General features: G+C 60.3%; 84 protein-coding genes, 1 other RNA gene, 11 pseudogenes and 1 riboswitch (1 of these 97 running past the window's edge). Of the genes and pseudogenes, 52 read left to right on the top strand and 44 right to left on the bottom strand.

Going from position 1 to position 115,343, the window contains the following annotated elements; translation table 11 throughout:
* Positions 1–933, bottom strand: a pseudogene (locus tag IPM54_12000) (AAA family ATPase); it reaches 248 nt to the left of the window's first position.
* Positions 934–1,609: 676 nt separating this feature from the next.
* On the opposite strand from IPM54_12000, the gene IPM54_11995 reads away from it, so the two are divergent.
* From IPM54_11995 to IPM54_11985, 3 genes are all read left to right on the top strand, one after another.
* A complete protein-coding gene (locus IPM54_11995; protein MBK9260536.1) occupies positions 1,610–2,089 on the top strand; it encodes a hypothetical protein in 480 nt (159 codons plus the stop codon).
* Positions 2,086–2,196, top strand: coding sequence for a hypothetical protein (locus IPM54_11990; protein MBK9260535.1), 111 nt, complete (start codon positions 2,086–2,088; stop codon positions 2,194–2,196). Before IPM54_11995 ends, IPM54_11990 begins: the two co-directional genes overlap by 4 nt.
* Positions 2,197–2,723: 527 nt before the next feature.
* Positions 2,724–3,494, top strand: a complete 771-nt coding sequence (locus IPM54_11985; GenBank protein MBK9260534.1) for a hypothetical protein — start codon at positions 2,724–2,726, stop codon at positions 3,492–3,494.
* 594 nt (positions 3,495–4,088) lie between these two features.
* Here the strand turns inward: IPM54_11985 and IPM54_11980 are convergent.
* A complete protein-coding gene (locus IPM54_11980; protein MBK9260533.1) occupies positions 4,089–4,256 on the bottom strand; it encodes a hypothetical protein in 168 nt (55 codons plus the stop codon).
* 202 nt (positions 4,257–4,458) lie between these two features.
* Here IPM54_11980 and IPM54_11975 point away from each other — a divergent pair, with 202 nt between their 5' ends.
* The 4 genes from IPM54_11975 (at position 4,459) to IPM54_11960 (ending at position 8,339) form a co-directional block, all read left to right on the top strand.
* Positions 4,459–5,019: a hypothetical protein gene (locus IPM54_11975; protein MBK9260532.1), complete on the top strand. Its 561-nt coding sequence runs from the start codon at positions 4,459–4,461 to the stop codon at positions 5,017–5,019.
* A 258-nt stretch (positions 5,020–5,277) separates the two neighbouring features.
* Entirely contained in the window at positions 5,278–7,068 is a 1,791-nt protein-coding gene (locus IPM54_11970) for a cytochrome P450 (protein MBK9260531.1), read from the top strand.
* 7 nt (positions 7,069–7,075) lie between these two features.
* Positions 7,076–7,540, top strand: a complete 465-nt coding sequence (locus IPM54_11965; GenBank protein MBK9260530.1) for a hypothetical protein — start codon at positions 7,076–7,078, stop codon at positions 7,538–7,540.
* Positions 7,461–8,339, top strand: a complete 879-nt coding sequence (locus tag IPM54_11960; GenBank protein MBK9260529.1) for a hypothetical protein — start codon at positions 7,461–7,463, stop codon at positions 8,337–8,339. Before IPM54_11965 ends, IPM54_11960 begins: the two co-directional genes overlap by 80 nt.
* Before the next feature lie 114 nt (positions 8,340–8,453).
* Here IPM54_11960 and IPM54_11955 read toward each other — a convergent pair whose 3' ends face one another.
* On the bottom strand, positions 8,454–8,732 hold the full coding sequence (locus IPM54_11955) for a hypothetical protein (GenBank protein ID MBK9260528.1): 279 nt from the start codon (positions 8,730–8,732) through the stop codon (positions 8,454–8,456).
* A 1,442-nt stretch (positions 8,733–10,174) separates the two neighbouring features.
* Between IPM54_11955 and IPM54_11950 the strand changes: the two genes are divergently transcribed.
* The 7 genes from IPM54_11950 to IPM54_11920 all read left to right on the top strand — a co-directional run bounded on the left by IPM54_11950 (position 10,175) and on the right by IPM54_11920 (position 14,590).
* Complete coding sequence (locus IPM54_11950; GenBank protein ID MBK9260527.1) at positions 10,175–10,327, top strand: hypothetical protein; 153 nt, start codon at positions 10,175–10,177, stop codon at positions 10,325–10,327.
* Between the two features lie 970 nt (positions 10,328–11,297).
* The gene (locus IPM54_11945; protein ID MBK9260526.1) at positions 11,298–11,723 is read left to right on the top strand and encodes a S8 family serine peptidase; all 426 of its coding nucleotides are present in this window, start codon (positions 11,298–11,300) and stop codon (positions 11,721–11,723) included.
* Positions 11,695–11,949, top strand: a complete 255-nt coding sequence (locus IPM54_11940; protein ID MBK9260525.1) for a hypothetical protein — start codon at positions 11,695–11,697, stop codon at positions 11,947–11,949. Before IPM54_11945 ends, IPM54_11940 begins: the two co-directional genes overlap by 29 nt.
* Positions 11,950–12,071: 122 nt before the next feature.
* The gene (locus IPM54_11935) at positions 12,072–12,599 is read left to right on the top strand and encodes a tryptophan-rich sensory protein (GenBank protein MBK9260524.1); all 528 of its coding nucleotides are present in this window, start codon (positions 12,072–12,074) and stop codon (positions 12,597–12,599) included.
* A 317-nt stretch (positions 12,600–12,916) separates the two neighbouring features.
* Positions 12,917–13,210 (top strand): AbrB/MazE/SpoVT family DNA-binding domain-containing protein, encoded by a 294-nt coding sequence (locus IPM54_11930; GenBank protein MBK9260523.1) that lies wholly within the window; start codon positions 12,917–12,919, stop codon positions 13,208–13,210.
* Positions 13,194–13,619 carry a PIN domain-containing protein gene (locus tag IPM54_11925; GenBank protein ID MBK9260522.1) on the top strand — a complete coding sequence of 142 codons (426 nt, stop codon included), beginning with the start codon at positions 13,194–13,196 and terminating at the stop codon, positions 13,617–13,619. Before IPM54_11930 ends, IPM54_11925 begins: the two co-directional genes overlap by 17 nt.
* Positions 13,620–13,756: 137 nt before the next feature.
* The gene (locus IPM54_11920; protein ID MBK9260521.1) at positions 13,757–14,590 is read left to right on the top strand and encodes an AAC(3) family N-acetyltransferase; all 834 of its coding nucleotides are present in this window, start codon (positions 13,757–13,759) and stop codon (positions 14,588–14,590) included.
* Here IPM54_11920 and IPM54_11915 read toward each other — a convergent pair.
* From IPM54_11915 to IPM54_11905, 3 genes and pseudogenes are all read right to left on the bottom strand, one after another.
* Positions 14,547–15,620 (bottom strand): hypothetical protein, encoded by a 1,074-nt coding sequence (locus tag IPM54_11915; GenBank protein MBK9260520.1) that lies wholly within the window; start codon positions 15,618–15,620, stop codon positions 14,547–14,549. The genes IPM54_11920 and IPM54_11915 overlap by 44 nt on opposite strands.
* A gap of 355 nt (positions 15,621–15,975) precedes the next feature.
* Positions 15,976–16,598 (bottom strand): annotated as a pseudogene (locus IPM54_11910) (class I SAM-dependent methyltransferase).
* A gap of 410 nt (positions 16,599–17,008) precedes the next feature.
* Positions 17,009–17,473: an alpha/beta fold hydrolase gene (locus IPM54_11905; GenBank protein ID MBK9260519.1), complete on the bottom strand. Its 465-nt coding sequence runs from the start codon at positions 17,471–17,473 to the stop codon at positions 17,009–17,011.
* 519 nt (positions 17,474–17,992) lie between these two features.
* Here IPM54_11905 and IPM54_11900 point away from each other — a divergent pair.
* The 5 genes and pseudogenes from IPM54_11900 to IPM54_11880 all read left to right on the top strand — a co-directional run bounded on the left by IPM54_11900 (position 17,993) and on the right by IPM54_11880 (position 21,725).
* Positions 17,993–18,437, top strand: a pseudogene (locus tag IPM54_11900) (YwbE family protein).
* A 232-nt stretch (positions 18,438–18,669) separates the two neighbouring features.
* Positions 18,670–19,389: a hypothetical protein gene (locus tag IPM54_11895; GenBank protein ID MBK9260518.1), complete on the top strand. Its 720-nt coding sequence runs from the start codon at positions 18,670–18,672 to the stop codon at positions 19,387–19,389.
* A 196-nt stretch (positions 19,390–19,585) separates the two neighbouring features.
* Entirely contained in the window at positions 19,586–19,900 is a 315-nt protein-coding gene (locus IPM54_11890; GenBank protein MBK9260517.1) for a hypothetical protein, read from the top strand.
* Positions 19,901–20,001: 101 nt separating this feature from the next.
* Entirely contained in the window at positions 20,002–20,634 is a 633-nt protein-coding gene (locus tag IPM54_11885; GenBank protein ID MBK9260516.1) for an SMI1/KNR4 family protein, read from the top strand.
* Positions 20,635–20,825: 191 nt separating this feature from the next.
* Positions 20,826–21,725, top strand: a pseudogene (locus IPM54_11880) (transposase).
* 222 nt (positions 21,726–21,947) lie between these two features.
* Here IPM54_11880 and IPM54_11875 read toward each other — a convergent pair.
* The 3 genes from IPM54_11875 to IPM54_11865 form a co-directional block, all read right to left on the bottom strand.
* Positions 21,948–22,127 carry a hypothetical protein gene (locus IPM54_11875; protein ID MBK9260515.1) on the bottom strand — a complete coding sequence of 60 codons (180 nt, stop codon included), beginning with the start codon at positions 22,125–22,127 and terminating at the stop codon, positions 21,948–21,950.
* Between the two features lie 64 nt (positions 22,128–22,191).
* The gene (locus IPM54_11870; GenBank protein MBK9260514.1) at positions 22,192–22,677 is read right to left on the bottom strand and encodes a nucleoside 2-deoxyribosyltransferase domain-containing protein; all 486 of its coding nucleotides are present in this window, start codon (positions 22,675–22,677) and stop codon (positions 22,192–22,194) included.
* A gap of 63 nt (positions 22,678–22,740) precedes the next feature.
* A complete protein-coding gene (locus IPM54_11865) occupies positions 22,741–23,847 on the bottom strand; it encodes a urate hydroxylase PuuD (protein MBK9260513.1) in 1,107 nt (368 codons plus the stop codon).
* Positions 23,848–24,029: 182 nt separating this feature from the next.
* On the opposite strand from IPM54_11865, the gene IPM54_11860 reads away from it, so the two are divergent.
* Genes IPM54_11860 through IPM54_11840 form a run of 5 tightly spaced genes read left to right on the top strand, consistent with a single transcriptional unit; the run spans position 24,030 to position 28,231 of the window.
* Positions 24,030–25,529 carry an ATP-binding cassette domain-containing protein gene (locus IPM54_11860; protein MBK9260512.1) on the top strand — a complete coding sequence of 500 codons (1,500 nt, stop codon included), beginning with the start codon at positions 24,030–24,032 and terminating at the stop codon, positions 25,527–25,529.
* Complete coding sequence (locus tag IPM54_11855; GenBank protein MBK9260511.1) at positions 25,526–26,629, top strand: ABC transporter permease; 1,104 nt, start codon at positions 25,526–25,528, stop codon at positions 26,627–26,629. Before IPM54_11860 ends, IPM54_11855 begins: the two co-directional genes overlap by 4 nt.
* The gene (locus IPM54_11850) at positions 26,626–27,585 is read left to right on the top strand and encodes an ABC transporter permease (protein MBK9260510.1); all 960 of its coding nucleotides are present in this window, start codon (positions 26,626–26,628) and stop codon (positions 27,583–27,585) included. Before IPM54_11855 ends, IPM54_11850 begins: the two co-directional genes overlap by 4 nt.
* Positions 27,582–27,851, top strand: a complete 270-nt coding sequence (locus IPM54_11845; GenBank protein ID MBK9260509.1) for a hypothetical protein — start codon at positions 27,582–27,584, stop codon at positions 27,849–27,851. The genes IPM54_11850 and IPM54_11845 overlap by 4 nt, the downstream gene beginning before the upstream one ends.
* Positions 27,848–28,231 (top strand): type II toxin-antitoxin system VapC family toxin, encoded by a 384-nt coding sequence (locus IPM54_11840; GenBank protein MBK9260508.1) that lies wholly within the window; start codon positions 27,848–27,850, stop codon positions 28,229–28,231. Before IPM54_11845 ends, IPM54_11840 begins: the two co-directional genes overlap by 4 nt.
* 1,051 nt (positions 28,232–29,282) lie before the next feature.
* On the opposite strand, the gene IPM54_11835 is transcribed toward IPM54_11840, so the two are convergent.
* The gene (locus IPM54_11835) at positions 29,283–30,056 is read right to left on the bottom strand and encodes a hypothetical protein (GenBank protein MBK9260507.1); all 774 of its coding nucleotides are present in this window, start codon (positions 30,054–30,056) and stop codon (positions 29,283–29,285) included.
* Positions 30,057–30,077: 21 nt separating this feature from the next.
* Between IPM54_11835 and IPM54_11830 the strand changes: the two genes are divergently transcribed.
* A complete protein-coding gene (locus IPM54_11830) occupies positions 30,078–31,076 on the top strand; it encodes a hypothetical protein (GenBank protein MBK9260506.1) in 999 nt (332 codons plus the stop codon).
* Positions 31,077–31,233: 157 nt separating this feature from the next.
* On the opposite strand, the gene IPM54_11825 is transcribed toward IPM54_11830, so the two are convergent.
* Positions 31,234–33,012, bottom strand: a complete 1,779-nt coding sequence (locus IPM54_11825) for an AAA family ATPase (protein MBK9260505.1) — start codon at positions 33,010–33,012, stop codon at positions 31,234–31,236.
* Between the two features lie 364 nt (positions 33,013–33,376).
* On the opposite strand from IPM54_11825, the gene IPM54_11820 reads away from it, so the two are divergent.
* The 3 genes from IPM54_11820 to IPM54_11810 all read left to right on the top strand — a co-directional run bounded on the left by IPM54_11820 (position 33,377) and on the right by IPM54_11810 (position 35,702).
* Positions 33,377–34,030 (top strand): SEC-C domain-containing protein, encoded by a 654-nt coding sequence (locus tag IPM54_11820; GenBank protein MBK9260504.1) that lies wholly within the window; start codon positions 33,377–33,379, stop codon positions 34,028–34,030.
* Positions 34,031–34,122: 92 nt separating this feature from the next.
* Positions 34,123–34,617, top strand: a complete 495-nt coding sequence (locus tag IPM54_11815; protein MBK9260503.1) for a DUF4365 domain-containing protein — start codon at positions 34,123–34,125, stop codon at positions 34,615–34,617.
* Complete coding sequence (locus IPM54_11810) at positions 34,614–35,702, top strand: hypothetical protein (protein ID MBK9260502.1); 1,089 nt, start codon at positions 34,614–34,616, stop codon at positions 35,700–35,702. The genes IPM54_11815 and IPM54_11810 overlap by 4 nt, the downstream gene beginning before the upstream one ends.
* Here IPM54_11810 and IPM54_11805 read toward each other — a convergent pair.
* The 3 genes from IPM54_11805 to IPM54_11795 all read right to left on the bottom strand — a co-directional run bounded on the left by IPM54_11805 (position 35,692) and on the right by IPM54_11795 (position 39,551).
* Positions 35,692–36,264, bottom strand: coding sequence for a glutamine amidotransferase (locus IPM54_11805; GenBank protein ID MBK9260501.1), 573 nt, complete (start codon positions 36,262–36,264; stop codon positions 35,692–35,694). The two genes, IPM54_11810 and IPM54_11805, sit on opposite strands and share 11 nt — an antisense overlap.
* A 30-nt stretch (positions 36,265–36,294) precedes the next feature.
* A complete protein-coding gene (locus tag IPM54_11800) occupies positions 36,295–38,787 on the bottom strand; it encodes a homocysteine S-methyltransferase family protein (protein ID MBK9260500.1) in 2,493 nt (830 codons plus the stop codon).
* A gap of 83 nt (positions 38,788–38,870) precedes the next feature.
* A complete protein-coding gene (locus IPM54_11795; protein MBK9260499.1) occupies positions 38,871–39,551 on the bottom strand; it encodes a hypothetical protein in 681 nt (226 codons plus the stop codon).
* A 179-nt stretch (positions 39,552–39,730) separates the two neighbouring features.
* On the opposite strand from IPM54_11795, the gene erpA reads away from it, so the two are divergent.
* The 3 genes from erpA (at position 39,731) to rnpB (ending at position 41,701) form a co-directional block, all read left to right on the top strand.
* Positions 39,731–40,057 (top strand): iron-sulfur cluster insertion protein ErpA, encoded by a 327-nt coding sequence (gene erpA / locus IPM54_11790; GenBank protein MBK9260498.1) that lies wholly within the window; start codon positions 39,731–39,733, stop codon positions 40,055–40,057.
* A gap of 355 nt (positions 40,058–40,412) precedes the next feature.
* Complete coding sequence (locus tag IPM54_11785) at positions 40,413–41,264, top strand: RNA polymerase factor sigma-32 (GenBank protein MBK9260497.1); 852 nt, start codon at positions 40,413–40,415, stop codon at positions 41,262–41,264.
* 41 nt (positions 41,265–41,305) lie between these two features.
* Positions 41,306–41,701, top strand: an RNA gene (gene rnpB, locus IPM54_11780) — RNase P RNA component class A.
* Between the two features lie 221 nt (positions 41,702–41,922).
* On the opposite strand, the gene IPM54_11775 is transcribed toward rnpB, so the two are convergent.
* A complete protein-coding gene (locus IPM54_11775; protein ID MBK9260496.1) occupies positions 41,923–43,536 on the bottom strand; it encodes a hypothetical protein in 1,614 nt (537 codons plus the stop codon).
* Positions 43,537–43,997: 461 nt separating this feature from the next.
* Between IPM54_11775 and IPM54_11770 the strand changes: the two genes are divergently transcribed.
* Positions 43,998–44,657 (top strand): hypothetical protein, encoded by a 660-nt coding sequence (locus IPM54_11770; GenBank protein MBK9260495.1) that lies wholly within the window; start codon positions 43,998–44,000, stop codon positions 44,655–44,657.
* Positions 44,658–44,746: 89 nt separating this feature from the next.
* Entirely contained in the window at positions 44,747–45,958 is a 1,212-nt protein-coding gene (locus IPM54_11765) for a hypothetical protein (protein ID MBK9260494.1), read from the top strand.
* Between the two features lie 28 nt (positions 45,959–45,986).
* Here the strand turns inward: IPM54_11765 and IPM54_11760 are convergent, their stop codons facing one another.
* Positions 45,987–46,886: a J domain-containing protein gene (locus IPM54_11760; GenBank protein ID MBK9260493.1), complete on the bottom strand. Its 900-nt coding sequence runs from the start codon at positions 46,884–46,886 to the stop codon at positions 45,987–45,989.
* Between the two features lie 108 nt (positions 46,887–46,994).
* Here IPM54_11760 and IPM54_11755 point away from each other — a divergent pair, with 108 nt between their 5' ends.
* The 7 genes from IPM54_11755 to IPM54_11725 all read left to right on the top strand — a co-directional run bounded on the left by IPM54_11755 (position 46,995) and on the right by IPM54_11725 (position 53,987).
* The gene (locus IPM54_11755; GenBank protein ID MBK9260492.1) at positions 46,995–47,804 is read left to right on the top strand and encodes a hypothetical protein; all 810 of its coding nucleotides are present in this window, start codon (positions 46,995–46,997) and stop codon (positions 47,802–47,804) included.
* Positions 47,801–48,649: a S8 family serine peptidase gene (locus IPM54_11750; protein ID MBK9260491.1), complete on the top strand. Its 849-nt coding sequence runs from the start codon at positions 47,801–47,803 to the stop codon at positions 48,647–48,649. Before IPM54_11755 ends, IPM54_11750 begins: the two co-directional genes overlap by 4 nt.
* The gene (locus IPM54_11745; protein MBK9260490.1) at positions 48,649–50,373 is read left to right on the top strand and encodes a tetratricopeptide repeat protein; all 1,725 of its coding nucleotides are present in this window, start codon (positions 48,649–48,651) and stop codon (positions 50,371–50,373) included. Before IPM54_11750 ends, IPM54_11745 begins: the two co-directional genes overlap by 1 nt.
* A gap of 104 nt (positions 50,374–50,477) precedes the next feature.
* Positions 50,478–51,209 carry an FAD-dependent oxidoreductase gene (locus IPM54_11740; GenBank protein MBK9260489.1) on the top strand — a complete coding sequence of 244 codons (732 nt, stop codon included), beginning with the start codon at positions 50,478–50,480 and terminating at the stop codon, positions 51,207–51,209.
* A gap of 50 nt (positions 51,210–51,259) precedes the next feature.
* Positions 51,260–52,381 carry a hypothetical protein gene (locus tag IPM54_11735; protein ID MBK9260488.1) on the top strand — a complete coding sequence of 374 codons (1,122 nt, stop codon included), beginning with the start codon at positions 51,260–51,262 and terminating at the stop codon, positions 52,379–52,381.
* A 139-nt stretch (positions 52,382–52,520) separates the two neighbouring features.
* Complete coding sequence (locus IPM54_11730) at positions 52,521–53,108, top strand: hypothetical protein (protein MBK9260487.1); 588 nt, start codon at positions 52,521–52,523, stop codon at positions 53,106–53,108.
* 30 nt (positions 53,109–53,138) lie between these two features.
* Positions 53,139–53,987, top strand: a complete 849-nt coding sequence (locus IPM54_11725) for an NAD-dependent protein deacetylase (protein MBK9260486.1) — start codon at positions 53,139–53,141, stop codon at positions 53,985–53,987.
* Positions 53,988–54,033: 46 nt separating this feature from the next.
* Here IPM54_11725 and IPM54_11720 read toward each other — a convergent pair whose 3' ends face one another.
* The 4 genes from IPM54_11720 to IPM54_11705 form a co-directional block, all read right to left on the bottom strand.
* A complete protein-coding gene (locus IPM54_11720) occupies positions 54,034–59,124 on the bottom strand; it encodes a DUF4215 domain-containing protein (GenBank protein ID MBK9260485.1) in 5,091 nt (1,696 codons plus the stop codon).
* Positions 59,125–59,343: 219 nt separating this feature from the next.
* Positions 59,344–63,747: a FecR domain-containing protein gene (locus IPM54_11715; protein ID MBK9260484.1), complete on the bottom strand. Its 4,404-nt coding sequence runs from the start codon at positions 63,745–63,747 to the stop codon at positions 59,344–59,346.
* Complete coding sequence (locus IPM54_11710; GenBank protein MBK9260483.1) at positions 63,744–68,414, bottom strand: hypothetical protein; 4,671 nt, start codon at positions 68,412–68,414, stop codon at positions 63,744–63,746. The genes IPM54_11715 and IPM54_11710 overlap by 4 nt, the downstream gene beginning before the upstream one ends.
* A 314-nt stretch (positions 68,415–68,728) precedes the next feature.
* Entirely contained in the window at positions 68,729–70,732 is a 2,004-nt protein-coding gene (locus tag IPM54_11705) for an OmpA family protein (GenBank protein MBK9260482.1), read from the bottom strand.
* A gap of 476 nt (positions 70,733–71,208) precedes the next feature.
* On the opposite strand from IPM54_11705, the gene IPM54_11700 reads away from it, so the two are divergent.
* From IPM54_11700 to IPM54_11685, 4 genes and pseudogenes are all read left to right on the top strand, one after another.
* Positions 71,209–73,359: a TIGR04551 family protein gene (locus IPM54_11700; GenBank protein MBK9260481.1), complete on the top strand. Its 2,151-nt coding sequence runs from the start codon at positions 71,209–71,211 to the stop codon at positions 73,357–73,359.
* A gap of 42 nt (positions 73,360–73,401) precedes the next feature.
* A pseudogene (gene alaS, locus IPM54_11695) lies at positions 73,402–76,135 on the top strand (alanine--tRNA ligase).
* Between the two features lie 222 nt (positions 76,136–76,357).
* Positions 76,358–77,995, top strand: a complete 1,638-nt coding sequence (locus IPM54_11690; GenBank protein MBK9260480.1) for an N-acetylmuramoyl-L-alanine amidase — start codon at positions 76,358–76,360, stop codon at positions 77,993–77,995.
* Between the two features lie 210 nt (positions 77,996–78,205).
* A complete protein-coding gene (locus IPM54_11685; protein MBK9260479.1) occupies positions 78,206–79,441 on the top strand; it encodes a PD40 domain-containing protein in 1,236 nt (411 codons plus the stop codon).
* Positions 79,442–79,444: 3 nt separating this feature from the next.
* Here the strand turns inward: IPM54_11685 and IPM54_11680 are convergent, their stop codons facing one another.
* Together IPM54_11680 and thiC are read right to left on the bottom strand one after the other, a co-directional pair.
* The gene (locus tag IPM54_11680) at positions 79,445–80,170 is read right to left on the bottom strand and encodes a hypothetical protein (protein ID MBK9260478.1); all 726 of its coding nucleotides are present in this window, start codon (positions 80,168–80,170) and stop codon (positions 79,445–79,447) included.
* A 48-nt stretch (positions 80,171–80,218) separates the two neighbouring features.
* On the bottom strand, positions 80,219–82,099 hold the full coding sequence (thiC, locus tag IPM54_11675; GenBank protein MBK9260477.1) for a phosphomethylpyrimidine synthase ThiC: 1,881 nt from the start codon (positions 82,097–82,099) through the stop codon (positions 80,219–80,221).
* Positions 82,088–82,200: riboswitch (TPP riboswitch) on the bottom strand. Its footprint overlaps the gene before it by 12 nt.
* Before the next feature lie 180 nt (positions 82,201–82,380).
* On the opposite strand from thiC, the gene IPM54_11670 reads away from it, so the two are divergent.
* Together IPM54_11670 and IPM54_11665 are read left to right on the top strand one after the other, a co-directional pair.
* The gene (locus tag IPM54_11670) at positions 82,381–84,366 is read left to right on the top strand and encodes a hypothetical protein (protein MBK9260476.1); all 1,986 of its coding nucleotides are present in this window, start codon (positions 82,381–82,383) and stop codon (positions 84,364–84,366) included.
* Positions 84,366–85,154, top strand: a complete 789-nt coding sequence (locus IPM54_11665; GenBank protein ID MBK9260475.1) for a glycerophosphodiester phosphodiesterase — start codon at positions 84,366–84,368, stop codon at positions 85,152–85,154. Before IPM54_11670 ends, IPM54_11665 begins: the two co-directional genes overlap by 1 nt.
* A gap of 3 nt (positions 85,155–85,157) precedes the next feature.
* On the opposite strand, the gene IPM54_11660 is transcribed toward IPM54_11665, so the two are convergent.
* The 9 genes and pseudogenes from IPM54_11660 to IPM54_11620 all read right to left on the bottom strand — a co-directional run bounded on the left by IPM54_11660 (position 85,158) and on the right by IPM54_11620 (position 95,201).
* Positions 85,158–85,766, bottom strand: coding sequence for a response regulator (locus IPM54_11660; GenBank protein MBK9260474.1), 609 nt, complete (start codon positions 85,764–85,766; stop codon positions 85,158–85,160).
* Positions 85,767–86,221: 455 nt separating this feature from the next.
* The gene (locus IPM54_11655) at positions 86,222–87,202 is read right to left on the bottom strand and encodes an ABC transporter permease (protein ID MBK9260473.1); all 981 of its coding nucleotides are present in this window, start codon (positions 87,200–87,202) and stop codon (positions 86,222–86,224) included.
* Entirely contained in the window at positions 87,199–88,725 is a 1,527-nt protein-coding gene (locus IPM54_11650; protein ID MBK9260472.1) for an ABC transporter permease, read from the bottom strand. Before IPM54_11650 ends, IPM54_11655 begins: the two co-directional genes overlap by 4 nt.
* Before the next feature lie 6 nt (positions 88,726–88,731).
* Entirely contained in the window at positions 88,732–90,120 is a 1,389-nt protein-coding gene (locus IPM54_11645) for an FHA domain-containing protein (protein MBK9260471.1), read from the bottom strand.
* Positions 90,117–91,275, bottom strand: a pseudogene (locus IPM54_11640) (trypsin-like peptidase domain-containing protein). The gene IPM54_11645 and the pseudogene IPM54_11640 overlap by 4 nt, the downstream one beginning before the upstream one ends.
* Positions 91,176–91,445: pseudogene (locus IPM54_11635) on the bottom strand (FHA domain-containing protein). The pseudogenes IPM54_11640 and IPM54_11635 overlap by 100 nt, the downstream one beginning before the upstream one ends.
* Positions 91,446–91,529: 84 nt before the next feature.
* A complete protein-coding gene (locus IPM54_11630) occupies positions 91,530–92,798 on the bottom strand; it encodes a Stp1/IreP family PP2C-type Ser/Thr phosphatase (GenBank protein MBK9260470.1) in 1,269 nt (422 codons plus the stop codon).
* Between the two features lie 3 nt (positions 92,799–92,801).
* Entirely contained in the window at positions 92,802–94,424 is a 1,623-nt protein-coding gene (locus tag IPM54_11625; GenBank protein ID MBK9260469.1) for an FHA domain-containing protein, read from the bottom strand.
* Positions 94,425–94,535: 111 nt separating this feature from the next.
* Positions 94,536–95,201 carry a hypothetical protein gene (locus IPM54_11620; protein ID MBK9260468.1) on the bottom strand — a complete coding sequence of 222 codons (666 nt, stop codon included), beginning with the start codon at positions 95,199–95,201 and terminating at the stop codon, positions 94,536–94,538.
* Between the two features lie 301 nt (positions 95,202–95,502).
* Here IPM54_11620 and IPM54_11615 point away from each other — a divergent pair, with 301 nt between their 5' ends.
* The gene (locus IPM54_11615) at positions 95,503–95,898 is read left to right on the top strand and encodes a hypothetical protein (GenBank protein ID MBK9260467.1); all 396 of its coding nucleotides are present in this window, start codon (positions 95,503–95,505) and stop codon (positions 95,896–95,898) included.
* A gap of 134 nt (positions 95,899–96,032) precedes the next feature.
* Here the strand turns inward: IPM54_11615 and IPM54_11610 are convergent, their stop codons facing one another.
* Both IPM54_11610 and IPM54_11605 read right to left on the bottom strand, forming a co-directional pair.
* Positions 96,033–96,215, bottom strand: a complete 183-nt coding sequence (locus IPM54_11610) for a hypothetical protein (protein ID MBK9260466.1) — start codon at positions 96,213–96,215, stop codon at positions 96,033–96,035.
* Positions 96,216–96,288: 73 nt separating this feature from the next.
* Complete coding sequence (locus tag IPM54_11605) at positions 96,289–96,987, bottom strand: hypothetical protein (protein ID MBK9260465.1); 699 nt, start codon at positions 96,985–96,987, stop codon at positions 96,289–96,291.
* A gap of 745 nt (positions 96,988–97,732) precedes the next feature.
* On the opposite strand from IPM54_11605, the gene IPM54_11600 reads away from it, so the two are divergent.
* Both IPM54_11600 and IPM54_11595 read left to right on the top strand, forming a co-directional pair.
* Positions 97,733–100,942 carry an N-6 DNA methylase gene (locus tag IPM54_11600; protein MBK9260464.1) on the top strand — a complete coding sequence of 1,070 codons (3,210 nt, stop codon included), beginning with the start codon at positions 97,733–97,735 and terminating at the stop codon, positions 100,940–100,942.
* Positions 100,939–101,682 (top strand): hypothetical protein, encoded by a 744-nt coding sequence (locus tag IPM54_11595; GenBank protein MBK9260463.1) that lies wholly within the window; start codon positions 100,939–100,941, stop codon positions 101,680–101,682. The genes IPM54_11600 and IPM54_11595 overlap by 4 nt, the downstream gene beginning before the upstream one ends.
* 85 nt (positions 101,683–101,767) lie before the next feature.
* Here the strand turns inward: IPM54_11595 and IPM54_11590 are convergent, their stop codons facing one another.
* Complete coding sequence (locus tag IPM54_11590; protein MBK9260462.1) at positions 101,768–102,046, bottom strand: hypothetical protein; 279 nt, start codon at positions 102,044–102,046, stop codon at positions 101,768–101,770.
* 1,074 nt (positions 102,047–103,120) lie between these two features.
* Here IPM54_11590 and tnpB (IPM54_11585) point away from each other — a divergent pair.
* Positions 103,121–103,496: pseudogene (tnpB, locus tag IPM54_11585) on the top strand (IS66 family insertion sequence element accessory protein TnpB).
* Between the two features lie 113 nt (positions 103,497–103,609).
* Positions 103,610–105,202 (top strand): annotated as a pseudogene (locus tag IPM54_11580) (IS66 family transposase).
* Positions 105,203–105,607: 405 nt separating this feature from the next.
* On the opposite strand, the gene IPM54_11575 reads toward IPM54_11580, so the two are convergent.
* The 9 genes and pseudogenes from IPM54_11575 to IPM54_11535 form a co-directional block, all read right to left on the bottom strand.
* Entirely contained in the window at positions 105,608–105,862 is a 255-nt protein-coding gene (locus IPM54_11575; protein ID MBK9260461.1) for a transposase, read from the bottom strand.
* Complete coding sequence (locus IPM54_11570; GenBank protein MBK9260460.1) at positions 105,823–106,896, bottom strand: IS66 family transposase; 1,074 nt, start codon at positions 106,894–106,896, stop codon at positions 105,823–105,825. Before IPM54_11570 ends, IPM54_11575 begins: the two co-directional genes overlap by 40 nt.
* 269 nt (positions 106,897–107,165) lie before the next feature.
* On the bottom strand, positions 107,166–107,909 hold the full coding sequence (tnpB, locus tag IPM54_11565) for an IS66 family insertion sequence element accessory protein TnpB (GenBank protein MBK9260459.1): 744 nt from the start codon (positions 107,907–107,909) through the stop codon (positions 107,166–107,168).
* 249 nt (positions 107,910–108,158) lie between these two features.
* A pseudogene (fumC, locus tag IPM54_11560) lies at positions 108,159–109,549 on the bottom strand (class II fumarate hydratase).
* A 29-nt stretch (positions 109,550–109,578) separates the two neighbouring features.
* Positions 109,579–110,199: a Uma2 family endonuclease gene (locus IPM54_11555; protein ID MBK9260458.1), complete on the bottom strand. Its 621-nt coding sequence runs from the start codon at positions 110,197–110,199 to the stop codon at positions 109,579–109,581.
* Positions 110,200–110,309: 110 nt separating this feature from the next.
* Complete coding sequence (locus IPM54_11550) at positions 110,310–110,453, bottom strand: universal stress protein (protein MBK9260457.1); 144 nt, start codon at positions 110,451–110,453, stop codon at positions 110,310–110,312.
* A 311-nt stretch (positions 110,454–110,764) separates the two neighbouring features.
* Complete coding sequence (locus tag IPM54_11545) at positions 110,765–111,523, bottom strand: SUMF1/EgtB/PvdO family nonheme iron enzyme (GenBank protein MBK9260456.1); 759 nt, start codon at positions 111,521–111,523, stop codon at positions 110,765–110,767.
* 280 nt (positions 111,524–111,803) lie between these two features.
* Entirely contained in the window at positions 111,804–113,537 is a 1,734-nt protein-coding gene (locus tag IPM54_11540) for a M20/M25/M40 family metallo-hydrolase (protein ID MBK9260455.1), read from the bottom strand.
* The gene (locus tag IPM54_11535) at positions 113,510–113,743 is read right to left on the bottom strand and encodes a hypothetical protein (protein ID MBK9260454.1); all 234 of its coding nucleotides are present in this window, start codon (positions 113,741–113,743) and stop codon (positions 113,510–113,512) included. Before IPM54_11535 ends, IPM54_11540 begins: the two co-directional genes overlap by 28 nt.
* 809 nt (positions 113,744–114,552) lie before the next feature.
* Here IPM54_11535 and IPM54_11530 point away from each other — a divergent pair.
* Positions 114,553–114,795 carry a hypothetical protein gene (locus IPM54_11530; GenBank protein ID MBK9260453.1) on the top strand — a complete coding sequence of 81 codons (243 nt, stop codon included), beginning with the start codon at positions 114,553–114,555 and terminating at the stop codon, positions 114,793–114,795.
* Between the two features lie 58 nt (positions 114,796–114,853).
* Here the strand turns inward: IPM54_11530 and IPM54_11525 are convergent.
* Positions 114,854–115,309 (bottom strand): annotated as a pseudogene (locus IPM54_11525) (mechanosensitive ion channel).
* Positions 115,310–115,343: the final 34 nt, after the last annotated feature.

Below are 115,343 nucleotides of genomic sequence, written 5' to 3'. Positions count from 1 at the left end.
GGTGGTGATTGGCACCATGCTCCTGCAACTGCCGAATCGCAAAGACCACGTCGAGCACGAGCGGCGCGTGCGTCGAAATGATCACGCGATAACCACGCCAGAGCAGGTCGAGCACGAGGAGCATCACGACCGAAATCGCTCTCGGATGCAAGCCCATTTCCGGCTCTTCGATGACCACCCAATCAATCTCTGGGACTTTCCGTTGCTGACGCGCAGGCAGGAGGTGATAGAGGCCCAAGAGCAGCGGCGTGAATTCGCGTTGCCCGGCTGTCCACGTCATGAATGGGAGCCGCGCATCACCATACCGAAGCTCCAGCCGCTTTCGAAGCGCTTCCTTGTCGAGCTGCACACGGCCGCCATGGAATACCGCATTGTCAATTGCCGTCCGGTATTCTTCTTTTAATCGCCGCGGCACGGGGAGAGCTCCGTATCGTGTGGATCGCCGAAGAGCGCAAACAAGTTCTGGCTGAACAAGCGAGCGATTGCCGGGGTATCGGCGTTCAATCTTGCAAACGGCGAAGGCCAGCCATCGGCAAGCAAGGTTGCACGATGGGCGGGAATATAAAACATCGACGCATTCTTCGATGCACGACTCCGGGCAAGCTTTTCGGGCACGAGGGTTTTTTTGCCCACCCGAACGTCCGTCTTTTTGTGCCAAGCGTGGTGCATTCCTTGGCCAAAGTAGACGTCCAGAATTTCTTCCCTGGTTCCGACGGTATGGCCCGCATCGCGGAGCGCGGACAAGACTTCTGGCGCGTCGAGGGCGAGTTTGAAAAGCTGAAGGATCAAACTTTTACCCGAGCCTTGCGGTCCGACGAGGACGGTCAAATCGCCGAACGAAACGGTCGCCTGCCGAATCTGGGCGAAGTTTTGGACCGATAGCGTCTCGTAGGTGTGCTCGGGGATTTGGGGTGCTCGTGCTGGGCGGCGCATGTTCGATGGGGCTCGTTCTGCTTCGTCGCGACATGCTAGGCGGCATGGTCTCGCCCGTCAACGAAGTTGTTTGCCGGAGGAGAACACCCCTGTTTGTGCCGATTGCCCTTGGGCGCCCTTTTCTCCGCGGGCGCGTCACACAATCAGGTTCGCTTTTTCAGGCCCCGCCCTGCCCGCCTGTCGCTTCGGGTTCCGCCTCGACCTTGGATTTCGCCGACGGCTTCGCGCCGCCGTCATCTCGTCGGTCGCAGGGTCTTCATCGGCGACCATGAGCGATTCATCTGGCGCCTTCCACATGGTTGCGTGAGCATGGCCCTCCTTTTTTCGGCTGCTTCGCATGGAACAAAGAGTTCATCCCCCTCGGCCTCCTTGCCCGCGCCGAATTGTACATCCACACGCAGGAATTCGCGAATGCCCGACGCGATCTCGGTCGCCCGAAGAGAGCCTCGCGACCGGCACTGCCGTTATGGCTCAACCTGATCCAGACTTCGCGGGACGACCGCAGGCAAACCGTAGTGTGCCAACACGTGATATCGAGCTTTATACGCACGTAGTGGACTTGATTTCCGATTGGCTTCTTTTGCGTGGATGGGCGAATTGGACGGGCTTTGCCACAACGTCGCGACCACGGTGGCCCGGCGATTTCGATCTTCGTACGTACGAGGTTCAGCACAAATTGCAAACCACGTTGTGGCCCGGCAGCCTTCCTGACCTCGAGTTCTCGATAAACGCTTTGGGTCATGTGGTCGCCCAAGCATACGAGCTCTTCACGGAACACTGCCGCAGTCAAGGTGATTATCTGGTGGGTTATCCATTTTATGATGAAGCAATTGGTAACCCGGAACTGCATAAGCGGTTGGTCCACGAATATCTCGCGTGGGAGCAAGCATGCCAGTTCCTGGTCTACGAAGCCACAATGGTAGTGAATTGGTTTGCTGATGTCGTACGCCGCGACCTAAATCCGGATTTCTTTCGGTATGAAGGGCGATTTGCCGTGCGCGACACGACGTATCCAAGTCTTCGCGGGGCAGTAGGTGTTTGCGCATATGACGACGACACGCGGCCCAAAGACTTGGACGCGGTGAAGCAGCGGGTCGCCGAGATTGTCGCTCCTTATCGAGCGCTCGTAAAGGAGCATGATGCCTTTGAAAAATGAGCATCGACGCTCTTGCTCATTTTGGTGGCAATCGTTCGGCGACGGCCCGCGCGCTCGGCGTCGATGTGAGAACGATTTTTCGGTATCTCGAAGACCGAAAACGATGATTGTTTTGCGCAAGGCCCGTCGCAACGACCATGCATGTTTCATCGTCACCCCGGCCGAAGTAGCCCACTCGGCGCGTATGGCGACATGCCATTTCCGGACGGGCCGCGCTGGCGGTCCCCTTTTCAAGCCTTTACAACCCCGTCCCCATCATCTCCCGCGCCCGTCTCACCATGTCATCGCCACCTCGAAAACGTTGCCCAGCGCTTTCCACCCTTCATAATGCGCATGCAAAACACTTCCCCCACCCCACTCGCTACGTCATCCCCCATCACCGAATGCGCCCACCACCCGTTTCAATGCTTTACCTGCCCACCCAAAACGTTCCCCATACCCCGCTCACCACTTCATGCTCCCACCACCATCGTTTCCCTCCCCCTCCTCAACACTTGATGACGCAGCAGCAAACGCTTCCACCGCCCTTCTAAAAACTTTGCAACGCGGCGCGTCGTCAAGGATCGCCACTGCAAATAAATCTTGAAACCATGTGGTGCGTTCCCGTAGGGTTGCATCCTGTGTTGGAGGTTGAATGAGTGCGACGTTGAACCAGATTCCTCGCGCGGAAAAGCGCGAGATTGCAACAAATGTCCTTGCCAACTTGAAGGCTCGGGCAGCTCAGGGGCCGGCCGAACCGGCGCTCGATGCGTATATTCCCGAACTGACTGACATCGAAGCGGTGCTGGATACGCAGGTAACGGCGAGCACGCTTGCGGATGCCAAGCGCGCGGCGCGACTTGCGCGGCTCGATGCGGCCGATGATGCCGTCGATACGTGGTATCGGCATATCGAGAGCTACCTCGAGATCGAAGCGCGACGAAGGGCATCACCGCATGCAGCCGCCGCTGGAGCACTACACGAGGCAGCCTTTTCGGATGGGCTCGCGCATATCAATGACTCCATCGCGGACGAAAACCGCATCTGTCGCGATGCGCTCGTGATACTGCGATCGAACGAGCATGCGGCGACGGTGCAGGCGATCGAATTGCCGGCGGTGTGGTTCGATCGCTGGGAAACCGCGCTCGATGAAAGCGATACTGCCTATAAAGACGTCGACGCTGCGCGGTCGGACAAACAGTCGAGCGTCAATGCCGGGCGCGATGCCGAAGCGGAATGGGTGGAGCTTTTCGTGCGCCTGCGGCGATACGTATCGAGCCGAGCGAAACGATCGGACACGGCGCGAATTCAGGAAGGAAAAGCATTGCTAGCGCCCCTCTTGGACGTGCTTGGCAAACTGAAAGCGCAAGCAGCCGCCCGTGCAACTCGAAGGCGCAATGCGGAACAAGCGCCGACCAACGAGTAAAGCACGCAATCTGCGCCTCGCTGAGGAACGCTTGCTCGTCACGGACACGCGCACGGTCGCCACCCGCAATTCACTCGTGTCGAAGCTTTTCCAGTAAGAGCCCCGCGAACCTCGATCACGCCACGCATCCAGTGCGGCGCGGCGCAGGATCTGCATTTGATCCCGAACCCCTTGGCAGGTAGAAGGACCCGGGTTGCCAGGTCGGGTGGAGCGCGTGCATTCGGGTGCGCTCGCGGTGATGAATGCCCCGAAGAGGCATCATTGCATGCGCCAGCACGCACCTCGAGTCGTGGCACGCCGGTTGCTGCTGCGGTGGAGGCCGAGTGTCTGCCCATCACGCGGCCCATTGACGCCAACGTACTGGAGACGAATTCCATGCGAGCCATTCTCTCTGCAATCGCCATTGCGGCGCTTGCCATTTGTGCTTGTGACTCTACCGAATCCCGATCTGGTGCTTCTCAACCATCGACGGAGCGCGCTGACGGCGTCGCGCCAGCAGCAGGGCACGATGAGAGTGCAGGGCTCATGGCACGGCAAGTCCTTCCCGGCGCGTGGCAAGCGGGCTCGATCCGGCGCTTTCACTCCGCCGAAGGCTCAAAGCGCGCGCAGGGCGTGAACCTCGGTGGCGGCGACGCGACCGAGCCCATGGTACAACGCTTCGATGAAGCGGTTGTCCAGCAAAACATGCGGGAGGTCTTCGAATCGTCGCGGTGGGTCTTCTTCCCCGACGGAACGTTCGAAGTACGTGCCTACAAGGGCCATATCCTTTCCGCGCGCCTCATGGGGACCTATAGCTCGGGTTTATCTCCTTGGACGATCACAGGCAATGGGCGCTCGCAGGACAATCGACCAGTCCCCGATGGACAGCGCGTGAGCGCCACGATTCATTATGCGCACGCGAACGAAATCGTCCTCCAGGTATCGTTCGATTGCACGTTCGGCGATGCCTCTCGGAGCCGCCCGCATGGCCGGGAGTGGGTGGGGAACGACATGGGCCATCCATTTTTCGAGCCGCTTCGATTTGCCGCTCGAACGAGGCATTCACCGGCCCAACCAGGGCAATGCGCTGGTGCTCGCCAGCCACCCCATTCCACTCGAAAATCCGGCACATGCTCCGCAGGCACCTCCAAGCGACGATCCATTGATGGATCAGGCGCGACGAACGATCGCAGGCGCCGACCAACTCCTTGCCAATGGGAAAGCGAAACAGGCCTTCGATCAAGGATTCTGGGAGTTTTATCCCGATGGCACTTTCCGCTATACCCACGATCCGCTTCGCTTTTTTCCCATGCACGAGCTCGAGGGACGTTGGGAGAGTGAAGGCGAAGGAGTCATTAGCTACTCTGCCAAGACCACCTATGGAGAAGGCATTCTCGCGACGACCGTGAGCGTCGATGGTGAGATGTTCGGCGTTGGCAGCGACGGCGCGCGAGCAAGGCTGACGTTTCGCTCCCAGGACGACATGGCCCGGTATGAATACACGTTCCAGCAGAAGTACCGCGTGGACCAGTCCATGGGAAAATGATCTATTGGCAGGGGGCTTATTACCATGGTCACGTCGCCATGGGTGAATGAACCCACGGGGAACATCCGGACCGACCTGCGTATCCCGGCGGAGCGATTCCTTCAAAGCCGTTCTCCTCTTCATTTCGTCAAACATCCATTCATTCGTTCCTGCCGCCGTTTTCCATTCGTGATCGTGCATTGTCGAAGTTCGTCGCAGCGGGTCGCGCGCGCATGGACGAGGCGCGCGGTCGTGCCTATGTAAGGGCACGCCAGATCCATGCCTCGACCGGGCTACAACCGAATGAAGGATCGGATGGAAAACCGAACGGATGATCAAGCGACGAGCGCGATAACGATATCGCTCGACCCGAACCTGGCCCACGAGGGTTATGCCGTTGCGCGAGCCAATGGGGCGGTCGTGAACGTGAAATTCGCGAGCGCCGAAGAAAATGGCAGCGAAGAAAACGGCAGCGAAAAAAACAATGTCCAGGATTTTCTTGCACAGCCGCACCTGTTCGTGAGCCGTTACGACGAAGTTCTGGCGGCTCTGGTCGATGGGCGGTTGTCCTCGGACCCGCGTAGCGCCATGACCCAGGCGCAGCGCAACAAGTTACCTCCGGTCGTGGAGGAATTCCGATTGTTATCGGAGAGCCTGCTCTCAGGATCCGCCGGATCACACGCGGCTGCGCAAGCTGATTCAGCCGAGTTTCTCGCAACGCGTGATGGCGAGCATGCGGCCGCGTATTCAGAAAAATCGCGGACGAATTGCTCGACAAAGCGGAAAGCGAGGCGCAGGAGCGGAGCGAGTCGGCACCCGATCGGTCCATGGACATCATTACGGCATTTGCCTATCCCTTGCCCGTCACGGTCATTTCCGATATGCTCGGCATTCCGATCGAGGATCGCAAAGAGGTCCAGCACTGGACGGAGAATTTGCTACGAGTCGATCGGCGGCGCACTGGGCAGATGGATGAAGAAACGCGTTCTCGGATGCGCGAGTTCATTTCGTACTTGCGCGATCTTTCAAGAAAAGCGCGCCAAGCCGACCCATGACATGATAACGCAACTGCTCCAGACCGAGGAGGAGGGCGACAAGCTGAACGAAGACGAAGTGCTCTCGACGGTATTTCTGCTGTACCTCGCGGGGCACGTGACGACGGTGAATTTGATCGGCAATGGCGTCCTGGCGCTGATGCTGCATCCGACCGAGCTGGAGAAGCTGAAGAACGATCCGCAACTGGCCCCGAAGGTCGTCGAAGAAACGCTGCGATATTGGGGGCCGGTCGATTTCGTTTCGGCACGGATCGCAAAAGAATCGTTCGAAATGGGCGGACGAACGATTCCGAAGGGTGAACCGGTGATGGTCGGTTTGGCGTCCGCGAATCGTGATGCGGCGCGTTTTCCCAATCCGGACACCTACGACATCACGCGTGAGGGGGCCGAGCGTCACGTGGCGTTCGGCAAAGGAATCCACCTTTGCGTGGGTGCGCCGCTGGCTCGGGTCGAGGGGCATATCGCATTCGAAACGTTGTTCAGGCGATTCCCTGGATTGCGACTCGGCGCCGCCCCGAAGACATCCGGTGGAACAATTCGTTTCTGCGAGGCATTGCGAAGCTGCCCGTGCTGTTCTGAGCGTCCTTCGCGGCCGAGGATCGACGCGCGCGAAAGCTCTTCTTTCCAGACAACGGGCTTTCATCCACACGCCACGAATTCGTGTTATCCTCCCCCTCATGGACCTCCGGCCCTTTTGCCTTGCCCACGACAGCGCCGCTTTCCTCCCAGCCGAATACCTCGGCGCAGACGGCCTCGAGCCCGAAATCCGCGCCGTGCTGCGCGAAGTGCCCGGCTTGTCCGGCGAGCACCTCGACCTCTTCGATCGCGGCTTCCGCCTTTACCGCAAGCGCGCCGCGTCGCTCTTCGACCGCGCCCCAGGCTCGTGGCTGCCGCCTCGCAAGGCCAATCTCCTCGTCATCACCGATCCTCGCCGCGTAAGGCCCTACAGCCAGCCTTTCCTCGGCGTCACCTGGTGCCTTCACGCTTCGGACCTCGACCCGCGCCTGTCCAATGAAGAATGGGTGTGCTACCAAATCTTTCACGTCGAGCGCCTCGCCGCTTTTGCGGTCGGTTCGCGCCTCCGTTTGCTTCAACTCGAGTTATTTTTGACGCTCGACGACGACGAAAAGCGCGACTTTGCCCGTGCCGCATCGCGCGCGACGCGACCGGATGCCCGTGCGTTCCTCGCGCTCGCCCGCGCATTGCCATGGATTGAAAAGCTTTATCATTCGCCGCTCCGGGAACCTCGCCCGGATCATCCCGAGCCGCTCGGGCACGTGGACGGCGCCGATTTGCTGATTCCGCGAAGCGTCCGGCCGGATCTCGTGGAGCTGCTCGGCGCGTTCGAGAGCAATGCGCGCGACGTGGAAGCCGCGTTTCTCGCATCCCAAGCCGAGACGTTTCCCGGTGACGCGCCCGTGGACGAACTTTTGTGCTTTTCTCGAATCCGCGCGCCCGGACGTCGAAATCGTCGATGGTACGGGTAAAACGGTTTATTCGCCGGAGTTCGTGGGCGGTCTCGACGAAGTGCGCGCGGCCTTGAAGGGCCTCGCGTCATGGGCGGGCGCGAGCCTCGAAGCGGATCTGCGGCTCGTCGACGAGAAAAGCCGCATGGTGCTCGCGAGCTTGCGGGATCCCGACATTCTATCGCGTACGAGCGACGTCGTGGAGCAGGATGGGGGCGTGTACATTCGAGCCGATCGGCGGCGCATCGTGTACACGTTGAACCAGCCGGGTTTCGATACGATTCGCGAGGAAGGCTCGCCATTTCACAGGCAGCTCCTTGCCGCGCGAGTCGTGCATGAATGGGGGCATCTCGTGCACGAGGCTCGGCTCATTGAAGTCCCCGAAACGCGGCGGGCCGAATACGACGAGGCAGTCGGTGCATTGGAGCAATGCTGGACGGACATTGTGGAGGCCATGCCCGCGCGCCTCGAGGAAGACGTGACGGACGAGCTCGAAGGGATGCATGCAACGCGTGCTTCTGCGGGACGAGTGCTTGCTCGCGCGACGTTATCGCGGCTTTCGGATTACGTGTCGAATGTGTTTTTCCGGAAGTACCTCACGCCCGATGAGCTATCGTGTTATGTTCGGACGAATGTGCGTCACCACCTGAACGAGGAGCTCGGTCCGCTCGCGCAGCTCGTGCGGCACGCCATGGAATTCCAGTACCTCGCGCTGGCCGAGATTCGGGATCCCATGGGGTATTTCCTTGGGACTTCGTACTTCGAGGTTATTTTCTTCGCACGGGGGTATTCACGGAGCAGCGAGTGCGTGCGCTTTTGACGCGACGGCGCGTGTTTGCGCTTGTTACGAGCTGGATCGGGCGGCGTTCGTGGGAATGAGGTGTCGATGTAATGGTTGCTCGTCACGATCGTTGCGTACGATCGGATCACTTCGCTACGTTCCTTTGGTGCCGCCGCTGTTGGGATCCGTAGGCGTTTGGCGTCCTACCAGCGTTGGATCGATCCATGGCAACGTTTTTCTCCAGAGATCTGGCGGAACGGGCGGTTTCTCCAATGCTGGCCCCTCGACGATCATGTCGCGCTCGATGGCCGCGAGCGTCTCGCGTCCGAGCTTTCGCACGGGTTCGACGGCGATTCGAGGCGCTTCGTGTTTGTCCTCGTCAAGGTGAATGGCGGCGAGCGTCTCGCGCCCGAGCTTTGGCGCAGGGCCCACAGTAATCGCGGGCGTCCCCGATCATCGCTTGCGCGCGCACTTCGATATGCGGCGCTGCGTGAGGGGCGTCGGGAGGAGCCAAAAACGCCTCGATCACAGGCAGTTGTTGCTCCATCGCTTCCCGCACCGAATGGCGCGATGCGCTGTTCGTCATCACCACGCAGACAATCCGAGCGGACGCTGCGACGCCAAATCCAACATCCACGTGCCCGGGGCCGCCATAAGGCACGAGGTCCCCCGCGCGGCAAGGACAAAAATCCGACATCGCGTTTTCCGATGAGCGCTTCCGCTGCCGTCGCGAGCAATTTTCGCCCCGCTTCTGGCATGAGCGGCGGCGCATCACGCGTCACGAGCGCGGCTTCACGCGTGAGCGCAAAGGCGAATTCGGCGCCTGCAGCCTGGCGAAGACGCTCCACGAGGTCATCGAGTGTCGACATCGTGCCAGTGTAAACGAACGGCGCGTTTCAGGAAATCAAGAAATCCTTTGCGATCGTTTGCTGCAAGCTTGGTTTCAAAGATCGGACTGCAGCTCGATGTACCCTCGGATTGAAGCTTCAGACAGCGCTGCAATTCGACTGGAGTCAATCGGTCCGGCACCCTGGACAAGCGGATGCTTTTTTTAGTATCTGCATTCATGGCCGACGAATCGTATCGACGCAACCATTGTTGATGCAAATTTTACCTTGCGTATTCACTGAGGAACGAGTCCCATGCCCATGCTTCGCCGCTTTTTGCACCTTCGCTCGCAATCGCCTGTGTCCTTGCCCGTCGGTCGCTTCGGCCCGTTCGGCCCATCGACCCACAGCCACCATCGAAGGTGCAATTCCCCTTTATTTTGCACCTCGCCCGGCCGCGGACGGTTCGGGCAGGGTTATCCCTGGCCAATCGACGGCGCCGGTCATCATCGAATTCCTATCCGCTCCGACGCAAGCAGACCTCGATTTTGCTTCGCCAGCACGGCGCTGTTCTTTCGCTGAACGACGACGGAATGCCCATCGTGCGTTCCACATTCGTTAACTTGCAGACATTGCCGCTTCGGCGCTCAGAGCCGCTCTCCAAGCTCCCGAATGTCCGGCGCATTGCCCTCGACGGCGCTCCTTCCAACCTCCCAGACCGCTCGATTACACGGCCGCGCAAATTCAAGCCATGGATGTGTGGCGCGCCGGCCCGATGGGCTCCGGGTTCACGGGCGCCGGAATCACCATTTGCGACATCGATTCCGGCGTCGACGTCTTTCATCCCATGTTTTTTCGAGCTGACGGTGGGGCCTCGATTGGGTGGATGTCGACGGCAATGGCATTTTTCGCCCGGTATCGACGGCATCGATCCGGATGGCGACGGCAGCCAGGCCGACGTCCTGCGCGTTCTCAATACCGTGATTACCACGTTCTACGACAAGGATCCCCAATTCCGGCAGCGACGATCCTGCGTACCAACTCGGTATGGATTGGCTTTATGCGGATCGAAATGGCAGCGGCGCACGCGAATTCGGCCCGAGCGCGGGCTTTACGGAGGCTGATCCCACCTTCGGCGAGCCGCTTTACGTGCCCGACGACGTCAATCGCAATGGTGTGCTCGACGAGGAGAAAAACTGATCGCTTTGGGTTCGTCCAAAATCAAGTCCGTCCGATTCGACAACAAGACCTACCAGCGCGGCAAAAACCTCATCATGCTGCCAATCACACAGGACTTCGACCATGGAACCGGCGCGAGCGGCGTTTTGCTCGGCGGTCACCGCGGCCTCACCAATCTCGTAGGAATCGCTCCCGATGCCGAGCTGGTCATGGTCACGCAATCATCCGGTGGAGAAGTCAAAGCTACGAACTTTTGTCTCAATCAAAGGCGCACGCGTGGTGCTTTCACGAATACGCGCCGTGGGTCGGCTATCCGCTCGATGGATCCAGCCCCATGGAGCAGCTCATCGACGAGTCATCCGCGCAAGGCGTGTCGCACATCAACCCTGCGGGAAACTTGTCGACATCGGACAGACTCTACAAGCGTTCGGTCCCTGCCGGTCAACAAACAATCGTGCCCATCGAAGCACCGAAGAATTCCGCCTTATGCTCCCTTTCGATTCATCGGCGTGTCGCTGCTCTGGCGCGATGTGATGCGGAACTTGACCCTGCAATTCAAGGACCCCACGGGTTTCCAAATGGATTGCCCAATGCGCCGGGAGCCGTATACACCGACTGGCACGACGGCCTGAAATCTATGCGGAGAGGACCGATTCGAGCCGAGGACTTCGCGCGTCGACATTTACGTATTTGGCCAGAATGCCAATCCTCCACCGATCCCGGCAGGAACTTGGACGATCACGGTGAACGACCCTGCTCCACCGGGCGCCCCGGACCTCGCATTGATCGGCTATGTGATGGATGATATGTCGGGCTGGGGCAAAAGAATTTTTTTTCCCCGAACATGCCAGTGAAGATCACCTCATTGGGCATCCGGGCACGGCTGATCATGGATTGGCGGTGGCTGCTTACGTCGGGCACGGGTTTTTGTTCGAAGTCCTGGTGAACGCGCGCCTTATTCGGGGCGAGGTTATCGTATCGATGGAAAAAGATCCTCGCGATTTCAGCGCCGGACGATCCGATTACGGCGGGTTTTCGTGAAGGTGAGCAAGCGAGTGGATTGATTTATGGCGGCACGTCGGGCGCGAGCCCTCATGTGGCTGGCGCCGCGGCGCTGCTGCTACAAGCTCACCCGGATTGGACGGGCGCTGATGTGCACGAGGCGATTCGAAACGGAGCGCTGGTCGATGAGCACGTGGGCAACGCACCGAATGATGATTTCGGCTACGGGAAATTGCGCATTCATCGCAGCTTGTTCGGCCAAGATCCGCCCGCGGGGTCGGATCCGCGCATTTCAATCGATCCGGTGACGGCATATGCAGGCGTCGAAGTGTCGATTCCGATTGACGTGAGCGACATGGACGAGCCTGCGGCATCGCTCGTGCTGGATGCAGATTTGGATTATCATTGCGCTTGACCTATACGGATTTGGGCCGCCGAATCTTGAAGCTTCGAGTGCTCGATTCGACAGGCAGGACGCGACCGCGCTCGCGATTGTCGATGTCGTGGACAAACCTTTGGACCCGCCCGCGGTCATTGTTGCGGGTGGTGGAGGTTGTTCGCAGTCGGGTGGATCGAATGAATATTGGCCAATTGCGCTGCTTGGGCTGATGGCGACGCGCAGGGGGAAGAGGTCGGGGTAGGCAATGACGAGCAGCTTCAAATAGCGTAGTTCTTACCACTTTCCGCTTTGTTGGCAGAGACCGCCCGGAACGCGATTTGCTCGATCGGTGCGGGTGGCACGGACGTGCTCGGGAGGACGGCCATGTATTCCGGGAAAAATCGCGCAATTCGTCGTTTGATCGGGGTTGGAATTTTCGGAGGGCTCACGTTATTGACGTCGATCGTCGGAAGTATCGTGAATGTGCGAGGAATGCAATCATGGTACGATGCTTTGGAGAAGCCTTCGTTTCAACCTCCGGGCGTCGCATTCGGCATTGCCTGGACCATTCTGTACGATGATCGCCATTGCGGGCGTTCGAGTTTTTCTGGCACCTTCGAGCCGGGATCGCACGCGGGCGCTGACGTTGTGGTTTGTCCAGTTGGCTCTCAATTTCGCATGGACGCCGCTCTTTTTCGGTTTGCAGCGACCGTGGCTCGCGCTGGCCGACATGGTGGCATTGATCTTCGTCACGGGAGCTTTCATCAGGGTCGCTCGTCGAGTCGATTCCGCTGCATCATGGATGTTCTGCCGTACCTCTTGTGGCTCGGGTTTGCCGCGACGCTCAATGCGGAAATCATTCGTCTGAACCCAGAATGGGCGCGAAGCGCAATGACCGTTCTCAATGGCTGAGAACGCGATCTTGCACGGGCGAGCCGCCCTTTTAGCGGCTGCGACGGCGCCTTTTCCGGGGAGAGACGCCTTCGTAGCGAGAAAGATCACGTGTTTCCCGCGGAAACTCGCCTTTTTAGCGAGAAAGATCACGTGTTTCCCGCGGAGACTCGCGTTCCCAGCCGCTGCGAAAGCCTTTGGCCCAGAAAAAGACGCGTTCTCAGTCGTTGAGGAGGCGTCGAGGCGTTCTGTTTTCGGTGTGTGCTCGGGATGTGCTCGGATGGCAACGACACTTCAAGACCCTTCGACCGGACCGCGGCTTCTGCTACAGTGCCGATATGAGCCTCGTGACGCCCAAGCTTCAGGTGACGCTGCCGAAGGAGCTTGCTGACAAGTATGAGATTCTGCCTGGTGATGAAGTAGAATGGGCCGAGGCTGATGGCGGAATCCGCGTCATCCCTGCAAAAACGCTTCCTCGGATGCTGAGCACGCAAGAGCGGTTGAAGCTATTCGATGAGGCGACATCACGGCAGCGTGCAAGGGAAGCCGAAGCTTCGCAGACTGCCGGAGGCGGGACGGCGGATAGAGGCTGGACGCGCGAGGAGATCTACGATCGTGGTCTCGCTCGTTGACACGAATATCCTGGTTTACCGGTACGACCCACGATTTCCAGACAAGCAGCAAAAAGCCGCTGCCGTGCTTCGAAAGGGAATCGAGGAGCGCTCGATTCGAGTGCCTCATCAGGCGATCATCGAATTCGTTGCTGTCGTGACGAGGCCCATGGGCAAGCATGCGCCACTGCTATCGGTCGTCGAGGCACGCCGTGAAGTGGAAGAGATGCTGTTGACGTTTGATGTCATCTATCCGAGCGAAGCCGTTATTCGGCTTGCTCTACATGGCGCAACGACCTATCAGCTTTCGTGGTTCGACGCCCATTTATGGGCCTACGCAGAGCATTATGGGCTTTCCGAAATCCTTAGCGAGGACTTCCAGGACGGGTGCGTTTACGGGACGGTGCGAGTTCGCAATCCGCTCACGTGACGAGAAACTCTGAGCATCGTGGATGATTCTCGATGTTGCTCCCAGATATCGAGCCTGCCTCGTCACGCCTCAGCCCCCGCCGCGTGAGCGCCAAATTTACGTTTTTCGATAACCCCAGAATGCAGTAAGCTCCACCCATGCAAAGCCCCCTGGACCTCGTGCGGGACCTCCGACAGCTCGGCGTTCGCGCTGGTGACACGCTGATGATCCATGCTTCCCTCCGCGCAATCGGGCCCATCGAAGGCGGCGCTCGAGGTGTGGTCGACGCGCTGACCAAGCCGTTTTCGAGGGTGGAACGACCACGATGGTCCTCGGCGCGAGACGATTCGGCCTGGGTGAACGATCTCCCTGAACATGAGCGGGCTGCACATCTGCAAAACGCCGAGCCTTTCGACAAATCGACGACGCCCGCGGATCCGGACGTCGGGTATCTCGCCGAAGCTTTTCGTCAGCAGCCAGGCACGCTCGTGACCGACCACCCGGAGGGACGATTTGGAGCGCGAGGTGCGCGGGCAATCGAGCTGCTTTGCGATTCACCGTGGCACGATTACTTCGGGCCGGGCTCGCCGCTCGAGCGATTGTGCAAAATGGGCGGGCGAGTGCTCCGCCTTGGCGCCGATTTCGATACCACGACCGTGCTGCACTGGGCCGAGTATTTGGTGGATTTGCCGCAAAAACGACGCGTACGTCGATACCGACGCATTGCGGCCGCCCCAGAGCCGGTGATCCGCTACGTCGATTGCCTCGACGACAGCGAAGGCATCGTGGATTGGCCTTTCGAGGATTACTTTGCGCTCATTTTGAAGGGTTATTTGGCGACGGGTCGCGCGTCTTGCGGGCTCGTTGGTAACGCGCGCAGCGAGCTTGTCGAAGCCGAGGACCTCGTGCAATTCGGTGTCGCGTGGATGAATGCGCGATTCACTTGCATCAAGGATCCGGCCAAACCATCAAGTTCGGATCAGGCCACTTGAACGGGTTGCTCCCATTGTTCGAATTGGGATTCGAAAAATGGTTTTGACAGCCCGTGATGTTGCCCGGATTGCCCTGCAAGGTCCAGAAGGATTCGCAGACGTTCTGCGAAATGAAACTCCTGCACGCGTCCATCGTATGCTCGCCGGAAGCGGGCGTCGTGTAATACGTGCTCACGAAGCTCCAGGCAATGGCCTGCATATCGGCGGCCGGTACTGCATTCACTCCTTGCGGGACCGACGCTCCCACGGGGGAACTACGAAACACGGCGGCGTACGTCACGAGCGCCGCGAAATACACGCCGAGCTGCGTCAAGTGCACGTTGTCATTAAAGATCATGTTCAGTTTTTGCGTCGTCGTTCCGCTGATCCCCTGAACCTTATCCGCCAAAATTTGCTCGACGAGGTGAACCAATGCGGCTCCCACGGGCAACGTGGTCAGCCGATCCGAACGCCCTAGAGCTTCGAGCGTGAGGTTCACTTTGTTCGCCACGCATTCCCAAGCCACGAGAGCATTCTTTTCGTGCGTGATCCATGTTGACGGATCGGCTTTGTCGACATCGAGCCAGCTATGGTAAAATAGCGTGTGTCCGGCAGGATTGCCATCGATGAGCCGATCGTGGTAATGCCGCAACAGCCCGGCAGTGTCTTCCCATTGAATGGTGCCGAGAACATCATGCCGCTCGGTGATGACGAGCGTATCGTACTTTTCGCCCGCACCCAGCGTCGTGGGATTTTTCAATTCTTCGATGACGTTCATGTCGAACGTGCCATGTTTGTTTTTGCCCTTCTTGTATCCGGGCCAATCGAGGTTGTTCCAGCTATCGCCCAGCGTTCGCACTCGAATGGGCGAGCCGATGCCAATTTGCTGGTTGTAATTGAAATCCCGCCCCAAGCTTTGGGCAATGGCAAGCACGTAGTCTGCGAGTGGATCATCCGTCAAGCTATGGCCGCTCAGAAACACGCGTGCTTTCGAGCGTTCGGTCCATCCGCTGGCTCCACCGCCACCACCGGCGCCTCCGGCACCTCCGATTCCACCGCCGCCACCGGCACCACCTGCGCCACCGCCGCCTTGACCCGCTTCACCTGCTGAGCCTCCTTGGCCTCCCGAGCCGGCAGATCCGCCGGATCCCGAGCTGCTCGACGAGCCATTCGGCGTGGGTTCCGTGTCGGGGCAACCTGCGAGCATGGCCGTCATGGCAACGAGCCCTACGAGGCTTCGGGGCTTGCGCCATCGAAACGTACGAATGGCGCAATCGTCGAGATTCGAATCATTTGGCATCATGGTGACCTCCGAGAAGTTTGGGGAAGCATTTGGGTATGCCAATTCTTCTGCGCGGGCAAGGGAGAATTGATTGATTCATTGCGGATTCGCCGCAGCGTTTGCTTCATCTTTCGTCGTGCCACGGGTGTCGGCATGTCATTTGCGCGTTGCCGCCCACCGCGAGCGCGTCGTAATAATGGTTTTCACCTTCGTCTTCGAGGCTGCGCGCGAGCGCCATTCCCGCGCCTTCGAGCAGCCGTCGATACTCCGCAGCTCCCAGGGATAGGGACGTGCGTCCCGTGAGCTGGTCGGTCCAGACGCATCGCTCGTGCGGCGCGGTGAAAGGAGGCGCCCGCCTGGCCTGAGCGCGCTTGCCAGACGGCGAACGAGCTCGCGCTGCGATTGTTCGGAGAGCAAAATAGCAGGCCAATGGCGATGACGCCGTCGAACGTTCCGGCCGAAGAAGCGGCTCTGTTCAGCCGCCTCACACGCGACCACCGCGCCGGGAAAGCGCGTCCGGAATGCGCCGACCAACGTCGGAGATGCATCCAATCCAGCGACTTGGAATCCGTCGTCCATCAGGGCCATCGAAATGGGGACCCCCGAGCCGCAACCGACATCCAAGACAGAGCCGCCTTTCGGCAGGCATGTCGCCCATTGCCGAACGGTGGCGGCCCCAATGTCCGATCGGCATTCGATGAACCGCTCGGCCACAGCTTCCCATCCGTTGGACAGATCCTCATTCATGATGTCCCCGCTGAGTCTACGCATCCATACGTCGATCGCGCAGAAAATCAGTGACGACGCGGTTGAAGGCTTTCGGGTCGTCGCGCTGCGGCTAACGACCCGCGCCCTCGATCCACGCCAATCGCGCGCCGGCAATGGCGCGCTGTGCCTCGCGGGGAGCTCTCCGCGGGCACGGCTGTATCCTTGGTGCCGTGGACGAGCAATGTGGGCGCTTGAATTTCAGACAGGCGGTCGAGCAGCACGCTACGCGTTCCGTTCCACGTGACTTCGCTGCGCTGGAAGGCGCTGAAGGCTATGCCCGCGCCGGGGCGCATTGCTTCCGCGTGCGCCAGGTCCACCAGTTCTTCGGTCAGTGCGCCGGGTTTTTGAGCAGCACGCCGAGCGAGATTTGATCGCCGCGCGGCTGCGCATCATTGCGGAGGTAAATCTTTGCATGCCAGGTACGTGCACCGACAGATAACCGAGTTTGCCCAGCGGAACCTTGCGCTGCAAGCCGCAGCTGTCCACCAAACCAGCTTTTCCACTCGCTCGGGTTGATCGAGCGCCACGCTCATCGCCACGGCCCCGCCCATCGAAATGCCTACCAGGCTGCACCTTTCAATCCTCAGCACATCGAGAAACTCGATGGCGAACGCAGCGAGGTACTCCAGCGTATACGGAAGGTCTGCAGGTTTGTCGGACTCGCCGTAGCCTGGAAAGTCAGGCGCAAAAACGCGGTGAGTGTGCGCGAGCTCGGGAATCAGCAGCTCCCACGACAGGCGCGCCGAGTCGATTCCGCCGCCGTGTAGCAGCACCACCACCGGTCCGGTATCACCGGCGTGGCAATAATGAATGTTCAGCCCGTCGATAGTCGTGGTGAATTCCGCGATGCTCATGCTGTTCTCCACTATCGAGCGCGTCGTTGTCATGAGCTGATGGCCCGATCGCCGTACGTTTGCGAATTGTATGCGATGGCGGCACAAAGCATTTCGTGATGCGACATGAGATGGGCGGGGCCCAGGCACCCTACGACGAGAGCATCGACGGATACCACATTTGCAGCGATACTCAATCGGTTGTTGACCTGGCCATGCTTCGCCGTCGAGAATTTCCGTGTTGTCGGCGGTCGATACCGCGCTAGATTGACGGCCCGCCGCCCGAATCAGGTCTGAAACACAAGCCGTTCTCGTCGCTGCGTCATGCCGCGCCTGCGCCCGCGCCGAAGCCGTCTGCTCCATCCCCAGCAACCAAGCCGACTCTCGGGCGGATTGTCGTGCGACGAATTCGATGCGGCGGAGAAAACGATGATTACGCGCGTCATTGGTGTACCACAGGAACATTTGAGCATATTCGGTAAGCCATGGCGAGAAACACTTGGGCAAACCGTCGCAATCGAGGGGCGCGACTTGCTCGTGATGGCTGCCGAATGCGAGCGCGTTGCGACGCTACTGCGCAATGCAGGAGCGGGCGGGGCCGTGATCGTTCGACAGGCGAATCCAGCGGATGTATCGCCAGCGGGCGAGCCCGGAGGGACGCAGCGAGCGCAGATTCGACGAGGATTGCGCGTGGCGATCGTCATGAAAGCGGATCAGGAAACGGGAGCGCTCACGGAAGGCATTGTGCGCGATATTCTGACGAACTCGTCGACACATCCACGAGGCATCAAGGGTGCGGTTGGAATCGGGAGAAGTCGGGCGCGTGCGCAGGATTCTCGCGCTGACGTCACGTCTTGCTCAGCAACGCAAGGCTCAACATCGCACCCAGAATCCGCACGAAAACGGCTCATCTGAGGTAACTCGACGGGGCAAGGTGATCCTCATTCGTGGCACGATGATTGCTGCGGGTCCCGACCCATCATGAACACTCCCGACGATCCCCTCATTTTCCCAGCGATTCCGGAGGATTGCACGCGGCGCGGTGACAACCGCGTTGGCAGCGATTGCTCGCGCGTTGGCGCGGCAGCCCTTTGTTGCATCATCCTCACCGCCTGCGGCGCACGCAGCGACCTCCTCGACGTCGTGCCCCTCGAAGACTCGGCAGACTCCTGCATGTCCGCGCCCACGACGCCGTTCGCGAAGCGCTTTATGACGGCATGCGGCAGGTCGGTGCCTCGATCGCCGTCGATCGGCACGGCTATCCAGTCATCGCCGGCGCTTTCCACGGCACGCTCGACCTCGGCGTCGCCACGCTGAACGGGCCTGCCGTGCCGCCGTCTGAAGGGGACATCTTCCCCGAGCCGCCGCTCGCGCTCGAGGGCCGCTTGTTCGTCGCTCGGCTCGCGCCCTGCCGGTTGCGCGCCGTTCGCGCGCGCCGTCGCCGGGATCTACGACTCCATCGGCACCACCCAGGTCGCGCTCGCTGGCGACGGAGCCATCCTGCTCACCGCGAGCTACATCGGCGTCGCCGATTTCGGCGGCGGTCCGGTGAACGGCGGTCCCACGTCGACGGCGATCGCCAAGCTCACTGCTTCTGGCGACCACGTCTGGAGCCACGCATTCGGCGGCTCTCAGATGATCGTCACGCGTCCCGCGACGGATGCGCAGGGCACGTCTACGTCGCGGGGTTCTTCAGCGGATGGCTCGGGTACGATGACATCACGCTCGGCGAAGGCACCTCCTTCGGGCATGACGGCTTCGTGGCCAAGCTGGATCCGTCGGGCGCGCTCGTCTGGTGGAAGATCCTCGCGCTCGAGTCGCAGCCGGTCGCGGGGCGAACCTCTCCGTCGTCGCGTGGCCCGAGGGGAGACGTCGCCGTCGCTGGCCAGATCGTCACCTCGCCGGGGCAGTTGTCGATTTCGGCGGCGGGCCCGTGAGCGTGGTGCCTCACCAGACCGGCTTCGTGACCAGCTTCGACGCCTCCGGTCAGCACCGCTGGCAGTCGTTGATCTCTCCGCTCGTCACCGACGCGCAGGTCGCGCCGTCCGGCGATCTGGTCCTGCTTGGCGTGTGGGACGGCAAGGGGTTTCCGCTCCAGCGCTTCGACACGACGGTGCGACGAGCACGCCCGTCATGGTCGGCGCCCCCGCTGCGGTCATCCCGTCCCTCGCTGTCGGCCCGAACGACGAGGCGCTGATTGCCGCCGCGCTGGGCCCGCCCATCAGCGGCCTCTTTGCCGCTGCCGTGGCCGTTTCTGGCAAGGTACTGTGGACTCGCACCATTTACGGCCAGAACGAGGACGGCAACCACCGCGTGGCCGGCGCTTTCGGGCCTTCGGGCACGCCGTTCCTCGCCGGCGGCTTCATCGGGACGATGGATCTTGGCCCCGGCGCGATCAGCACCAACGGCACCGCGCCTGACGTCTTCGTCGCCGCGCTCCCGCCCTGATCGCTCACGTCTGCACGAGCGCGAGCGAAAGGTGCCAACTCCTTTGGGAAAAGGTGCCAACCCCTTTGGGAAAAGGTGCCAGTCATGCGATGCTCGGTTTCATGAATGATCTTTGGGAACGTTTGGGATCATGGGCCGCCAAAAATGCCGGGCGGGAGCTCGGCCTCCGCAAAGGCGCGTCGGAGCGAGCGATCGTTGCCGCCGAGGAAGCACTTTCGTTGCGCTTTCCCGACGACTTTCGCGCCTCGCTCCTCTTGCACGACGGCCAGGATGGCGATGAGTCCAGCCTATTCGAATGGATGCCGGGGTGCTCGCCGCTCGCACCGCTCCGAAGCCGTCGTCGAGCGCTGGAAGGAGGAACTCGCGCTCGCCGAAGAATATCCCCAGACCGACTTCAAGGTCGTGGAGCCGGTCGAATCCATTCGGTCCTTTGGCACGCCAAGCGCATTCCCATCGCTGGGAATCGATGGTGGGACGGGGATAATACGTACCTGGACCTCTTCCCGGGTCCGAAAGGCAAAATCGGCCAGCTCATCACCTTCGTGACCGAATGCGACCTCGTGGTGCTCGGCTCGAAGCTTGCGAGACGCGCTCGCGCTTTACGTGGCGGCACCCGAGAAGGGCGATTGGGTCTTTTCCGAGAAGAATGGGTGCGTGGTGCCCAAAATAACAAACCCAACGAGTACCCCAATCGCGCCGACCAGTTCGCGACGTTTGCGCGAAACAAGCGCTAGAAGCCGCCCAGAATCGCCCACCGAGGTTGGCGATTGGTAGGCACATTCACGGCCGTAGACTGGCGGGAAAACTGGCGGCCGCCACCCTCCGCCATGGCGGCCGCCACCCTCGGTCGGCCCCAAATCGATCATAACTATTCGAAATTATTGAGCGCCCTCCGCCGGCATACTTCTCGCAATACGCCCCGGCCATGAGCCAGCCCCGCCCCATCCGCCCCGGAGCCACCTACCTCGTTACGCGCCGCACCGAGCGTCGCCATTGCCTATTGCGCCCCGATCCCGCAATGACCCGCTTCATTCTCTACGCGCTCATCGTCTCCGCGCTTCGGCACGGCATTCAGGTTCACGCCTTTTGTGCCATGTCGACGCACTTGCATTACGTCGTTTCCGACCCCATGGGCACGCTGCCGCGCTTTCGAGCTGTTCCATCGGCTCGTCTCGATTGGCGTCAGAATTCTCCCGAAAATGGGACGGATCGCCTTGGGATCGCGCTCAAACCAGTGTCGTCGAATTGTGCACGCGGCAAGCCATCGTCAAAAAAATCGCCTATACCTTGGCAAACCCCGTCGAAGCAGGACTCGTTCGTCACGCGCACGAATGGCCCGGTGCCAAAACGACGATCGATGACATCGGCAAAGGCACCATCCATGCTAAACGCCCCGGCATCTATTTCAGCCCGAAAACCCTGAATGGAAGCCCGTGACCAGCCTCGACGTTTCCTTCCTCCATCGATTTGCAAAGAAAACGCCCAAGATTTCGCGACGATATTGCCGTGGAACTTGCCAAACTCGGAAGCGGCCGCCCACGCACGCATTCCCGCGCGTCGCGTGCTCGGTGCAAAACGTGCCGCGAATGTATCACCCGCAATGCGCATCACGACCCATGAACCCAGGTGCCAGCGAAATCCCATGTTCGCCGTTGGTCGCGGCAATGCCGAAGCGGCCCGCATTGCCGCGCGTGCCGTGCGAGCCTTCCGCGCCGCATATCGGAAGGCATTCCAAGCATGGCGGGCAGGCGATCGCTCGGTCGCATTCCCGGCGGGCACATACGCCATGCGCGTGCTTCACGGGGCGAACGTTGCAGCATCGTAAGAGTCGAACGCCGACATCGTGAGAATCGAAAACTCCTGCCGACGACGCACGTGACGACATTCAACGTTCGTCCGTCGGCAGCGCACAATCTGATGATCGGGCGGAAATGACGACCTCCGCGGGCCGACGAGCGTCATATTGACCCGCGACCCAACGGCCGAGCGCGGCAAGTGCCCACGTATCGCATGGCATCACCGCGTCTCCAGCCGTCCCCGCACGCTGTCAGCACGGCATCCACGGCCCATGCATGACGAGCGCGCGAGCAAGCCGCGGCATTCGAGCTCCTGCCAGCCGAGCGCGCTGGAGCGCTACGAGATCCATCTGTACCAAATCGGCTGGCGCCTCGGCGGGAAGGGCGCGTACGGCAGGAATCTCGACGAGCATCAGCGAATCGAGGAGCATGAGCTCCACACCACTGGAGCGGCTACGTCTGGGCCGCTTGCCCTCGCAACGTCGCGTTCTACCATCAGCGGCGTACTTGGCCGCGTGCGTGCTGGAGCCCCCTTTCCCTGACCCGCTCGATCAACGCCTCCAGCGTCGGCACCTGCGGAATGCCATATCGCCTGCACACCACGTCCACATTTCCTTTGCGCCAATATCCTTCGGGACAACACACGATCACATTGCGACGCACGTTCAGCCCGAGCTCCAGCAGCGTAATGGGCGACTTGGTCTCCGGCGCAAAGTAAAAAAGAATGAGGTCCGCTTTTTCCAGCGCGTCGAGCTCCCATTCGACCTGCTCGCGAAACGGCGGAAAATCCGCAGACTGCGGCCAGGTCGAATCCCACGCCTCGCGCCTCGGGTTCAGCACCACGATATCCATATCGCGAAGCGTATCCGTGACCACCGATTGCCAATCGACCGCTTTTCCCATTTCTATGGAACCAGCAAGAAAAATCCGCGGCTTGTCAGCGTCGACATCCAACCTGTCGGGCGGCCTGAGCTCTTTCACTTCTTCTGCCCTTCGATCCACACTTTTAGCATCGCCCGTTCCTCGTCCGTCATCCCAGTCGCATTACCGAGCGGCATGTCGCGCGACACCGACGTGCGCTGAACGATTTTCTCGGCTTTCGCCATGATCTGATCGACCGTATCCATCACGAACCCGGACGGAGCCGCCACGAACGTCGGATGCGTCGGCTTTTGCGAATGACACGTCGTGCACCTCTGTTGCACGATCGTCATCGCCGTCATCGTATCCACCGGCCCCACGACGACCGGCTCCGGCTTTGATGAAACTCAATCCAAGCGCTCCGCAAAATGCAACCCCGATGGTCGTGAGAAGCCGCTTGTCCTTGCGCTCTTCCTTGTACAGAACATTGATGTAATGGCGAATGCCCACGCCAGCCCCCATCGCAAGGCACAAGATCACCCACCCGAGGTGATGATTGTACGCAACCGCGAAATGGTTGCTGATCATCGCGAACGTCACGGGCAACGTAAAGTAATTGTTGTGCTGCGATCGCCGCTTCGCCTGCTCTCCGTCGCGTTTGTCCAGCGGCTCCCCAGCATTGAGCGCCTTTCGCATCGCAATGTGGTGCGGCACGATCGACGTCCACACATTGAGCCCCATGCACGTCCCGAGCATCGCGCCCACGTGAATGTACGCAGCTCGCCCGCTGAATACATGCTGAAAGCCATAGGCCGCAAGTGATACGAACACCGCCATGATCACGAACACCGTGCGGTTGTTGTCGAAGAAAAAGCACACCTCGTTGTAGAAAAACCAGCATGCCGCAATCGACGCGAAGCTGATCCCAATCGCCGCAAGCGGTCCAATGTCCGCCACGCTCGGATCGATGAGGTACGTCCTCGCCCCGTGCCAATAAATCATCGCCAAGAGCAGCGCACCCGTGATCAGCGTCGTTTTCGCCGGCCACGAATGCACGAGCAACCGCTCGGGATGCTTATCTGGCCAATATTGCTCGTGATAATAAAAACTCCCGCCGTGGATTTCATCGAGCGTCCCGCGGATGTTTTCCTTCAGCACCTTGTCCTTCGGTGGCCTCACGGACAAGTCGAACCAGTTGAAATAGAACGACGTCCCGATCCACGCGATACCCGCCATCAAGTGAAGCCAGCGGAGCAGAAATCCGATCCACTCCTGAAAAAGCCCCATCATTCGTTCGCTCCCGGCATGCCGAGACTCTACCGCAACGGCGGCTCGACTGGATCGTATTTGTCCAGCCAGCAGGCCCGGCCGTGATGCATGCGCCGGCGACAAACCCACCGCGCCCGCGACCCTCCGTACCACACGACGACAAACGTTCCCCCCGTTTGGCTCGACCGGGTATCCTCGCGAACGTGCGCGGTCCGGTCATGAAAATCGAGGGGCTGGGAGTTCGCTACGGCGACTTCTGGGCCGTGCGTGATGCCAGCGTGACGCTCGAACCGGGCGTCATCCACGCGATCGTCGGAGAAAACGGGGCAGGGAAGTCCACGCTCCTCAAGGCTGCCGCAGGCTTCGTGCCGTACGTGGCCGGCAACGTGCACGTCGAAGGAAACGCATCGGCCATCGGCATGGTGCACCAACACTTCATGCTCGTTTCCGCCTTCACTGCGCTCGAAAACTTGGTCCTCGGCGCCGAACCCACGCGATCACTTGGTCGCCTCGATCTTGCCACCGCTCGATCGCGCGCAAACGAGCTCATGAAGCAGACGGGCCTCACCGTGAACCTCGATGCAGTGACGCGAGACCTTGCCGTCGGAGAACGCCAGCGCCTCGAAATTCTGCGCGTTCTCTACCGCGGTGCACGTGCCGTTTTGCTCGACGAACCCACCGCCGTGCTGTCGCCCATCGAAGCTGCAGAGCTCTACGCAACGCTCGGAAAGCTCGCAAAAGACGGCGCAACCATCGCCGTCGTCACCCATCACCTCCATGAAGTCATCCGATTTGCACATCACGTGACCGTCATGCGGCGAGGTCGCACTGTCGCGTCGCGCCCGATCGATCGTGCGGAAGGCGCTGCGCTCGAAGATGAGCTCACGCGCGCCATCATGGGCGGCGAGCCTCCTGCACCGACCAAGGCTCCAGAGCTCCCGGACAAACCCGCGGATGCTCTCACGATCGAGAACTTGGTGCTCGTCGATGCCAACGGAAAGCGTGTGCTCGATGGCGTCCAACTGTCCGTAAAGAAAGGCGAAATCGTCGGTGTTGCAGGCATCGAGGGCAATGGTCAACACGAGCTCATTCGTGCCATCGCGGGCCTCGAGCCCCACGTGACGGGGACGATCGAGCTCGGCGGCAAACCTTTTGACCACGTACGATCCGCGGAGGACATGCGAGCTCGAAGACGCGCGCTAGCCGTCGTACACGAGGATCGCCACGCCGAAGGCCTGATGCTCGAAGCCTCCGTTGGAGACAACCTGGTTCTCGGGGAGCTCGGTGATCTGAAGAGTGCGGCGCAAGAGAAGAACGTCATCGCGCGGCGTATCGAGCACTTTGGAGTTTTCCCAGCGGAAGCAGAGCGTGCGGCGGGGGCCTTGTCTGGCGGCAATCAACAAAAGATCGTCATGGCGAGGGCGCTCGATCGCGTCGAAGCAAGCCCCGATCGGGCAGTCGTCGTGCTGGGCCAACCCACGCGCGGCGTGGATGTCGGCGCGGCGGCCGTGATTCATCGAGCCATCGTTTCGGCTGCTGAAAAGGGGCTCGGCGTGCTCATGATCAGCGCGGACCTCGGCGAGCTCAAGCGTTTGTCCCACCGCATCGTCGTGCTTTCGGGCGGGCGCATCGTCGCCGACTTGCCGCCAGATACGCCCGATGACGTCATCGGCCGCGCGATGCTCGGCATGGAGGCCGCATGAAGCCCGCACAGAACCTCCGTTCAGCGTTGCCCATCGTGCTCGCGATCGCGGGCGGCATCTTGTTGTTTGACCTCATAGCATTTGCGTTTGGTCAAGCTCCCGCATCGGCGCTGCGCATGGCGTTCGAAGGAACGTGGGGCACGCCGTATGGCATTGGGCAAGTGCTCTTCAAGGCGACGCCGCTGCTCTTCACGGGGCTCGCATTTGAAATCGCGCTGCGTGCGGGCTTGTTCAACATCGGCGCCGAAGGACAACTCGGGCTCGCGAGCCTCGTGGGCGCCGTGGTTGCGTCGAAGCTCCCGTCGTCGTTGCCCATGGTCGTCGCGCTGCCGCTCGTGCTGTGCATTGCGGCTGCAACGGGTGCAGCGGTCGCGTTTGTCCCGGCCATCCTTCGCGTTCGTCGAGGCGTGCACGAGATCATCACGGCCATCATGGTCAACCGCATCGTCGATGCGATTCTTCCGTGGGCGCTTGCAACGGTGCTCGGATCGGCGTCACTGCGCACGGCGGACATTGCTCCGGGCGCTGCGCTTCCGCGGCTCGATCGAGTGTTTCCGTCGCTGCTCGGGAGCGCCGCGAGTTTCGCCTTTCCATTGGCGGTCGTTTCGGTGTTTGTTGTGATGGAACTGCTTCGGCGCACGCGCGTGGGGCGCGAAATTCGTTGGGTGGGTTTGCGTGCGGATGCGTGTCGAGCCGAGGGGATTGCGGTCGAGCGGCGGCTGCTTTTGGCGATGCTCCTATCGGGCGCGGTCGCGGCGCTTGCGGTATCGTCGACCGCATTGGGTTACAAGGGTTATTACGAATTGGGACTCGGGGCCGGCGCAGGATGGAGCGGCATTGCGGTTGCAATGCTCGGACGCGGCAAGGCCATTGGCATCGTGCTCGCGGCGGTTTTTCTGGGAACGCTCGAGCAAGCGGGTCTTGCGGTCAATGCGCGCGTGCCGAAGGAAGCCATGGATGTGCTTGAAGCAGCGCTCATTGTGCTCGTCGCGGTATCGACGCGAGCTGCGGCGAAGGAGGAGGCAACGAGAAAGGGCAATCGGGAGCCACCTGAAGAAAAGCCTGCGCTCGTCGCAGCGGCCAAGGAGGCAGCGCGATGAGCTCGATCGTATCGCTCACGATGCTCGCGGAATCCATACGCATTGCCGTGCCCTATACGTGTGCCGCCATTGCGGGGGTATGGGCCGAACGATCGGGCGTCATTCAGATTGGGCTCGAGGGCATTCTGCTCACGGGTGCATTTTCATCGGTGGCCGTTGCGTATGCGACGGGCAGCGCATCGCTCGGGCTCGTTGCGGCCATTGGATCGGGCATTGCCGTATCGCTTGGCCATGGATTGCTCACGGAGAAGGCGCGTATTCACGCGGTCATCAGTGGCATTGCCATCAATTTGTTGGCTTTGGCGACGACGCGCATGGGGTTGCGCGCGCTTTACGACAGCTCGTCGAATTCGCCATCGATTGAAGGGTTTCGGTTTGGTCCGACCGGAGCGACCGGGCATTCGATGTTGGCGCGTGTGCTCGTCGATCCTGTCTTCATTTGCGCTGTCATTGCATTGATAGCGACGCCGTATCTCATGCAAAACACGCGGTTTGGCTTGCGCGTACGAGCGGCGGGGGAAAACCCGGTTGCGGCATCGAGCGTCGGGATTGACATCACGAAAACGCGTCTTGCGGCGCTGGCGGTATCTGGGGCGATATGCGCGCTTGGCGGGGCGCATTTGGCCCTACGATCAGCACCGGTTCGAGTCTGGCATGTCGGCGGGGCGCGGATTCATTGCGCTTGCGGCGGTCGTCGTTGGCGGCTGGCGAGCGAGCTGGGCGGCACTCGCGTGCCTTGTCTTCGGGACGCTCGAAGCGCTGCAAATTGCGCTCCAGGATCAAGCTCGGAAGAGCATGGTGGGGGATTTGGTGCAGGCATTGCCATATTTGGCGACGCTTTTGGTGCTCGCGTTTGCGAAAAGGCGCAGCGGCGCTCCCGAGGGGCTTGGGAAACACGCGACGGAGTGAGGGCGGGCTTGACGTGGAGGCAGATGTCGCCTACCATGCAGGCATGAAGCGAAGGCAAGCTACGGAAGCCATCCAGTACACGCTCCGGAATGTTCCACCCGGAGTGGATCGCGCGCTTCGGCAACGTGCCAAGCAGCTTTCGCGAAGCCTCAATGACGTTGCCATCGAGGCGCTCATGCGTGGCGCTGGCATAACGCACGAGCCAATCGAGCAGCACGATCTCGATTTTCTTTTTGGTTCGTGGGTTGACGACCCTGAGGTCGACAAGGCGCTCGAGGAACAGCGACAGATCGATCCGGAATTGTGGAAATGAATCTTGCGCTCGATACCAATGCGTATAGCGCTGCGGCGCGAGGCGAGGAGCGGTTCGTTGCGCTCACGCAATCAGCGCGGCACATCTACCTCCCTTTCATTGTCGTAGCTGAGCTTCGCGCGGGATTTGCTGCAGGAGCGCTGGGGCGGCGCAATGAATCAATATTGGCGCGGTTTCTCGCTAGTTCGAGGGTGAGTGTGCTGTACCCGGATGAGCAGACGACGCATCATTACGCGCACCTTTACGCGCAGCTACGCCGACAGGGCACACCCATTCCGACAAATGACATTTGGATTGCGGCAATCGTATTGCAGTACGATTTGGCGCTCTTGACGAATGACGCGCACTTTTCGAAGATTCCGCAGCTTGCACGGGCTTGAAGGTGCGATTGCCGCAACGGCCTTGCCATCGTGGACGACGTATCGCCCGTCGAGATCGACGACAATCAGACTGAAGATTGCAGTGGTCGAGTATCCCACGCAGCAGTTGCGCCGGGTCGTCGAGACGCTTCGGTGAATGCTCTCCCGCATCGGGCAGGGGCATTAGCATGGCGTACACCTCGTCCCGATCTGGCGCTCGCTTTGCGCTCCATGCCAGACGCAGCACCGAATCCACGCCTTGGAAGCAGGATACGGCGCGCACGGCGCCCGCTGCGTTCGAGATTTCGTCCCAGCGCGCGGCGAACGCCGCCTGGTCCTCCGGATGCACCAACTCTCGTAATGATTTCCCCTTGATGGACGTCGTTCGGAACGCCTGCTGCGCCTCGCGATTGCAATCGAGAACGATGCCTGCGAGGTTCGTTTTCACCAATATCCCCGGACAACGATCCCAAAAAAAAGTGCGTCCATGTCTTCCTCGCGTGAGCGCCAGGAAGGTAATTATGAAATAAGTCGTTGCCTGTCTATGAAATTCGACGGTGCCAACGTGAAATCGGGATGATGCGACGATGCGTCAGTCAGTTGACGTCTTCGCGCTATATCGATGTTTGCTGAAGTCCGCCTTGGCGACGAAATCCATTCTTTTCGACACATGCACCAATGCAGCGTCATGATTGACGCCATCACTGCGCCTCACGTCAGGCCTCTGCACGGTGCTTCAGCTTTCAACTTTCACTGCCAAAATGTTGACCAGACCTCGTCTCTCGGCCATCCGGGTTCGTCGCAATCGCGTGCCGGCCCGTTGGCTACGCGATCCTGCACGTTGCGCATGACGTCCCGATCGCGAGCGAACGCGTATGGATGACCCGTGACACGCGCGGCGACGAGCTTGCCAGCACGTTTCAGTGTGGCAACACGCTTGTCGGCGGCGGCGATGGCAGGTTTCGCACCTTGAAACCCGTGCGACGAGTCACGGTACGTGCAAGGTGTCGTCGTGCAATGCGCGAGGCGACGCGTCGAAATGCGATGTGGCGGGCAATCGAGTGGTTTGCGATTACGTATTCGTGGGCGGGTTGGCCGGGGGTGTTGCAGCGTCGGGCGTGTCTTCCGCTTCCGTGAGCCCCGCGCGGCGGCGCGCCGTCGGCTTGACGGCATTGGCCAATTCTTCTTGCCCGGCGAGCGCAAACAATGCAGCAATGCAATCGGCGGCACGCGGATACGCCGTTCCCCACACCGCCATTGCATTGTTCTTTGCAACTTGCGTGAGCTGACTTTCCCGTTTTTCACGTTCGACATTGCCGAGCGCCGTTTCGAGCGTCTCGCGCGCTTCCTTCAAATCATCGGCGGCGGCGCTGGGGTCGATCGTCAGGCTCTTCTTTTTGGGAGTTTCCGTGAGCGGTCGAGTGCGCAGCAATTCCTCGACGTTCGTGGCGAAACGGACGAGCGTATGGGCATCCTCGGGAATGGCAGCGGAGCATCCATAGGCGGAAGCAATGGCGGCGCCATAATTCGAGGTCAACGTTGCCCGCAATGAAATGAGATATGCGCGCAGGTCGGTGATGCTCTCCTCGCGTTGCTTTCGATACGGATCGTCGTCCTGGAGCTCGATGGCGTGCGCGGTATCGGCATCGACCAGGGTTGTCGTCGTTTTGGCGAGGTATTGATGAATGGCCGTGAGCACCCCAGCCATATTGAGGTTCGGGGGCACTCCATTCGGAAAGAGCAATGCATCGAGCGCGGGCGCCACTTTCGGCCCATGGTTATCGACGGCGGCCAAAACCGTGTTGCTGATGGCCACTCGGTCGGCGACCATCCTGGAAGCTTTCATCTCCATGCAGATGCGCGTTTCATGGCATCAAAGCGACGCATCGAAGATACTATCAATCGTCAAGAAGTGCGATCCGACGCCAGGAGAGAAGTGGATTGCACCATCGAACGTGCACGGTACAATATTTTGCCCCGTTACTATGAGAGCATCGAGAGTGATGCAACGCGCGTCGAGGAAGTGAAATATCTGGCCCTTGCAGCGGAGATCTATAATGACATTCGTCCCCTGCGAGACACCGGTAAACTCCCACTCCTGGCTGATTGGAAGGATATCGAATACGAAAAAACAGGCTATGTTCTGCGCGATATTGTTGAAGCGCAGCAGGTTATGATTGTCGAGGACCCGCAATGGTCATCAACGTTGCAGGGGCATAGGGCGCCGGAGTTGCGTTGGTCGGACGACAGAAAAGTGTTGACGATTTGCAGCCGTGATGCGGGGGCTTACTTGTGGCTCCTTCTTCGCGATCGTCACGCAATACTCTGCAATGTAAGCAATGTCGCGTCTGCGAACAATTACCTGCAATCGAAGTTTGAATGGCTGCTGGTGCCAACGCCACCGGACGACGTTATCAAGAACGAGAAATCGTTTAGGTACATCCTTCGGGAAGCAACGGAGGCGCTTCGTTCTGCGCGAAGAACCATTCCGTGTCGAAAACAATTTCTCGCCATGGCGGTAGCGCCGGAGGCAGATTATGAGCTGCAACATTGTTATCGGATTTTCCCACGCCTCAAGCCGCGCGCAATTTCTCCATTCCGAGTCGGCGCCGACGAAAAGATCTCCCTCGATGGCGTCGAAGCGCTCGTGAAGTGGACCTACGAGCACCGGCTGGAAATAGCGACGACCGAACGCGATATCGCGCGCGCAGTCATCGATCTCGTGGAAACGGCCCATGCAATGCTTGGCGCCGAGTGGGGCGAGCGCAAGGATTACAGCGTCGACGAGCTTCGGCGCAATTTTGTCAAACTGTACGGCAAGGAGGTACTTCCAGCGCCCGTTGAAGAGAGCAAAACCGGAGCTTGATTTTCGTCACTACCGGCAAGCTCGCGGACTCCACGACACGCGTGCTCGCGTTTGCGAAAAGGCGCAGCGGCGCTCCCGAGGGGCTTGGGAAACACGCGACGGAGTGAGGGCGGGCTCGAGTGCAGGCGCCTGCTTGAGGACGTGCAAGCGTTTGCAATCAATTCTTCGGCCACGCTCGAAACAGCACATCTTTTAATCCCACGAACACCAACACACCGGCTTTCAGCGCTTTGCCGTGGGTCAACATGGCCACGAGGTCCTTGTCCGCGGCATAACGCTGGATTTGCGCATACCCTTCATCCACCGCCTTTTCAATCGCATGGTCATCGGCATCCGTCTTGACGTACTTTGCTTCGATGATCCACGCATATTTGGCCTTCGAACCCGCGCGCCGGAGCCCGAGCAGCAAATCACAATAACCTTGGGCAAACTCTTTTTCGGTCATCAAATAAAACATCTGACTTTGCGACAAATACGCAAAAAGCATTAGCTTCATCGTCTGCTCGTTGAAGTTGATGGTTTCGCGCAGTCCCAAACGTTGCACCACTTCCCTGTGGAACAACTGGACCAATGGCTCGATGTCACCATCGTTGGCCATGGTCCTCAACACGCCGGGCAACCGGCCCGCATCGATGCGAATACCATCGTGATCCTGGAGGGCAAAAGCCATGTATTGCCATTGCAATTCCCGCATCACGCGATTGGGAATGACCAGCGTCGCCTCGCCTTCGGGCTCGGTGTCGTCGGCAAACGTCAGCATCCCCATGTAATAAAAGAGCGAAGCAATTTGGGCCCGTCCCAGGTTCAGCCGCGTGCCGAATTGTTCCACGAGGGACACGGAAATCGATTCGTGCGTGAGTATCTCTTCCAGCAATTCGCGCGTATCGGTCTCTTGTTCGCTCGTGGAACGGGCAATCTGATACAGTCGCCCATAATCGGTGCGCACGTTCAAATCGAGCATTTGTTGAGGATACCGCCCGCTCGTCTTGAGTTCACCCAAGAAATAAAGCACCAGCGTCGAGTTGTACATGCGGTCCTTGGCGAATCGAGAAAATCGATATCCGTCGTAATACCGCTCGAGCGTCTTCATGAGCACTTGCCGATCGCTGATGCGCGGGTCGTTGGCCAATTCGGGTTTGTCGTGCAGCAAGATGTCGACCGCTCGTTCGACGTCGGCGCGGGTAAAGCCGGCGAGATCATTGAATTTGTCGTTTTGCGAGATATGTCGGATGATGTTGAAACCGCTCGACAAGTCGTCGAGCATGATGGGCGATACGCCGGTGATGAACGTACGTCCAAGCGTGCCCGAAATGGTGAAGGCTTTTAACGCAGCATAAAAACTGCGGACGAACCCCGTCGCGCGGACGAGATCCTTGTACACATCGTCACGACCATCCGAAAGCAGCCGATTGCCGAAGTGATCGTATTCGTCGATCAGCAAATAGACCTGCCGCCCTGCGTTCGCGACCTTCGTGAAGAGTTGCGTCATGACCGCCGCCGTATCTTCGTCCGCCGATCGGACAAGGTCGTTCAAATCCGACAGAGCCGGCAACAGCTTGTCATACCGCGCAATGAATGACTCGACGGCCGACTTCACTTGCACGGCAAAGCTCTTGCGAATGTCCGGTTCCGAGCCCGTCGTGTCGACAGGCGAGAAATCGAGCCGGAGCACCAGATAATGGTTTTTCTTGGGCGTCGGGTTTTGGTGGATCCAAAGGCCGCCGAACAGCTCGTCGAATTTATCGGCCTTGTTCACGTCGTAGTAGTTTTCGAGCGTGCTGATGAGCGTCGACTTGCCGAATCTGCGGGGGCGGAGAAAGAGCAGATGGTTCTCGTCGGTGTTCTCGATGCGCGGAATGAACGGCGTTTTGTCGACGTAAAAATAGCCCTCCTGGCGGATCTGAACGAAGTTGCAGTTGGCGTAGGGAATCTTCATGGGTCGCGCTCGCGAGACGATGGTAACACGGGCGCTCGCAAACGCGAGGGAAGTTCCCCGTTCACCGCCCGAGGTTCGCCGATCATCTCGCGGCAGCCCATGCCTATCTCGCCCGAGACGTAGGGCTCGCTCGACGTTCGGAGAAAAGTGCCGGACGACAGGAAAGTGTTGGCGATTTGCGACCGCGATGGGGGGGCTTGACAAGCGCCATCGAACAAATTATGGCCTGCTGATGACCCGTTTCGCGGACAAACCAATAACTGAACTGATTGACCTGTTGAAATCATCCGCGGGAGATAGTCCGCTCGAGCTTTTGACCGAGGTATCGCAGCGGGGGAATGAAGCCATTGAGCCGCTGTGGCGCATGCTGATTACCGACGAGGTATGGGAGACGCTCGATCCGGACGTCTTCATGCCGTCCATCGATGCATTTCGCTGTCTTGGGATGATTGGCACTGTCGAGGCGGTGAAGGTGCTCGTCGATATCGGCAAGAAGCGGGATGTGAACAGTTTGATCGAAGGGGCGTTGGCCATGATGTCGGCGAGTCGGCCGGAAACCGCAGTGCTGTACATGGAGGCGGCGCAGGACGCATCGCTCCAGGCGTACAAGCGCTCGCTCTTTGCGGCAGTCGCTTATGAGCTTGCGGCGCAGCATCCGGCGCTTCGAGCGGAAGTTGCGGCGTTTTATACGAATCTTTTGCGAACTGCGCCCGACGAGCTTGCGGTGCGTATCATGGTCGAAGCGGCGTGCATCGATGACCCGCAAACGCAATCGGCATTGGATCGATTCTTGACAACGTCTGCGGAGGTTTTACGCGAAGAACGGGACGAGGTGGCGGAAGCTCGGAAGGGTCGACCTTGGCGCGAATTCGCGGTGTCGTTTGCAAGGGCCATCGAGCCGCCGAAGGGGGCGGTACCGACGAGCGTCAACGAGCGCGCAATGAAACCGAAGCCGGGGCGGAATGAAGCGTGTCCTTGCGGAAGCGGGAAGAAGTACAAGCGTTGTTGTTTGCAATGAGTGGGACGACGAGCGACGGGTGGCAGCGTAAAGCTTGATTTTCGTCACTTCCCTGTTTACTCTCCGGCAAACTTGCGGACTTCACGACACGCATGCTGCTCGAAAACGACATAAAAGAACACCTCGCGCTTGCGTACGTGTACGCCGTCGCTTCTCGCGCAGGTTGCTCGACCGAGCTCATTCGAGTCGATCGCAATAGCGTGGACATCACCGTCAAACATGTCGATACCAGCGCGGGGCCAAACGACGTTCGCGAGGGAGTCATCGACCTACAAGTAAAAGCGTTCGTTCACGACGCACCGGCAGGAGCCATATCGTACTACCTGCACAACGAGAAAAACTTCCACGATCTGCGGCGCACACGAACCCTCTACCCCAAGCTTCTGGTCGTGGTACTTCTTCCGGAAGACGAGGCGGCATGGGTCGACCTCACCCAGGATGCACTCGTGCTTCGTCGTTGCGGGTATTGGTTGTCGCTGGTGGGTGCACAGAGTCGCACGCTCGCCATCCCGCGTGAAAACGTGTTCGACGGGCCATCGCTCATGCGGCTGATGTCCTTGTCGCGCAAACAAGAGGCCATCCGATGAAAACACGCGGGGCAATGGACCAGGTCTCCTGGACGAACGTGCGCGATTATCTGGTATCTCGCGGTTTCCGCTTGTTACCCACAGGACGGACGGATGCAGGCGTGTATCGCTATGGGGACGTCGAGGTGCGTGTGCCGTTCGACCCCACGTTTGACGATTACCATGAAGCACTCGAGCGTGCAGTGCGTGCGGTTGCTCGATTCGAGCAGCGGACGGTCGACCAGGTCATAGCCGACCTCGTCATGCCCAAATCCGACCGATTGCGATTTGCGCAAACGGGCGAAGGCACTGCGGACGGCATGATTGCAGTCGATTTGGCTCCTGCGCTCGTCGAGGGAGCGCGCAAGGCGCTCCTTGCCAGTGCGCATAGTGAAGAACGCCCGGACGCCCGATATCACAAGCGCATGTCGCGCTCGATTCCCGAGGCATTTTTGCGAGCGTGTCGGCTTGGTCCCGCCGAGCAGCGCAGTTTTGCATTTTCTATTCATTGCCCGCACGATCTTCCCGACGAATTGCCCGTTACACAGTTTGGCCGTCGTACGGTCGTACGCCTCATGCAGTCCGTGACTCGCACCGTGCAGACGCTCGTAAGATTGGGACCGCAAGCCATCGTCGATGCGCATGCGCCAATGACGACGGCAAACCTATGCGAAGCGCTCGTGCAAATGATGCCTCGCGACGAACGTACCGATTTGGCGCTCGATGTGCGGTATTCCCCGATTCTTCCAGCACCGGACGGTACGCCGACGGAGGTGCGCATCGAACGTTCTTTGTATCGAGCTTTCGAGGACTTGTCGCGGATGCTCCGACCACCGCAATCACCCATTGAAGACGTTCACGTCGGGCGAGTGGTCGAGCTTCGCGCAGATGTGAATGACGCGGGCAAATTGGAAGGCGAAGTCATTCTGCGCCTCGACGCCGATGACGAGCTCATTCGGGCACGCTGTTCACTCGGTCCCGATGATTACCGCAAAGCGCTCGATGCGCACGGTCGGCAACGTCATGTGTCCGTGCGCGGTCGGCTCATGCGCGCGGGTCGAACGTACGCGCTCGAAGGGGTGTACGAATTCAAGATTATCGAGTAGCGAATTCCCGTCCGAACAACGTCACGTATTCGTCCAAGTCCGGGCCGCCGAGACCAAGTGCGCGGTAGACCTCCGCAGTAAACGTAATGGGCGCCGTTCCGGCCGCAGTAACGATTTTGCCCGAACGCACCGCATGGGGCACGTCACGGTAAAACGCTTCGCCGCGGTATTCCTTGGCAGCCGCGAGATACCCCGGCGCATTGCTCGTGTGCGCCGTTTCATCGAGCAGACCCGCGCGGGCAAACGCGAGCGTCGCGCCGCAAATGGCGCCCATGACGCAGTCGCGGGCGGCGAATTCCCTGAGTCGAGCGGACAAGTCGGGCGCTTTTTCGCTTTCCCAAATGCTTCCGCCGCACAATACGAGGCAATCGATCGTCGCAGGATCAACCTTGTCGAATGACGTGTCGACCAGCGTGCGAACGCCGCCGAGCGACGTGACCATGTTGCCATCGGGCGACACGATGGTGACGTCATACTTGAACTCCTCGCGCGCGGATGCGAGCAACTGCCCGCATTCCCAGTCGGCGTAACCTTCGGTGAGTAATACGACGATGCGTTTCATGGCCCGTCCTCGTGCAAAGAAACCAATACCCTACACCCTCGCTTCGTCCGCCACCCTGGGTGCTTCCTTCCCCCCAAACCTCTCCGCATGCACCTTCAGCATGCGCTCGGCCACGTTCACCACTTCCCCAACGTCCTTGCCATAACCATCCGCACGGATTTCCTCGGCAAACGACGGCGTCGTGACAGCTCCACCAATCATCACGACATGCGACAAACCTTCGGTTCGCACGGCGTCGATGACGTCCTTCATGCGCATCATCGTCGTCGTCATCAGCGCCGACAAACCAATGATTTGCGCATTATGCTCCTTCGCTGCCGCCAATATCGTTTCCACCGGCACGTTGCGACCCAAGTCGTGCACGTCGAATCCGAAATTGCGGAGCATCAACCCGACGATGTTTTTCCCGATGTCGTGAATGTCCCCCTTCACGGTCGCGAGAATCACCGTCCCCTTTTTCTCCACATTGCCCGATGCTTCGAGCAGCGGCATCAAGACCGCAACGCCCGCTTTCATTGCATCGGCGCTCGCAATGAGGTGCGGAATGAACTTTTTGCCCGCACCAAACAAATCACCCAAATGGCGAATCGCCGGCGTGAGCACGTTCAAGAAAATGTCGAATGGATCGGTCCCCTCGTCGAGCGCCCGCTTGACGAGTGACGGCACCCCGTCCTTGTCCCCATCGACCACCGCATCCCAAAGCAAGTCCCGCGTCGTCTTCGCACCTTTGACCGCCCCCGCCGCTTCCGGCGATGCGTCGGTTTGTCCCGGCGTCATCGCATTCAGGAGCTGTCCGCTCTTGGCCGCTTCCATAATCGCAGCGTCCCGCTTGCGTCGCGCTTCGAGCGGCACGGCCATGTCGATGTATCGCCGGCAGCTTCGATCTCGACCCGCAAACAAATTCGCAGCAGCCACCGTCTCTTGCAGCAGCGGATCAACCGCGTTGCAAATGGCCGAATCGAGGCCCACGGCGATGGCTTGCGCGAGGAAGGTGTTGTGCACGGTTTTGCGCAAGGGCAAACCGAAAGACACGTTGGACAAACCCAGCGTCGTTGCGCACCCGAGCTCGGTCCTGATGATCCGTATGGTCTCCAAAGTTTGCGCCGCCCCCTCGGGAGCAGCGCTGACCGGAATCGAGATGCAGTCGAAGACGACCCAGTCCTTGGGGATGCCGTGTTCTTCGCACATGCGCAGGATCTTTTCGGCGTTACGCACGCGATCGATCGCTCGCTCGGGGATCTCGCTCTCGGCCGTCATGCCGATGACCGCACAGCCGTAACGCTTGATGATCGGAAGCAAAAAATCCGCTTTTTCCCGCACCGGATCGACGCTGTTGACGAGCGGCCGGCCCGGATAAACTCGGATGCCGCGCTCGAGCGCCTGCACGTTCGACGAATCGATGACGAGCGGCAGGTCCGTGACGTTTTGCACTGCAAGCACGGCCTTTTCGAGCATCGCGGGTTCGTCCACGAGCGGCACGCCGACGTTGACGTCGAGCGACATGGCGCCAGCTTCGGCTTGCGCGCGCGCGTCTTGGACGATGAGGTCGGTTCGTCCTTCTCGAATCGCCTGAGAAAATACTTTGCGACCCGTAGGATTGATGCGCTCGCCGATCGTCACGAAAGGCGCGCCCGGGCCCATGCGCACGGACTTGCTCCGCGACGTGATCCACGTGCCTTCGACACGGTTTGTCGCAGCGTGAGGCTTGTGCCCGACGTCGTGAGCGATTTTTTGGATGTACTCGGGCGTCGTCCCGCAACATCCGCCGACGATCGCAGCACCTCGATCGACGAACTGCTTGGCAAAAGGCGCCATTTGATCGGGCGTTTGAGGAAACACCGTGCGCCCTTGACGCATCACCGGGAGCCCGGCGTTTGGCTGGACAGACAGCGGCAACTTCGTCGCGCGCGCCATGCGACCGACGACTTCGAGCATGTCTTCGGGACCGACCGAACAGTTCACGCCGAGCACGTCGGCTCCGCACGCTTCGAGCACGATGGCTGCGGTTTCGGGATCCGAACCGGTGTCGGTCAAACCTCGCGCGGTGAACGTCATGTGCGCGATGATGGGGATCGAACGAGATACGTCTCGCACGGCGATGAGCGCTGCTTTCGCTTCGACCAAGTCGAACATCGTCTCGATCGCGATGATGTCGACGCCGCCTTCCACGAGCGCGCGCGCTTGCTCCGCGAAGAGCTCAACGGCTTCGTCGAAAGCCAATTCGCCGCCTGGTTGCAGCGTCGTTCCACAGGGGCCGATGTCGCCTGCGACGAGCACGCGTTTGTCGCCGGCCGCGCGTCGAGCGTTCTCCGCGGCAGCGATGTTGATCTCGCGCACGCGCGTCTCCGCGCCGTACTCGCCGAGGCGAATGCGCGACGCGCCGAACGTGTTCGTGAGCAGGATGTCCGCGCCTGCGTTCACATATTCGCGATGCACGGCGGTGATCGCATCGGGCTGCTCGACGTTCCACATGTCGGGCGCGTACCCGTCGGGCAAACCCCGCGCTTGCAAAAAGGCTCCCATCGAGCCGTCGAGGATCAAGACTTCGTTCTTCAGCCGCGCTGCAAACTCTTCGCGTTTCACGCGCACTCCTTAGCTCGTTTGGTTCACGTTGACGATGCTCGAGACGCTGCTTCGTCATCACCTTCGCGAAAACCAACCACCGTGGTGACGGATTTTCGTGGCCACAAGCTCATGGCCTCGTTCGCTTGCACGCCGATGCGACCGGCATCGACGAAGTCGCAAAACAAGGGCTGCAATTCGAGCGGCACGTCGGCATATCCCGGCCGATAGCGACCGATGCGCCCGAGGCCCGCGCGCGCCATGTCTTGGGCCACGCGCTCTTCCACGCGCCTCGAAGCTCGATCGACCAGGTAATTCCCGAGCGCATCCAGAAACCATGCTTCCGCGGCTTCTCCGCGTTTGCCAAGCTCGTCGAGCACGTCGTCCCAAGTTTGCCCGAGCGTCACGGCGATGATCGCGACCTCTTTTGCGCCCGCAAAACGCCGCACGAGCGTGGCGGATCGAAGCAAACCTTGGGGCGCCTCTTCGACGGTAAATTCATCCGGTTTCGTAAGAATGACCTCGGCTGTGCGAAAATGCGCGAGAAACGATGTCATTCCGTAAGCTCGACGCATGGCCAGGCCGATGGCTTCGCGCACTCCGAGCTCTTCAATTTGCGCGACTTGCTCATGATGCGGGACTCCGAGCGCTCGCAGCACCTCCCGCTCGGTCGGTGGCGGAACGGAGTCGCTGCAGGGAATGACACCGCGACGAAAGAGTCTCATGAGTGTTTCGAGGCTGCGATACGGCTCGCCACGGCTGGTGGTGGTTCCGTAGCGTCATCTTGTGCTGGCATCTTGGTCCGAGGTTGCCTATCTTAGGGGTCAAATTGGAGAACCGTCAGGTTCGTGAGCGAGAGAATTGCGAGCGACCCTGCGAGTTCGACAGGAGTACGAGGAGAGTCATGTCTATCAGCATTACGCCCAAGGCGGCCGAGAAAGTATTAGAGATTGCGACGGCAGAAGAGTTGTTGGGTCAGGGTTTGCGTTTGCGCGTGATTGGCGGGGGGTGTGCTGGGTTCTCGTACGATCTCTATTTCGAGGACAAACCGACGGACATGGATGAAACGTTCGAGGACAAAGGGATCAAGTTGTTCATCGATCCTTTGAGCTACCAGTACCTCGAGGGGACGGAGATTGATTACGTCGAGGGTCTTCACGGGTCTGGGTTCAAGTTTTCCAACCCGAATGTGAAGAGCACTTGCGGGTGCGGTTCGTCCTTCTCGGCTTGACGTTTCGCGAGCGCATCCCCGCCTTTTCCTGATTTCGCCATCGTTTTTTGGTGTCGAGCCACGTTGCGTTACGCGCAAGTGGCTAGCTTGGTGACGCCGGGCTGAAATCGCATTTCATCGTCATTCTGATTTCTCGTGCCCCGCGTGATTTCCAGCGGCCGGGCGGCGTTACGTCGTGGTTTTTCAGCCGTTCTTCGTGCTGAGCTGCTTCGCTTCCGCCGTGGGGGGCGCAAAAAAACTAGGAATGGGGGTTGCATTGAGGGCAGGGGTGCGGGCTTCACCGCAAGTTTCGAGCAGGACGGTGAGCGGGGGTCGTGGGGCGGTGGCAACTGAATACACACTCGTGAGGGACGACGTGCAGACTTCAAGTGACCAAGGCAGCGCGATATCTCGGTACATTGCGCATATCCGGCAAATTCCGGAACTCTCCCGCGAGGAAGAGGTGGAGCTTGCCCGCGCGTTCCGGGATTCGGGAGACGAGCGAGCGGCAGCGAGGCTGGCGCTCGCCAATTTGCGGCATGTCGTGTCGATTGCAATAAGTTATCGGCGTTATGGCATTCCGCTTGCGGACCTCATTGCCGAGGGGAACTTCGGTATCGTGCATGCGATCCGCAAGTACGACCCCGAGCGAGGAAATCGATTCGTCACGTATGCCGCATATTGGATACGTGCGTACATCCTGAACCACGTGATTCATTCGTGGAGTCTGGTCGGCGTGGGTTCGGGGCCTTTGCGGTCGAAGATGTTTTTCCGGCTGCGGCGAGAGCGGGCGCGTATTGCAGGGCTCGTCGGGGAAGGAGAAGCGGGCGATCAAATGCTGGCGGACAAGTTTGGTGCGCCGGCTGAAAAGGTAATTGAAATGGCGCGGCGTCTCGAAGCGCGCGACGTGTCGCTCGATACGAAAGTATTCGACGATGGCGCTCGGTCGCTGGTCGATACGCTGGTTGCGGACGAGCAGGATCAGGAAGAGCGGTTTTTGCGGGCGGAAGAAGGTGCGCGCCTGCGCGAGCAACTCGAAGAAGCCGTGCAAAACCTGGATCCTCGCGAGAGGTACATCGTCGAAGCGCGCATGATGGCCGATCCGGAGGAAGAGCTGTCGCTTGCGGAAATTGGCCGAAGGCTGGGCGTTTCGCGTGAGCGAGCGCGGCAGCTCGAAGCGCGGGCGAAGCGGAAGCTGCGCGACAGGCTGTTGCCGCTGGCGGCGTGACATCTCGACAATGCCGTGATTGCGGGTATATTGCGTGCGTCGCAGCGGTTCAGGCAATCGCCGGCGAACTTCGGTTCGCGGGAGGAAAGTCCGAGCTCCACAGGGCAGAGTGCCGGGTAACGCCCGGTGAGGGTGACCTCGAGGAGAGTGCAACAGAGAAGAAACCGCCGGCACGCGAAAGCCTGTCGGTAAGGGTGAAACGGTGGGGTAAGAGCCCACCGCGCTTTCGGTAACGGAAGTGGCACGGCAAACCCCACACGGAGCAAGGCCATATAGGGAGGCGCAGGGATTGAAAAATCCTGAAAGGGTGGCCCGCCCGATGCCTCCGGGTAGGCTGCTGGAGGCACACAGCAATGTGTGTCCTAGAGGAATGATTGTCGGTGCGTCGGGGGTGACTTCGACGCAATACAGAACTCGGCTTACGAGCCACTGCGACCGAAAAGCCTCGTCTGCAATGACGGGGCTTTTTGCTTATGTGAGGTGTTAAACAGAACTTGGAGGCAACATTGGGGTTTGTCCGCCCAGGGAGGGTCCGATTTTGCGGCGTCGCGGTGCCCCCCAAACTCGCGCGCTTCGCGCGCTCAAACAGTGGGGCCCCCCGCGAGCGCCGCAAAATCGGACCACTCCCCGGGCTACCACGTCAGCACTAAAATTTTGCTTATTGTGTTGCGGGGCCGGGATCGATTTTCTTCATCATTTTTTCGGTGGGTCTGGCTCGATAATACAAACTTCGTTTGGGCGCCTCGGCCATGATACCTTCCCACGTGCGACGGCGGGGGCGTTTCATTTGATCGGCCAGCCCATAGGGAAATCCCGTCATCGGATCGGTGCGTTCAACGAAAATGCCGTGCTGATGGACGTAGTCGTCGCGCTTCAATCCTTGAATGGCAACGATGTCGCCAGGGCGGAGATCGGCATTGTCACGAAGGTTTTCGAAAAAACGCGTGCGCTCGCCGAAAGGAACACGCTGCGTGCCTTGGTAACGCACGACCGCGAATAGCTCGGGGGAATCTTCGGCAAAATCGGCAAAACCAATCACGCCGCGAGGTGCTGGTTTTTTGGGGGCGCTGAGCGACAAGCGGCCCGGCGTGCGCCCCGGAGGCTCGCCTTGAGGACGGAACCACGAACCGGCCGCTCGTTCGTACGTATCGACGATGAAATCGACACACACTTCGGGAGGCCATGCAAGACCGCTGGGACCGAATACGGAATAAGTGTGCTTTTCGAATGTGTAGCTGGTACGCCCTTGCAAATACGCGGTCATCCATTGAGGGCGCAAAATGCCGTCTCGAAAATGGTCCGGCTCCCTCTCGGGACGATCGAATCGGAACGATTCGTCGACGACCTTCGTAATGGTGTCACGAATGGCCTGCATCGCTCGACGATGCGGCGCGCTGCTTTCGAGATACGTAGCAATGGTGTCGCGTACGGGCTTTTCTTCGGCAATGCATGCAAGGCTTACCTTGGGGCCGTCGGAGACCAACAAGGAACTGGCCCAGGTTTCGCCAAATCGAACGTCGGCAACGATGGCCTCCGTCGTTGCATGACGAATACGCATTCGATCGAATCCAGCGGATTCGGACAAAGCCGCAACATCTCGATGAAGCGGCGTGGCAAGTTCTTTTTCCGTCACCGCCACGCGATCGCCAAAAAGCATGTCGGCCGGTTTGCCCGTCGCATCCACATATCGAAATTCCTTGTTGATCTTGGTGCGTGTGAGGGGGCGAATGGAGGTGCCACGCGCAAGAAAGATCTGCGGCTCGTCGAAAAGGTCGGTGAGCTTGACTTGCGTAATGAGCATCAAGGCATCCATGGGATCGGGTGCATATGCATAACCTTCGCGGAGCAGCAGCGAGCGCAATGCGCGCGGATCGTATTTGTGGCGCTTGAGCAAATTGACGACGCGGCCTCCAGGGCGCTGGCTGGCGAATACTTTTGCCGAAGCGACGAGGCGCGGATCGAGCGCCGATTCGGGCGTGGCTTGGGGCTCGCGGACGAAATGGACGGGTTCACCTCGCACGCGGCCCAGGATTTCGATCCGAACGGCGTCGAACGCCGGAGCACCAGGCGCTTTGGGCGAGGCGAGAACGGTATCGATACGCGTGCGGCAGGTTTCGCCTTCGTCGGGGGCTGCGGCGGCACGTGCGGGCACGGTAGCGGAGGTGCTGACGGGGGGCGTCGCCGCAGTTGCGGTCGGATCGCAGCCGCTCGTAGCGATGGCGAAGAGAGCCAAGAGCGGGGCGCTGAGCACGGACGGGAAAGCGTTACGCATGGGACGACCTAAAGACGACGGAGCGGGCAACTCGATTCCAAAGCTCGAAGGATCCGTCAAGGGTGGATCGACGCGGGCGGGCACCTGCATCGACCTCGGTCGAACAATGTCCGATGCAAAGTGAATTCCACGGATGTGGATTGCGGCATGCAGCGAACCCGGAGCAGACATTTCGTGTCATAGCTTCGACGATTGATCTTGATGCGCTAGAAGTGCGTCAAATGAAGCCTATTTTGATGGACCGATGCAAAAATACGCATTGACGAACGTGTGTCGAACAATGTCCGATCGGCCCAGTGTTTTCATTGCGAATTTCTGATTGGTGACTTAATTGATGTCCATCCGGTTTGCATCGAGGCGGCCGGCGATTGGAGAGGGCGGCGGACGCGCAACGTGCGCGAGTGGACCGCTTTTGCCCTTGGCCAACGAAACCGTGAACAACGCACTTTTTGGAACGAGTCATGCAAGGAATCGACGCCTTTTTGGATACGTACGTACGCATCGACGAGGGCACTCGCGTTCTTCTCTGCGCGCATCGTTCGTGCGCCCGTACGGCGGCATGGCTTTATGCAGCCATTTTCGTGCGAGGCACGGAGCCTGCGACCTTCTGCTTCGATCACGACGATTCGGACACCGAAAAAGAAATTGCCGCGTCGCTCGAGGATTTGCGCGCTCGTCCGGGGGTTCGCAGGGTCGCGATTGTCGTGTGCGAGCCCGCCGGGCCGTCATTTGCGCGAATCTTCGAAGAACAGCTCGGCAAAAATCACGACAAAACGCCCATCTTTCGCATTTCAGGGTCGAACTCGGGGGATTTCGAGCCTGCCGGAAAACGCTCGCGCCGCGCCGCCGACGCAACGCAGGTCCCGGAAGCGCTCTTCGAAGACGACAATAACGACGAACAAGGTTTGTCCGATACCGAGATCGACGAACTGCTCGCTCAATGTGGATTCGAAATGGCAGGTCTGGACGATTGCGACATCGAAGAAGTTGCGGCGATGAGTGATGAAGAAATCGGATCACTCACGGACGAAGAATTGGCAGCGCTCGCCGAGCTCGAAGACAGCGAGCTCTTGGAGCTTGCGGCGGGGTGGGGCGAAGAAGACTTTCGCGTGCTCGCCTGATGGGTTCGATGGGCCGGCGCGCCCGCTGAATTGATTTGTGGTCAAACGATGTCGAGCGACGGCACTTGGTCTTCGCGTGTCGTTCGGCTATGTTCGATCGCATGCTTTTGCGCGCCTTCTGCTCTCTGCTCGTGCCCTTTCTTGTGCTTGGTTGTGTCGAGTCACAGCCTGGTGGAACGACCGGTTCTTCTTCGACGGGCGACATACCGCTTGGACCGCCGCCGAAGATCGTCTGGAGCGCGACGTCGTTGACCGATGCTCCGACGGCTCGTCATGCGCACACCGCCGTGTGGACGGGCTCGAAGATGATCATTTGGGGCGGCGACATCGGCGGGATGCCGTCGGTCACGAACACGGGGGGCATCTACGATCCGGTGACGGATACGTGGAAGCCGACGAGCACGACGGGCGCACCGGCGCCTCGGTTTTCGCACGTGGCCGCGTGGACAGGCTCGAAGATGCTCATCTGGGGCGGGTTTGGAACGTCAAACTTGGAGCCGGCTGGAGGCTTGTACGATCCCGAAACGGATACGTGGACGGCGATGAGCACGACGGGTCAGCCTGCGCTTCGAACGCAAGCGACCGCGGTGTGGACGGGGTCGAAGCTGGTCGTTTGGGGCGGCATTACGGGGTCGAATCCGGTGGGAACGGGGGGCATGTACGATCCGGCGACGGATACGTGGGCCGAGGTGAATCCAGCGGGTGCGCCGTCGCCTCGCGTGGGTCACAGGGCGGCTTGGTCGGGCAAGGTGATGCTGATTTGGGGCGGAAACAATTTCTCCGATTGGCTGAGCTCGGGGGCGTATTTCGATCCGGAAGGTGGTCCAAGCGGAGTCTGGACGAACACGACAGCCACGCCGGGAGCGCCGCCTGCGCGTGAGCGGCACACGCTGGAGTTCGGGCAGTCGGCGTTCATCATTTGGGGAGGCTGGAATGGCGGCCCGACGGTGGACAACGGCGGGCTCATCGAGCCGACGAAGAACGCGTGGATTCCGACGAGCACGGCGGGTGCGCCATCGGCGCGCACGAATCACGTGGGCATTTGGGCAGGCTCGCACTTGTTCGTGTGGGGCGGCTGCAGCGAGAACTTGTGCACGGCAGCGTCGCTCGTGGCCAATGGCGGACAGTTCGTTCCGGATTCGATGGGCGGCACGTGGTACCCGATCGACGCGCAAGCGGAGCTCACCGCGCGTTACTCGCCAACGGCCGTGCACGCAGGCGACTACGTCATCGTGTGGGGCGGGCGTTTGGATCCACAAACCCGGACGAACACGGGAGCTCGGGCGTCTCTGATGCAGTAGTTGGTCAGGACAACCTACGCACGCATCATCACGCCACCAGCAAGTGGTACGCTTCGCTCACTTCGGCAAACCGCGCCGCGCTTCGATCGCGATGCAGCGCCGGCGCCGTCGCGTGTTTGTCCGGGTGAAGCTCGACGGCGAGCTTGCGAAACGCGCGCTTCACATCCGCTTCGTCCGCCGTCATGGGGAGCCCAAGCTTGCTCAAGGCACGCCGTCGCACGTCGGGCGCGAGGTGCAAAAATGTCGACGTTGGTTTGGCACGGCCACTCACGTGCGGCGGACCTTCGTGATGCGCCTTCGCCTGCGTCGTCCGCGCACTGCTCGGCGGAGGCGTCCTCGATTGCGATGCATCGTTTGCTCGTTCGTACGTGTAAAACGGCTCCGACCAAACGGCAGGACGCGTTCGCGGACGAACCTCGGACGTGGGAGCTCGATCCCGCGCTCGCGGTCGACCCACCAAAAAATCACGCGGCGTGAGCGGATGGATCCGTCGCGCTGCACGCTTCGGGGGCCCCGCTGCGTGAAACGTCACGAGCGCTTCGGTGAGATGAAAGAGGACATCGAGCTTCATGCGCACCTGCACACGTAGCGCCGCTTCGACGATCGCTGCGTCGGCCAATCGCTCGGCCACGAGGATCTCACCGGTCGATCGGCGATCGTGTTTCTCGAGGTGCCCCATGAGCACGCGGTATCCGGTGTTGCTCAAGAAGCCTTCACGCCGCAGAAATTCGCCGAGCGGAGGCGTCTTCGACAGCGGCGTTTCGACATCCACGACGAGCCCACTTCGGAGGTGAACGTAGTGCCCCGACCGCGTTCCGGGCGTGTGCCAGAGCTCCGTCAGCTCGAGGGTGCCTGTCGTTCGCTCTCGATGGAGCATGCCGAGCAGATCGCCGAGCGTCGTCGCTGACAGCCGACTGGGCAGGATCATACCTCCGCGGTATCAGGCGCCGCTGGGACGGGCCAAATTCTCCACCGAAGTCACGGTCCATCGTGCCAGTCGACCCGAAGCCGACGAGCTGCGTTACCATGCGCGCCCATGACGCACCCCGTTCCCGCCGCAGACACGAATCGTGCGGCGCTGCTCGGCTTCTCGAGCCGACTGCGAGACCTCCTGGCCACGCTCGAGTCCGCGGCTCTCGTTGGGCAATCCGAGGTGCGTGTGCGCGGGCTCGGCGAGCACTTGCGGTTCGCATGCATGGCGCTGCCTTGTTCCGAAGCGCTCGTGGCGCTCGAGGTCGAAACGCTCGGGCGGCTTCGCGTGCCGGTCTGCGCGAATGCGGAAGGGTATCGTCGTACGACGGTGGAGTTTTTCCCGAGCGGCACGCCGTTCGCGTACTTGCTCGGAGGAGGCAGTGGTCACGCAGCCGAGCTTTCGCCGAACGATCCGATGATCGAAGCGCTCGGTCCGGCTCTGTCGATCACGCCGACGACGGGCATTTTCGTGCCGCTACGCATCGGCGAATACGCGATCGGTGGTGCGGCGTTGCTTTCGGATGGTGAACCGCTCGGGGACAAACAGCTCGAGATGGCCGAAAGGCTCGCCGAAGTGCTTGCTTTGACGGTCGAATCCTTCCGCACCGAGCAGATGATTTTTTCACTGTTCGCACGAGCGTTGCCGGACTTGCTCGGCGCCGAAGCGGTGACGTCGCTTCGCGAGTCGCTCGCACAATACGTGCACACACTGAGGCTTGCGCCGAACTACAAAGACCGTCTCAACTTGGCGCTCGCCGTGGGCAAACTCTGCGATCGCGGGCCTGCGGAAGCTGCTCTCTGTGCCGAGATCCTGGCGCGCATCGATGCGTACGCCACGGGGCTCGGCGGCGTCGGCAGCGACGGGTTGGCATGACGATCGAAAGCCTCATCCCGTCCAGCCGCACGTCGAAGGCCGTGCAAGTGGCGCTCGTGGATTCGGGTGTCGACGTGTCGCATCCGTGGCTCGAGCGATCGAAGATCCGCTCGCTTCACGTCGTCAAGCAGGGGGAAGGTTTTGCAGTGCGTCCGGACGAACCAGTGGATCGATCGGGACACGGCACTGCGTGTGCGGGGATCATTCAGCGCCTTGCGCCGTTTGCGGAGCTCACGAGCGTGTGCGTGCTGTCGCCCGAGGGGCGTTGCTCGCGTGATGGGCTGCTCGCGGCAGTGCGGCATTGCGTGCGCGAAGGGTTTGACGTGGTGAACCTGAGTCTTGGTATCGACGTGCCGAAAGGCGCGCCGCTGCGGCCGACGGACTACAAGTCGATCGTGGAACTGTATGAAATCGCGGATCTCGCCTACACGGCGGGTGTCGTGCTCGTTGCGGCGGGGCCGAATGCGAGCGCGTTTCGCACGTATCCGGGGCGCTTCAAGTCGCTCATCGGCGTGGGTCGTGCGACGTCGGACGATCCCGAGTTCTTGCAGACGGAGATCACGGTCGACTACGAGATTCTCGCGCCGGGCAACGACGTGGTTGCTCCGGCGCTGGGTGGTGGTGAACGACGCTGGACGGGTACGTCGTTTGCGGCACCGCATGTGACGGCGCACGTAGCACGACTTCGAGCGGAACGACCGCGTATGACGATTCAAGAAATCAAGGCCGCGCTGCATGCACTCGCGGCCAGGAGGCTCGAGCGCGAATTGGCACGACAAACTGCCGCATCGACGCGCGAGCCCATCGACGTAGGCGCACGAAGCGAGCATGGAGGCGCGCGCTGATGATTGGACCTCTCGATCCGCTGAAGGAAGTCTCTTCGATCGCGCGCTTGTTGAAGAGCGCTCCTGCGGAGGAAGTGCGCGCGGAAATCACGCGCCTCCATTCGCTCCCGCTCGATGCGCTTGGAGCAGCATCACGCGAATATGCGCGTGGAGCGTTGGCGCAACGCGAAGGCGCGCTCGATGCAGCGTGTGCAAACTTGTCGCTCGCAGCGCCTTCGTTCGAGTCGCTCGGCGAAGTACACGCGGGCAAGCTTGCGGCGTGCGAGGCGATTCTTGCGACGGTGCGGCGCGGTCCGCGAACGGTTTACAAGGACGCGATCGCGTCGCTCGAACGCATTGCAAAAGGCGCCGGCGATGACCTGCTCGTGGCGCTCGTGGCGACGCATTATCGAGGCACCGCTGAACGGCTTCTCGGCGACGCTCAAGCGACGCAGCGCAGTCTTTTGTGGGCGCTCGAAAGGTCCACGCCGTTTCTGGAAGAGCGCGCCAAAATCCTCAATTCGCTCGGCACGCTGTACGTCGTCATGGGTGCGCACGGCGCGGCGCAATCGCTGCTCGAACATGCGGCGGAGCTGCATCAGCGACATGGTGACGTGATCGGTGAAGCCATCGCGTACGGGCAGCTCGGATCGGCGGCTCTCGCGCTTGGTGACCTCGAACGAGCGCGGCGGTTCTTGCAGCGTCAAGAATGGCTTTCATCGCGCGTGGGGGACGTGTTTGGACAGGCGCGATCGCTCATTTTTCTGGCGGATGTCGCGCTTGCTCGGGGACGCCCGGACGATGCACTTCCGCTTGCACAAAGGGCAAAGGAGCTCGCTCTCGGGGCCAAACCGCCGCTTCGCTTGTGGGTTGCGTACGCTACGCGAGCCATGGGGCGCGCGCGTCTCAACATGGGCGACAAGGGCGCGCATGCCGAGCTCGAAGGGGCAGCGGCGATCTTCGCCGATGTTGGCAATCCGCTCGGCAGTGCGCTAACGGGCTGGGATCGTGCGCGTCGTGATGCTCGAGCGGACAACTCCGACGTTCCGCGAGCCGACTTTTTCCGCCCTGCATGGCAACTCGCGACGCTCGGAATGTCGGGTCGCGTGGCGGAAGTTTTGCGGGACGAACGCGCGTCGTTTCCGAGTGATGCGCGCGCGTCGGAGCGTTCCATTGCGGCTGCTGCGCAAGGGTTGACGCACCTCACGGTCAATCAAGAAGTGGAATTGCTTTATGCGGCGCCGGATGAATTGGCGAGCATTGCGGACCAGCGGACGGCGGCGATGCGCAATCTCGCGCGGCTTTCTGCATTGTCGCTTGCGCCGCGGGGTTTGATCATTGCGGCCGCGGCAAGCGGCGGCTCGAGCTCGTCCGTGCAAACGGCGGCTCTTCCGAACGACCGGACGAATGCCGTGGCGATTGCGGACATTCCGGGGCTCGTCGTTTGGGCTTGGCAGCTTGCTACGCCCACGGTGCAAATCAGCCGTGATTTGGCGGTATTGCGTGGCATGCTCGGGCAGGATGCGCGCGTTTCGCTGGTGCGTTTTCCCGATGCTCGCGTGATTTCCGGACCGCTCGCGGGTGAAGTCGGACCGAGGCTCGAAGGTGTGAACTTTGGTTCGGCCATTTTTGCAGCGCTTGCATTACCTGGAGGAACCCTGCTCGTGGCGCCCGATATCGAATGGGATGGTGAATCGGATGCGCTCACCACTGCGGCTGGATTTGCGACCCAGCGTGGGGCGTGAGTCGGCAAAAACGAAGATGACCGAGTCGTGCTAGGGCTTGACGTGCCCGTTTTCCACCCCGATGTATCTAGGGCGGTTTACGTGCAGTCGGGAGTTCCTCTTTGGTGAAAAAAGCAGAAAACTTCGACGTGCGGCTCGTATCGGCATGCATCATTGCGCCCGCCGTTCGGCAGCTCGTGCTGGAACGCGTCGGAGGAGGCACCGTCGATTTCGATCCCGGTCAATGGGTGAATCTCGTATTGCCGCTCCCCACGGGGGAAGTGCGGCGAGCATATTCGATTGCATCGGAGCCGGACGGGTCGAATCGATTCGAGATTGCCGTGACGCGAGTGGAAAATGGTCCAGGTTCCCAATATTTACACGATCTTCCCGAAGGGTCGATCCTCTCGGCCATTGGACCACATGGGCTTTTTACTCGAGATCCCAACGATTCCAATCCCGCATTGTTCGTGGGCACCGGGACGGGCGTGACGCCGCTCAGATCGATGCTACGCGCAGCGCTCGGTCATCGTCGCGCAGTGCCGTTGTGGCTGCTTTTCGGCGTTCGGCACGAAGAAGACATTCTTTACCGCGAGGAAATGGAATCTCTGGCTGCCGAACATCCCGAAGTGCGTTTCGTCGTGACGTTGTCTCGTCCGGGACAAACGTGGACCGGGGCGGTCGGATACGTGCAGAATCACGTTCCACAGCTTCTTCGCGAGCTCGAAGTGACGAGTGGTGCACCTCCTCACGTATACGTGTGCGGACTCGAGCGGATGGTGAAGAGTGTGCGTGAGCTTTGTCGAGGCGAATTGGGTGTCGATCGCAAACGAGTGCACACCGAGCGATACGATTGAGAGATAATCCTCACAGCCGGACGTTCGCTGTCTGGTCGAGGAGTTTTTTCATGCGCGCCCTTCGTTTCTTGGTACCCACAACGGTGCTGTTTCTTGCAACATCGTTTTTCTTGACGAACGCAGGTTGCAGCAGTGGTGCAGGTGGATCTGGTGCATCCGGCGCGACGGGCGGAACTGGCGGTGCTGGCGGATCGGGGGGCGAAAGCACGGGCGTGACTTGCGAAGGGGCGCCTGCCGAGCACGATTTGGAAGGGACGTGGGCGGCATACGGGCGGCTTGCCGTAACGCTTCAAGGGCAACAAGGCGGAGCGATCACGATCTGCCCGGCGGATCAAATTGGCGAGTCGACGATGCTCTTGATGGTGACGATGAATCGTGACCCGGCTGATCCGACGAAGCTGGTCAACGTGGACGCGGTGCTTTGCGAAATCGAGCTGCCTGTCGTGACGGCGCTCGTCGGACAGTGCGATCCTGCCTCGAAATCGCTCGTTTCGACGCAAATCATCGCGCCTAAAACGTTGCTCGACGCTCTGCCCAAGATCAAACCAGCGCCCGTTGGAGGATCACTCATGGGCGCAGATCTCGCGCTCGATCGTTTCCTGCTCACGGTGGGTTCGACCAAAGCCGGCGACATGATGCCGTCGTGGAACGACGTTTCGCCAACGTGTACCGCGACAAACCTTGGACGTACGAACCTTTGCGAAACGAATTGCGTGGACGATTGCGCAGCGCTGCGTGATGACGACGCCGACACGTATCCTGGGGTAACCGTCAACGTGTGCGGGACGACGCCGGACGACGTAAAAGCAAATGTCCCATGCAATGCCGACGAACCGAATATTCCTGGGGCGACGCTTCAGGGGCGTGGGTTCATCGACATGGAAGTCAATCCACTGTTCACGGGTTCAGCGAAGAGCTCGTGCGAGCTGGAAGGCACGGTGGATTCGGAAGTACGTTATCGGCTCGTTGGGGCCGATATTTACTTGGCGGGCGCGCAAATTGGCGTAACGAGTGCCATCAAGTCGTTGCCCGCATTTCAGGTCGATCCGGCCGAGAGTCGTTTTCGAATGGTGCGGATCGACGGCAAGTACGGTGCGCCTGACTGGAAAGTCGACCCCGCGAACGCCACGGCGTCGTGCACGACACTTCTTGCGCGGAAAAATGAACTTTGAGTGCACGTCCGGCAACTAGGCTTCACGATGTCGTCTCATGCGTTGCGCATGGCCCAAAGCACTGAGCTGACGAGCAAAAAATTTCCGAGAAAGCCCGAACCATGATTCCCTCGCCACATAAGCGAGAGGAGGTCTTGTCATGCGAGTTGTACTGTTTGCTGAGGTTGCGGCCGTTGCTCTTTTCTTGAGTGGATGCCCGGGAGCTCCGGCTTCCGATCCCACTGGAGCTGGAAATTGCCCGGGACTCAATTGTCCTGGGTCGAGTAGCAGTAGCGGTGGGGGCGAGGGCGGAAGCGGAGCCAATGGTGGCGCCGGTGGTTCCGGCAATGGCGGCATGGCCGGCTCGGGCGGTTCGAGTAACGGCGGCGCCGGTGGTTCCAGCAATGGCGGGGCAGGCGGAAATGGCCAGGGTGGGGGAGGCGGGGGCAACCCGATGGCTTGTGAACCGCTCCTCATGGAAGTGACGGTAAAGCAGGAAGTGGCGACATCGTGCAATCCGGAGATTGGGGATGGCATCGAATGTACGGATACCATCGAAGGGCTTTGCTGCCCCATTGCAGTCAATGACCTCAATTCGCCGGAGGTCATCGCGTACCTCGAAGCGCTCAAGCAGTATCAGCAGAATGGCTGCATGCCCATGTGCCCGCCGGATCCCTGTCCCTCGATGCCCAAAGCGGATTGCATGGCGACGATGGGTCTCGAAGGCACCTGCGTCTTGATTCCATGACGAACCTTCCACCTAGACTTCGTCATTCTCATGCCTGATCATACGGCTCTTCTCGAACGGGCAGCTCGCGCCATCGAATCGGCGCGGGCGCTCGTGATAACGGCTGGCGCCGGGATGGGCGTCGATTCTGGTCTGCCAGACTTTCGCGGCAACGAAGGGTTCTGGCGAGCGTATCCTCCATATCAAAAACTCGGTCTCGGGTTTTCGTCGCTCGCCAATCCGAAATGGTTCGCCGACGATCCGGCGTTCGCATGGGGGTTTTACGGCCACCGTCTCGAGCTTTATCGCAAGACGGTGCCGCACGAAGGTTTTCCCATTTTGCGCCAATTTGCGAATCGCATGGCGCATGGGGCTTTCGTCTTCACATCGAACGTCGATGGGCAATTTCAGCGTGCTGGATTCGATCCCGAACGCATCGCGGAATGCCACGGAGCGATCGGTTTTCTCCAATGCACGAAGAATTGCGGTATCGGGATATTTTCGGCCGACCCCTATCGGCTCGAAGTGGATCCCGAAACGTTCCGCGCCAAACTTCCACTGCCATCGTGTCCTCGTTGTGGAGCTTTGGCGCGCCCGAACATCCTCATGTTCGGTGATTGGCATTGGGACGGGACGCGCTCGAATGCGCAAGAAGCGGCGCTTCAACGCTGGATCGATGGTTTGCCGGCCGATGTTCGCGGGCGGCTCGTGGTGATCGAATGCGGGGCGGGCACGGCCATTCCCACGGTTCGTCATTTCAGCGAGCAAATCGCGGAAGGTTTCGGTGGACTTCTCGTTCGCATCAATGTTCGCGAGCCGGATGTGCCGAGGGGGCACGTGGGATTGCCCATGGGCGCGCGAGAAGCGTTGAAGGGGATTTCTTCGCGAATCACCGGCTGATCCTCTCTCCGCGATGTCGCGGAGAGAGGGCCCCGGCCGAGTCGTTTCAGGCTGCCATGCGGCGGCGCCTGCGCACGGCAATCACGATGCCGAGCAGAATCACGGCAGCCGACGTTCCAGCGCCATTACCATTTCCGACGGTGCGGCATCCGCAACCTTCGTTGCTGGGTGGGAGAGTGTCGCCGCCGGTTCCTCCTTCGCCGCCTCTGCCGCCGTCGCCGGCCATTCCGCCGTCTCCGCCAGCGCCGCCCATTCCACCGGCGCCGCCCGAGCCCATGGGCTCATTCTTGCAATCGTACGTGCAGCCGTCGCCCGACACGCCATTGGCATCGTCGCATTCTTCCATGCCGCCCCACACGTAGCCATCGCCGCAGCTTGCTTTGAGGCATCCGCTGAGACAGTCATCGAAGTTCGAGGCATTGCCGTCGTCACATGCTTCGCCCGGTTGAACGACGCCGTCGCCGCACGTGGCGCTCGTGCACAGATTCGAGCAGGCATCTTCGTTGTTTTGATTGCCGTCGTCGCACGTTTCGACGCCAAGCTCGACGTATCCGTCGCCGCACGTCGCGTTCTTGCAATCCTGAACGCAGTCATCGGAATTCGACACATTGGCGTCGTCGCATTCTTCGATGCCGTCTTGTACGAAGCCGTCACCGCATTCGGCCTTTTGGCACGTCGTCGGACAATCATCGACGTCCGACGAATTGCCGTCGTCGCATTCTTCCTGGCCCGCGCGCACGAAGCCGTCGCCGCACGAAGCGTTTTTGCACGTCATGAGGCAATCATCGGTATTGATTGGGTTGCCGTCGTCGCATTCTTCGGGCGGCTGCACGACGCCGTCACCGCAACCGGGCAAGCTGCAGTTGTTCTTGCAGGCATCGGTGTCGTTTTGATTGCCGTCGTCGCACGCTTCGACGCCGCCTTGCACGTAGCCGTCACCGCATGAGGCGTTTTTGCAATCCGCGACGCAGGTGTCCGTATTGGATGCATTGCCGTCGTCGCATTGTTCGACGCCTTGGTAGACGATGCCGTCGCCACAAGTGGCATTCTTGCAGACGTTGAGGCATGCGTCGCCGTTGGTTGCATTTCCGTCGTCGCATTCTTCGACGCCCGATTGGACGAATCCATCACCACACGTCGCGTTCTTGCACGTCGATGGGCATTGATCCGTATCGACCATGTTCGCATCGTCGCATTCTTCGACGCCGGCGCGGACGAACCCGTCGCCGCAAGATGCATTCGAGCACGTATTGAGACATGCGTCGGTATTCATCATGTTTCCGTCGTCGCATTGCTCCATGCCGGCATGCACGACACCATCACCGCATGTTGCATTGGTGCAAGTATTGAGACATGCGTCGGTATTGACCATGTTTCCGTCGTCGCATTGCTCCATGCCCGCATACACGACGCCATCGCCGCACGACGCAGGGACGCACGTATTGAGACAAGCGTCGGTGTTTGTCGTGTTTCCGTCGTCGCATGTTTCGACACCCATGCGGATATGGCCGTCGCCGCACGTGGCATTGCTGCACGTATTGAGACATGCATCGGTGTTCAGCATATTGCCGTCGTCGCATTGTTCGACGCCGGCCCGGACGAACCCGTCGCCACACGAAGCAGGAACGCACGTATTGAGACACGCATCCGTGTTGAGCATGTTTCCATCGTCGCAGGTTTCGACGCCCGCTCGGATGTAGCCATCGCCGCACGTGGCATTGGTGCACGTATTGAGGCACGCGTCGGTGTTCAGCATATTGCCGTCGTCGCATTGCTCGGGGCCGTTGACGATCGAATCGCCGCAACGTGGACCCATGGCCGTGCAATCGGCTGTGCAGAAGCCGTATTGACCATTCTGCGCGCCGTCGTCGCACGCTTCGCCGGCGCTCACGACACCGTCGCCGCAGAAGCTCGATGGAGCGTATTCGTAGGCACCCATGTCGAACGCGGGACCATTGATGCCGTCGCCATCGATCGGGCGGGTTTTTCCGTCGCGATCGGTCGTTGGAGCGCCGACCGACGTGCCCGTATCGATGCAAATGCTGCCCATTTGCAACGTCAGATCCGTCGGTGCATTCACGTAGTTGGGGTTTTGCGTAATACAACCCGTTCCCTGTGAAACGTTGTTGTAATTCGTCGTATTGCCCCAAATGTCGCTGTAGGTCACGTTGAACGTCGTCGAACCGCCCGGAGGACGGTACAACCCTGTTGTTTGGTTGCTTATGATACTATTCTTTACGTTCATCGCGGCAATCGAGCCCGAATTCGACCCGGCATAAATGCCCGTGCCAGACGTGCCGTTGGCATGTATCGTCGAATTCGTGACGTTGACGGCCATGTTGCCATTGCCCGTCACGTACGAATAGACGCCGTAATTCGCTGAAGTGGTTCCGGTGATGACGCAATTTGTGAGGTTCGTCGTGCTCGTCGTGCCGCTCATCGAGACGTACGCGCCCGCATTCGAATGATTGCGCAGCGTGCACGCATTGATCGTCGTCGATGCCGATCCCGTGAGCCACGCGCCAAAGACGCTGGAGGTTACGGTGAGATTCGTGAACATCGGCGTGCCGGCCGTCATGTACAAGCCGTAATACGTCGTACCGATGTTGACGCCACTCGCCGTGAGCACATTGCCTGGGGCATCGCTACGAATGCCGGCGTATGAGCCTTGAATGTTCGTATTGGCAATGCTCGCTGCCGTGCCGCTCGCATCGACGACCACGCCATACCACGACGACTGAGAAACGTTCGTCGATTTCAGCGTAATTGGGCTCATCGACGTTCCGTTGGCCGAAAGCGTCCCCTTGACGACGAGCTCGCCTTTGGTTGTATCGAGCCCCGAACCCATGATGTCGGAGCCCGACGTGAAATTCAGCGTGACGCCCGGATCAATCGTGAGCGTCGCGTTTTTTCCGACCGTGAGGTCACCGGGCACCGTATAAGGCGATCCAGCCGTGGTCAGCGTCGTATTTACCCACAAAACACCATACAAACCAGGCGTGGGGTCATTGACGTACGGTAGTGGCCCGAGGTCCTGCATCATGTCGCCCGCGAAACGCGATGGCGAATTGCTCGTCAATCGGAAGTTCGTCGGCGCATTGACGTAAAGCGGATTGGCCGAAAAACACCCGGTTCCTTGGCTGACGCCGTTGTAGTTGGTCGTATTGCCCCAGATATTGCTGTAGGTGACATTGAACGTGGTCGAGCCACCGGGAGGTCGGTAGAGGCCTGTCGATTGATTGGTGACGTTGCTGTTCTTCACCGTCATCGTGGCTGTCGACCCCGTATTCGATCCGGCATAGACACCCGTACCGGAGGTACCATTGGCATGAATCGTCGAACCCGTGACGTTGACCGCCATGTTGCCATTGCCCGTCACGTACGAATAGACGCCATAATTCGCTGCGGTCGTGCCCGTAATGACGCAATTCGTGACGTTCGTCGTGCTCGTCGTGCCGCTCATCGAGACGTATACGCCCGCATTCGAATGGCTCAAAAACGAGCATCCTGTGATGGTCGGCGATGCGGTTCCCGTGATCCATGCGGCAAACACGCTGCCTTGCACGCTCGGATTCGTGAACGTCGGCGTGCCGGAGGTGACGTAAAGACCATAATACGTCGTGTTGATCGACACGTCGTTCGCTGAAAGCACGCTTCCGGGAGCGTCGCTGCGAATGCCCGCATGCGTGCCTTGGATGTTCGTATGCGCAAGGTTGGCCGCCGCGGCTGTGGCATCGACGACGACGCCGTACCAAGCCGATTGCGAAACGTTTGATGCTTTCAGGGTAACCTTGTTCATCGCTGTGCCATTGGCTGCCAGTGTGCCTTTGACGACGAGCTCGCCTTTGGTTGTATCGAGCCCCGAACCCATGATGTCGGAGCCCGACGTGAAATTCAGCGTGACGCCGGGATCAATCGTGAGCGTCGCGTTTTTTCCGACCGTCAAATCACCCGGCACCGTATAAGGTGAACCTGCGGTCGAAAGCGTCGTATTCACCCACAAAACACCATACAAGCCAGGCGTGGGGTCATTGACGTACGGTAGTGGCCCGAGGTCCTGCATCATGTCGCCCGCGAAACGCGATGGCGAATTGCTCGTCAATCGGAAGTTCGTCGGCGCACTGACGTAAAGCGGATTGGCCGAAAAACACCCGGTTCCTTGGCTAACGCCGTTGTAATTGGTCGTATTGCCCCAGATATTGCTGTAGGTGACGTTGAACGTGGTCGAGCCACCGGGAGGTCGGTAGAGACCTGTCGATTGATTGGTGACATTGCTGTTCTTCACCGTCATCGTGGCTGTCGATCCCGTATTCGATCCGGCATAGACACCTGTACCGGACGTACCATTGGCATGAATCGTCGAACCCGTGACGTTGACGGCCATGTTGCCATTGCCCGTCACGTACGAATAGACGCCATAATTCGCAGCGGTCGTGCCCGAAATGACGCAATTCGTGAGAGTCGTCGTGGTGGTTGTGCCGCTCATCGAGACGTATATGCCCGCATTCGAATGGTTCAAGAGCGAGCATCCTGTGATGGTCGGCGATGCGGTTCCCGTGATCCATGCGGCAAACACGCTGCTTTGCACGCTGAGATTCGTGAACGTCGGCGTGCCCGCCGTTATGTAAAGGCCGTAATACGTCGTTTCGAGCGCTACGTCGTTTGCCGCGAGCACCATTCCGGGAGCGTCGCTGCGAATGCCCGCGTGCGAATGCTTGATGCTCGCATGGCTGATCGTCGCCGCCGTGCCCACCGCATCGACGACGATGCCGTACCAGGTCGATTGCGACGATCCGTTTTGCGCGAGAAACTGCACAGGACTCGCCATCGTGCCATTGACGTTCAGCGTGCCCTTGACGATGATTTCGGTCTTCGCGGTGTCGAGCCCCGAGCCTTGGCTGTCGCCGCCCGGAAATTGCACGATCGTGCCCGCTTGAATCGTCAGCGTGCCGCCATTCAATATCGTGACGTCACCTTGCACGATGTAAGGGTTTCCCGCGGGTGTCCACGTCGCGTTCGCAATCGTGCCTCCCGCAATGATCGTCGCGCTTGCGACGCGCGGGAAAAACGTCACGACACAAAGCGCGAGCGCCAGCACGATGAAGTGCAAGACACGCGTCATCGTTCGATTCGACATACGCAAAGCCTCCGGGGCACGCTGCCCCGCTCCGATTTCTTTTGAGTACAAACGTTCTCGCGCGATCACACTGGATGACGAAACCGCGCCTGTGCACATGAGCCTTGGGTTGGTCGCGAATTGCGCCCACTCGGGCGGGCGCTGACGCAGTACAGCCAAGCCGCGAGGATGCGTCAAGCGGCGCGGGCGTAAGCGACGACCGCGCCACTCACGAGCCTTTCACGGAGGCGTGAACGCACTGCCATTCCAACGCAACGTCACGGGCTTGCCGGTCGACGGAAGCTCCACGTCGCTCGACACGAGCCGCGGAAGTTTGCCGTCCGGCTCGGGTACGAGCACCGAAAGCCTTACCGACGTGCCTCGCGCAGGCGGCAAATCCTCGGGACGCGACATGCGCAGGCGAATGGGGGACTTCTCGCCAGCACCAAAGTGAAGCGTGTACGCGCCGATTCCTGCTGCGATCACATCCGGATCGGCTTCATCATCGTCACGCAACAACTTCACGTCGATCGGTAGCGCACCCGCAGGTGAACGCACGAGCACCACCACGGTTTCCGCGGGATATGGCAATTCGAGCGCTGCACGGCTCAACCTATCGAGCGTCGTCGCATCGATCCCCTCGCGATTGCGACCTTCGGCAAGCAGCACATGGGCCAGCCGCCCAGCAAGCTCGCCCAGCTTTGCATCGCCCGCACGTCCGCCCGTCTGTGCAACGCGCCCGAGCATGCGATGCGCGATGTCGAGCCTTCCAGCGCCCGCGTGTGCGAGCGCGAATCGAATGGTCGCGGCAGGTTCGTCCGGGATGAGCTCTTCGAGGACCGCATACGCGAGCGAAGCGTCCTCGTAAAAGCCTTCATTTCGCAAACGATCACCAAGGAATGCTCGCGCCCATGGATCGCGCGGAGCCCGTTCGCCAAGCTCGCCGAACGTACGACGTGCTTCGCCTTCGTCACCAATGCGAAGAAGCGCCGATGCTGCATCCGCAAGCAGGCCTGCATCTGCGAACGGATCGAGGCGCACGCGGCGAATTTCGTCCGCCAGCTCGGTCTTCATGTCGAGGTTTTCGAGCAGCGCGAAGAGGCGCCTTCGCAGGCGCGCATCATGCGGAGCGATACCCAAGAATCGTCGCACGACAGCCAATCGCGCCTTGTCGTCGTTTGCCGCTCGGTATTGTTTGCGGAATGTACCGACGGGGTATTTCTCTTCGCCAAGAAGCGCGCGTTTGATCGCGATGAGCTCTTCGGGGCTTTGCGCACGTCGAATCGCTTCGCGGCGCAGCAATGCCGCCGCGTCATTCTCGCCCGCAATTTCCAGGCGCGTCGCCACGGCAACGCGTGCAAGCCCTGTCTGCTCGTGAAGCAATACGAGCTCGAGCAGCGCGCGACGATCGGTCCACGTCGGAAGCTCGCAAGATTGCTTTGCTTCGACGTACACCACATCCGCCGTCGACCGATCGAGGCGTTCTCGCCATATCCCTCGGCGCAAAGGCAAAGGCAAAAACGACGTCGGTGAACACTTGCGGCCTCGAAGTGTGGGCAAAGGAGGCGGCAAGTCGAGAATGCGTGAAACGTCGATACTGACGTTCAAACCGCTGGCAGGAAAAACCATTCCACGCACGACGACTTCGACGCATCGAGCGAGCGCGGCGTCGTCGGCACCGGCAATGCCTTGCACCTTGACGTCTTCGGTTCGCCCTTCGCCGTCGATTTTGAAACGCACGTCGAGTTTGCCCGAGAGCTCGGGCCTGAGCGCTGCGCGTGAATCACGACACGCTCGAACCGACGATCGCGCTTCGTCGAGCGCGCGAGCCGCCGCATCGGCAACGGCTGCCTTGAACCCTTTTTCGTCGTCTTTGTCGTCGCCCGCTTCGGTTTCTTGCGGCACGTTCGTGAGCGTTCCGGCGGACGTGCGTGGTGTTGCGAATGCCGCGGAAAAACCCGATTCGGGACCCGCAGACAAGTCGAGGATTCGCGTCTGCAAAAGCGTCGGTTGATACACGCCCATGTTGCTCACGGTAAAACCCGTCCATGGCGTGAGCAGTCCGGCGCGCAGCGCAACGTCGGTCGCTGCTTCGCGTCCTTTGCCTTCGAGCGCAATGTGTTCGACACGCGCCGCGGCCCACCTTCGAGCTACATCGGATTCGTTGCGCGCTCGTTCGATCACCACCGCGCGCTTTTCTTCGTGCTGCCCCTTGGCATCGCGATATCGAAGCGTGATTTCGCGCGGCGGCTCGCCCTTCACGCGACCCACGGCGAACACCGTTTCACCCGATGAAATGGCTCGAGGGGCGCGCGGGTAAATGCGTTCGACCTCGGGGCCAAACGCGATCTCCACATTCGCGACGGCAGGCTGGAGCGCTTGCGCAATGAGCTCGGTTGCTACGCGACTTGCATCCAACGTATCGGCAATTTCCAGAAGCGGCCCGGACCCTCGAACGAGGCTCGCGAGCGCAAAACGATTCACGAGCGGACCAACGCCCACGGCGCCGAGGCGCGGAACACCACCCTTGCGTCGAGCAAGACGCGCGTGGATGAGATCGACCGTTGGATCTCCAACGGTTGGCCAACCGTCACCGACGTAAATCACCATGCCCGCGGGTGCATCGGCTGGGATCGCATCAGCGCCTGCTTCGAGCGCTCGACCGAGATCCGTTGCACCACCAGGAGACAACTTCGATAGCGCCTCCGTCGTCGCTTTGCGGCGTGCATCGTCCACGGGGCCGAGAGGAGGTCCTACGGGACGAACCGTCTGATCCGCTGCCAGCACGATGGCTCGATCACGCGTGCCGAGTCCTGCGAGCACCGCGTCGACGAGCGCTCGCTCGGCATCGAAAAGCGCAGGCTCGACGCTGCTCGACGTGTCGAGCACGAGGGCGAGCGTCACGCCGTCTTCCTGCGCGACATGCGGAACCTCGGTGCGTACGAGCACGGTGGATGCGGGATCTTCCGTGTCACCTTCGAAGGGCGGAGCGACGTACAAGCGAGCGGGGCTCGGGGATTTGTCGATCTCCACGTCGACCACTAGATCTGCGGTGGGTCGATAGTCGGGGCGGCGCACTTCGACCCTGCTTCCCGTCACGCGTGCATTGAGCCCAGCCCCTATCGATCGCGGGCTGGATGATGTGGCATCGACGCGTGCGGAGAACTCGCCAATGAGCGGTGGCGTCGCGTCCGACACCATGGGGTAGCGGTACTGCACGACCCACGTGCCGTCGCCTTTTGGACGAGGCGAAAGCCATTCGACGTAACGCACGACGACGCCAACCGAAGCGCCGGGCGCGATGCCTGGAATGCGCGCGCGTAGCCAGCCCTCGCCGGCCCATTCGAGTAGCTCGGTCGATGGTTGCGAAGCGTTCCCAGGGCCGCGCGTTGCGAGCGCGATGCGCCCTTCGCGCGTCGAGCCGCCGCGTACGGACGCGAAGCGGGAAACGATCGCACCAGGTGGAACGGCCAGACGATAGTCGCCCGTGACGGTCTCGCTGCCGGCGTTAAAGAACGTCGTGCGCACTTCGGTTTCGGCGATTTCGCGTGCGACGATGGCTTCGACATCGTGTGCGCGAATCGTGAGGGGAGAGCCCGCCTCGCCGGGTTTTTCCGGACGACCCCACAGCTCGCCTACGGCACGACGCGGAACGCCTTTGGCGCCCCATGGTGCAGCCATGCCCCCGGTCCAATCGTCGTATCCGCGTTCGGGGCCGATCGTGATGGTTTGTCCGTCGACCGCCGCGGTTTCTCCGGTACGCACGGTCTTCTCGGCGCCGTTTGCCCGCACGGTGATTTCTTCGGTTGCAGCGTAAAGCTTTGCACTCGAAGGTTTTTCCTTGGGCCGTTCGATGCCCGTATTCGCGCCGCTCACGATGCAGACGGCGCTGCCGACGTTGATCTCGGTACGTGCGCCAAGCGCTCCCTGAACAAAGATCCGCCCGTATTCGAGCTCGAGGCCGTTCGCTGTGAGCTTCAGGTTCGTGTCACGATCGATGACGAGCGACGTGCCGTCGTCGAGGCGAAGCCGGGCGCGCCCATCGCCATCCGTCGTGACGACATCACCCACGGACAAACGTCGCGTCTTGTGCACGGACGTGCCCGACGTTTTCACGGACGAATGCACCGCTTGCACGTCGGCCACGGTGGCGACGAGTGGTTGCGTTGGTGCGCGTTCACCTCGGCCGCGGAGCAGAAGCACCGTCGCCACGACGATGAGCAGCGAGCTGACGATGCCAAAAAGCGCAGGCGAGATCGTGGGTCCCTCGGGCGGAAGCGGCGCGCTGTTCGACCGGTGATACTGCGCGATCGCCCGCGGATCGCTCAGCGGTAGCCATTCCGCCGTATCGAGTTTGTCCGTGCGGCTGACGACGATGATCCTTCGTTCGGCCGGCTTTGGTGCAACCGGTGGCGGAGGTGGTGCTGCAGCCTGTTCGTCATCGTCATCATCGTCGTCGTCATTGCTGACCTTGCTCGGCGTATCGCCGGCCGGCTTCGTCGCGGCACTGATCGCGTCTTCCACCGGTGCGGCGAGTGGTTCGGTGTCCGGTCCTTCATCGCTGCGAGCCGTCGACGGTGCAGCGCTTTCCGATGCGGGAGCTTCCGCCGTCGGATCCTGCTCTTCTTTACGTTCGTCGCTCACGGCCCGACCTCCCGAACTTCACCCTGCGAAATCGCAAACACGCGCGCGGGCTTGCCGTCTCGAGTGAATCGGACGGGCAGCTTCACGATGGTTTCGTTGTCCTCACCTTCATCGAACACGACGGTCAACGTCGCTTCTGCTCCAAGGCGTGCGGCATGCGCGACGTCCTCCGGTTCCAACCGCACCCAGATCTTTGCATCGGGACGCAGCGGCATGACGGCTTGCGCGATGCCGAGTGTCACGTCGCCTTCGGGTGCTGGCATTTCCGTACCTAGCGCGTTTGTCCAGAGCGACGGATGGAACTCCGGATGCGACCACGTCAGTGACACGCGTGCCCCTCGCGGCGCTTTGCCCGATGCTCGCTCCGTCGAAACGACGCGCAGTAGGCGCGCTCGTAACGTTTGCTCTTCTTCCTTCTTGCCGGCTTTCTTCGCTTCGAGACGACCCCACGCGAGGTACGTCGCGGCAAACGCTCGAGCCGTCACGGCAGGTCCCTGTGAAACATCGGGAGCACCTGCAGCGCCGCCCTTTTCGGTCCACTTGATCGCTTCTTCCAACTTGCCGAGGCCTTCGGCCGATGCGGCGAGCAAGAGCGCCACCGTCGTATCGTCTGGAGCAAGGCGCGCGAGTGTTTGGTACTGGCGCGCTGCTTCCGCGTAAAACCCGTGGGCCCTCAAAAGATCGCCGAGCCTTCTGCGTGCGACCGGATCATCTGGGGCAAACTCGACAATTTCCCCGAACGCTCGTTGCGCTTCCGCTTGATGATAGGCCTTCAGCGCCGGGTCCTTTTCGCGATCGGCCAGGCGCAGATGAAGCTCGCCTACCGCTGTACGCACGTGCGCATCCACGTCCGGACGTGCGCGCAGCGTTCGTCCCAGTTCACGGGCGCCTGCGAAGTCTTCGGCATCTTCGAGCTCGTCGAGCAGCCGCAACGCCAGCGCAAAATCGCTCGGCCAGCGCGCAACCAGCTCGCGCAGCTTCTTCACGCGATCCGCAGGCGTCTTCGCTTCCTTGAGCAATTTTTCCAGGACACCCGGATCGATCGTTTGAAGTCCAAGGGCTGCATGCAGCTCGCGAACTTCCGCCGCCGTACGCACGCGAGAAAGCATGCCGCGGTAGAGCGCGTCGGCGACGCCCAGGTCCGTGAACATCACGCGCCACAACGAAACCTTGCCCGAGATGCTGGGCATCGCATCGAGCATCAGCGACACGAGCTTCGATCGTTCGCGCCATGTTGGTGCTTCGCATGTTGCAAGCGCGTTTCGATAGATCGATGCAACCGCGTTCGGATTGCCCGTCGCGCGCCCGAATCGTTCACGCCACAAACCAATGCGTTCTTGGAACGGAACGAGCGCGGCGCCGCTGCACGGGGACGGCCTGTGCTGCACGTCGCCGACGCGGATCGTGATGGTCGTTCCGTTGAAACGACCTTCGCCCGTGGTGGTTTTTGCTTTGGTTTCGGCACCGGTCGTCGGCTCTGTGTTGGCCTGTTTCGACTTCTCGTAGAGCGCGTCCGGAACTGGCGTCGAAGTCGCCGTTGCGCTTCCGAGCGGTTGCTGAAGTTGGCTCACGATCGTTTCCGCGGCGGCCCGATCCTTTGCAGGTTCGGCCGGCGGTGGTGTTGAAGGCGCCGGGGCCGGTGCGGTTGCCGTTGGAGCTGGTCGTGCGACTGGCTGCGCCGGCGCGGCCGCTGCCGGAGCGTCTGCGGGCTTCGATCGATGCGATCCACCGAGGCGTCCGGCTCCCGAGCCAAACCCTTGGCCGGTGCCCGTGCCAGCCCCGTGGCCAATCGTTCCGATGGAGCCGAGGCCAAGGCCATCGCCTCGACCTCCGCCGCCTTCGCCGACACCGGACATACCAAGTCCTCCGGAGCCAAACGAATCGCCGATGGTGTCGCCCCACATGCTGCCGCGAGCGCTCAATGGGTCGTTACCGATCGAATCGTCGCGGCCCCACGGCGCCGCCGGTGCATTGGGATCGCCGCCTGCACCGGTGTTCATCAAGCCGATCATCCCGAATTCGGCCGCGTCTCGAAGAGCGGCTTGGCGGGCCGCATGCGAGTCACCATCCGAAGGTCCTTGGACCCCAAAACGATTTCCCGAGCGCGCGTTGGGATTGCCCATCGATCCCTCTTCGCCCTTTGCACGCGTGCCCGTTCCGCCCTCCTTGTTGTCGGCGTTCGCTTCGGCCACTTCCTCGACCGGTTTGTCTTCTTCCTCGTCGACGTCGGACTGGATGAGCGGCGTCCAGCCAATCGATCGACTGCGCTTCGTGTCGACCAGGTTCTTGGCCATGCCCTTCTTGCGTTCGAGCTCGCTCCGTTCCTCGGGCGTCATCTCGTTTTTCGTCGGCACGTACAGCGACGTGACCGGCGTGATGATCGCGTGACGTGATCCCAAGTCGACCATCGCTGCACGCCCGGTTGCTTCCGTCATCATTTGCAGAAGGCGCCCTTCCGCCCAACGGCGTCGCAAGTCGCCTTGCTCGTCGATCGGCGTCACCTTCAGGTTTGTCCGAGTGGTACCAGCTGGCCCTGTCAGCGAGACCGTCGTCGGAGCGCCACCTTGCGTGAGCCGTCCGATGACCGTGATGCTTTCGTCCGCAACGAGCGCGCCGAGATCGCGCGGGAAGATTCGTTCCACGGTTGGACCGAGGTCCACCTGAGCGCCGAGCCATGCAGGACGTTCCGCATGTTCCAGCAGCCGCAGCGCCGTTCTTGCGGCAGCATTCGCATCGGATACGCGTTCGGCAAACCCGCCACGCGCGAGCCCTTCGAGCAGCGCGACGTTGGCTTCGTCTCCGACGCCGATGCCGAACATGCGCACGGGACGCGGCAACTTGGCGAGTTTGTCCCGAAGATCTTGCAAGCCGAGCTCGCCAACCGTCGGGCTGCCGTCGCCGATGTACACGACGGCTCCGCGACGTGCGGGATCCAATGCGGCTGCTGCGAGGCTGAGCACGCTGCCGAGATCGGTCGCTCCGCCGCGGTCGACGCGAGACAAGCGAGCGAGCACTTCACGGCGACCGGCTTCGTCGATGCTCGCGAGTTTGTCTCGGCCAGGTACCACCGGCGTCAGGCCGGTATCGCCGGCCCAAACCACGACGCGATCATCCTTGCCGAGGTGCGCGAGCAACGCCGCGGTTGCTGCGCGGGCAATCGCGAGAGACGGTGCGTCGGTTGCGGCCGACGTATCGATCACGACGGCAAGGTCGAGTCCCCCGGTCGCGAGCGGCGCATCTGCGGCTCGGATCGGGACGACGAGGTAGTCGGATTCGGTCTTCGCTCGACGTGATGCTTCCGCGCGTTCGGAAGGCTGCACGGTTTCGAGGTCGATCGTGTGCGGCGCCGTGTATCCGCGTGGAGCGAGCAGCCCTTCATCGAAGAGCTCGACCGCCAGATCCGCGCGAGGAACGAAATCCTGAGCTCGGATCGTCACGGCATTCTGTTCACGCACGCCGCTCATGCCGACGCGCACTTCGCGTGCATTTGCGCGCATGAAGTCGATGGATGCGGTGAATTCTTCGATGTGCGGCAGCGAGCCTTCGGCGCCTTCCGCAGCCATCGGATACGTGTACAGCCGACGTTCGCCCTTGGCTCCGGTTCGTCCCAGCCACTCGGCATAACGAACGACGACGCGCCGAGATTGTCCCGGCATGATCGGGTAAAGCCGCGCCTTGTACGTGCCTGGAGCTTCCCACTCGAGCAGCGCGGGATCTTCCTTGCTGCCTTGGTAGACGTTCGACTGATACTGCGCTGCGGCCGCCTGTTTTTCTTTGACGTACCCCCAGAAGATCACGCCTTCGCGATCCACGCCGAACTTGTGCAAGCTCGCCCCGAGCGGTGTGCGGAAGCGGTAGATGCCTTCGACCGTCGTCGAGCTTGGATTGAAAAACACTTCGTCGACCTCGGTCAGCGCGAAGTCGTCTTGGATCGTGACGCGAACGTCGAGCTTTTGGATCGTGAGCGGGAAGCGCGGCGCGCCTTGATTGCCAGGAGCTCGAGCACCCACGGTGCCAACGCCGAACGGTGCTGGTTCGGCCACGCGATCGGTCGTACCGAGTCCCCCCGTCCAATCTTCCCAAGCAAGGACGGGCGAGGTTTTTACGAAGGGCCCGCCTTTCTTCCGCTCGATGAGCATCCGCTCGCCCGCCGTGGCGCGACCGTCTCCGTCGGTCCGCACTTCGCCTGCCAGCACGTAGACGTCGGTCGAATCGCCTGCCTTCGGCACGTCGATGCTTGCGCGCACGTGTGCGAGATGCAGGGGTCCTGTCGGTGTCGATAGCTCCGTCGTGAGGGATGCAGGCGTATCGACGAAGACGCGTCCTTCTTGGATTTCGATGACTTCCGCGCGGACAACGAGTTTGGCGGGGCCACGCACGAGCAGCGTCGCTCCACCATCTCGCCGGAGCCACGCAAGCCCGTCGGGTTTTACCTGTACGATCTCGCCATCGACGAGCCGTTCGCGCGGGTAGGGTGCACGTTCCGCTTCATTTGGAGGTGTGACGACGACGTCGCGCCTCACCGTGCGCAGTTCTGCCCAGGTTTGTGATCTCGGCAAAATCGGTCGTTCGGGTTCGCGACATCCTGGCAGGACGGCAGGACAAACGAACGCGAAGAAGGCGACCAGAACGATGGTGAAACGAGGACGAGTTTTTTTCGGGGACATGCGGCGTGGCCTCCGCATCGAGATGCCTGGAGAGCCGAACGCCCTCCCGATCTCGAGACTACCCACGACACCGCAGGATGTCTTTGGTTCCGCGTCTCTGATCGCGGTTACGAACGTGCGCGTCTGCATCGCAGATGCGTCTTGTTCCCCCTCTCCAACGCTAGTTGGAGAGGGGGTTAGGGGGTGAGGCATGTTCCCCCTCTCCAACGCTAGTTGGAGAGGGGGCTAGGGGGTGAGGCATGTTCCCCCTCTCCAACGTGAATTGGAGAGGGGGCCAGGGGGTGAGGCGTGAGGCGTGAGGCGTGAGGTGCAGATCAGGGGGGCGGGGGCGGCGCCGTCTGGACGTCCGAGCCTTGCTTCTTGATGGACTTCAAGATCACGAACTCGACGCGACGGTTCTTCTGCCTGCCCTTGGCGTCCTTGTTCTCGGCGATGGGTTTGTCTGGACCATATCCCTTGCCAACGAGGCGGCTCGCGTCGACGCCCTTGCCGACGAGATACTTCACGACGGCGTCGGCGCGCTTCTGCGACAGAGTCCGGTTCTGATCGGCAGGTCCGACGTTGTCCGTGTGACCCGCGACCTCGACGAGGAAGATCTGCTTTCGCGTGTTGAGCACGCTCGCGACGCTATTGAGCACGGCGAAGCTGACGGCGCCTTGGATCTTGTCGCTGCCCGTCGCGAACTCGACGCGCTGCAAGATCTTGATGTCGTCGTCGGTGACTTGGACGAGGCTCACGCCCCTGTCCGGACAGCCATCTTCGTCGTCGACACCGTTCAACGTTTCTGGTTTGTCCGGGCACTTGTCGAGGTGGTCGGGGATCCCGTCCTTGTCGCTGTCGGGAGCTTCATCCGGGCAGCCGTCTTGATCTTTGAAGCCGTTGACGATCTCGGGTTGGTCCGGGCACTCGTCGGCTTCGTCGAGGATCTTGTCGCCGTCGTTGTCCGGCTCGGGGCACCCGTCGGTGTCTTGGAACCCGTCAGTGTCTTCCGGCTGATCCTTGCACTGATCGTTCTTGTCCATGACGCCGTCTTCGTCGACATCGGGACAGCCGTAGAACTCCTTGCTGCGCATCTTGCCGGCATCGTCGGGGCACTTGTCTTCCGAGTCGGCGATGTTGTCCTTGTCGCGATCGGGCAGGATGTCCGGGCACCCGTCTTCGTCTTGGAAGCCGTTGATCGTCTCCTGCTTGTCTTTGCACTGATCTTTCTCGTCGGGGACGCCGTCCTGATCGTTGTCGTCGTCGAGGCACCCGTCATCGTCTTCGAAGCCGTCTTTGTCTTCGGGGATCGTCGGACATTGGTCCTTCTTGTCGTTGACGCCGTCGCCGTCTTCGTCACCCACTTCGTTGACGAACGAGACGCCGCCGATGGCTCGGAAAAGCGGCACGCCGACGCCTTGGAGCACACCGCCGCCGCCGCCGATCGTGAACGCAAGCGGAAGACTCAGCGGCGTGATCTGCGCGCCGCCACCGACTTCGAGCGAGTTCGTACCGTTGAGCGAGCTGAACTTCGTGCCGCCAAAACCTTCGGCAAAAACCTTGAAGATGGGGCTGACTTGGTAGCCCACCGCCGCGCCGTATCGGAATTCAAAGGGGCCGAGCTCGGTCGTACCAAGGCGAGCCGCTGGGCGGTACTGACCGCGCAAGTTCATTGCGAACGACAGCTTGTTGAATTGGCCGTCGAAGATGAGCCGGCCGCCTGCGGTGATGGGCAAGCTGTTGCCGATGTAGCTGTTTTGCGCGGTCAACGTGCCAAGCGGGGCCGATACGTCGATCGCTCCACCCAGCACGAAGGCACTCTTCTGGGGGTCGCCAAAGAAGCGGAACTTGCCTTCGAGCGTCGCGTCGCCAACGCCGAATGCTTTGAGTCCGCCGGCTGCGGGGCCGCCCGTATTGAGGTCGATGCCGTCACCCGACACGTACATCACGGGCACGCGCAAGCCAATTTGCATGAATGACAGCGGCACGAGCGACGCGAGCACGTCCACCGTGAACATGTCGTTGATGACGTTCACGTCGCGCTGATTCGTCGCATTCGGCTCACTGCAGTTCGTCTCCGCCTTGCAGCTCCTCACGACGAACGGCTTGTTTGCGTAGTTGAACAAGACCCCTGCGGTAAAACCCCACAGCGAGTCCATGCGTGCGCCTTCGACCGTGAAGTAGTTTTTCGAACCGGGCGCAGCCTCGAATCGCTGGACGGAAAATTCGCCCTCCTGCGCGCTCGACGGCGTCTGTTGAGCACCAGCGGTCGCGGATAGCAGCGAAGCGCTGCAAAGTCCTACGAGTGGCAGCAACCTGAGCGATAGTCGCGTTCTCATCAATCCTCTTGGCCCGGAATGGACGGAACCCACACGTTGGGAACGGCGTTACACGTGGATTGCAGGAATAAAAGAGTGCTGCGGCTACTGCAACAGAGAACCGGGATTTGGGAGCGAGTTCACCAGCCGTCGCAATGCCGCGTCACTCGGATGGGCGTCGTGCTTGCGGATCGGGCGTGGCGGGACTGATCTCGAGCGGCGGGCTTTCGAGTGTCGTTGACAGTCGCCCTTTCGGTCTGGCAAGCGGCTCGCACGAGGGGTTTTCCCCGACCCGGATTCCGACGCACCCTGGACGAGGTCGGGCATCGATCTGCGTTGACCACATCCGCTGGGCATGAGACACCGCGACGGCTCACATGTTTGGCTCGACAGAGCCTCGGTGTGGCAAGACGAATCGTACCAACCAAAAAAACCAAGCACACCGGAAGCGGTTTCCAACAGCGGGGCCGGCCGGTGTGTGGCATGCAGCAGCACCGATGCGAACTTCGTCGTGGTCCCCAAGCTTGTCGCGCACTTCGATTCCAGCTCTCCTGGCCTTCGGATCGAGCGTGCTTTTCTCGGTGTCCGCTGCGGCGCAGCCCGCGCCCGCCGAGCCTCAAAAGCCCCCTCCGGAGACGACCGCAGCGCCAGCGCAACCGTCTGAAGCGCCAGCGCAACCAGCGGAGGCGAGCCCTGCGCGTGAAGCGGCACCAGCTCCTTCGCGTCCCGACGAAGATCGGCTCGTACCCGCAGATGCACCCAAGACGCCGCCCAAAGCCGTCGCATCGCCCGATCCCGACCGCGACAAACGTGCGCTCACGAGACAAGGCGCCGAGCGTCCCGCAGCGGCAAACGCCGTTGGGTCTCGACCGAGCGAAGTGTTTGCCGAAGACTGGTGGTCACAAGCGCGTCCGAGCATCGAGGTGCACGGCGTATTCCGTACGCGCACGGAACTATTTTACCAGTTTGCCCTGGGACGACGCGACCCGATCGCGAGCGCGCTTTGGCCTCAGCCCGCGGACAACCATTACATCCCGACGGCAGGCGAAGCGCAGGTGGTGCGCCTGTGCGGTGACGATCCCACCGCAACGCCGCTCGCCGCTTGCGAAGACAACACGCAGCTCGGCGTGAACATGCGTTTTCGCTTGAACCCCGAGATCCACATTTCGGACAACCTTCGCATCCATTCGCAGTTCGACGTCTTCGACAACCTCGTCTTCGGATCCACGCCCGAGGGGTACATGAACGTGCCCGCCGCAGGTGGCGGATACACCGTCGCTGCGCGTGGCGGCTACGCGCCGCTCGGAGCGCTTTCCACGACCGCGTGGGCACCCGTTGCAGGTCAAACGAGTCTCGTGGACTCGATCGTCGCCAAGCGCGCGTGGGCTGAGTACTCGACACCCGTCGGGTTGCTCCGATTCGGCCGCATGCCCAATCACTGGGGCCTCGGCATGGTCTACAACTCCGGTGACGGTTACGACTCGGATTGGCAGTCGACGGTCGACCGCATCATGTTCACGACCGGGATCAAAAAGTACGACCTGTACTTCTCCGGCGCTTGGGATCACATGGGCATTGGCGCCACGAGCGCTCGTTTTGGCGAGCAGCAGGGCCAGCCCTACAACCTCGGCAACCTCGACGATGTGAACCAGTACGTTGCAATCATCGCGCGAAAGCGTGACCCCGAACTGCAACTGCTCGATCTGGCCAAGGGACTACCGGTCATCAACGCCGGCCTCTACTTCGCCTACCGCAGCCAAACGCTCGCCAACGACGACACGTCATCGTCCACGAACGCAGCGTCGCTCGGTCAATTGCCGACGAACGTGCGTCTCGGTTATACGCGTCGCGAAGCCGAGTTTTTCATGCCAGACCTTTGGTTCCAGTTCCTGTACAAGAAGTTCCGTTTCGAGGCTGAAGCGGCGATGATTTACGGAACCATCGAGAACACGGGGACCACGGGGCGGCCGAGCGGCAACCTTACGGGGCAACCGTCGGTCGTCGACGTCAACCCGCTCGATGCGAAAGACGTTGGTTACACGGTGCGAAGTTTCGGCTTGACGGGGCAAGCCGAGTTCCGCGCGATGGAGGACAAGCTTCGTCTCGACTTCGGTTTCGGTTGGGCATCGGGCGATCCGGATGTCGAGTCGCTTGCGCCTCCGCGCACGGGCATGGAGCCGCAGCTCACGGCGGATCGCACGTACTCGATGTTCCGCATGCATCCGGACTACCGCGTCGACCTCATCTTTTGGCGCAACATCATGTCGCGCGTGCAGGGCGCCTACTACTTGCGGCCTCAAGTGCAGTACGACTTCTCGCGTGATCCGAATGGCCAAAGGCTTGGTGGCAGTGCGGCGGTCGTTTGGAGCCGTGCGAGCGAGTTCATTCAGACGCCGGGCAACAAGCGCGACCTTGGCGTGGAGCTCGATTTGTCGCTGTATTTCCAGGCAAAAGACGGCAGCCTGAACGACGGTGTCGACAAGATGGGCGGCTTCTACACGGCGCTTCAATACGGCGTGTTCTTCCCGCTCGGCGGCCTCGACTACCTGCAAGGCGAAGTGACGCGTTATGCGAGCGAAAATGGTGGTTCGCAGCTTCAAACGGCCACCGCACAAGCCTTCCGGTTGTACCTGGGCGTGATGTTCTGACCGCGCTTTCCCCCAGAAAAAATGCTAGAGGGGGGCACGCGTATGTCTGCCTCTAGCCATCAAATTCGCCGCACCTTCCTCGATTTTTTCGCCTCGCGTGGACACGAAGTCGTCCCGAGCGCTCCGCTCATCCCGCAAAACGATCCGACGCTCATGTTCGTGAACGCCGGCATGGTCCCGTTCAAAGACGTTTTCACGGGCAAAGACGTGCGCCCGTACAAGCGCGCGGCGAGCAGCCAGAAGTGCATACGGATCAGCGGCAAACACAACGATCTCGAAAACGTCGGCGTAACGGCCAGGCATCACACGTTCTTCGAGATGCTTGGTAATTTCAGTTTTGGCGCCTATTTCAAAGAAGAAGCCATCGTGAGCGCGTGGGAGCTGCTCACGAAAGTATACGGCGTTCCCACGGACAACCTCGTCGTGACCGTTTTTCAGGGCGCCGAAGGTTTTCCCGCGGACGACGAAGCTGCCGAGCTTTGGCGCAAAGTCACGGGGTTCAGCGACGACCGCATTTTGCGCCTCGGAATGGCCGATAACTTCTGGAGCATGGGCGATACCGGGCCCTGCGGTCCATGTTCGGAAGTTCATTACTTCCATGGCGGCAAGGCGGATGTTTCGCGATTTGGCGAAGAACCGCGGCTCGATGGTTCTGGCTGGACCGAAATTTGGAACCTGGTTTTCATGCAATATGATCGTGCCGAGAAAAACGCGCCGGTCACATCGCTTCCTGCACCGAGCATCGATACGGGAATGGGTCTCGAGCGTATTTCGTGCGTATTGCAAGGCGTGACGTCGAACTACGACACCGATCTTTTGCGCCCGCTCGTCGATTGCGCCGCAGCGATTGCGCGGAAGCCTTATGGCGGATCCCATGCGCCCGATGACGTATCCATGCGCGTCATTGCCGATCACGCTCGCACGACGGCATTTCTTGATTGCCGAAGGTGTTTTGCCGGAAAAACAGCGTCGTGAATACGTGCTCCGTCGCGTCATGCGTCGCGCCATTCGGCATGGATATCGCCTCGGCATTGAAAAGCCCTTCTTGCACGAAGTGGCTGGTCTCGTCATCGAGCGGATGGGGGACGTGTATCCGGAATTGCGAGCGCGGCGGGAGCTCATCATGCGCGTCACCGAGGACGAGGAGGTGCGATTCCGCGCGACGTTGAAGCGCGGTTTGAAGATCCTCGACGAACGATTCGACGAAATGAAAACGCGCGGAGAAAACGTTCTCTCCGCGCCCGCGGCGGCCGATCTTTATACGACCTACGGCTTTCCGCTCGATTTGACGCAAGTCATCTGTGCCGAGCACGGGCACGGCGTGGATGTCGAGGGCGCCGAGAAAATCGTCAAGGGTGCCGATGAAGCCGATGGGCCCATCGATCCGAATGCGGCCGTGGATCAGGCCTATCGTGAGGCGCGCAGCAAACTCGCGGCACCCGTCGCTTTCATTGGATACGATCACGAAAGTGGTACGAGCGAAGTCGTGGCCATCATTGCGACGGAATCAGGTGCAAGCTCGGACAAACCAAAACGATCGCTCGCGGATCGAGCTGGCGTCGGTACGAACGTCGAAATCGTCGTATCGAAAACGCCGTTTTATGCGGAGAGCGGCGGCCAGGTGGGGGACATCGGCACCATTTCCGATGAAAAAGGTTTGCGCATTCGCGTGACCGACGTGCAGCGGCCTCTTGCGGGGCTCGTCGTGCACATGGGTGTCGTCGAAGCGGGCGAAGTGCAGCTCGGGGCGCCCGTGAAGCTCGATGTCGACCATGCCGCGCGGAGCGCGACGCGACGCAACCATTCCGCGACGCATCTATTGCATTGGGCATTGCGTACGGTGCTGGGCGAGCACGCGCAACAAAAAGGCTCGCGCGTGGGCCCGGACATGCTCCGATTCGATTTTGCTCACAACAAACCCCTCACGCGGGAAGAAATCGAGCGCATCGAGGATTTGGTCAATGCAAAAATACTCGAAAATGCACCCGTCGTGACCGAAGTATTGGAAATCGACGAAGCGCGTAAACGCGGCGCGGTGGCGATCTTCGAAGAAAAATATGGCGACGTCGTCCGTATGCTGACGATGACGAAAGATTCAATCGAGCTTTGTGGCGGCACGCATGCTCGAGCGCTCGGGGACATTGGTCTTTTCAAGGTTACGTCCGAAGGCGGCGTCGCTGCGGGCGTGCGCCGCGTGTTCGCGTCGACGGGGTTGAATGCGCTTGCGTACGTGCGAGGCGTGGAAGAGGACATGTCTCGGGCGCGTACGGTGGCCAAAGCGACGGGCGTGGATTTGGCGGACAAGATTGGCAAGATCGTCGCGCACGAGCGGGAGCTCGAAAAGAAAGTCGCGGAGCTCGAGAGGCGGCTGGTCGAAGGTGGCGGGCCGGGTGGCGGCGGGGGCGGAGTGGACGCGATGATGGCCGAAGCCAAGGAGATTGGCGGCATTCGGGTATTGGCGCGGCGCGTCCCGGACGGCACGCAATCGGCCGTATTGCGCGAGATTGCGGAGAAGCTACGCGACAAGCTGGGCGAGCACAGCGTGGTGCTCGTGGGCGCCATTGCGGGAGACAAAGCGCAGCTTTGCGTGATGGTGTCCAAGGCGGCGACGGCAAAAATCAAGGCGGGTGATTTGATCAAGGCCGTGGCGAAAATCGTGGGCGGCTCGGGTGGAGGCCGGCCCGATATGGCGCAAGCGGGTGGCACGGAAGTGGGCAAAATCGACGAAGCAATTGCGGCCGCTCATGGTGAAGTCGCGCGGCTCGTAGGGAGCTGACGAAGTTGCGCACCGCGCGCAAAATCGAATCGTCGCCTACTGCCTGACCCCATATCGAATGCGAATCACGCCCTGCGTCATTGACGCGGGGCGTATCGCTTTGTGCTCGAAGTATCGCTTGCATTGCTTCGTCAATTGACGTAGGGCTATATTGATACCCTTGCCTCGGCATTGACTCCGTTGGCGCTGAACATTTCCACCCCAGATAGAAAAGGACTTGCCATGACGCGTTCTCTCGGTTTGCTGATGGTCTTGCCCGTGATTTCGGCTTCTGCGCTTCTCATTGGTTGCGGTGACGCGGGTAATCCGCCCGTGGATGATCCTCCGGATGAATTTTGGGGGACGGAGGCCGCAAGCGTTACTGAGCATCCTTATCAGGCGCATTTCGAGTCTGCGTCGCAGAAGTTCAATGTGCCGGCGCCGCTCCTCGTGGCGCTCGGATATTCGGAAACGCGCCTCTATCACGTGCCTGGTGAAGCGTCCGAAATCGAGGGGTTGCCCGCGACGTATGGTGTGATGGGGCTTCGTGGCGATGCCATCGTCAATGGCGCAATGCTTGCGGGCGTTTCGGAAGCCGATGTGGAAGCCGATCCGGCGGCGAATATCATGGCGGCTGCTGCGCTGCTCGATGAACATGCCAAGACGCTTCAGGTCGATCGTGATGACCTTGGCGCGTGGGCGCCGGCCGTGGCCGAATATTTCGCGAATCCGAACCTCGAAGCGGCCGCGCATTTCATTCACGAAGAAGTCTATCGTGTGCTGCGTGAAGGCATTGCGGCGCCCGAGGACAGCGGCATTGGAGAAATTCTCGGAGCCATTCCCGACGTCACGCCGAAGTTCCCTTCACCGCAAGCATATGGCGGCGGCGAACCTCCCAGCGCCTACTATTCACTTGCGAAATGGCGCCCCGCACCTTCGTCGAATTACACCTCGGGACGCAGTGGATACAAGGTGGAGCTGCTCGTCGTGCACACGTGCGCCGGCGGATACGCGGGCTGTTGGGGCTGGCTCAATACGCCGTACCCGAAGAATCCCTACAAGACGAGCGCTCATTACGTCGTCAACGAGAGCGGCTCGGAAATCTCCGCGCTCGTGGATGAAGTGAATACTGCGCATCACGTCGGCAAGTCATGGCAGAGCAAACCGACGAATCCGCGCTCCGTGGGTATCGAACACGGCGGCTTTTCGTATACCTCGTCCAACAAGTGGACCGAAGGGCAGCTTGCGGCGTCCGCGAAGCTTGCATGTGACGTCGTCAAGCGACAGAACATCATTCGCGACCGCAATCACATCATTGGTCACTACCAGCCCGATCCGGTCAATCGCGCCAACGATCCGGGGCCGGCGTTCCCCTGGACCGATTACATGAATCGCATCAATAATTGCGTCGGCGGTGGCGGCGGTGGCGGCGGCGGCGGCGGTGGTGGCAGCGGCACGACGATCACCATCGATAGCAACAGCGGGGCCAACAACGCCGCAGTGGCGCGGCTCGTTACGCCGTCGGCCAATTGGAAAGCGTCGACGAACGTCACGGGGTATTACAATACCGGCTATTGGGTTGCTCCCACGGCCGCCGTTTCCGATGGCGTGCACTTCGAGTTTTACCTGGCCGCTCCTGCTTCCAAGCAGGTGTACGCGTGGTGGACCTCGGCAAGCGACCGTTCGACGACGACGCCCTTCGTGGTCTTCAATGCGGCGGGCACGAAGCTTGGGACCGTCAACAAGAATCAGCAATCGGGCGGCGGCTCCTGGCAGAGCATCGGTACGTTCAACTTCACGGCGGGCTGGAACCGCGTAACGGTGTCTCGCTGGACCGGGGCGGGATTCCAAGTCGTCGCGGACGCGGTCCAGATTCGCTAATGCATTTGGTGAGACCCGCAGCGAGCTCGCCCTCGCTGCGGGTGTGAGCCCGGCCGAAGCCCGAACTTTTCCGCCTCTCGCGGTTCCCCCCAAATTCGCCCGCTTCGCGGGCTCGAACTGTGGGACCCCCCTCGAGCGGCGAAAAAGTTCGGGCTTCGATCTCTGTCCTGACTTGTGTGTTTGTCTCTCTGCGTCATACTCACCATTCTAATGACGACTCCCTTGCACCACCGGCGTTTCCCTTGGTTGTTGTCCGCTCTCGCGCTCGTTCTCTCATCCGGTTGCCGCGAAGCGCCCATTCCGGAAAAAACTTCGCCCCCCGAGGCCGCTCGGCCGGCGGCCATTGCGGAAAAACCGGCTGCTCCACCAAACACCGTAACTCCGCCGGCACCTCCCTCCGCCGCCAAACCGCCGTCTTCTACGGCAAAAGTGAATGAAATTCCTCCGGAGGAAAAGGAAAAACTGTCGGGATTCATTTCGTTCATTTCCGAACGCGATGGTCAGCGCGAAGTGTACATCGTTCAGGCAAACGGAACGAAGGAAAAACGTTTTACCGACAACAAACATGCCGATTACAATGGCCCGTTTTCCCCCGACGGCAAAGCGCTGCTCGTCATGCGCGTCGAAGGTGAAGAAGGGCCGCACAAACTTTATCATTGGCCGCTCGATGGGAGCGAACCCAAAAGGCTGGGCCCGGATACGGGGCGCATTCGTTTCCCAAACTTTACACCGGACGGTAAATTCATCGTATTCGAATCTGGCGGAAGCAAGGACCTTCCATCGGAGTTCGTCGATATCTACCGTATCGATTCGAGTGGCAAAAAGCTCGAACGGCTCACGAACAATCCCGAGGGAAACTTCGAGCCGGCCGTTTCACCCAAAGGTGATGCAATCGTGCACATTTCGAGTCGCGATCGCGTGGCCGAGCTTTATGCCATGAAACCCGACGGCAAGTCGCCTTTGCGTGTCACGAACACGCAGCGTGACGAATGGGGCGCTCGCTTTTCCCCGGATGGAAAACGGATTGCTTTCGTGAGCGATCGCGAAGGGGCCGATCGAATATGGCTTATGGACTTTCCCAGCGGCGAGGCGCGGCGTTTGACGCAGCGTAGCCCTGCACCACGCGTCACCGAGGACAAGATCGCATGGGCGCCGTCAGGTCAAAAGATCGCATACGTATTGACGATTCCCGATGTGCCGAGCGCCGTGGTCATTTTCGATTTGGACAACGGTAAAGAAACGTTTTTGCATGGTCCCGCGGGAGCACAACCGCTGAGCGAGCCGTCGTGGTCGCCGGATGGTCGGCATTTGGCGGTTTCCGTGGGGCAAGGCAAAGAGCAGCAAATTTGGATCGTGCGCGAAGACGGCGGCGCGTGGATGCAATTGACGAAGTCGGCTGGCGGCAATTGGAATCCGATTTGGGGCGCGACCAAATCGAAGAAGTAGCGGTCAAAAGCGCATTTCGAGCTGCATCGAGCGTAAACCCACGTGCAAAGTGGGTTGAAAGGCTTCGTTGGCTTTTTTCCGCGCGAGGACGGTTTTGGGGTTCAAGATGCCCCCGACAAACAGCGCGACACCGGTGACCTGCGCCAACCCCTCGAAAACATAAATGAAAGCGCTGCCCTGAGGGGCATATGCACTGAAGGCGAAGGGACCGACAATGGGAATGTACAGCGTATGCCACGGCGCAACTTCCGTGGTGAAGCCATCGATGGACGGGGGCTCATCGGCTTTGTCCGCTGCAGCGATTGCAGAGGCGGCATAAGCGAGCGCAAAGAGGGTAGGGCCCGCAATGAGCAATGGGACATTGTAGCGTTCTTCGAGCTTGTATCCGTGTGGAATGGGGCCACCGCTGTAGGACAATTCGTTCGGTAGGCTGCCCGAGGGACCCCATGCCGCGGCACCGAATGGATAGGAGTATCCGTACGGAGGATGAAATTGGTATTGAGGATACTGTGCCGTCGGATGCATTTGCGGCGGTAATGGCTTCGATGGATCAGCGATGGGCGGCTGAGCTGTTGGTGGCGGGATAGCTGGAGCTGCCGCGGGAGACGCATCGGGCGCGGGCGGTGGCGGAGGGCCTTCCGGCGGTGCGGGAGGTGCTTGCGCAATCGCGCGTGGCGTTGCGAAAAGCAGGATGGATGCCGTGAAACCAGCGAGAGCGAAGCGTTTCATGGGTCGCCGTCCGTGGAAGTCTCTACGGCGCGATACTTCCACGGATGGCTAGACTTTACGATAGATTTCCGCCCCGCCGGCCACGAATTCAGCGCTTTTTTCTTGCATGCCGCGGACGAGCGCTTGCTCGGGGATGACATCGCCCTTTTCTGCCGCATATTTTCGGACGTCTTCCGTGATTTTCATCGAACAGAAGTGAGGGCCGCACATGGAGCAGAAGTGGGCGACTTTGGCATTTTCGCTGGGCAACGTTTCGTCGTGAAATGCCCGAGCGCGTTCCGGATCGAGCCCCAGATTGAATTGATCCTCCCAGCGGAATTCGAACCTGGCGCGGCTCATCGCATTGTCTCGCGCTTGCGCGCCGGGGTGACCTTTGGCAAGGTCCGCGGCATGGGCGGCGATCTTGTACGTGATGACGCCTTCCTTGACGTCGGCGCGATTGGGCAAGCCGAGGTGTTCCTTGGGCGTCACGTAACAAAGCATTGCCGTGCCAAACCATCCGATCATGGCCGCTCCAATGCCGCTCGTGAAATGGTCATACCCTGGCGCAATGTCCGTGGTGAGCGGGCCCAGCGTGTAGAACGGGGCTTCGTCGCACAAGCGGAGCTGCTCGGTCATGTTGTGCTCGATCATGTGCATGGGTACGTGCCCCGGGCCTTCGATCATGACTTGCACGTCGTGTTTCCAGGCAATTTGCGTGAGCTCGCCGAGCGTCTTCAATTCGCCCATTTGCGCGTCGTCATTGGCATCGGCAATGCTGCCGGGCCGCAAACCGTCACCCAAAGAAAAACTCACGTCGTACGCCTTCATGATTTCGCAGATCTCTTCGAAGTGCGTGTAGAGAAAGTTTTCTTTATGGTGTGCCAAGCACCATTTGGCGAGAATCGATCCGCCTCGAGAAACGATTCCGGTGACGCGATTGGCCGTGAGCGGCACGTAGCGCAACAGAACGCCGGCATGAATCGTGAAATAGTCCACTCCCTGCTCGGCTTGTTCGATGAGCGTGTCGCGATAGATTTCCCAGGTGAGCTCCTCGGCTTTGCCGCCGACTTTTTCGAGCGCCTGATAAATGGGCACGGTGCCGATGGGAACGGGCGCATTGCGAAGAATCCATTCGCGCGTTTCGTGGATGTTGTGTCCGGTGGACAAATCCATGACCGTATCGGCGCCCCAGCGAATGGCCCACACCATCTTGTCGACTTCTTCTTCGATGGATGATGTAATGGCGCTGTTGCCGATATTGGCATTGATTTTGACGAGGAAGTTACGGCCGATGATCATCGGCTCGCTTTCGGGATGATTGATGTTGGCCGGGATGATGGCCCTTCCGCGTGCTACTTCGTCACGAACGAATTCGGGCGTGATATGTTCGGGAATCTTTGCCCCGAACGAGCGGCCGGGGTGTTGTTTACGATAAACATCCGCTGCCCGTTGTTGTTCGCGCAGCGCGACGAATTCCATTTCGGGCGTGATGATGCCTTTCCGAGCGTAATGCATTTGAGTGACATTGTGGCCCGGTTTGGCGCGCCAGGGTTTGTCCGTGGTGCGAAAGCGAAGCGAATCGAGCGATCGGTCTTCGCGGCGGCGCTGGCCATAAACCGAGCTGACTCGAGGGAGCTGTTCGACGTCGCCACGACGCGTGATCCATTCCTGCCGTAGCGGGGACAAACCTTGTTCCACATTGATTTGCGCGTCGGGATCGGTATAAGGACCGGACGTATCGTATACGGTGACCGGGGGATTGGGCACGAGGCGCGGGGCCGAATGCGTTCCTTCGCGCGTGGGTGTTTGCGATATTTCGCGCATCGGTACGCGAATATCGGGATGAAGCGAGCCGCTCACGAAGACTTTTCGTGATGCCGGCAGGGCACCCCGCGTAATTCCTTCAAGACGAGTTTGGTCGACGCGTTGCTGTTTGACGCTGCTCATGACGCTTCCCTCCGCCGGTGCGAACCGGATCAGGTTCGAGGGTTCGGCGGTTTCCCTGCGGTCGTCGCCGTCTCAGCCTGGTGGCTCCCCTAGGTCGAATGCGAGGTATCGTCGAAGATGCGTGCGAAGTCAAGACGATTGGCTAGGCGCTCGGGCAAGTGGTTCGGCATGCTCGAACGAACGCGGATGTCCTGCGACGAAACCAGTTCATCCAAAACGCGAGCTCGTGCTACGCTATGTTTCTCGATGTCGGCTGTTACTCTTGCCCGATGGGGGTTGGAATGAGCGTTCGTCGCCTCTTGCCACTTTGCGTTGTGCCTTTGGTTTACGCTGCCGTTCCTGGGTGTTCCGAAGATATTTCGGAGTTTTCTTTGACGAACGCCGTCGTCACGATTGACCCTCGGGGGCTGCCCGGTGGCACCCTGAGCATCCAAGTCACCGCCGAAAATGACGGTCAAGCAGCATGGGAACCAGGCGACGTCGTGCTGAAGCTGGATGCGGGTCAGGGTTTTCCCGCACAGTCGGTGCCGCTGCAAGCCGAGACAGAACCTGGCGCAAAAGGCACGTTCAAGGGGACGCTGAAAGCGCCTGCGCAGGTAGGTCTCTTTCGATTGATGTTCGATGCGACGTATCAAGCGGAGAAGTTCGGACAGATTGCCGCGCCGGTGACCGAAGTGACGTGCAGCGACGGCGTGTATTGCAACGGCGCGGAACGGTTTGTCGCAGGCGCTTGCGTGGCGGGGCCGAATCCGTGCGACGACAAGGCCGATTGCACGACGGATACGTGCGACGAGGCGACGGATACGTGCGCACATGAGCTCGGGGCCAACTGCGCAAAGTGCAAATCCGATTGCGTGCCGGATTGTACGGGCAAGATTTGTGGAGACAATGGTTGCGGCGGCAGTTGCGGCTCGTGTCCCATGGGGCAGGCATGTGCCAATGCGGAATCGATGTGCAAACCGACGAATCAGGCGGGCACGTGCACGTCACCGCTCGAATTGTTGCCGGCGGGGACACCTCTCTTGGGCGTTCACCAAATTCAAGGGGACACGACCGACGGCTTGCACGAAGTCGTGCCGACGTGCAATTCGACGAGCACGTCCGTCGAAAAGGTCTACACGTTCACCCTGACCGAAAAAATGGGTATCGAGGCGCGCGTATCGGGATACGATACGGTTTTGCACATTCGTAAAGAATGCGCGAACGACGCGTCAGCAGCGACCGTCGGATGCAGCGACGATGCGTCTCCGCCGGGCGATTACGGCTCACGTGTGGACGCGGCGCTCGATCCGGGGACGTACTTCCTGATTGTCGATGGTTTCGATGCATCGCAATACGGCGCATTCAATCTGCAAGTGAAATTCACGTCGAACGGCTGCGTACCGCATTGCGACGGCCTGCTTTGCGGACCAGACGATGGCTGCGGTGGAGATTGCGGCAGTTGCGATCCAGGGTTTGCCTGCACGGACAAAGGGCGTTGCCGTCCCGATCCGTGCGTTCCCGATTGCAAGGACAAGGAATGCGGCGATGACGGTTGCGGCGGCACGTGCGGCACGTGCGCCGAAGGGTCGCTCTGCGTTCCTTCGTCGTCGACATGCCAGGTATTTGCCAATTGCGACAACGAAAAGCCCACATGCACGCCTCCTTGCGGCGCTGGCGAATTCTGCGGGGTTGATTGCGGCTGCCATGCCATTGGCGATCCCATGCCGGATCTCGTCATCGACGAAAAACGTCTGGCGGAGGAAATCCTCTTCGATTCGCTCGAGGTCAGCGAATCATCGTGTGCATTCGTCGAAGCTTGCGTGGGCGGAACCGGCACGCGCAAAGTGCTGCGATTCAGCGTCGAAGCAAAAAACCAAGGCCAAGCGACGCTCACCGTGCCTCCGCCAGCCGATCGGCCCGACCTGTTCATCTTTTCGGATTGCCATGGGCATTACCACTTCAATGGTTTTGCCGAGTACAAATTGCTCGACAAAGACGGCAAAACCGTGCTCACCGGACACAAGCAGGCCTATTGTATGGAAGATACGCAACAAATCGCCTTTGGTCCGAACGTGGGATGCGACAAGATTTACACCTGCGAAGAACAAGGCATTCAGGCGGGTTGGTCCGATCTCTATGGCAATGCGCTCGATTGCCAATGGCTCGACGTCACCGACGTGCCCGCTGGTGATTACATGATCCAAGTCGTCCTCAATCCGAGCCGGGAATTCGAGGAAGTGAGCTTCGACAACAATACGGCCACGGTTCCCGTGAAGATCCAATAATGGCAATTCGTTTCATCGATGGTCCTCGCCCGCGGCTTTTCGGGCATCGTGGTGCATCCGGCACGATGCCCGAAAATACGCTGCCGTCCTTTTCCGAAGCACTCGCGGCCGGCGCCGATCGCCTGGAGCTCGACGTGCACTTGACCGCGGACGAAGAGGTCATCGTGCTGCACGATCCGGACCTCGACCGAACGACCGACGGCAAAGGCCCGGCGAGCCGATTGCGTTTGTCGGAAATCCGCGAGCTCGATGCTGGATACCAATTCGCAACATCCGAGGGCATTTGGCCTTTTCGTGGGCGACGGATTCGCGTTCCGACGTTCGCCGAAGTGCTGACGCATTTTCCGAACGTACCGCTCAACATCGAGCTGAAATTGGACGAGCCAGCCTTGGTATCGGCCATGAAGTGGCTGCTCGAACGTTACGATGCAATGCCGCGGGTGCTTCTCGCCGCCGAGTCGCAATCACTCATGGACCGAATTCGCACAGCAATGCCGCGGGTCTTGACGGGAATGTGCTCGGCGGAGGTGCTCGAGTTTTGGGGGAATGGTGGAAACCAGGGCTACCGGCCGCCTGGCTTTGCTCTGCAGATTCCAGTCGAATACGCCGGCATTCCGGTCATTACGCCACGATTCGTGGAAGTGGCGCACGCGGTGAATCTTGAAGTGCACGCATGGGTCATCAATGACGAACCGGAAATGCGAAACCTCGTGGACATGGGCGTCGACGGAATCATGACGGATTTTCCGCGTCGCGCCGCAATGGTGCTCGGACGTGGAAGACGCTAGCCGTTACTTGCGGGTCCAACCATTTCGTTGCGATGGTGGCGGGGGCGAATCCAGAAGCGAGCGGTCGAGGCTCGGTGCGCGCTGCGTGAGCGGAGGAAGATCAGAGCCACGCCGCGTTGGCGGAGGCACGTCCGAAGGGCGCAGGCTCGGGCGCGGAAATGGGCTCATGCGCCCTTGCCCCGCGCCGGATGGTGATGGTGGGCGCAGGCTTTCCGGAGCGCGCTCGCGCTTTTGCCATGTGCCATCGAGGTACTCGGCCACTTGCTTCGCAAGGTCGTCACCGTCCGAAGTCTTCACGATGAACCCCGTGGCCTTCGTCGAAAGCACGAGACTTTGAAGCTCACGGACGGGTCGTTCGGAGAGAAAAACGATGGGGCAGGAACAAATGCCTTTCTGCATGGCAACTTCGACGAGTTTGCCCCCGTCGAGAGCAGGCATGTAGACGTCGACGAGAATCAGATCGGGCGAAGTGCGCGCGACGGCTGCTCCAAATCCAAAAGGTGAATCGAGCGTGGTGACGTCGTAGCCGCGCGATTGCAGCATCTGCTTGACCGCTTCGCGACACGTCTCGCTATCGTCCACGAAGAGGATGCGGCGCCGCGGAACGTTCATCTGTATCTTTGCGCTCCGAGCCCGAGTCGGCCGCCCTGGTCAATCCCCATTACGCAGATTCTATCGTCGCGAGCCATCGAACAGCAAGTCTTGAATTTGCCGGTGCCGCAGCGATCTCCGCCGATGCTCGAACCGGACGATTCACGCAGGCGCTTGCGCGTGCGTACCCATCGAGGGGCATGACGCGTGCTTGGACAAACGCGGCTGCGAATGCGGCAACACATGGCTTGCCGAACGTTCACGTGATCGCTACCAAGCTCGCTGGCCCGCACGGAGAACGTTTGACGTCAAAGGATCGCCCGTTCGCAGCCAGAAAAAAGGCCCGGCGAGGTTGGTCTGCACGCCGGGCCGAGCCCAAGCCATCCAAGGAGACCGGGCCATTCGAACGTATGTCGAGACCGCGAAGGCTTGCAAGCGTATCCCCGGAAGTGACGTATCGTCAGTGTCGACGGTGCTCAGCGCAATGACGCGCGCGCGGCGCGTGGGTCCATCGCTTCGCGTAAAGCTTCGGCCAAAAGGTACGAAGCGCCCACGGTCGCGAGCAGAAGCGCCCCCGGCAGGATGAGCAATCGCAGCGCCTCTGGGTGACGAGCTCCCTGCGCGAGCAGCTCGCCCCATGATGCGCTGTCGGACGGCGTTCCCATTTCGAGAAACGCAAGAGAGGCATCGAGCAATACGACCGATGCGACGCCAAAGACGGAGCTGACGGTGACGGGCCCAAGCGCGTTGGGCAAAACGTGCTGCAAGAAAATGCGCGTTCGCGACGCACCGAGAGCGCGCGCGGCAAGGGCGTAGTCTTCGGTTGTCGCACGCATCGATTCGGCATGAACGAGACGCGCGACTTCGGCCCAACGAACGAATGCGATCGCAAGAATGAGTGACAGGGACGATGGTTGGCGCTCGATCGCCCACACGAGCGCGACGACGATGATGGCCGGAAAGCTATCGACCGTTTCCACGAGACGCACGAGAACCGTGCGCGACACGCCGCCTCGAATGCCCGACAGTCCACCGAGAAAAACACCAAAAACAGTGCTGAGAAAAATGGCGGCAACGGACAAACCCAGCGCATTTCTCGCGCCGTAAACGACTCGCGCGAAGATGTCGCGGCCCTTCTCGTCCGTGCCGAGTGGATGTGCCGCCGACGAAGGTGCAAAGGGGCCCGCTGAAGTCGGCGCTGTTGGGCTCGCTCGCACGATGGGCCAAACGACGAACGCATCCGCGTAGGGTTTGTCCGGGTCTTCACTCGACGCGTACGGTCGCTTGATGGCAGGTGCGACGTCGACGTGACCTGGTCCGAGCACGAGCAGCGGTGCGGGGGCCGCAAGCAGCTCGGCAAAAATGCCGACGAGCGCGAGCATGCCCAAGACGACCGCGCCCACGGTTGCACGGCGATCGCGCAAGAATCGACGCACCGTGATGGTCGCGTGACTCATCCGTTGCGCCTCTTTTGCTGCAAGACGGCTGCGACGAGTCGCCGGTCGAGCACGATGTACGAAAGGTCCGTGAAGATGACGCCGAACGCTGCCGTCGCTGCCGTCAGGATCGACACCGCCATGAGCCAGCTCGTGTCGCGCGTACGCACGGCCGCAATCGTCGCTTCACCAAGCCCATCGAGACCGAAGACTCGCTCGACGACGAACGCACCACCCAGGGCCATCGGCGCTTCGAGTGTCGCGAGTGTGACGAATGGAAGCAGCGCGGTTGGCAAGGCATGCACGAAGATGGCGCGTGAGGGGCTAGCTCCACGCGCCATCGCGGCGCGCACGTGTTCCTGGGCAAACGCGGATGCAAGCGCCGCTCGAACTTGGCGCGTCGGCGACGCAAGCAATCCGAGCGCGAGGACGACCGTGGGAAGGATGAGCCCGGTTTGCAATTCCAAACGCGAGGCGAGAATCGCAAACACAGCGGTTGGAATCGCGTAGAGCAGCAGCAGCACGAAGGCGAGCGCGGCTTCGCGACGCCTGCTTCGTGTTGAAATGCCAGCAAAGCCCAGGACGAAGGCCACGCCATAGGCCAGGCCGATGGCGCCGAACACGAGCGTGAAGGTGACGGGAGCGCGACGAAGCACGCCGTCGAGTACGGGTGCACCATCCGGTCCGGGGCCGAACCGCCGCGTAAAAGCAGAGACCGCCCACTTGCCATAACGCGTGTCGAGGACGACGGCGGCGAAGCGTGAAAGACCATCGACGGTGACGAAGTCGTTCTCGTACACGAGCCAAAACAATCGCCATCGCTCGACGCAAAGAATCGCTGTGGGGTAGTCGTCGCCGGGAGCGATGCGATCGTCGCGCCCCGTGACGTGTGCCGCGATGTCAATCAGCGCCCGCGTTCGTTCGAACGATGCCGCGTCGTGAGGATGCTCGAGCGCCGCCATGATGTCTTCGAGCACGAAGGTGTCGAACTCGCGCATCTCTGCAGCACGTGATCCGCTTCCGTATCGCGACAAGCGGCGTACGGCACTGCGCGCCGCAGCGCGCCGAAATTCGATGTCACGGTCGTTCCAAAACCTCGTCCAAAACGCAACGGCACGCTCGGGATCGTCGAGTCGTTCGCTCGTGAACCCCATGCGTTCGCCGATGGGCGCGAGCGCCACGGTGACCTTCGCACGGGGTTCTGGCGAAAGAGCATCGAGTGTCGGCAACACATGAGGCAACGCCGCGCCGCCCAACCGTACGAGCTCGTCTCGGCCGCGCGCACTTTCATCGGAATCACCTTCGACGATCGCGCGAAGCGCGTCTTTCGTACGTGTTCGAACATCTTGTGGCGCGAGGTTGAAGAAGCGGGGCAGGTCGAGAAATTTTTCGCGACGCAACTGCTCGCGCTGCGCAGGCTCGAGCGGCGCTTTTGGATCGTCGGTGGGATCGGGGACGTACGAGAGGAACAAGAACGCGGCGAAGGAAACGCCGATCAGCGTCGGAATGATCCACAGGAGCCAGCGAAGCGCGTGCCGCAGCATGGAGAGTTATCGAAGCAAAGCTTCGATGAGGTCGATGCGCATGCCGAACTTGTAGGGTGAAGCTTTGACGACTTCGATGTTCCGTCCGGCAATCTTTTGCTCGCCTTCTTCCAAGTATTCCCCGGCGTTGATCGCAATCACTTTGCCCTGACCGTTGAAGATCGGACTGCCTGTCGTTCCACGTGTCGAAGAGGCGTCGTGCTGCACGAGCCAGTTGTCCTTGTAGGGCATGGGTTTTCCGGCAGCACCCGTGACACGACCGACGTGCGCTGCGAGAAACGTGGCTGCAGGGTTTTTGACATCCATCAATCGATCAGGGAATCCGATGACGTAGACATCGTCACCTGCACCAATTGCAGACAGTTCATTCTGCGTCGCGATTTCCAGCACCATGGCCGACCGCCCCCGAATGGTCACGACTCCGACGTCCGGAGTGATGCTGTTGGGATCCCCTTGCCGATAACTCGGGTGCGGGCGCATGTCGATCACGTCGAATCGCACTTCACCTCGTCCCTCGTTCTCGATCGCCTGAGGCGTTCCGCTTCGCTTGCGCGCTTCGTGTATGCACCGCGCGTTCGTCGCCAGGATCGACGGCCTCACGGCAAATGCCGTGCAGAAACCTTCCGAGCCCGTAGCAAGCATGAAGATGCCTTTGCGCGAACGGTCGTACAAGTTGCGACCAAAACTCGCGTTCGGAGGATGAAGCGTGCCGAGCCGCGTCTCGATTTCCTTTCGCCTGGGATCTTCGGGCGGCATCTGCGCGAGGTCTTCGCGCAAGCGCTGAATCTCGTCTTGCGATCGCGTGCTCCAGTAGATGAGTCCACCCAGCGCTCCGAGCGCGACGATGAGAACTGCACCGAGCAAGTACGCGGTGCGACGTTGCGAAGCTGTCGCTTCACTGACCTTGGCCTCGACCATCGCGTTGATCTCGATGGTTCGTCCGGGCCGCACACGAGCTGCAGCCGCGTTGACGGCAGATGAAATCATCATCGCGAGCGTTCGTTGCCCGACACGCGCTCCAGCAGCAGGTGCCATCGGTGGACGCGCTGGCACGGCAGGTTGCACGGGTGATGCGGCGGGGGCTGCAATAGGCACGAAATCGATACGGATTCGAGGTCCCTTGGCCCCGAGTGCAACTTCGTCACCTGATTGAAGCACGCGACGGTCGATGCGCGTGCCGCTCACGAACGTTCCATTGCGGCTGCCGAGGTCGACGACGATCCACGCGTTGCCTTCGCGCCGCAGCTCGGCGTGATAGCCGCTCGCTTCGCGATCATGGTGCGCGTCGAGCGCGATGTCGTTGTCCGGTGCTCGTCCGATACGCACGACGTTGCTCGTGAAGATGCGTTCGGCACCTGCGCGATGGCCGTAGGTGTGGACGATCCGAATGTTCATGGGGCAGTGACTCCACGAATCAGATCGATGCGCATCGCGATGCGGAAAGGTGATGCTTCGACGACCTTCGTTTTTTGCCCGCCAATCGACACGTCTTCTTCCTCGTCGACATGGGCCGCGTGTACGCCAATCACGTTGCCGTACTGGTTGAAAACGGGACTGCCGCTGTTGCCGCCGCGCGTGACGGCATCATGCAGGATGAGCGCCGTTTTGTCGGGCGTCGTCACTTCTTCATTGAAGCCCATCAAGCGGCCTATGTGTCCTGCGAGAAACGTTGCGCTGGGATTGACCGGATCCATCACGCGACCCGGGAAGCCGAGAACATGGACGTCATCACCAGGGCCGAGCGCACGCAGCTCGGCTTCGCTCGCGACGGTGACGAACGATGGAAGCGAGCCGCTGACGCGCAAGAGGGCGACGTCGGGCGAATCGGCACGCTTGGAATCGGAGCGATACGCAGGATGCGCGCGTTGCGCGACCACGTCGAACGTCAGGCGCGATGGAGATTCGTTCTGCACGACGACCGGTTTTCCACTGCGACTGCCGCATGACGTCACGCAATGGGCATTGGTGACGAGGGTTTGTCGGTCGATCGCAAAAGCACTGCAACAGCCGCTGATCCTGCGGCCGTCCACATAGGCGAGGACAAACAGCGCAGCTCGATTCCGTTCGTAGATCTCGCGTCCCGAAAACACCTTGGAAGGCAGCGTTCCGAGAGGCGTCGTCACGGGTTTTTGATCGAGCCCCATGTCCTTTGCGAGCACGTTTGCAGCTCGCTTCGACCGGTACACGGCGAGCCCCGCAATGACGAGCGCTACGAGCGTGACGACGATACCTCCCGTGAGGATCGTGTTCGCACGCTGCGCTTTGCGCGTCGCTTCATGCACCTTCTTTTCGACGATCGCGCGGCTCTTGTCGCGTCCACGCGTCGCATTCACGACGGCCTTCTCGACGAGGTGCCGTGCCGTTGCCAAGTCGACGCGACCATCGGGATCCGTCACGACCGTCGACAGTGGAGGACCAAGGATCTCGACGCGCAGCGATGGACCGTCGTCCTGACCGAATCGCACTTCGTCGCCGGCTTGAAGTGCATGCGAAGCAACTCGTTTGGCGTTGACGTACGTGCCTGTTCGCGAGCCCAGATCCACGAGCCAATACGCGTGGTTTTCCCAGCGAATTTCGGCATGACGCTGCATGACCCCGTGACGTTCTCCTCCCGCGAGAACGACGTCATTTTCTGGGGCGCAGCCGAACCGAACGGGCACCGCGGCAAACTCGTGAACAGCGCGAGCCGCTGCGCCGCGCGTGTGGGTCATGCGCAGCATCACCCAAGTATATCCCCTCTCCGCGGCGCAAAGCGCCGTGGAGAGGGGGTCAGGGGGTGAGGCATTTGGGCAGTTCGTAATCCGCTATGGTCGCAGCAGGTAATACGCAGCGACCGCGATGCAGGCGAAAGCACTCGCAATCATCATCACGATGAGCCATTGCGGTGCACTGTCGGTGGGAATGTCGACCGGATCGTCGAGGCCGTACGCACCACGATCCAGATCGGTCGACTCACGACCACGCGAATCACCGCGACGTCTTTCACTGTCGACACCGCGATGCGAGTCGTACGCCGAAGAACCGCCACCAAGTCCCACGGACACCTTGGCTTGATCGAGCTCCTTGACCCGACGGCTCGGATCCGGCGCCGAAACGGGCGCCGATGGAGACCGCTCGGGGAGCTGGTACTTGCGATAGCGAAGGCCCGTGATGTCGTCTTGCGTCGGCGCATCGAGCCCTTCGCCAATGAACTTCGAGATGACGACCGTCACGTTGTCGTGACCGCCCGCTTGATTCGCCCTGTCGATGAGCACCTTGCACGCTTCGTGCGGGTCATCGACGCTGCGCAAAACTTCGCGAATCTCGTCGTTCCGAACCATGCCCGAAAGCCCGTCGGAACAAAGCAGCAGCGTGTCGCCTCGTTTCAGTTCGACGAACGTGAGGTCGACCTGAACGCTGTCCGATGTGCCGAGCGCTTGCAGGATGATGTTGTTGTGCTCGAACGTCTCGGCTTCTTCTTCCGTGAGTTGTCCGGCTTCGATGAGCTGATTGACGAGCGATTGATCGCGGGTGACTTGGACGAGTTTGTCCCCGCGTAGGATGTACGCGCGACTGTCGCCCACTTGGCCGATGAAGAGATGATCATCGAGCAGCGATGCGACCGTGGACGTCGTGCCCATCCCTCGCCGCGTGCGATCGAGCTTTGCTTCGCTGAATATGCGCAGGCCCGCCGCTTCGATCGCTTGCACGAGACGCGACGCGAGATCGTCGTGCGTCGTCGGCGCCTCACCGGACATCATTTTCTGGAAGATGATGTCGACTGCGAGCTGGCTGGCGACTTCACCTGCAGCAGCACCGCCCATGCCGTCGCAGACGCCGAGAACCACACCACGTGCGCCAAGTGGCACGTCGCGCCCGGGTTCCATCATGCCGCGCTGTCCTTTCGACAAATCGGCAACGATGAAGTTGTCCTCGTTGTGCTCACGCACTTGGCCGACGTCCGTACGGCCAAAGAGGCGTAGTTGAATGTTGCTCGACACCTCCGCCGACTGCGCATGGGAAGACGCAATCTCGGCAGGCTCAGTAGAGAGCGAGGTTTCGGGCACGGGGTCTCGAGTGGCTTGTTCGCTCATGGGCTATGCGAGGTCCACCCGGAAGAGGTGCTGTCCAACGCGCAGGTAGTCGCCATTGTTCAGAGGAACGTCCCCGCGAATGGCGACGAATGTGCCATTCGACGAGTCGAGATCCGTGAGGGTGAAAGTCCCGGACATCGGCGCTCTGCGAACCGAGGCATGGCGCCTGGAAAGAAACGGATCAGCCGTGAAAACAATGTCACCCACCTCCCGCCCAATCACCGTCTCATCCCGGAACAAGTGGTGCACGTCGCGAATGATTCCCTCGACCGTGCGTTGGCAAAGACGTGCTCGACGCGTTAGCGAAGGTGAACCGAACAGCAGGGTCCCATGCTGGGACGCATGGCCTAACCCTCGTTCCGCGTCGCTCACGGTTTCGAACTGTAACACTTCCAAGCCCAGGAGAAGCAAGTCGCCATCTTTCAAGACATGCGGTTCCCAGATGCGACGGTAGACCCCGTTGGTCGAGCTCAGATCGCGGATGAACCACTTGTCTCCCTGAAACACCAGCCGAGCATGACGAGGGGACACGTAGTAGTCGTCGGCCAGCACGATGTCACCTTCCGTGCGTCCGATATCGACCTGCGTCCCCTCCAAAGGAAAAACCTTGCCTTCCGTGCCGTCCTCGGCGATGACGACCAGTCGCGCTGTTTTCGCCGTGCCGTCCGAAGGTTGCGCGACCGTCACGTTCGCCGCTGGAGCAAGCGTCAAGGCCGTGCGTTCGTTTCGACCAACCGAGCCCAAGGCCACATCGAGCGCCGCGTCGACGTCGGCATCGGCGCGAGACGCGCTGCTTGGTTCCTCGAGCGGCGCGCCGCAATACTTGCAAAAGCGCGTGCCTTCTGCCGAGTGTCCGTGACACCGAGCGCAACGAATCAGCTTCGGCGCAGCATTGCGCGTCGCGATACCCACGACGGGTGCGCCAACGATCTGCTCACCCTCGGCCGATGGTGCCGTCGGCGCAGCGGCCGTCATCGGCGCCGATAGAACCGGATGCGCGGACGGGATGACCGATGGCGACGACTTCGTAGGCGCCGACGATGCCGCAGGTACGACGACCGCAGGCGGTGCTTCGACAACAGGCGCTACGACTGCGGGCGGAGGCGTTGCAGTTACTTCGACAGGCGGTGGCGTGGGCGTCGAAGGCAAGTCGTCGCGAGCGCGTGGCGCCGTCGACACGCGTCCAATCGCAGCTCCACACGTCGCGCAGAAGCGATGCCCAGGCGGATTCGACGCGCTGCACGCAGGACAAATCGCAGGTCCTTCGGCGCTGAACGATTTGGAAAATTTGAACGACGGAGCTTCGGGTCGTTGACGCACCGATCCGGGGCGTCCCGATGAACCGGGAAGAAGTCCCGAACCCGAAGATGGAGCCGCCGACGGTCTGCTCTGCCGCCCCGATTGTGTCGTGCTCGTCGACGACGCATCCGTGTCGAGTGTGACGTTGTCGAACGCCGCAAACAGCGCCGCAGAATTGGGCAACGCGTTCGGGTCCATCGGCACCCGTTCGATGCCGCGTGGTGGCGTCGGCGGCACGCCTCGCGTTTGCGGCTTCAATCGGCGGCCGCAATCGAGGCAAAACGTCAAGTTGTCGGCGTTTTCACGCCTGCAGACGTCGCAGATCACAGGAGCGCAAGGGGACCGCGTAGGCGCGATCAAGTCAAGTATTGCGCGCAAGATCGTGCTCGGTGCCAAACGCGACGCCAAACGGCCGGGCGCTACCTCGAGCTGGCCGGCCTACTTTCGCCCAATCTCACTCCGCAACTCGAACTGAAACTCTGCGCCCCAAAACTGAGCTACCCCAGTTTCCCGAATCGTTCCGGCCGTGTCCGTCCAGCCGGCCATCAGCATCGCGCGGTACACCGCTCCAAACCCGATGAGCGCCGTGCGCGAAATCTCGACCTCGACCCCAAGCCCCCCAAACAACAACCCTCCGCCTGTCTCGACACCCCACTCGTTGCCGTACGCGAGCGCGCCGATTCCCCACGATCCATACGGCGCCGTGCGCGTACCCAAGTCGGGCAAGTAACGCATTTCCAAGCGCAGTTGCTGGAAGATGCCGAGCCGATAGAGGTTGCTCGAGTCCATCTTGGCAAACTGGTATGCGCCCCCGATGTACCAAGGCCCCGCGGAACGATAACCGCCGCGAATGGCCAACCCTCCAGCTCCTCCCAAAATGCAAGGCGCGTTCGCGCTTCCGGGCGATGAACACACCGCGCCCGGGTTGATGTCGTTTTCGAACACGATCGCGATCCCGTACTGCACGTATTCGACGTGAAGCGGCGGTGGTCGCACCACTTCGCGCTTCACGCCCGTGTCCTTCGGCGCTTCGGTCGCAGGCGCTTCAGTCGTAGGCGCGTCGTCACTCGCTTGGCCGTATGCGGGCGACGTCGCTGCGAGCATGCACGCACCCAGGACCGCTCCGAAAGCCCGTCGCGTGTTCACCCCACTCACGCTACGCGTCCGCGCTCCATCGGGCAACCGCGCGGCGGCGCCACAGGCTTGCGCATGCCCCGCGATCGATTCCCCATCCACGTCACTCGCCTGACACGCCGCGCGGAGCGCAGCCCCCCACGACACTCGCTTCGAGTGGTTCTCGTCCGCACCGGACGCAGTGCGGAGCCGCGGTAATACGCAGAAACGATCGCCATGACGTTTGGCACGCTTGACGACGCGCAGGTACGTCGCCTAAACGAAAACTCGCATGGAGATCCACCTCCACAATCGTGCAGTCAAGACAATCCGGCTCTCCGCTGCCGACGCCATCGAGGAAGGCGACACCGAAGCCTTGCGCGAAGACGTCATGGAAGCGTTCGACGAGACGCAGATCGAGGAAATCGAGCGTCGCATCGACAGCGGCGATTTCTTCGAATTCGTCACCGACGTTCTCGATGAATGGAGCGGCGACGACGTCGACGAGCTCTTCGAGCTCCTCGAAACACAACTCGGCGAGATCGGTATCGATCTCAAGTACGAGCGTCGTGACGACGACGAGGACGAAGAAGAGGCCGACGACGATGACGACCTCGACCTCGACGACGACGACGAGAAAGACGACGACGAAGAAGAGCTGAAAGAAGACGACGACGAAGACGACTGACGCTCGTTTTCACGTCTCTTCGTTGCTTGCTTCGCACTGACGAACCTCGGTCGACTCCGGGGTTTTTCGTCGTCTGCATGCGCTGGCCGATTCCTACGGTTTCGTAGGATTGGTCGTGCTTTCCTCAATCCGCCTCAGCGTACCTGTCCTTCGACGTAGCTCGCGCATGGACGCTCGTTCGCCGCAGGCTTCACGTCTGCGCGCACGAGATGATCGCATCGCGCGTCACGCGAGTCCGCACATTCTTTCCGCGCCGTACGATCGTCGTGTGGTTTGTCCGTCGGAACGCTTGGAGCTCCAAGCTTTGGGCGCGTCACGCGCGGCTCATGCACCTCGCCCCCGGCCCGAGCTAGGCGGTGAGGCGCTGAAGCGCACCGTGCTCGCCGTCGTTCAAGTGCCTTCGGTCGTCGTATTGACCGGTGCACCTTTTGACGATTCGTTGACTTGCAGGTCTTTGAAGAAGAGGCGCATTTCGTCTTTGCGGCCGAGCTTGATCAAGACGGCCTGAATGGCGCGTTTGGCGACGCCATTGTAGGCAGTCAAAAATGCTTGGCGAGCGGCGACGAGCGCCGCGGTCCCTTGAATGGTTTGGCCGGTCGAAGAACCTTTGCCCGAAATGGCCGCATCCAATTCTGCTTTTGCGGTTTCGATGCGCGGTTTCCATTTCGCGGCATCGGGGAGGTTTTTATTCGTCTCGACGGCGAAACCTCGCAAGATGTCCCCTGCGCGTTGGCTGAGGTCCGCGGGTTTCAATGACGCAATGGCGCCCAGGTTGCCGCCCGGGAAAAAGGCGTCGACATCGCAAGGCTCGTCATCGTCCAGCGAGCTCGTGTAATGGTAAAACTTGTCGATGTTTTTGCGGAGCGCCGCCGTTTTTTCGGTAACGTCTTTGCGGTCCGAGCGAACGCCGCTGCGCTTGATACCTTGCTTTTCGAGCTCGGTCGCAACGGCCGTCATTGCCGAAGCGACGTCGGCCTTGACCGCGGCAATGTTGACGATATTGGTGAGGCCATCGAGTTTATCGATTTCGACCAAGAAATGGTCGCCATACTCGAAGACTTCCAAGTAATCGATATGTTCATCGGCCATCGGGTCTTCCTTTCACGTGAATGGTTGCAAGGAACTGAACGGCAATATCATCATTTGACGTTGGTGTGAAGACAGATTTGGCGTACGGGTGATGCACTGTATGGCGATCGAGTGGGCAACTGGGCGACGAGTTGCGGTTTCGAGCACGATCGGATGAGCAACTGGGCGCCGATTTGCGGCTTCGAGGGCGATCGGATGGGCAACTGGGCGGCCGAAAATGCTATCGATCACACAAAGACGTGGCAACTGGGCGGCGAGTTGCGGCTTCGAGGGCGATCGGATGAGCAACTGGGCGACCGGGAATGCTGTCGATCGTACAAAGACGTCGCAACTGGGCGACGAGTTGCGGCATCGAGGGCGATCGGGTGGGCAACTGGGCGGCGAGGTGCGGTCGTTGTCTACTTTTCCGGGGAAAGAGCCCCGTACCATTGTTGATGGTGGTCATGCAGCGCTCATGAGCGCTCACGATGGGCAACCTGTAATCGGAGATCATTCCACGATGTGATAACCATGTAGTTGCGGCAGTACCGATGAGGTTCCGGAAACCGTTGCACGTTCCAGCTCGTACGTGTCCTGCTTTCTTGGTATTGGGACACCGACGAGAGTTCGTCTTTCTAGAACGCACACGACACGCAATTAGTTTGCCTGCGAGCGATGTTTCATGGCAGAAGGAGGTTCGTGCTTCGTATCCACTGTTGCCTGTGGTAGAAGCCTTTGACAACCGCCCCGACGAACTGGTTAACCGATGCCCACCGTGCTCACGAATGACGCTCCTCTGGCCGACCTGGTTCGCGCCTATGGCTGCGCGGACATCGTACCCTTAACCACCTCAAGGGTAAATTCGCCGAATCAGATTCCCTATCTTGATCTGCTCGCCAAGCACGTTCGGGATACCGCAGCTCTGCTGCCAGTCGCGGTCGCCGAATTTCAAGGGCGCCCCGTCATGTATTTTCTCGATGGACGCACGGGCGAACCTGACTCTACCGGTCGATTGGAGCTGCAACACCGGCTGGCCAATCGCGGCGATCATGCGGTGCTTGCCGTGGTGCGTCCGGGGGACTTGACCCTTCATCCGTTAAACCTAAACAGGGAGCTGCTCAACAAGCATGGCTTAGGGCGCACCATTCGGGCTGCGGATGCAAATGCGCCGTTCATTTTTCATTCCATTGCCACAGGAAGCTTCAAGCTAAAGGGGCAACCGGAAGACGTCGATCCCGTTTTCAGAAGGATTCAAGAGCTGCTCGAACTTGCGGTCGAAGATTTGGTCGAGACGCGTGAGCTCGACGGAATGGATGTTCTGTCGATGACCGGCCGAGCGTTGTTCTTTCGTTTCTTGATTGATCGCCGCATCGTCGAAGCTGACGATCTTCAGGAGATCTGCCCTGCTGCATTAGCAGGCCCCAAGCCTCACGATTTGAAAGCTGTTTTTTCGACGCCAGAGCGCGCAGCGCAGACGTCCACGTGGCTCGATCAAACATTCAATGGCGATTTGCTTCCCTTGGTAAATACCTTGAACCAGGCGACTTCGCCAACGCAACGACAAAAGGCATACGAAGAAGCGTATGCGGATGCGGGAGCCAGAAGCGAAAATCTAGTATTTCGTCATCTTGAAGCCATCCTGCGCGGCTGGAAGCAGATAAGATCAGAAACGCAATTGACTTTGCCTATTGATTGGGATGACCTGAACTTCCGCCATATTCCCATCGGAGTGCTCAGTCAAGTCTACGAGGATTTCAGTCATAAAGTGGATCCGCATGGTTCGCGCGATCGTAGTGTGCATTACACGCCGCGAGCATTGGCCAAGCTGCTTGTGGAGCAGGCCCTAGCGGGTGTAGATGCGCCGCATAATGCCCGCATTTTGGACCCCTCCTGCGGAGCAGGAGTTTTCTTGGTGCTTGCACTACGAGAGCTCGTGCGCCTCCGCTGGGAGCACGACATAGAGCGGCTCCGTGGCAATGCCCGACGTCCCAACAAGGCGGTCATTCAAGCTATTTTGCATCAGCAAGTTCGCGGATTTGACATTAGCGAGTCTGCTTTGCGCCTGGCGGCACTCGCGCTCTACATCACTGTCATCGAACTCAACGAGATTACCCGTCCTCCTTCAGAGCACCATGCGGGCAAGGCGCTCAAGGATTTGGTGCTTTTCGACAAGCGTACGGACGAGGAAAAAAGGGAACAGGACAAGAAGAAGCGAGAGAAGCAGCCCAAGGGTGACGACAAGAAGCCAAGCGGTTTTGTGCTGGGAAGCCTTGGCGACACCGATTTCAACAATTATTTTCATGTAGTCGTCGGTAATCCGCCATGGACGCGATTAAAGGACGACGGCAAGTCCACGATTGATAGCGCTGGAACGCGAATCGCCCGACGTGTTCTGAAGGACCGCAAACTTGAAAAATTGGCCAAGGGATATAAGAATCCAGGCGGCGTGCCGGATTTGCCATTTCTGTGGCGCGCCATGGAGTGGCTAACACCTGATGGGATCATGGGGTTCGCACTGGATGCGCGTTTGATTCTCTCTCCTTCGGGCCCAATTGCGAAAGCAAGAAACGCACTGATGCAAGCGGTGTCCGTCACGGGAATATTGAATGGATCGGATTTGGAGGAAACTCCCGTCTGGCCCGGCATGAAAATGCCCTGGATTCTCATGTGGGCACGTAACGAAAAGCCAGCTCTCGAGGAGCATGCATTTCATATTATCACGCCGGTGCGCGAAGACGAATTAGCAAGAAATGGGAAGTTTCGCCTCGACTTCCAATCAGCCTACACTGTACCGGTCAAGAAGGTCATCGAATACGGCTGGCTGTGCAAGGCCCTAGCGATTGGCACGACGCTGGATGCACAGGTGATGGAAAAAATGGTCATTGCAGCGAAGCGGCAGTCGATCAGCCATATCTGGGGGCAGAAGGACGGTAAACTCCCCAGCAATCGCGGTCTCGACATCAAGCCGCTAAAAGCGACCGCTGCGCCTGAGTGGTTGCTTGAGCTTGAGGTATTCAATGATGAGGATCCTGGGTTATTCTCCACCAAATGTTATCCAACATATCGAAACCTTTATGGTGACCGCCGACCCAACAATACTCGCAAGATAGAGAACTTTTATCACCCCTTGACGCTATTTCGCCGTGCACCAGGCGAGACGCGTGAATCGACGAAATCCGTACGCCTATGCGGGCGCAATATCGCATTTTCGAAGAATTATTTTGGCTATTCAGCATCAAATCATAGCGAAAGCGACATGCTGATCGCCCTCCTTCACTTGTTCGCACACAGCTCGCTTTTCCAGCACTTCACATATATGTTCAGTGCTCAGATCGGAGCGCGGAGGCGTATCATCGACAAGAAGGACATCGACGCATTCCCATTCCCCATTCTTGAGGAACTATCCGAAGCCGACCGCAAGAGAGCCGTGGAGCTTGCCGACGCGCTAGATACGCATAGTACGAAAGACTGGGATGCGATTGATACCTTTGTTTGCAAATTGTTCGGCTTGACCAAAGCCGAACAGCAAGTCGTGGAAGACACGGTCAAGTTTAATGGCCCATATCGGGTGGTGCGTAAGCGCGCTGCACAACCCACCCCAACGGACGAGGTAAAGACGTTTGCGAGCACATTGGAGAAATCTTTGCAGCCATTTTTCAGAGTGGCCGGCCAAAGGGTAAGAGCAGCGGTAGTACCACCCATTGAAGGCAAACGGGTACAACAGCCGTGGCGCTTCGTGACCTTACTGCTGGACGGCGATTCTTGGACACCATCGCCGACGCTCATTGCTGATATCATGGCGGAAGCGACGAAGACCTCGGCCAGTCGGGTGGTGATGCCCCTACCCGAAGGCGGGCTCATGATGGGGCTCATCAACAAGCGCCGATTCTGGACCCGCAGCCGCGCGCGGCTTTGCGCATTGCATATCGCGCATGAGCAGCTAGAGAAATGTTTTCCTCTTGGGGGCGACCAATGAACGCCGGCTTTTTCACGCAGCGCGGGCGCACCTACAAGGTGCCTCACGACCGCATTGGAACCCGGTGGGTGCTCATCGCGCATCAAGCGATCACCCGGGCATTCGACATCATGCGCCAGGAAGGTTTCGTACTTCAGCCAGCGTCAGAAGTCGATATCACCGTGAAACTCGAGAACGTATTGAATAATGAAGTCCTGAACCGAGGTGAGGTCGACGGCTTCGACAAGATCTTCTTTGGCAAAGTAAGACGTGTCGAGGTCGTGAATCATGACGGAACGAAGAAGTCCAAGAGGCCCGACTTGTGCTTCGAGCTTAGGCGTGAAGATCGCGTGGATTGGGATCAACTCCAAGATGCCCTATTTGCCGAGTGCAAACCCGTTGACAGGGACCATTCGCTCAATGGGCACTATTGTGCTGTTGAAAAGGACTGCACGGGCATCGAACGCTTCGTCATAGGCGACTATGCCTGGGCCATGGAGGAAGCCCTCATGATTGGCTATGTGCGTGATGGCTTCGCCATTCTGCCAGATCTCGCCAACGCGCTCACGGACCCTGACCGGCGGGCAAAGCTGGGTGAGCCAACTGCGCCAACTCCGGTCGACGCTCGTCCGAATCGACAGCCCCGCAACGCACTTTACAAGACCACGCACAAACGCTCGTTCCGGTGGCGCGGCGGAAAGAAAGCCACCCCAATTGACATTTTTCACTCCTGGCATGACTGCGATAGACAGTCTGGATAGAGCGCCTATTGCTTTCGGTCATGCCGCGCTAATGAGCGTTCGCGATGGGTAAATTGTAATCGGAGCTCATTCGGCAATGTGGACGTTAATCGACCTCTTTTATGTTGAAGCTATAGGAGGGATCCAGGCGCGGCATATAGAAGTCGAGCTCAACGCCGCACGGAAGGGCCACTTGTCGGACACGATCACCGTCGACGATGTACAGGTGATCACCGAGCTGATACAGTTCTACCGTCATATCGGACGCAATACACGAGACCTCCGCGCCATTCAGCTTCCGTGAACGATAAAACGTACACGGCATATCACAGATACCCCCGAGCACGCCCACATCCTGCGCCGGACCAATGGGCAACGGTAGCATGAGTCGGATAAGCATATAGTCGCGGCAGCACCGACGAGGTTCCGGAAAACATTGCAAGTTTCCAAGCTCGTACGTCTCGTACTTCCTTGGTACTGGAACGCCAACGAGCTTGGCTGCTATCTTTCGCCGAGATAGCTTGCTCAAACGACAACGGTCCGACGGATTATCGTTCATGTACGCGGCTTCCAGCGGCGACAAATCACGATTTGGAATATTCGTTTCGAGCACCGCGCATGCGCCCTCAGGAATCTGGATGATGGGATTGCGTGAGGGGTCATCGATGTCACGGGTGACATCCAGGCCATCTTCTTTGATGGTGAGAAATCGACGAGCCTCAAGACGATATTCGATGGTCTTCCGCGCTCCATCAGGACCGAGACAAACAATTCGAAGATGGGATGGAGATGCTTCCTCGGCGGAGCAAAGGTCAGCAATTGTGTATGAAGTCGCAAACGCGGGCCCTGCGAGGCGGAATGTAACATCTGACTTCGGCCTCTGATTTGGTGAATTCCCCTTTGGAAATAGGTACGGGGGCGTTGCGAGTCTTGGCCAAGATGGCCCCGATTCTTCACGCTTGTTGTAATAGCCAAATGTGTCTACTTTGATAACGATAGGGTGCTCACAAGATGACATCCGCAGTTCTTCAACGTAACCATCCGGCCATCCGCACCGGAGCGGGCCCTCGAGATTGCACTATGATCGTGCCCACGACAGGAGGTCGGGATGGCACGGAGAAACGCATCGCAATGGGCGAAGCTTGTAAAAGAGTGGAAACGTAGTGGCGAGCGGCAACCGAGTTTGGTGCGCGTTGGTGTCGAGGCGCATTCGCTTCACTCGTGGCGTTGGCGGCTGAGAAAAGATGGCTTGCTCGACGACGAGCATGCCGCGCAGACTTCTGCCGCACTGATTTCTGCCTGTCCACGTCGTCTCGCGAGATTGCGGGCTCGTGCAGGGACATGACCAGCACGTCGATATCGTTGTCGACGATCGCAATACAGTGCGCGTCTTGCCGGGGATTCGACGATACGACGCTTCGCCGAGTGCTCGATGTGCTGCAGGAAGGGCGATGCGATAATGTTCACGCTTCCGCCTGCATTGCGCATTTATTTGGCTGCGGCGCCACACGGATCTGCGCAAAGGCTTCGATGGTTTGTCCGCCGCCGTGATGCAAGTCATCGGCGAAGACCCGGCGTCAGGGCATCTTTTTGTTTTCAGAAACCGTCGAGGTGACCAGATCCGCGTCCTTTTCTGGGATCGCACCGGATATTGCATCTTCGCCAAGCGGCTTGCCCAGGGCCGGTTTCACCTGCCAATGCCCGTACCATCCAGCGCTCGTCACGTCGAAGTCGACGCCGCCGAGCTGGGATTGCTCCTCGAAGGTATCGACTTGAGCGATGCACAGCGACGCAAACGCTTCAGGCTCGTGCGCCGCGCGGACAATGCTGCCTGAAGTTGACCGCCACATCTTGTGGTTTGCCCTCGAATCGTGGGAAAACTCCGGCGACAAACAGAAAGTTTGTCGTTCTGTTGGCCACTCGCAGCGCCATCCGGTACGGGGCGCTCATGTCTTCCCCTCGACAAACTCACGCCACGATGACCTTGCCGACGTACGCGCCAAAACTCCAGGCGATGGCCGAAGCAGGCCGCATCGACGAAGCTCATCGCGCTGGTCATGGACCTTTTGTTGCGGGTCAAAGAGGAAAACACGGCGCTCGCCATGCGGTTGCAAAAGGCGTTGCGCTCACTGTACGGGCGCAAGAGCGAGAAAATCAGTACCGAAGACCTGAAGGCAATGCTCGCGAAACTCGGCGAAGATGACCCGAAGCGCCGCCACCCGCCACCACCGAAACCGCCCGCGCCCAGCCGCTCAAAGGCCACAAGGGCGCAATCCATTGCCGAGCAACTTGCCTCGGCAACAGAAGGTGATTGCCGTGCCCGAAGAGCTGCGAAAATGCGCTGCGTGTGGCGCTGACAAGACGTGCATGGATTACGTCAAGAGTCAGATTTTGGACTTCATTCCGGCCAAATTCGTGGTCATCGAGGAGCTTCGAGAAAAACTCGTGTGCGGCGTTTGTGATAAGGGCGTGGTGGTGGCGCCGAGCGAAAAGTCATGGATAAAGGGCGACCCGGCTCGGGACTGCTCGCGAAAATCGTCGTCGATAAGTGCGAGGATTCCATGCCGCTTTATCGGCAATGCAAATTCGCGCGCATGGGCGTACCGCTGTCGACATCGACGATCGGAGACTGGTCGGCTTTGCGCTCGATGTGCTCGCCCCAGTTGCTGGGCGCGTCGCGGAAAAGGTGATTGCATCCCAGTACATCAATGCGGACGACACGGGTTTGCCGGTGCTCGAGCGAGACCATCCAAATGGCGTGAAACGAGGGCACTTGTGGGCGTATTCGGGGCGGGACTCGTCGCATTCCACTACACGCCGAATTGGAAGGCGGATGGGCCGGCAGAATTTCTCCGATGGTTTCCGCGGCCATTTGCAAGGCGACGGGTACGCCGGGTACGAAAAAGCGCTTCGAGATGCCATGGATGGCGATACGGAGATCGTTCCGGCAGAGCGTCGTCTCGGCTGCGGGATGCATTCGGCGCAAATTCGAGGAAGCTGCGAAGCTCGGCGATGTCCGAGCGGCCGTGGCGATCGAATTTCTTCAAGGCGATCTACAACCTCGAGCGCGAATACAAGGAGCACAAGCTTTCCAGCGAAGATTCGGCTCGCGCAAAGGACGTTGCGCAGCGTGCCGCTCGTGGACGAGCTCTATCAATGGATTCGCGACGTCAAGCCGCAAGCGATTCCGAAAACACCGCTCTACGATGCGGCGCGGTACGCTGAAAAGCAAGAAGCTGCGTGGCGTCGGTGCTTCTCCGGATGGCCAATTCGAGATCGACAACGGCGAAGCCGAAAGACGATTACGTTGGGTTGCGCTAGGTCGAAAGAATTTTTTTTTGCAGGATCTCACGCCGGCGCAGAAAGGCTCGCCGTGGGCTACACGCTCACCGGATCCTGTCACAAAAACGGGCTCAATCCGCTCGAATACCTGACAGACGTGATCGAAAAGCTGCAATCCGACTGGCCCATGAGTCGCCTGGATGAGCTCTGCCCAACGTCTGGCGCCCGGGCATTGCCTGAGCTGATGAACGACATCTGAACGCTTCATCGCATCGTCGGCGATGCGGGCGCATGCGTGTGCGCGATGCACGCGTCCGCGTTGAGCGTAGCACGTGCACGGCAGGCGTCGGGTGTAGTTGGTCGGGCGGATACTCTTCAACGTAAGTCCTCGCTCCGCCCCGTCGTGACGTCGTTTCCGTTTCGTGGTTGGCGGCGGCATCGATGGCCGGATGGCGAGCTGTGCCAGGCACGTTTTCATGCCCGCGGCAAGCATGAATCGTGCGTTTTCTGCGATTTGCGGTCGCGCGACACACGAATGCACTACTGCGCGAGCATGACGTCGCCGCCGCATACCGACGGCATGCTCATGCAATGGGCAAGCCGGTACGCTCTTCGCGCTCATCCGTCAGCGCGGCAATCTTGCGCGTTGTCGATTCAATACCCCTCAGGGATTCGTTGCGACCTCGTGTGGCAACGGAATTCGTTCACTACGCAGCGCTGCGATGACCGCGCGCTTCAAATAGGCTTTCGGGTCGAGACCACATAGCTTTGCGCTTTCGACGAAGGAATAGAATAGCGCAGCGACCTCCGTCCCGCGGCGGGAGCGCGAGCCGTAATGATTTTTCCTCCCCACCACGATTCCGCGTTGACTCCGCTCGGTCAGATTGTTGTCGATCGGAATTCTCGGGTCATTGAAAATCGTTCGAGGCCGCTTCTAAACTTGGCTATGTACTTGAAGGCATCGTCGAGGCTGCTATCCGGGACGACCGGCGTTATTGCCACATAGGCAAAGAGCTCGCCGAGAATTCGTTTCGATCGCTCTTGTCGTAGCTCGAGGCGCATCGTATCGCCGTCAGGACCCGTGGGGCAAAGCGCCTCCACTTCATAAAGCTCGCGAATCATGTCAACGGCAACTTTGCTTTGCGCCGGGAAGTCTTTTTCAGCCTTGATGAATGCGCGACGCGCGTGCGCCCAACAATGCGCCAAGGTCAAACCGTTCGACTTTTCCAGCGACTTGTACACACCGTAGCCGTCGCACACGAGAATGCCCTTGAAAGCCCCCAGCACCTTTGCCCCAACTTCTGCCGAGCGGCCATCGTGAATTTGATACGCCACCGCGTCGGGTGAGGCAATGGCCCACGCATGCCACTGCGATGGCTTATTGTTCTTCTTGCCCAAGAGCGGCCAACGCGTTTCATCCGCTCCGATGACCGGTTTGCTCGAGATGTATTGATTCAACTCCACATACGCCGGCGCCAGCAACCGAGCCACCCGTTCGATTTGATCCCATAACGTTTGTGAATCGACGTCGAGCCCCTCGCGCTCCATCTTGCGCACTTGCCGCTCGAGCGGGTTGTGGTCGCAATATTTGTCCGTCGCGACTTCGACGGCAAAGTCAATCGAATATCGCGCCCCCTCGAAAAGCTTGAGCGGTCCCGGTGCCGTTTCGATACACGCCTGGCAACGACAGCGATACTTCTGTCGCTTGTGTTTCTTGATGTAAAACCGCCGCTCGACGACGTCGACTTCTCCCGACTCCTCGAATTGACCTTCCCATTCATCGAGCTGCCCGCCGCAAGACGCACACATTCGCTCCGCTTGTTCGCTCGTGTGCACGACTTCGATGACGGGCAATTTGGCTTGCACCTTGGGACCGTGTCCTTTTTGAGGTGGTTTCGGCGAATCGGCGGGCTTGTCGCCCGGGCGTTTCTCTGATGACTCGCCAAAGAGCATCTCGTTTTCAAGGCCAGTTGCTTCTCGAGCTCGGCAATGCGCAGCGCAACTTGCTCGGCGCCTCCACCTTTCAGCGTCGCGAGCTCTCGCGTCAGCTCGATGATCTTTTGCGTCAGCCGCTGATTTTCTTTCTCGAGCAGCGTCGCTGCCTGACGGAGAATCTCGGGATTGGTTTCTTTGTCCAAGTGCAAACGCATTTCGATTGGCAGTCATTATGGTACTGCCAATCTGGTTTGTCCAGGGGTCCGAGGAAAAATGTTGGAAAAACTTTAGCCCCAGGGGAGCACTCGTTCGGCGCGTGTGTAGACCGGTGGCGACAAGGGCATGCGCGCAATCAGCTCATTGCCTTCGAGCAATAACGCAAGCTCGCTCGTCGTCAGCATGAGCGGTCCTTCGCCCTTGCGTGCCCAGGGCGCCGCAAAATGTCCCTTCGCCAGGCGCTTGGCAAAGAGACACAAACCGGTGCCATCCCAGAAAAGCACTTTGGCTCGTTTGCGCGTGCGGTTGATGAAGAGGAACAATTCGCCCGACATCACGTCGCGGCGAAAGCCTTGCTCGACGAGCGCCGTGAGCGCATTGAATGCTTTGCGCATATCGACCGGCTCGCGATACGCGTACACGACGACCTGCCGCGTCGACCCAATCACGACAGCCTCCGAATGAGCTCGGCAAGCGAATCGATATCGAGCCCTTCGATGCAAAGACCTCCTGGGCCACGCACGACAAGCCGCTCCTTCGCCGAGCCAGCGTGCTCGTCGACGATTTCGAGCCGCTCGAAACCAGCCGCGCCGATTCCGACGATGCGCCTCTTTGGGGAGACGTCCAGCTCCGCAATGTTGGTACCCCGATTCCGAGCTCCAAACAAATCTTTGCCGGCGATATTCTTTGCTTGCGTCGTGCGAAAAATATTCGACCGCACGTCGACGCACCTCATCAGGGTAAGGATTGCCACGTCCCCGCCGCCCAACAATCGCACCAACTTGCGCGCGAATCCAAGCTGCCTCTTCTGCCATGCGCATGTTCACGCTCCTTTCGGAGCACGGTGAAATCACAAGGTAGCCGCGACTTCACGACGGGGCGGAGCGAGGACTTACGTTGCATCGTCCGTCCCGAGCCTGAACAGGCAGCCCTGCTCGACCGCCTCGGGCTACGCCTACCCGAGCGCATCCGGACCCCACGCGTCGCGTAGATTTGTAGTGCCAACTTTGGGCCGTAAGTGCTTGAAATTATTGATCTGCCCTGGCCCAACTGCGGAAGTTGGGCTAGCTGGATTTGATGGGGCCCGTCATGTTCTCGGGTCGCACGGCAGCGTCGAACTGCTGCGCAGACAACACGCCCATCGCCAATGTCGCATCGCGCAAGTTGGTATTTTCCAAATGGGCCTTGCGAGCGATTTTTGCCGCGACGTCGTACCCCACGAGCGGGACGAGGGCCGTGACGAGCATCAAGCTGCGTTCCAGGTTTTCGGCAATGCGAGGCGTGTTCGGTGCAATGCCCACGGCGCAATGGTCGTGGAACGACGTCATGGCGTCGGCAAGCAGGCGTATGGATTCGAGCGACACGTGAACGAGCAGGGGTTTTGCCACATTGAGCTCGAAGTTCCCGCTGGCTCCGCCGACATTGACGGCAACGTCATTTCCGAGCACTCGGGCCACGACCATGAGCATGGCTTCGGCTTGAGTGGGATTGACTTTTCCGGGCATGATGGAGCTTCCGGGCTCGTTTTCCGGAATCGTGATTTCGCCAATTCCTGCGCGCGGGCCGCTCGAGAGCCACCGAACGTCATGGCGATCTTCGACAGACTGGTCGCGAGCGTTTTGAGCGTACCATGAAGAAAACCACGGCGTCGTGGGAAGCGAGCGCTTGGAATTTATTCGGCGCCGTAACGAACGGTAAATTCGTCAATCGAGCAATCGTCTCGGCAACTCGCACGGGATAATCGGGATGCGTATTGAGGCCCGTGCCAACGGCGGTTCCTCCCAGAGGGAGCTCGTACAGGGGCGGCAGAGCGCGTTCGAGCATTGCGCGACATGTGTCCAATTGCGCGACCCAGCCGGAGATTTCCTGCCCGAGCGTCACCGGAGTGGCGTCCTGCAAATGGGTTCGTCCGAGCTTTACGATATTGGAAAATGCTGTTGACTTTTCGAATAACGTCGCGCGCAATGTTTCGATGCTCGGGAGGAGCGATTTTGTTATTTCGGTCGCCAATGCGATGTGCATGGCCGCGGGGAACACGTCATTCGAGCTTTGGCCGAGGTTGACGTCATCGTTGGGATGAATTGGTTTTCGATCAAGGGGCGCCGCCTGTTTCGATGGCGCGATTGGCGATGACTTCGTTCGCGTTCATGTTCGTCTGCGTGCCGCTACCGGTTTGCCAGACGGACAAGGGGAAGTGGTCATCGAGTTTTCCGCTGATGACTTCGTCTGCGGCGAGAGCAATGAGTTTGCACTTTTCGTCCGCGAGCAGGCCCAGGGAATGGTTCGTCTGCGCCGCGGCTTTTTTGATGATTCCGAGCGATTCGATGAAGCGCCTGGAAAAACGGTCGTCACCGATGGCAAAATGGGCGAGCGAGCGCTGGGTTTGGGCGCCCCAGTAGCGCGAGGCGTCGACGTCGATGGGGCCGAAGGTATCGGTTTCGGTGCGGGTCGGCATGCGGGAAGTGTAGCAGATGCGAAAGCTGCTCAGCCTGCCTCGTCTTCCGTCGGAGGTCCGCCTTCGATGACGGGCCACAAGAGTCCGAGGTCGAGCTCGATTGCGTCGAAGGGGGGAATGCGAACGTGTACATTGCCCGCATGCATGCCGGTCATCACCCAAAAACCGTCCGCATTGAGCGTGAACACTTCAATGGTTTGGCGGATTGGATGGACGAGCCAAACGTGTTTGACGCGTTCCCGCGCATAGATGGGCATCTTGTCGATGCGATCTACTTTTTCGGTCGACGGGCTGAGCACTTCGCAGACCCAATCGGGCGCGAGCGTGAAGTATGCCGTGCGCGGTAAGACCGGCATACGTTCAATGCGCCATCCCGCAATATCGGGGGCAAGGATGTCTCGGTCATCTTTGGGGCCGAAATGAAGCTCGGGCTCGTCGAGAATGTGCCAACCTCCAGGGCCACCGCGACCAATGTCGAACGGACCGTTCACTTCTGAACCGAGACGTGACGCTGTCTTCGAGTGGGCGGGCGCGGGCTTTGGAAAAACGTGGAGGACTCCGTTGATGATCTCCGCGCTCTTGTGTTCCGGCACAGCGGCATAATCTGCATACGTGGCGCGACGTCCGAGCTTTTCAGCGGGCAAACCCATGGTAACCAGTATGCCGTGGTTTGGACGGGGAGGCAAGAGCGACGGGCTGCACGATATGCCGAGAGCTCGACGGCGTCATCACGTCCGCCGCCGAAACGCCGAAATGACGTTCAATCCTTTTTCTTGCTCGGAACGACGAGCACGGCACCATCGTATTTGCGCACGATGCTGGTCGAAACGCTGCCGCCCAAAAACGTCATGAGCTTGCTCGACCTGTCCGAGCCGACGACCACGACGTCGGCTTTCCAAATCATGAGCTTTTTCGATGATGGCTTCGATGAAGTCGCCCCGAAGCATCTCGCCTCGCGCATCGATACCAAGCCCCTTCAGGACGCGAATCCCATCCTCGACGTCTTGCGCGGCGTTGAGGTTACCGCCCGTGTGCTGTTCGGGATCGGACACGGAAACGAGCAAGACATCCGCGCCTTGTATCGCGAGGAGCCTCGATGCTTCTTGCAGCGCGTGGATGGCCGGAAAGCGACCGTCTGTCGTCAAAAGGACTTTCATGAGCTTACCTTTTGTGCGCCGTCGCCGCGAGTCAAGGGCTTCGTTGCACCATCGTCACTCACTGCCCCTCCGCGTCCTTGCAGCACCGAAATCCTTCCTCGTAGCCGTAATCGTCTTCCTTGTGAAAACCCACCGTGGGCCTGCACCGCCCGCGCACGGGGCCCCACCAGCCGCCCTTCAATCCGCTTCGATTCGGATATTTTTGCTTGGGCCGCTCCACCCATTCGTTGATGTTCCCGTTGAGTCGTACACGCCAAACGGAGATACACAACGAGGCATCGAGCCCGTCGGCAAAACGCTGATCCATCGCGCGAGCTCCGCCTTGCATTCCGGGCTTCTTCATGCACCGCTCGTACTTCTTCAGCGACTTTTCCCGCTTGCGGTATTCCCGGTCGATGTTGCACGCCGTCGCATCACGCTCGTACCCGTACGTGTACGGCAGCATTGCCTCGCCCTCGCATGCGAAGTTGTATTCCGCCTCCATGCAGAGACGTTTTCCCTTTTCCTCGCAAAGCTTCTTCGCATCACCCCATGATACGAGCAATGCAGGCAATTCGCCCTTCTGGTTCGGCCATTCGTACCGATCCATGCAAAAACGCATCGGCACGCGCTTTTTGGAAAGACACACCGACGGCTCTTCGTACCGCATACATCGCTCGCTCACGGTGCTCGCTTGATTGCCGCCAGCTTTCTTCTTTCTCTTTTGATCCGTATTGAACTCGCTATGGTGCTCGATGCATTTCTGCTGCACCGTGGGACAATAATCGCCCGCGACGAGCACCATGTCGCTCGGACACCCTTCGCTCGTCCCAGGCAATGCCGCGTCGACGTCTGCATCCGCATCCGCTGCTGCATCGTCGACATCCGCGTCCGCAAAATCTTACCGCGTCGTACGCTGCATCGAGCGCCGCGTCGAATGCAGCGTCCGCCATTGCATCGGGACCTGGTTGCGCATCATCGCCCGCGTCCGTCGCAACGACGTGCTCGCGATTCAGAACACGCCAGCGCCGTCACGGACGCCGAAAGCAATGCGCAAAAGACAGACCCTATCCCCAAACGACCGGAAAACGACGGCATCGCTCGTTTCTCACACGAAATCATCGGCCGGGTGCCGGAATGATCTTGAGCGGTAAGCGCTTTCCTTCACGCTCGACTTCCACCGTCGTTTCGCGCCCTGGTTCCAGCTCCTGCAAAGCATATACGTAATCGTGCACGTTCGTGATGTCGTGCGTTCCGAGCTTGACGATCACGTCACCCGCTTGCAATCCCGCTCGAAGCGCCGGTGAATCCGGCCGGGCACCCGTGAGTTTCACGCCTTTGCCCTGCCACGCATAATCGGGAATCGTCCCGAGTGACACTTTGAACCCGCGACCCGTTCCGCTTCCTCCACCGCGATGCGGATCCGTCGACGGAGGGTCCACGAAGACGAGCCGCTCGGGCCGCTGCGCAACGGCAAGCGTCAGGCGCGCCGCAAGCGTCGCGGCCAAGTCGATGCCACCCACGTCAATCTTCTCCGCGGTGTCGCTCGGCAAGTGATAGTCGTCGTGCACGCCCGTGAACAAGAACGCCACGGGCACTCGAGCCGCCGTGAACGGCGCATGGTCGCTCGCGCCAAACCCTTCCGCTCCGAGCTTCAAGTTCAGGGACAAACCTTCGTTCGCCTTCTGCAATAGCTCCGTCCACGCGGCGGACGTGCCCGTTCCATCGACGACCAACGTGCGCTCGCGCATGCGACCGACCATGTCCGCGTTGATCATCGCGACGATCGACGTCATGGGCACGGGCGGATGTTCGACCCAGTGACGTGAACCGAGCGTACCGAGCTCTTCGGCGCCGAACGCGATGAACACGACGCTTCGCGACGACTTTTCGGGCAATTTCGACAGGCGCCGCGCGACATCGAGGAGCAACGAAGTGCCCGATGCGTTGTCGTCTGCGCCGTGATGAATTGCGCGCGTCCCGGGCGCGCGAGACGACGACGTGCCGCCCATGCCGAGGTGATCGTAGTGCGCGCCGATCACGACGTATTCGCTGGCGGTTGGCGAGTCGCTTTTTGCAGGCAAACGCGCGACGACGTTCCATGCATCCGCCATCGTCGGCTCGATGCGCGTCGTCATCTTGACGTTCACGCCTGCAAGCTCTCGCGGTTTGACGGCGGCCTTCGACGCGGTCTTTGCAACATCGTCCCACTTGATGTCCGGGAAGAGTTGTTTGGCGACACTGCGTTTGATGACGACGCCCGGAACGCCCATGCCGCGCGCATCCGCAGGCTCGAGCGGAAGCTCTTCACCCGCGGCGACGATGATCACGCCCGCCGCTTTGTGTTCGCGAGCCGTGCGCAGCTTGTACCGAGCGCTCTTGAAGTCGCGCAGAGCCTTCGCTTGCTTGTCGTCTGCTGGTGCGGGCGCGCCATCGAGGACGAGCGCCACTTTGCCTGCGATTTCCTTGCCCGCGTAGTCGTCCCACGTCACGGCTGGCGCGGTGACGCCGTGCCCCACGAACACGACGACGCCTTGTGCTTCGCCGCTTTCGGAACCATCGGCTGTGATGCTCGCGCCGTCGGCGAGCGCCGTCGGCTTTTGTTTTGCGCGTGAAACATCGAGCTTCGGGGGTCGACTTTTTGCACCCACGCGAGCGGAGAACTTGTTGCGGAACTGCTTGGCCGCGCCATCTCCGTCACCGAACGGTTCGAGGCCGAGCTCCTTGAAGCGTTGTTCGATGAGCTCGGCGGCGAGCTGCGCGCCCTTGTCGCCCGTTCCGCGACCGCCAAAGTCGTCGGACGCGAGGCGCTTGACGTCGTCCGTCACGCGCTGCAGATCGCTCGTTTCGATGGGGTTTTGGGCTTGGGCGCGGACGTTTCGACGATGTCCGGCGGAAGCGGCGGCGGCGGCGTCAGCGGCTCGCCCGCGGGACCGCACGCGGCGAGCGCGACGAGCAGCGGTGCGATTGTCCAGACGAACCTTGCGTGCTTCGGGCGCGGAAGCGCTTGTTGGGACGAGCTTTGAGCGGGACCTTGTCGAGTGATCGTCGGCTTCACGAAGAGCGCGTCTACCACGAACGGGCGAAGGAAGCTCGACTGCTGCGTGGGCGTGTCACCAAGACGAGGACCTTCGGCGGGAGGGAGGAGACTACAGTTGATGGTGGGTGGGTAGCTTTGGGAGCTTTAATGACGTGTTTTTTTGATGCTCTAGGCATTCGCAATCGTGTCTTTGTATCGGCGCTGCGATTCGACATATTGAATAATCTTCATTGGAGTTTCGAAACCAACTTGCCACGTTTCCTTCAATGAATTGGTTTCTGTGACTCAACGGTCAATGACCGACCTTCACGCAGAGGTGAAACTCTAACCCAAGGTCGATGCGCACCCGTGCGCCAGAGAAAAAACTCTACCCAACGGTCGATGAACGACCTTCACGCAGAGATGAAACTCAGACCCAAGGTCGATGCGCACCCATGAGGCAGAGAAAAAACTCTACCCAACGGTCGATGAACGACCTTCACGCAGAGATGAAACTCAGAACCAAGGTCGATGCGCACCCATGAGGCAGAGAAAAAACTCTACCCAACGGTCGATGACTGGCCTTCTGGAGAGATGAAACTCAGAACCAAGGTCGATGAACGACCTTCACGCAGTGAAACGACTCATCACCAAGGTGACGACTTCTGCGCGCCCTTGACGAGCTCCACCGACCGCCGTCCGATGCTCTTCGACGTCGGCCGGAGCGATGTGCCGGTCCTTCGCAAAGTCGAACTCGCGCGGCTTGCCTGCACCGGAACGTCACGCGGATCGTCGCCGCGTCACGCACCAGCTCCACGCGTAGCTTGTGGTCCGGCCAGCACGAGCTCGTGGGCGTCGCCTTCCTCGCCAAGCTGCGCATCCTGGCCCTTGTCGCGCACGCGATCACGCGTGAAGCGCAGCGCCTCCGTCGCCAGCCCAAACGCGGCCTCCGCCGTATGAAGCGCCTCTTCGACGCGTTTGCGATGGCGCGCCGCTTCTTCCGCTTCGCGCTCTGCCTTGGTCTTCGCTGCCTCCGATCAGCTCGTCTCGCCAGCTTGCCACGAAACCTCCAGGGTGATGATTTTCCGTGACGGTATCCGTCAGAACGACTCGGTTGTAAAGCCTGGAACGATGAAGGCAACAACCAATTCAGTGTGAGCGGTTCGGCGGGGACGCACCCGAGGGGCCAAACCCCCGCGGCATCGACTCGACGTGCAACGTCTGCGCAGGAAGCGCGATGGCCGATCCGTTTGCTTCGATGACCTCCATCAGCCCAAGCAGGGTCTCTTCGCGCCAGGCCAAAAACTCGAGCCACTCTTGACTGAGCAGCCACACGTTGACTTCGATGACCAATGCGGAATCGCCAAAGCCGATCAGATGCACGAGAATCGTGTCAGGAAACACATCGGGACGTTCGCGCAGGTATTCGCGCATTTTTTCGATGATGACGCGCACCGTTTCGGGCTTGGTCGAATAACGTAGGCCAAACTTCGCGTTCAATCGCAATCGATCGCGCGCTGCATAGTTTTCGATGCGCGTATCGGACAACTTCCCGTTCGGCATGGTGACCACGGTTCGGTCGAGCGTGCGAATGCGCGTCGATCGTAGTCAATTTGTTCGACCGTACCCGTGAGGTCCT

This window comes from Polyangiaceae bacterium, from assembly GCA_016715885.1.
GTDB lineage: Bacteria > Myxococcota_A > Polyangia > Polyangiales > Polyangiaceae > Polyangium.
Note: the sequence above shows the minus strand (reverse complement) of the source record. Positions and strands in the feature narration are given on the sequence as shown.

Coding starts and splice junctions, on each gene's coding strand:
- IPM54_11990 (MBK9260535.1), top strand. CDS start 2,086: ATGAGCATCGACGCTCTTGCTCATTTTGGTGGCAATCGTTCGGCGACG.
- IPM54_11985 (MBK9260534.1), top strand. CDS start 2,724: ATGAGTGCGACGTTGAACCAGATTCCTCGCGCGGAAAAGCGCGAGATT.
- IPM54_11980 (MBK9260533.1), bottom strand. CDS start 4,256: ATGGCCCTTGTAGGCACGTACTTCGAACGTTCCGTCGGGGAAGAAGAC.
- IPM54_11975 (MBK9260532.1), top strand. CDS start 4,459: ATGGCCGGGAGTGGGTGGGGAACGACATGGGCCATCCATTTTTCGAGC.
- IPM54_11970 (MBK9260531.1), top strand. CDS start 5,278: ATGCCTCGACCGGGCTACAACCGAATGAAGGATCGGATGGAAAACCGA.
- IPM54_11950 (MBK9260527.1), top strand. CDS start 10,175: ATGGATTGGCTTTATGCGGATCGAAATGGCAGCGGCGCACGCGAATTC.
- IPM54_11940 (MBK9260525.1), top strand. CDS start 11,695: ATGCAGATTTGGATTATCATTGCGCTTGACCTATACGGATTTGGGCCG.
- IPM54_11935 (MBK9260524.1), top strand. CDS start 12,072: ATGTATTCCGGGAAAAATCGCGCAATTCGTCGTTTGATCGGGGTTGGA.
- IPM54_11930 (MBK9260523.1), top strand. CDS start 12,917: ATGAGCCTCGTGACGCCCAAGCTTCAGGTGACGCTGCCGAAGGAGCTT.
- IPM54_11920 (MBK9260521.1), top strand. CDS start 13,757: ATGCAAAGCCCCCTGGACCTCGTGCGGGACCTCCGACAGCTCGGCGTT.
- IPM54_11905 (MBK9260519.1), bottom strand. CDS start 17,473: ATGAGCATCGCGGAATTCACCACGACTATCGACGGGCTGAACATTCAT.
- IPM54_11895 (MBK9260518.1), top strand. CDS start 18,670: ATGCGGCAGGTCGGTGCCTCGATCGCCGTCGATCGGCACGGCTATCCA.
- IPM54_11890 (MBK9260517.1), top strand. CDS start 19,586: ATGGTCGGCGCCCCCGCTGCGGTCATCCCGTCCCTCGCTGTCGGCCCG.
- IPM54_11885 (MBK9260516.1), top strand. CDS start 20,002: ATGAATGATCTTTGGGAACGTTTGGGATCATGGGCCGCCAAAAATGCC.
- IPM54_11875 (MBK9260515.1), bottom strand. CDS start 22,127: ATGCTCCTCGATTCGCTGATGCTCGTCGAGATTCCTGCCGTACGCGCC.
- IPM54_11865 (MBK9260513.1), bottom strand. CDS start 23,847: ATGATGGGGCTTTTTCAGGAGTGGATCGGATTTCTGCTCCGCTGGCTT.
- IPM54_11855 (MBK9260511.1), top strand. CDS start 25,526: ATGAAGCCCGCACAGAACCTCCGTTCAGCGTTGCCCATCGTGCTCGCG.
- IPM54_11850 (MBK9260510.1), top strand. CDS start 26,626: ATGAGCTCGATCGTATCGCTCACGATGCTCGCGGAATCCATACGCATT.
- IPM54_11845 (MBK9260509.1), top strand. CDS start 27,582: ATGAAGCGAAGGCAAGCTACGGAAGCCATCCAGTACACGCTCCGGAAT.
- IPM54_11840 (MBK9260508.1), top strand. CDS start 27,848: ATGAATCTTGCGCTCGATACCAATGCGTATAGCGCTGCGGCGCGAGGC.
- IPM54_11835 (MBK9260507.1), bottom strand. CDS start 30,056: ATGAAAGCTTCCAGGATGGTCGCCGACCGAGTGGCCATCAGCAACACG.
- IPM54_11830 (MBK9260506.1), top strand. CDS start 30,078: ATGGCATCAAAGCGACGCATCGAAGATACTATCAATCGTCAAGAAGTG.
- IPM54_11825 (MBK9260505.1), bottom strand. CDS start 33,012: ATGAAGATTCCCTACGCCAACTGCAACTTCGTTCAGATCCGCCAGGAG.
- IPM54_11820 (MBK9260504.1), top strand. CDS start 33,377: ATGCTGATTACCGACGAGGTATGGGAGACGCTCGATCCGGACGTCTTC.
- IPM54_11815 (MBK9260503.1), top strand. CDS start 34,123: ATGCTGCTCGAAAACGACATAAAAGAACACCTCGCGCTTGCGTACGTG.
- IPM54_11810 (MBK9260502.1), top strand. CDS start 34,614: ATGAAAACACGCGGGGCAATGGACCAGGTCTCCTGGACGAACGTGCGC.
- IPM54_11805 (MBK9260501.1), bottom strand. CDS start 36,264: ATGAAACGCATCGTCGTATTACTCACCGAAGGTTACGCCGACTGGGAA.
- IPM54_11800 (MBK9260500.1), bottom strand. CDS start 38,787: ATGGGAGCCTTTTTGCAAGCGCGGGGTTTGCCCGACGGGTACGCGCCC.
- IPM54_11795 (MBK9260499.1), bottom strand. CDS start 39,551: ATGAGACTCTTTCGTCGCGGTGTCATTCCCTGCAGCGACTCCGTTCCG.
- erpA (MBK9260498.1), top strand. CDS start 39,731: ATGTCTATCAGCATTACGCCCAAGGCGGCCGAGAAAGTATTAGAGATT.
- IPM54_11775 (MBK9260496.1), bottom strand. CDS start 43,536: ATGCGTAACGCTTTCCCGTCCGTGCTCAGCGCCCCGCTCTTGGCTCTC.
- IPM54_11770 (MBK9260495.1), top strand. CDS start 43,998: ATGCAAGGAATCGACGCCTTTTTGGATACGTACGTACGCATCGACGAG.
- IPM54_11765 (MBK9260494.1), top strand. CDS start 44,747: ATGTTCGATCGCATGCTTTTGCGCGCCTTCTGCTCTCTGCTCGTGCCC.
- IPM54_11760 (MBK9260493.1), bottom strand. CDS start 46,886: ATGATCCTGCCCAGTCGGCTGTCAGCGACGACGCTCGGCGATCTGCTC.
- IPM54_11755 (MBK9260492.1), top strand. CDS start 46,995: ATGACGCACCCCGTTCCCGCCGCAGACACGAATCGTGCGGCGCTGCTC.
- IPM54_11750 (MBK9260491.1), top strand. CDS start 47,801: ATGACGATCGAAAGCCTCATCCCGTCCAGCCGCACGTCGAAGGCCGTG.
- IPM54_11745 (MBK9260490.1), top strand. CDS start 48,649: ATGATTGGACCTCTCGATCCGCTGAAGGAAGTCTCTTCGATCGCGCGC.
- IPM54_11735 (MBK9260488.1), top strand. CDS start 51,260: ATGCGCGCCCTTCGTTTCTTGGTACCCACAACGGTGCTGTTTCTTGCA.
- IPM54_11730 (MBK9260487.1), top strand. CDS start 52,521: ATGCGAGTTGTACTGTTTGCTGAGGTTGCGGCCGTTGCTCTTTTCTTG.
- IPM54_11725 (MBK9260486.1), top strand. CDS start 53,139: ATGCCTGATCATACGGCTCTTCTCGAACGGGCAGCTCGCGCCATCGAA.
- IPM54_11720 (MBK9260485.1), bottom strand. CDS start 59,124: ATGTCGAATCGAACGATGACGCGTGTCTTGCACTTCATCGTGCTGGCG.
- IPM54_11710 (MBK9260483.1), bottom strand. CDS start 68,414: ATGTCCCCGAAAAAAACTCGTCCTCGTTTCACCATCGTTCTGGTCGCC.
- IPM54_11705 (MBK9260482.1), bottom strand. CDS start 70,732: ATGAGAACGCGACTATCGCTCAGGTTGCTGCCACTCGTAGGACTTTGC.
- IPM54_11700 (MBK9260481.1), top strand. CDS start 71,209: ATGCGAACTTCGTCGTGGTCCCCAAGCTTGTCGCGCACTTCGATTCCA.
- IPM54_11690 (MBK9260480.1), top strand. CDS start 76,358: ATGACGCGTTCTCTCGGTTTGCTGATGGTCTTGCCCGTGATTTCGGCT.
- IPM54_11685 (MBK9260479.1), top strand. CDS start 78,206: ATGACGACTCCCTTGCACCACCGGCGTTTCCCTTGGTTGTTGTCCGCT.
- IPM54_11680 (MBK9260478.1), bottom strand. CDS start 80,170: ATGAAACGCTTCGCTCTCGCTGGTTTCACGGCATCCATCCTGCTTTTC.
- thiC (MBK9260477.1), bottom strand. CDS start 82,099: ATGAGCAGCGTCAAACAGCAACGCGTCGACCAAACTCGTCTTGAAGGA.
- IPM54_11670 (MBK9260476.1), top strand. CDS start 82,381: ATGAGCGTTCGTCGCCTCTTGCCACTTTGCGTTGTGCCTTTGGTTTAC.
- IPM54_11665 (MBK9260475.1), top strand. CDS start 84,366: ATGGCAATTCGTTTCATCGATGGTCCTCGCCCGCGGCTTTTCGGGCAT.
- IPM54_11660 (MBK9260474.1), bottom strand. CDS start 85,766: ATGAACGTTCCGCGGCGCCGCATCCTCTTCGTGGACGATAGCGAGACG.
- IPM54_11655 (MBK9260473.1), bottom strand. CDS start 87,202: ATGAGTCACGCGACCATCACGGTGCGTCGATTCTTGCGCGATCGCCGT.
- IPM54_11650 (MBK9260472.1), bottom strand. CDS start 88,725: ATGCTGCGGCACGCGCTTCGCTGGCTCCTGTGGATCATTCCGACGCTG.
- IPM54_11645 (MBK9260471.1), bottom strand. CDS start 90,120: ATGAACATTCGGATCGTCCACACCTACGGCCATCGCGCAGGTGCCGAA.
- IPM54_11630 (MBK9260470.1), bottom strand. CDS start 92,798: ATGAGCGAACAAGCCACTCGAGACCCCGTGCCCGAAACCTCGCTCTCT.
- IPM54_11620 (MBK9260468.1), bottom strand. CDS start 95,201: ATGCTCGCAGCGACGTCGCCCGCATACGGCCAAGCGAGTGACGACGCG.
- IPM54_11615 (MBK9260467.1), top strand. CDS start 95,503: ATGGAGATCCACCTCCACAATCGTGCAGTCAAGACAATCCGGCTCTCC.
- IPM54_11605 (MBK9260465.1), bottom strand. CDS start 96,987: ATGGCCGATGAACATATCGATTACTTGGAAGTCTTCGAGTATGGCGAC.
- IPM54_11600 (MBK9260464.1), top strand. CDS start 97,733: ATGCCCACCGTGCTCACGAATGACGCTCCTCTGGCCGACCTGGTTCGC.
- IPM54_11595 (MBK9260463.1), top strand. CDS start 100,939: ATGAACGCCGGCTTTTTCACGCAGCGCGGGCGCACCTACAAGGTGCCT.
- IPM54_11590 (MBK9260462.1), bottom strand. CDS start 102,046: ATGCTACCGTTGCCCATTGGTCCGGCGCAGGATGTGGGCGTGCTCGGG.
- IPM54_11570 (MBK9260460.1), bottom strand. CDS start 106,896: ATGCTCTTTGGCGAGTCATCAGAGAAACGCCCGGGCGACAAGCCCGCC.
- tnpB (MBK9260459.1), bottom strand. CDS start 107,909: ATGGCAGAAGAGGCAGCTTGGATTCGCGCGCAAGTTGGTGCGATTGTT.
- IPM54_11555 (MBK9260458.1), bottom strand. CDS start 110,199: ATGGGTTTGCCCGCTGAAAAGCTCGGACGTCGCGCCACGTATGCAGAT.
- IPM54_11550 (MBK9260457.1), bottom strand. CDS start 110,453: ATGATTTGGAAAGCCGACGTCGTGGTCGTCGGCTCGGACAGGTCGAGC.